The sequence below is a fragment of the Clostridiales bacterium genome, assembly GCA_014799665.1.
Classification (GTDB): domain Bacteria; phylum Bacillota; class Clostridia; order Christensenellales; family Pumilibacteraceae; genus Anaerocaecibacter.
Window position 1 is genome coordinate 115,343 of record JAAVHP010000007.1, and the last position, 115,343, is coordinate 230,685.

At 49.4% G+C, this 115,343-nt stretch carries 86 protein-coding genes and 7 tRNA genes (1 of these 93 cut by a window edge); 90 read left to right on the plus strand and 3 right to left on the minus strand.

Annotation, left to right across the window (positions count from 1 at the left end; genetic code table 11):
* Positions 1-199 precede the first annotated feature (199 nt).
* The 24 genes from HDT28_03215 to HDT28_03330 all read left to right on the plus strand — a co-directional run bounded on the left by HDT28_03215 (position 200) and on the right by HDT28_03330 (position 37,531).
* Positions 200-1,192, plus strand: a complete 993-nt coding sequence (locus HDT28_03215) for a deoxyguanosinetriphosphate triphosphohydrolase (GenBank protein MBD5131592.1) — start codon at positions 200-202, stop codon at positions 1,190-1,192.
* Positions 1,193-1,221: 29 nt separating this feature from the next.
* Positions 1,222-2,973: a DNA primase gene (locus HDT28_03220; protein ID MBD5131593.1), complete on the plus strand. Its 1,752-nt coding sequence runs from the start codon at positions 1,222-1,224 to the stop codon at positions 2,971-2,973.
* Between the two features lie 198 nt (positions 2,974-3,171).
* Complete coding sequence (gene rpoD / locus HDT28_03225; protein MBD5131594.1) at positions 3,172-4,305, plus strand: RNA polymerase sigma factor RpoD; 1,134 nt, start codon at positions 3,172-3,174, stop codon at positions 4,303-4,305.
* Between the two features lie 10 nt (positions 4,306-4,315).
* Positions 4,316-4,942 carry an SAM-dependent methyltransferase gene (locus HDT28_03230; protein ID MBD5131595.1) on the plus strand — a complete coding sequence of 209 codons (627 nt, stop codon included), beginning with the start codon at positions 4,316-4,318 and terminating at the stop codon, positions 4,940-4,942.
* A 26-nt stretch (positions 4,943-4,968) separates the two neighbouring features.
* On the plus strand, positions 4,969-5,700 hold the full coding sequence (locus HDT28_03235; protein ID MBD5131596.1) for a hypothetical protein: 732 nt from the start codon (positions 4,969-4,971) through the stop codon (positions 5,698-5,700).
* 7 nt (positions 5,701-5,707) lie between these two features.
* A complete protein-coding gene (locus tag HDT28_03240) occupies positions 5,708-6,595 on the plus strand; it encodes a UTP--glucose-1-phosphate uridylyltransferase (GenBank protein ID MBD5131597.1) in 888 nt (295 codons plus the stop codon).
* Positions 6,585-7,205: a hypothetical protein gene (locus HDT28_03245; protein ID MBD5131598.1), complete on the plus strand. Its 621-nt coding sequence runs from the start codon at positions 6,585-6,587 to the stop codon at positions 7,203-7,205. The genes HDT28_03240 and HDT28_03245 overlap by 11 nt, the downstream gene beginning before the upstream one ends.
* An 81-nt stretch (positions 7,206-7,286) precedes the next feature.
* Positions 7,287-7,370: transfer RNA gene (locus HDT28_03250), tRNA-Leu, on the plus strand.
* A gap of 260 nt (positions 7,371-7,630) precedes the next feature.
* Positions 7,631-7,954, plus strand: a complete 324-nt coding sequence (locus HDT28_03255) for a hypothetical protein (protein ID MBD5131599.1) — start codon at positions 7,631-7,633, stop codon at positions 7,952-7,954.
* Positions 7,955-8,269: 315 nt separating this feature from the next.
* Positions 8,270-9,508: a hypothetical protein gene (locus tag HDT28_03260; GenBank protein ID MBD5131600.1), complete on the plus strand. Its 1,239-nt coding sequence runs from the start codon at positions 8,270-8,272 to the stop codon at positions 9,506-9,508.
* Between the two features lie 212 nt (positions 9,509-9,720).
* A complete protein-coding gene (locus HDT28_03265) occupies positions 9,721-10,995 on the plus strand; it encodes a serine dehydratase subunit alpha family protein (GenBank protein ID MBD5131601.1) in 1,275 nt (424 codons plus the stop codon).
* Positions 10,996-11,039: 44 nt separating this feature from the next.
* The gene (locus HDT28_03270; protein ID MBD5131602.1) at positions 11,040-11,813 is read left to right on the plus strand and encodes a hypothetical protein; all 774 of its coding nucleotides are present in this window, start codon (positions 11,040-11,042) and stop codon (positions 11,811-11,813) included.
* Between the two features lie 250 nt (positions 11,814-12,063).
* Positions 12,064-16,446, plus strand: a complete 4,383-nt coding sequence (locus HDT28_03275; protein ID MBD5131603.1) for a hypothetical protein — start codon at positions 12,064-12,066, stop codon at positions 16,444-16,446.
* 189 nt (positions 16,447-16,635) lie between these two features.
* Entirely contained in the window at positions 16,636-23,913 is a 7,278-nt protein-coding gene (locus HDT28_03280; GenBank protein MBD5131604.1) for a leucine-rich repeat protein, read from the plus strand.
* 2 nt (positions 23,914-23,915) lie between these two features.
* A complete protein-coding gene (locus HDT28_03285; protein MBD5131605.1) occupies positions 23,916-25,445 on the plus strand; it encodes a leucine-rich repeat protein in 1,530 nt (509 codons plus the stop codon).
* Positions 25,438-26,898: a hypothetical protein gene (locus HDT28_03290; protein ID MBD5131606.1), complete on the plus strand. Its 1,461-nt coding sequence runs from the start codon at positions 25,438-25,440 to the stop codon at positions 26,896-26,898. The genes HDT28_03285 and HDT28_03290 overlap by 8 nt, the downstream gene beginning before the upstream one ends.
* 33 nt (positions 26,899-26,931) lie before the next feature.
* Positions 26,932-29,508, plus strand: coding sequence for a hypothetical protein (locus HDT28_03295; GenBank protein MBD5131607.1), 2,577 nt, complete (start codon positions 26,932-26,934; stop codon positions 29,506-29,508).
* 21 nt (positions 29,509-29,529) lie between these two features.
* Entirely contained in the window at positions 29,530-30,528 is a 999-nt protein-coding gene (locus tag HDT28_03300; GenBank protein MBD5131608.1) for an ABC transporter permease, read from the plus strand.
* Between the two features lie 42 nt (positions 30,529-30,570).
* On the plus strand, positions 30,571-31,803 hold the full coding sequence (locus tag HDT28_03305; protein MBD5131609.1) for an ABC transporter permease: 1,233 nt from the start codon (positions 30,571-30,573) through the stop codon (positions 31,801-31,803).
* Between the two features lie 9 nt (positions 31,804-31,812).
* Complete coding sequence (locus HDT28_03310; protein ID MBD5131610.1) at positions 31,813-33,546, plus strand: ABC transporter ATP-binding protein; 1,734 nt, start codon at positions 31,813-31,815, stop codon at positions 33,544-33,546.
* A gap of 11 nt (positions 33,547-33,557) precedes the next feature.
* On the plus strand, positions 33,558-34,808 hold the full coding sequence (locus tag HDT28_03315) for an ATP-binding cassette domain-containing protein (GenBank protein ID MBD5131611.1): 1,251 nt from the start codon (positions 33,558-33,560) through the stop codon (positions 34,806-34,808).
* A 10-nt stretch (positions 34,809-34,818) separates the two neighbouring features.
* Positions 34,819-35,079, plus strand: a complete 261-nt coding sequence (locus HDT28_03320; protein ID MBD5131612.1) for a hypothetical protein — start codon at positions 34,819-34,821, stop codon at positions 35,077-35,079.
* Positions 35,080-35,334: 255 nt separating this feature from the next.
* Positions 35,335-36,399, plus strand: a complete 1,065-nt coding sequence (locus tag HDT28_03325) for an alpha/beta hydrolase (protein ID MBD5131613.1) — start codon at positions 35,335-35,337, stop codon at positions 36,397-36,399.
* Between the two features lie 286 nt (positions 36,400-36,685).
* Complete coding sequence (locus tag HDT28_03330) at positions 36,686-37,531, plus strand: Mrp/NBP35 family ATP-binding protein (GenBank protein MBD5131614.1); 846 nt, start codon at positions 36,686-36,688, stop codon at positions 37,529-37,531.
* Here HDT28_03330 and HDT28_03335 read toward each other — a convergent pair.
* Positions 37,528-38,046, minus strand: coding sequence for a DNA-deoxyinosine glycosylase (locus HDT28_03335; protein MBD5131615.1), 519 nt, complete (start codon positions 38,044-38,046; stop codon positions 37,528-37,530). The genes HDT28_03330 and HDT28_03335 overlap by 4 nt on opposite strands.
* A gap of 51 nt (positions 38,047-38,097) precedes the next feature.
* On the opposite strand from HDT28_03335, the gene HDT28_03340 reads away from it, so the two are divergent.
* The 12 genes from HDT28_03340 (at position 38,098) to HDT28_03395 (ending at position 47,503) form a co-directional block, all read left to right on the plus strand.
* Positions 38,098-38,715, plus strand: a complete 618-nt coding sequence (locus HDT28_03340; protein ID MBD5131616.1) for a sugar O-acetyltransferase — start codon at positions 38,098-38,100, stop codon at positions 38,713-38,715.
* A gap of 38 nt (positions 38,716-38,753) precedes the next feature.
* Entirely contained in the window at positions 38,754-39,905 is a 1,152-nt protein-coding gene (locus HDT28_03345; protein ID MBD5131617.1) for an FprA family A-type flavoprotein, read from the plus strand.
* Between the two features lie 128 nt (positions 39,906-40,033).
* Positions 40,034-40,109 (plus strand) — tRNA-Lys (locus tag HDT28_03350).
* Between the two features lie 258 nt (positions 40,110-40,367).
* A tRNA-Ile gene (locus HDT28_03355) sits at positions 40,368-40,444 on the plus strand.
* A gap of 6 nt (positions 40,445-40,450) precedes the next feature.
* Positions 40,451-40,527 (plus strand) — tRNA-Asp (locus HDT28_03360).
* Positions 40,528-40,534: 7 nt separating this feature from the next.
* Positions 40,535-40,610: transfer RNA gene (locus HDT28_03365), tRNA-Phe, on the plus strand.
* 16 nt (positions 40,611-40,626) lie between these two features.
* A tRNA-Thr gene (locus HDT28_03370) sits at positions 40,627-40,702 on the plus strand.
* A 226-nt stretch (positions 40,703-40,928) separates the two neighbouring features.
* Positions 40,929-41,531: a hypothetical protein gene (locus HDT28_03375; GenBank protein ID MBD5131618.1), complete on the plus strand. Its 603-nt coding sequence runs from the start codon at positions 40,929-40,931 to the stop codon at positions 41,529-41,531.
* Between the two features lie 41 nt (positions 41,532-41,572).
* The gene (locus tag HDT28_03380) at positions 41,573-42,388 is read left to right on the plus strand and encodes a formate/nitrite transporter family protein (GenBank protein ID MBD5131619.1); all 816 of its coding nucleotides are present in this window, start codon (positions 41,573-41,575) and stop codon (positions 42,386-42,388) included.
* 8 nt (positions 42,389-42,396) lie between these two features.
* Positions 42,397-43,242, plus strand: coding sequence for a DegV family protein (locus tag HDT28_03385; GenBank protein ID MBD5131620.1), 846 nt, complete (start codon positions 42,397-42,399; stop codon positions 43,240-43,242).
* Positions 43,243-43,257: 15 nt separating this feature from the next.
* Entirely contained in the window at positions 43,258-44,271 is a 1,014-nt protein-coding gene (locus HDT28_03390) for a hypothetical protein (protein MBD5131621.1), read from the plus strand.
* A 253-nt stretch (positions 44,272-44,524) separates the two neighbouring features.
* Positions 44,525-47,503, plus strand: coding sequence for a leucine-rich repeat protein (locus HDT28_03395; GenBank protein ID MBD5131622.1), 2,979 nt, complete (start codon positions 44,525-44,527; stop codon positions 47,501-47,503).
* Between the two features lie 85 nt (positions 47,504-47,588).
* Here the strand turns inward: HDT28_03395 and HDT28_03400 are convergent.
* Positions 47,589-47,663, minus strand: a tRNA-Gly gene (locus HDT28_03400).
* 164 nt (positions 47,664-47,827) lie between these two features.
* On the opposite strand from HDT28_03400, the gene rpmF reads away from it, so the two are divergent.
* From rpmF to ftsY, 8 genes are all read left to right on the plus strand, one after another.
* Positions 47,828-48,016, plus strand: coding sequence for a 50S ribosomal protein L32 (rpmF, locus tag HDT28_03405; protein ID MBD5131623.1), 189 nt, complete (start codon positions 47,828-47,830; stop codon positions 48,014-48,016).
* A gap of 195 nt (positions 48,017-48,211) precedes the next feature.
* A complete protein-coding gene (plsX, locus tag HDT28_03410) occupies positions 48,212-49,234 on the plus strand; it encodes a phosphate acyltransferase PlsX (GenBank protein MBD5131624.1) in 1,023 nt (340 codons plus the stop codon).
* Position 49,235: 1 nt separating this feature from the next.
* Positions 49,236-49,886, plus strand: a complete 651-nt coding sequence (locus HDT28_03415; protein ID MBD5131625.1) for a hypothetical protein — start codon at positions 49,236-49,238, stop codon at positions 49,884-49,886.
* A gap of 98 nt (positions 49,887-49,984) precedes the next feature.
* The gene (locus HDT28_03420) at positions 49,985-50,209 is read left to right on the plus strand and encodes a hypothetical protein (GenBank protein ID MBD5131626.1); all 225 of its coding nucleotides are present in this window, start codon (positions 49,985-49,987) and stop codon (positions 50,207-50,209) included.
* Positions 50,210-50,371: 162 nt separating this feature from the next.
* A complete protein-coding gene (locus tag HDT28_03425; GenBank protein MBD5131627.1) occupies positions 50,372-63,220 on the plus strand; it encodes a hypothetical protein in 12,849 nt (4,282 codons plus the stop codon).
* A gap of 1 nt (position 63,221) precedes the next feature.
* Positions 63,222-64,811 carry a hypothetical protein gene (locus HDT28_03430; protein MBD5131628.1) on the plus strand — a complete coding sequence of 530 codons (1,590 nt, stop codon included), beginning with the start codon at positions 63,222-63,224 and terminating at the stop codon, positions 64,809-64,811.
* A gap of 218 nt (positions 64,812-65,029) precedes the next feature.
* Positions 65,030-68,623, plus strand: coding sequence for a chromosome segregation protein SMC (smc, locus tag HDT28_03435; GenBank protein ID MBD5131629.1), 3,594 nt, complete (start codon positions 65,030-65,032; stop codon positions 68,621-68,623).
* 24 nt (positions 68,624-68,647) lie between these two features.
* Positions 68,648-69,553, plus strand: a complete 906-nt coding sequence (gene ftsY / locus HDT28_03440; protein MBD5131630.1) for a signal recognition particle-docking protein FtsY — start codon at positions 68,648-68,650, stop codon at positions 69,551-69,553.
* 139 nt (positions 69,554-69,692) lie between these two features.
* On the opposite strand, the gene HDT28_03445 is transcribed toward ftsY, so the two are convergent.
* Positions 69,693-69,896 (minus strand): helix-turn-helix transcriptional regulator, encoded by a 204-nt coding sequence (locus tag HDT28_03445; GenBank protein ID MBD5131631.1) that lies wholly within the window; start codon positions 69,894-69,896, stop codon positions 69,693-69,695.
* A gap of 187 nt (positions 69,897-70,083) precedes the next feature.
* On the opposite strand from HDT28_03445, the gene HDT28_03450 reads away from it, so the two are divergent.
* The 46 genes from HDT28_03450 to HDT28_03675 form a co-directional block, all read left to right on the plus strand.
* Positions 70,084-70,611 (plus strand): hypothetical protein, encoded by a 528-nt coding sequence (locus HDT28_03450; GenBank protein MBD5131632.1) that lies wholly within the window; start codon positions 70,084-70,086, stop codon positions 70,609-70,611.
* 121 nt (positions 70,612-70,732) lie between these two features.
* Positions 70,733-71,062: a DNA-binding protein gene (locus HDT28_03455; protein MBD5131633.1), complete on the plus strand. Its 330-nt coding sequence runs from the start codon at positions 70,733-70,735 to the stop codon at positions 71,060-71,062.
* Positions 71,062-72,405, plus strand: a complete 1,344-nt coding sequence (gene ffh / locus HDT28_03460; protein ID MBD5131634.1) for a signal recognition particle protein — start codon at positions 71,062-71,064, stop codon at positions 72,403-72,405. The genes HDT28_03455 and ffh overlap by 1 nt, the downstream gene beginning before the upstream one ends.
* A gap of 30 nt (positions 72,406-72,435) precedes the next feature.
* Positions 72,436-72,729 (plus strand): 30S ribosomal protein S16, encoded by a 294-nt coding sequence (gene rpsP, locus HDT28_03465; GenBank protein ID MBD5131635.1) that lies wholly within the window; start codon positions 72,436-72,438, stop codon positions 72,727-72,729.
* 5 nt (positions 72,730-72,734) lie between these two features.
* Positions 72,735-72,956 carry a KH domain-containing protein gene (locus HDT28_03470; GenBank protein MBD5131636.1) on the plus strand — a complete coding sequence of 74 codons (222 nt, stop codon included), beginning with the start codon at positions 72,735-72,737 and terminating at the stop codon, positions 72,954-72,956.
* The gene (gene rimM, locus HDT28_03475) at positions 72,953-73,468 is read left to right on the plus strand and encodes a 16S rRNA processing protein RimM (GenBank protein MBD5131637.1); all 516 of its coding nucleotides are present in this window, start codon (positions 72,953-72,955) and stop codon (positions 73,466-73,468) included. The genes HDT28_03470 and rimM overlap by 4 nt, the downstream gene beginning before the upstream one ends.
* Positions 73,458-74,156: a tRNA (guanosine(37)-N1)-methyltransferase TrmD gene (trmD, locus tag HDT28_03480; GenBank protein ID MBD5131638.1), complete on the plus strand. Its 699-nt coding sequence runs from the start codon at positions 73,458-73,460 to the stop codon at positions 74,154-74,156. Before rimM ends, trmD begins: the two co-directional genes overlap by 11 nt.
* Positions 74,146-74,979, plus strand: a complete 834-nt coding sequence (ylqF, locus tag HDT28_03485) for a ribosome biogenesis GTPase YlqF (protein MBD5131639.1) — start codon at positions 74,146-74,148, stop codon at positions 74,977-74,979. Before trmD ends, ylqF begins: the two co-directional genes overlap by 11 nt.
* Positions 74,972-75,607, plus strand: a complete 636-nt coding sequence (locus HDT28_03490) for a ribonuclease HII (protein MBD5131640.1) — start codon at positions 74,972-74,974, stop codon at positions 75,605-75,607. The genes ylqF and HDT28_03490 overlap by 8 nt, the downstream gene beginning before the upstream one ends.
* Positions 75,608-75,620: 13 nt before the next feature.
* Positions 75,621-76,004, plus strand: coding sequence for a YraN family protein (locus HDT28_03495; protein MBD5131641.1), 384 nt, complete (start codon positions 75,621-75,623; stop codon positions 76,002-76,004).
* Positions 76,005-76,085: 81 nt separating this feature from the next.
* Entirely contained in the window at positions 76,086-76,751 is a 666-nt protein-coding gene (locus tag HDT28_03500; protein MBD5131642.1) for a F0F1 ATP synthase subunit A, read from the plus strand.
* 70 nt (positions 76,752-76,821) lie between these two features.
* The gene (atpE, locus tag HDT28_03505; protein MBD5131643.1) at positions 76,822-77,031 is read left to right on the plus strand and encodes an ATP synthase F0 subunit C; all 210 of its coding nucleotides are present in this window, start codon (positions 76,822-76,824) and stop codon (positions 77,029-77,031) included.
* A gap of 14 nt (positions 77,032-77,045) precedes the next feature.
* Positions 77,046-77,564 carry an ATP synthase F0 subunit B gene (locus tag HDT28_03510; GenBank protein MBD5131644.1) on the plus strand — a complete coding sequence of 173 codons (519 nt, stop codon included), beginning with the start codon at positions 77,046-77,048 and terminating at the stop codon, positions 77,562-77,564.
* Positions 77,564-79,369, plus strand: a complete 1,806-nt coding sequence (locus tag HDT28_03515; GenBank protein ID MBD5131645.1) for a F0F1 ATP synthase subunit alpha — start codon at positions 77,564-77,566, stop codon at positions 79,367-79,369. The genes HDT28_03510 and HDT28_03515 overlap by 1 nt, the downstream gene beginning before the upstream one ends.
* Positions 79,366-80,199 (plus strand): ATP synthase F1 subunit gamma, encoded by an 834-nt coding sequence (gene atpG, locus HDT28_03520; GenBank protein ID MBD5131646.1) that lies wholly within the window; start codon positions 79,366-79,368, stop codon positions 80,197-80,199. Before HDT28_03515 ends, atpG begins: the two co-directional genes overlap by 4 nt.
* The gene (gene atpD, locus HDT28_03525; GenBank protein MBD5131647.1) at positions 80,196-81,626 is read left to right on the plus strand and encodes a F0F1 ATP synthase subunit beta; all 1,431 of its coding nucleotides are present in this window, start codon (positions 80,196-80,198) and stop codon (positions 81,624-81,626) included. The genes atpG and atpD overlap by 4 nt, the downstream gene beginning before the upstream one ends.
* Positions 81,623-81,994, plus strand: coding sequence for a F0F1 ATP synthase subunit epsilon (locus HDT28_03530; GenBank protein MBD5131648.1), 372 nt, complete (start codon positions 81,623-81,625; stop codon positions 81,992-81,994). The genes atpD and HDT28_03530 overlap by 4 nt, the downstream gene beginning before the upstream one ends.
* A 53-nt stretch (positions 81,995-82,047) precedes the next feature.
* Entirely contained in the window at positions 82,048-83,043 is a 996-nt protein-coding gene (gene alr, locus HDT28_03535) for an alanine racemase (GenBank protein MBD5131649.1), read from the plus strand.
* A complete protein-coding gene (locus HDT28_03540) occupies positions 83,015-83,575 on the plus strand; it encodes a 5-formyltetrahydrofolate cyclo-ligase (GenBank protein ID MBD5131650.1) in 561 nt (186 codons plus the stop codon). Before alr ends, HDT28_03540 begins: the two co-directional genes overlap by 29 nt.
* 1 nt (position 83,576) lies before the next feature.
* A complete protein-coding gene (gene rsmD, locus HDT28_03545; GenBank protein ID MBD5131651.1) occupies positions 83,577-84,137 on the plus strand; it encodes a 16S rRNA (guanine(966)-N(2))-methyltransferase RsmD in 561 nt (186 codons plus the stop codon).
* The gene (gene coaD / locus HDT28_03550) at positions 84,109-84,591 is read left to right on the plus strand and encodes a pantetheine-phosphate adenylyltransferase (protein MBD5131652.1); all 483 of its coding nucleotides are present in this window, start codon (positions 84,109-84,111) and stop codon (positions 84,589-84,591) included. Before rsmD ends, coaD begins: the two co-directional genes overlap by 29 nt.
* Positions 84,588-85,049, plus strand: a complete 462-nt coding sequence (locus HDT28_03555; protein ID MBD5131653.1) for a hypothetical protein — start codon at positions 84,588-84,590, stop codon at positions 85,047-85,049. Before coaD ends, HDT28_03555 begins: the two co-directional genes overlap by 4 nt.
* Before the next feature lie 273 nt (positions 85,050-85,322).
* Positions 85,323-85,700, plus strand: a complete 378-nt coding sequence (locus tag HDT28_03560) for a hypothetical protein (protein MBD5131654.1) — start codon at positions 85,323-85,325, stop codon at positions 85,698-85,700.
* A gap of 27 nt (positions 85,701-85,727) precedes the next feature.
* On the plus strand, positions 85,728-88,007 hold the full coding sequence (locus HDT28_03565) for a UvrD-helicase domain-containing protein (GenBank protein ID MBD5131655.1): 2,280 nt from the start codon (positions 85,728-85,730) through the stop codon (positions 88,005-88,007).
* Positions 88,008-88,011: 4 nt separating this feature from the next.
* Positions 88,012-89,949: an NAD-dependent DNA ligase LigA gene (ligA, locus tag HDT28_03570; protein MBD5131656.1), complete on the plus strand. Its 1,938-nt coding sequence runs from the start codon at positions 88,012-88,014 to the stop codon at positions 89,947-89,949.
* A 49-nt stretch (positions 89,950-89,998) separates the two neighbouring features.
* On the plus strand, positions 89,999-90,874 hold the full coding sequence (locus tag HDT28_03575; protein ID MBD5131657.1) for a YicC family protein: 876 nt from the start codon (positions 89,999-90,001) through the stop codon (positions 90,872-90,874).
* Positions 90,874-91,482: a guanylate kinase gene (gmk, locus tag HDT28_03580; GenBank protein MBD5131658.1), complete on the plus strand. Its 609-nt coding sequence runs from the start codon at positions 90,874-90,876 to the stop codon at positions 91,480-91,482. The genes HDT28_03575 and gmk overlap by 1 nt, the downstream gene beginning before the upstream one ends.
* Before the next feature lie 40 nt (positions 91,483-91,522).
* Positions 91,523-91,720, plus strand: coding sequence for a DNA-directed RNA polymerase subunit omega (gene rpoZ, locus HDT28_03585; GenBank protein ID MBD5131659.1), 198 nt, complete (start codon positions 91,523-91,525; stop codon positions 91,718-91,720).
* A gap of 4 nt (positions 91,721-91,724) precedes the next feature.
* On the plus strand, positions 91,725-92,909 hold the full coding sequence (gene coaBC / locus HDT28_03590) for a bifunctional phosphopantothenoylcysteine decarboxylase/phosphopantothenate--cysteine ligase CoaBC (GenBank protein ID MBD5131660.1): 1,185 nt from the start codon (positions 91,725-91,727) through the stop codon (positions 92,907-92,909).
* Positions 92,906-95,104: a primosomal protein N' gene (priA, locus tag HDT28_03595; GenBank protein ID MBD5131661.1), complete on the plus strand. Its 2,199-nt coding sequence runs from the start codon at positions 92,906-92,908 to the stop codon at positions 95,102-95,104. The genes coaBC and priA overlap by 4 nt, the downstream gene beginning before the upstream one ends.
* A gap of 13 nt (positions 95,105-95,117) precedes the next feature.
* A complete protein-coding gene (gene def / locus HDT28_03600) occupies positions 95,118-95,564 on the plus strand; it encodes a peptide deformylase (protein ID MBD5131662.1) in 447 nt (148 codons plus the stop codon).
* A 2-nt stretch (positions 95,565-95,566) separates the two neighbouring features.
* Positions 95,567-96,490, plus strand: a complete 924-nt coding sequence (locus HDT28_03605) for a methionyl-tRNA formyltransferase (GenBank protein ID MBD5131663.1) — start codon at positions 95,567-95,569, stop codon at positions 96,488-96,490.
* Positions 96,471-97,733, plus strand: coding sequence for a hypothetical protein (locus tag HDT28_03610; GenBank protein ID MBD5131664.1), 1,263 nt, complete (start codon positions 96,471-96,473; stop codon positions 97,731-97,733). The genes HDT28_03605 and HDT28_03610 overlap by 20 nt, the downstream gene beginning before the upstream one ends.
* On the plus strand, positions 97,733-98,776 hold the full coding sequence (gene rlmN / locus HDT28_03615) for a 23S rRNA (adenine(2503)-C(2))-methyltransferase RlmN (protein MBD5131665.1): 1,044 nt from the start codon (positions 97,733-97,735) through the stop codon (positions 98,774-98,776). The genes HDT28_03610 and rlmN overlap by 1 nt, the downstream gene beginning before the upstream one ends.
* Before the next feature lie 146 nt (positions 98,777-98,922).
* Entirely contained in the window at positions 98,923-99,264 is a 342-nt protein-coding gene (gene rplS / locus HDT28_03620; protein ID MBD5131666.1) for a 50S ribosomal protein L19, read from the plus strand.
* A gap of 98 nt (positions 99,265-99,362) precedes the next feature.
* Positions 99,363-102,980: a hypothetical protein gene (locus tag HDT28_03625; protein MBD5131667.1), complete on the plus strand. Its 3,618-nt coding sequence runs from the start codon at positions 99,363-99,365 to the stop codon at positions 102,978-102,980.
* Positions 102,981-103,137: 157 nt separating this feature from the next.
* Positions 103,138-104,442: a replication-associated recombination protein A gene (locus tag HDT28_03630; protein ID MBD5131668.1), complete on the plus strand. Its 1,305-nt coding sequence runs from the start codon at positions 103,138-103,140 to the stop codon at positions 104,440-104,442.
* Positions 104,443-104,485: 43 nt separating this feature from the next.
* A complete protein-coding gene (locus HDT28_03635; GenBank protein MBD5131669.1) occupies positions 104,486-105,214 on the plus strand; it encodes an ABC transporter ATP-binding protein in 729 nt (242 codons plus the stop codon).
* A complete protein-coding gene (locus tag HDT28_03640) occupies positions 105,207-106,868 on the plus strand; it encodes a hypothetical protein (GenBank protein ID MBD5131670.1) in 1,662 nt (553 codons plus the stop codon). Before HDT28_03635 ends, HDT28_03640 begins: the two co-directional genes overlap by 8 nt.
* A 16-nt stretch (positions 106,869-106,884) precedes the next feature.
* Positions 106,885-109,563, plus strand: a complete 2,679-nt coding sequence (locus HDT28_03645) for a calcium-translocating P-type ATPase, PMCA-type (protein ID MBD5131671.1) — start codon at positions 106,885-106,887, stop codon at positions 109,561-109,563.
* 91 nt (positions 109,564-109,654) lie between these two features.
* A complete protein-coding gene (locus HDT28_03650; protein ID MBD5131672.1) occupies positions 109,655-110,140 on the plus strand; it encodes a cytidine deaminase in 486 nt (161 codons plus the stop codon).
* 35 nt (positions 110,141-110,175) lie between these two features.
* Positions 110,176-110,688, plus strand: a complete 513-nt coding sequence (locus HDT28_03655; protein MBD5131673.1) for a zinc ribbon domain-containing protein — start codon at positions 110,176-110,178, stop codon at positions 110,686-110,688.
* Positions 110,689-110,886: 198 nt separating this feature from the next.
* Positions 110,887-111,357: a CtsR family transcriptional regulator gene (locus HDT28_03660; protein ID MBD5131674.1), complete on the plus strand. Its 471-nt coding sequence runs from the start codon at positions 110,887-110,889 to the stop codon at positions 111,355-111,357.
* 56 nt (positions 111,358-111,413) lie between these two features.
* Entirely contained in the window at positions 111,414-111,926 is a 513-nt protein-coding gene (locus HDT28_03665; protein MBD5131675.1) for a hypothetical protein, read from the plus strand.
* Positions 111,927-111,944: 18 nt separating this feature from the next.
* Entirely contained in the window at positions 111,945-112,952 is a 1,008-nt protein-coding gene (locus tag HDT28_03670) for a protein arginine kinase (protein MBD5131676.1), read from the plus strand.
* An 18-nt stretch (positions 112,953-112,970) separates the two neighbouring features.
* Positions 112,971-115,343 carry the 5' portion of an ATP-dependent Clp protease ATP-binding subunit gene (locus HDT28_03675; GenBank protein ID MBD5131677.1) on the plus strand. The gene runs 123 nt beyond the window's last position, so the window shows 2,373 of its 2,496 coding nt (coding positions 1-2,373); it begins with the start codon at positions 112,971-112,973; its stop codon lies beyond the right edge, outside the window.

Here is a 115,343-nt window from a genome sequence, read left to right on the forward strand (position 1 = left end):
TCTATATAAGAAGTATAGAAAATATATAAAAGAAGAAGCGTCAAACAAAATTTAATAAAATTTTTAAAAAAGGGTTGACAATCGAGTTAAAGCATGATATGATATGCAAGTCGTTTTATATACTTTAAGCGACAATGTTTTGCTTGCTTGAAATTTTTGATCGACAAAAAAGAAACTGTACGGGAGGTGGCGTTCATCTATGGACTATAAGGCGATAACTTACGAGCTTCAAGAAAAGTATTTGTCACCGTACGCGTGCAAGGACAGCGACAGTAAGGGGAGGCTTAAACCGCTCGAACCCTGTCCCATGCGCACCGAGTTTCAGCGCGACCGCGACCGCATAATTCACAGCAAGGCGTTCCGTCGGCTCAAACACAAAACGCAGGTATTCCTTTCGCCCGAGGGCGATCATTACAGAACGCGGCTCACGCATACGCTCGAAGTCAGCCAGATAGCGCGAACGATTTCCAGGTGTCTGCGGCTCAACGAGGATCTTACCGAGGCGATCGCGCTCGGTCACGACCTTGGGCACACGCCGTACGGGCACGCGGGCGAGCGCGCGCTAAATAAGTTTACGCACTTCACGCACAACGAGCAGTCGCTTAGAATGGTGGACGTTATCGAGTACGACGGACAGGGCATGAACCTTACGTTCGAGGTGCGCGACGGAATACTTCATCACACGTCGAGCGGCACGCCTGCAACTCTCGAAGGCAAGGTTGTGGCGTTCGCCGACCGCATTGCATACATAAACCACGATATAGACGACGCGATCCGCGGTGGGGTGATCAAGGCGACGGACATTCCCAAACGGTTCACAGACGTGTTCGGCGACACGCATAGTAAGCGCATTTCGTCCATGATAACCGATATAATTACCGAGAGTTATGGCAAAAATACGGTTGCGCAAACTCCCGAGTTTGCTTCAGCAATGAACGAGCTGAGAACGTATATGTTCCAAAACGTTTACACTTCGCCGCTCGCCAAGTCGGAAGAGAAGAAAGCCATAAAAATGATAGAGTATTTGTACTTGTATTTCTGTGCGCACGAGAGCGAGCTGCCCGAACAGTTCAGGTACGAAACGGAGCCCGTCGAGCGCCGCGTATGCGACTACATTTCCACAATGTCCGACCACTACGCCGTGCGCCTTTTCGAGGGCTTGACCGTGCCGCAGAGTTGGTCCAAGCTGTAAAGATTAGCCAAAGTCAAACGAGGAGTTGCATGGATAGAGAGTTTTCCGATTTCATCGGTAAGGTGCTCGACAAGACCGACATAATTTCGCTTATATCGCGTTACGTTCACGTCGATCGCAAGGGCAATACTTACTGGGCGTGCTGTCCGTTTCATCACGAAACGCAGCCGTCGTTCTCGATATCGCCGGACAAGCAGTTCTTTCACTGCTTCGGCTGCAAAGAGAGCGGCAACGCCATCTCCTTCGTTATGAAGATGGAGAACATCGAGTTTATCGACGCGCTCAAAATGCTTGCCGAGCAGGCGGGGCTGGAAATGCCCAAGCCCAAGGCGGGAACAAACTTTCAGCGCGTCGACAAAAAACACCGCGAAACTCTGTACAATCTCATGCGCGACGCGGCGCGGCACTACCACGACAACCTCAATAATCTGCGCGCCAAGGTCTTTAATGACTATCTAAACGACAGACAAATAACGCCCGCTATGATAACGCGGTTCGGGCTCGGCGCGAGCCTCGACTTTAACGAAATGCTCGACTATCTCTTGTCAAAGGGTTATACCTACGAGCAGATCCACGCGGCGGGCATTGCCGAGGACAAGGACGGCAGACATTACGACGTTTTCGGTAAGAGGTTGATCTACCCGATAATCGACAACATGAACAACGTTGTGGCGTTCGGCGGGCGCACGCTCGAAAAGGACGCGCAGTTCGCCAAGTACCGTAACAGCACCCAGACCGAGATCTTCGATAAGTCAAAGGTTATTTACGGTATCAACCTACTCAAAAAGCGCAAGCAAAAAGCCCCGATAGACTACGTAGTAATGGTCGAGGGGTACATGGACGTAATAGCCTTGCACAAGGCGGGGTTCGATACGGCGGTCGCGTCCATGGGCACTGCGCTCACCACCAAACAGGCAAGACAGCTCAAACTGTACAGCGACCTGGTTTATATCAGCTACGACGGCGATACCGCAGGGCAGAAAGCAACCATGCGCGGATTGGATATCCTGCGCGAAACGGGTATCACGGTCAAGGTCGTGCGTTTACCGGACGGACTCGATCCCGACGACGTCATCAAGCGCGAGGGCGCGCAAGGCTATCAAAAGCTTCTTGATGAAGCCGTGCCGCTCACCGCGTACAAGATAGACGTTCTCAAAAACAAGTTCGATATTACCGATCCCGATAAGCGCGCGCAGTTCGCGATAGAAAGCACTAAGGTCGTAACGGCGCTTGATAACCCCGTTGAGCAAGAACAGTATTTCGAATATATCGCCAAACTGACCGGATTTTCGGTAACCGCTCTTATGCGACAGGCGAATTTCGAAAAGACCGTTAAGGCTCAAACGCAAACGGCGCCGCCACCGCCCGACGAGCCGAACGCCGCGCCCGTCAAGTACGACGAAGCGGTCAAGTTCTACCTCGCGAGCCTCATTCGCGGCGACTACAAGCCGAACGGCTACAACGTGTCGAGCGTAATGCCGGACGAGCTGTCGCGACGGTTGTACGACTGGTGTATGCGCCACCCCGAACGCACTCCGAATGAGCTGTTCGACGAGTTCGGCAGCGACGGCGCAGTCGGGGAGCTGTACGAATACAAGGGTTTGCCGGGCGACGGCGAAAGCAAGTTTATCGACGTGGAGCGCGAGCTGTACAGGCGAGTACTGGACCGCGAGATAGACAGGCTCAACGAAATGCTTAAAACGGGCGACAAGGGAGTTATCATTCCGCAGATCGGAAAACTGTCCGCCGAACGCAGTAAGCTAAACAAATACCGCAGTTAAGGAGATCACATGAGAGATAAGAACAAAGGATCAAAGACCGTTCAGGAAGTAACGACGCCCGTAACCGCCGCGTCGTACGCACCGTCCGCGGAGATCACCGCCGCGCTCGACGGAATTTTCAAGTCCGCCAAGGACGGCGCAGTCGAGTACGACGCTATCGTGGAAAAGCTTACCGAGCTTCGCGCGGGCGCGGACGATATGGATTACGCGCTTCAATTTTTCGAGGAGAAAAACGTAACCATACTCAAAGACGGCAAGCGTGCGCCCATACTTACTTCCAAAATGAACAACGCGCTGACAAAGCTTATTTCGATCGGCAAGACGCGCGGGTTCGTATCCAACGTAGAGATAGGCGAGCGGCTCACTATCGAATGCGGCGCTGACGCGCAGCAGCTCGAAGAAGCTATGCGCATTATCCGCGACAGCGATATCGAGATCACGGACGGTCAGGTCAAAACGACCGAGCTCAAAAATATCGAGAGCCTTATCGGCGGCGAAGTCGGTACGGACGATCCCGTAAAGGTCTTTCTTAAAGATATAGGTAAAATTCCGCTGCTCAACGCAGACGAGGAAACCGAGCTTGCCAAGCGTATGTCCGACGGCGACGAGGACGCCAAAAAACGGCTCACCGAAGCCAACCTCAGGCTCGTCGTTGCCATAGCCAAGCGTTACGTGGGGCGCGGCATGCAGCTTCTCGACCTTATTCAAGAGGGCAACCTCGGTCTTATGAAAGCGGTCGAAAAGTTCGATTATACCAAAGGATTCAGGTTCTCGACGTACGCCACGTGGTGGATACGTCAGGCGATCACTCGTGCGATAGCCGATCAAGCGCGCACCATCCGTATCCCCGTGCACATGGTGGAAACGATCAACAAGCTTGCGCGCACCAACCGCATACTCGTGCAAAAGCTCGGGCGCGACCCCACTCCGGAGGAGCTTGCCGAGGAAATGGATCTGCCCGTCGAGCGCGTTATGGAAATTCAGCGTATCAGTCAGGACCCCGTTTCGCTCGAAATGCCCGTCGGCGAGGAAGAAGACAGCCATCTTGGCGACTTCTTGGAGGACGAAAAGTCCAAAGCACCGCAGGACTTTGCGGAAGCGGGAATGCTGCGCGAGCAGCTCGCCGCGGTGCTTAACACGCTTACGCCGCGCGAGGAAATGGTCATCCGTTTAAGGTACGGGCTCGACGACGCGCATCCGCGCACGCTCGAAGACGTAGGTAAGGAGTTCGGCGTTACCCGCGAGCGTATCCGTCAGATCGAAGCGAAAGCGCTCAGAAAGCTTCGTCACCCCAACCGGTCGAAGCGGCTCAAAGAGTTTACCGATAGGTAATCGCATACCGATGAACGGTCGGCTCGACGAGATAAAAAAGCAAATACTGCCCGCCGCCGTGATTGCCGACGTAGGCTGCGACCACGCGCTTATTGCCAAATACTGCGCGGACAATGGACTTGCGCAAACGGTTATCGCTTCGGATATAAGCGACGCGTGCTTAAACAAGGCGCGGGCATTGCTTGCTGATACAGAGAACGTTAGATTCGTTTGCTGCGACGGAATTAAATACGATTGCGACGAGGCGGTCATCGCAGGCATGGGCGGACTGCTCATATCAAAAATTTTGACCGCAGCGTCTGCGCTTCCGTCAACGGTCGTCACTTGCCCGCATCGCGACGCGGACTGCGTTCGAAAAACGCTCACGTCACTCGGTTACGGCATTGACTGCGACGAGGACGTAGAGGACAACGGCAAGTTTTATTCGGTCATTCGCGGTCGGCTCGATAAAACGCTCGGTGTGCGCGAGCTCGACGAACTTCAAACACTATTCGGCGTAAACGTATCGCGCCGCAACGAAATCACTGTAAAACGCCTTAAAAAATTATATAAAACTTATGCGGTAGCGCCCGATAGGAACGCCGAAAGGCTGAGTAAAATCGTCGCCGCACTATCGCTTCAAGGCGAACAAATATAACTTCGGCTACATATAAGGAGAGTGTCATGGACGAACAGGTCAAGCAAAAGCTTCAAAAACTACTCGAATACCAAAAGAAAGATATCGAACTGCGCAAGCTCAATGATCAGCTTGGCAAGGACGAGTCGCGCATTGTCATGAACAGAAGCAGGCGCGCTTTCAACGATGCGAAACAGACTATTGATGACTGCGAAGCGCAGGCGGGAACTATTCTCGACAGCTACGCCGATCTTCAATCTTACATTGACGAAACCGAGAAGCTGTTCAACGAGCTCGGCAGTATGGACGAGGTCAGCGACGAGGAGCTCGAAGCGCGCATAAGAAAGCTTGACAGCCTCAGGCAAAAGTTTGCTTCCGCCGAGAAGAAGCTTCACGATACCGAGGAAAAGTCCAAGGCGGTTTGCAACAAGCGTGCCGACGCGCTCAAAACAGGCAAGGCGGCTCAGCAAAAGTTCGCCGAAGCCAAAGAGAAATACAATAAGCTTTTAGGTTCTAAGGCAGATCTTATCTCGTCGCTTCAAGCGAGCCTCGACGCTATTAAAAAGGAGCTCGATCCCAAGCTTTTCGCAGAGTATGAAAAACTTGTTGCGGACAATAAGTTTCCGCCTGTCGTGCCTGCCGCCGGGGACGAGAAAAAGAATGCGTTTAACTGCGGCGGCTGCGGACTCGGACTTCCGCAATCGGGTAACGCGACGATAGCGAATCAGGGCTGGTGCAGGTGCGATAACTGTCACCGTATAATTGTCAACTTTAAGTAATAACATAATAAAAAAATCGGAGAGAATAACCGTGAAAACGATACACAAGGCTATAATCCCGTGCGGTGGGCTCGGCACTAGATTTTTGCCGGCAACAAAGGCTATACCCAAGGAAATTTTGCCCATAATCGATACGCCCGTGCTGTCGTATATCGTAGACGAGCTGGCAAGCAGCGGTATAGACCAAATTCTTATAATTTTAGGTCCCGGCAAGGAAGCTATCAAGCAATATTTTACGGACAACGCACGGCTCGAAAAAGCGCTTAAAAACAAGCCCGAGCTGTTCGAAACCATAAGGCATATTGGCAAGCGCGCCGAAATACGGTTCGGCTTGCAAAAAGAACCGCGCGGAAGCGGCGACGCCGTTATGTGCGCGCGGGAGTTCACTGGGAACGATCCGTTCGTTATGAGTAACGGCGACGATTTGATCGTTGCCGAAACGCCCGTAGCCAAACAGCTTGTCGACGCGTATTCTTCCGTCCCGGCTGCTATCGTCGGAGTGCAAAAGGTGCTCGAAAGCGAAACTTATAAGTACGGAATTATGCGCCCCACTCATATTGAGGATAAGGCGATATGGTGTGACGGCTTAGTCGAAAAACCCAAGAGCAATCCTCCGTCTTTGTATGCCGCATTCGGCAGGTACGTACTCACGCCCGAAATATACGAACGTATTGAGCAGGTGAAAGAGGTCAACGGCGAAATCGGCTTGACCGACGCGCTTTGTGAGATGATGAAAGACCATAAGGCTTACGCCTACGACTTTGCGGGGCGGCGGTACGACATGGGCGACAAGTTCGGCGCGCTGACAGCAACCGTAGACTTTGCGATGTCACGCCCTGATATGAAAGATAAGTTTACCGCGTATTTGAGGTCGGTTCTCGAAAATGACTATTAACGCGCTTTGCACGGCGAATGCTTTAACTGCAAAAAAATACTGTGATAAAGTTTTTACCACCGAGGTAATAAATAAAGACGGGTTTGTCGTTCTTAACCAAGATTTTGCGACGGATAGTATAATCGGCGATATTTATCTTAACGATATGCTCGACGAGGAGCTGTTTGTTCTTGCTTGCGATAGGATAATGACCGCGAATTGCAAAGCGGTGGTGCGCGCGTCTTTCGATCTTGATGAAGCGGGAAAAATCGAAGCAAAGTATAAGCTTTCGCCGATAATGCTTTTGCATAAAATGGGAGTGCTCGGCAATTGCACGATTGTTGGCGGCGTGTGTTTGGACAACGACGATCTTGACCTTATGGCGCAGGAGAGCGTCCCGCTTATTTTATTGCCGACGACTGACGCCGGCTACGGTCACGGATTTGCGCCGGTGACGGCGGCGGTGCGGCGCGGTATACGTGTTGGCGTCGGAACTTTCGACGGAAAGTACAATAAAGCGCACAGTATCGACTACGAGCTGGAATTTTTGCGCCTTACAGCGAATGCTGAGATGAGCTGGGAAAACGTGCTGTCTGATGAAACGCTCAAAAGAATAGCGGCGTTTGAATAAATAATTTTTTATAATATATAATAAAAACCGCGTGTAATGAGTTGACAAACAAATAAAAATAAAGTATAATAACACTCGAATGCGGTCGTGGCGGAATTGGCAGACGCGCAAGACTAAGGATCTTGTGGTAACTCCGTGCAGGTTCAAGTCCTGTCGACCGCACCAATAGCAAAAAAGTCGTAATTTGTCGAAAGACAAATACGACTTTTTTGCTATTTATAGCTTAAAACCTAAAAATATAGTAGAATAAACATATAAATTGGGTTAGCTAGACTGATTAATTATAGTCTTAATGATAAACATAAAAATAATAATGTATTAGTGTAAGTAAAAAATAATTTAAATATAAAAATATGCAACTTATATGATATGCTTTCTTTTTGTTGGCAAATATGCTATAATCATTATGAAGAGGTATTATTATTATGGATTTAGAGATTTATGATGATGCAGTCGCCGAATATTTAGACAACATAGAACGGACAGTACAAGAATTACAAGTAGAGTCTTCTATATGTGATGAAACATTCGAATACACGCTTGAAAATGCAAGAAAAAGCATTCAAAAATATTTAGAAACGAATAGACCTTATGCTCAACTTTTAATGGATTTAAAACATTTGGAATATAAAGATAAATCAACTTATTCGTTAACGGAAATAGCTAAAAAGAAGGACGAATCTAATTCGAGTTATATTATACAATCTTGGTTAAGTAATGTAAATACATTAGAATTGCTTTGTTTGTAGGAGAATGAACATAATCCTATTTTTAATCTTGAAGATGCTAAAAAGTTAATCGATAAGACGAAAGAGCCTTCGTTTACGCTGACTGCTAAAATATGGATTGCAAATACGAATGCCAAAGGATTGATGTCTAAGCAAGGTAGGTGGATGGACTTTCGCCCATCATGAAATAGCGATAGATTTTATAACTTGGTTATCTCCCGAAAAGAGGTATGAGTTATCTAAAATGATTATTGCAAAAGCATTATAAAAACAATTTACAATTAATTTATTATCAATTTTACTATAATGAGGCTACTTATGAGTTATGATGTTGTTATGTTGGCAAACAATGAAATTTCCACTTTTGCTACTGCAGATGAAAATGAGTTTATAATGTTAAAAAAAGCTGCTGAGCTAATAGGTTTGGAATACCCTGAACATGCATTGCTTGAAGTTTGGAATTCTAGTATCCATAACTTGAGAAGAAGGATAGAAGCTTTTAGTATAGATATATTTTTATCTTCTATTTCATCTTTGTCAGGTAGAAAAACATATAAAAAAGATGGAGATTCACTTTCCGAACGATGGGCGGGAATAGATGATGAGGTGTTAATCAATGGTGCAGTACAAGCTGGGGTGCTAAACAAAAAAGCAGGTAAGGCTCTAGAAATGATTAATTGGATGAGGAACCATGCTTCTCCCGCACACGATAGTGATGAGTGTGTTACTAAAGAGGATGTTTTTGGGTTGGTTGCAATTTTAAAGGTCAATTTGTTCGACTGTCAATTGCCGGATCCTGCGCACTCGCCAGTAACACTAATTGAGCCTATTAAACTAAATTCGTTAACAGCTGACCAAATTGAATTATTTAAAGAGCAAATTAATGCTTTTTCTAATAAAGATATTAGAACTATATTTGGATACGCGGTTGATGTAATATGTTCAGGGAAAAATCCTGAATATTCTAATGTATTGGAATTGTTTCAAACAATATGGGATAAAGCTACTGACGAACAAAAAAGTGATATGGGTATGAAAATTTATAAATTCAATTTTGATCCATCACTTGATAAGAGTTTAGATAGTGGAGCTTCAGAACGTTTATATGATATATTATTAAAGGTCCAAGGAATAAAGTTTATTCCAGAAATAACTAGAGCTGCTATATTTCGAAAATTGGCAAAAAATTTGGCTCGCGCAAAAGATACGGCATATGGATGGGCATTAGAAAATTCTGCTAGTTTAGGGCTAAAGCAGGTAGGAATAGGAGTGCCTAGTAGTGCTTTTACTGAGGTATATCAAGAAATATTATGTGTTTGGTGCGGTAATTATTGGGGAAGGTCTGAGGCTTATTCTATTTTGAATGAATTTATCTTTTCTGTTTCAGCTAAGCAAAAAGTGAGTATTGCTAAATTATTTATGAATAATGAAAGGGTACGAAGTGAACTACATCAAGTCAAGCCCAATTATTATGCTTTATCTTTGCTTAGTGATATAAAGAAAGATCTTACTAATGAAAGCCAAAAATCCGAAATAGATGTTATTATGGATAATATTCGTAGAATGGCGCAATAGGTTTGGTTTAACCCCATAAATTGTCGTGGCCAATTTATTTTTTATATCATCCTTTTCGGGTATTAAACACAAAAAATCGATACGATTTACTCGTATCGATTTTTATTTTGATTTAAAACGTATTAGTTAAAAGCACCGGTATATCAATGCTTTTGTCGTGTCGGATTTTGTTTATACTTGACAAAATGCGTTTTTTGGTTTATTCTTATCGTATGGATAAAACCTTATACAAAAGCTATTTAGCTATACTTAAAGAAGAACTTTTGCCGGCTATGGGTTGTACTGAGCCTATTTCGGTGGCGTATGCCGCCGCGCTTGCGCGCAAGACGTTGGGCGCCGTTCCCGAAAGAGTGGAAATCAGCGTAAGCGGAAATATACTTAAAAACGTTAAAAGCGTAATTGTTCCCAACACAGGCGGGCTTAAAGGAATAGCCGCGGCTGCCGCGGCAGGGATTATTGCCGGTAAAGCCGATAAAAAGCTGCAAGCGCTCGAAGGCATTACTAAATCCGAGCAGGCGGAGATTTCGGAATATCTAAACAGCTGTGAGTTCAAAGTAAATCATTCGCAGTCCGGCTGTGTTTTCGATATAGGCGTGACCGTTTTTTCGGGCAAAGATAATGCGTTCGTGCGGATAGAAGGGTATCATACCAACGTAGTGGAAATAGAAAAGAACGGCGAAAAGCAGGAATGCATCAGAGAAGAATACGTAGCCGATGATCTTACGGACAGAACGGTTCTTAACGTTAAAGATATTATCGAGTTTGCCGATACGGTCGATATTAAAGATGTCGAACAGCTTGTTACGCGCCAAATAGATTATAATTCCGCGATCGCGAACGAGGGCTTGACCAACGATTACGGCGCGAGGATAGGCAAAATCTTGCTTTCCGCGTTCGGCGACGGCGTTAATATCCGTGCCAAAGCGACTGCGGCGGCGGGTTCGGACGCGCGCATGAACGGTTGCTCATTACCGGTAGTAATAGTTTCGGGTAGCGGTAATCAGGGTATGACAGCTTCGCTTCCCGTCGTAGTTTATGCAAATCACCTCGGCGTTTCACGCGAAAAGCTTTTGCGCGCCGTCACACTGTCCGATCTTGTTACGATACATCTAAAAACGGGCATAGGCAGGCTTTCCGCATATTGCGGTGCGGTCAGCGCGGGCGCAGGTGCGGGCGCGGGGATAAGTTATCTTTTCGGCGGCGGATACGAAGATATATCCAAAACGATAACCAATGCGCTTGCGATAACATCGGGGCTTATTTGCGACGGCGCAAAGTCGAGTTGTGCGGCAAAGATCGCTTCCGCCGTCGATGCGGGACTGACGGGCATGGAAATGACGAGAAAAGGCTGCTGCTTCCGTGGTGGTGACGGCATTCTCGAAAGTGGCGTCGAGAGCACGATCGATAACGTAGGCGATCTCGCGCGCGTCGGCATGAAGGAAACGGACGAAGAAATAATCAGACTCATGATAAAAAATTTGGATTGATTGTTTATCGTCGGTCGATTTTTGTCGGGCAAGGAGAGTGCACGGTGCAAACCAAATATCCCATACTACTCGTTCACGGAATAGTCTTAAAGGAAAATAAAATTTTCAGGGCGTTCGGTAAAATCGGTAAAAATCTTAAAGCGCAGGGATATTGCGTTCATATCGGCAAGCATGACGGGTTCGGCACGATAGAAAACAACGCCGCGCAGCTCAAGGCGCAAATATTGGAAATCTTAGAGAAAGAGAACGCCGAAAAGATCAATCTTATAGCGCATTCAAAGGGCGGGCTCGATTGTAAATATTTAATAAAAGAATTGCAAATGGAAGATAATGTGGCTTCGCTTACCACCTTATGTACGCCGCATAAAGGCTCTCCGATTGCAACCAAAATCATGAAGCTTCCCAAGTTCATTTTGAAGTTTGTAGCGTTTTGGGTTAATTTTTGGTATCGTATTTTCGGCGACAAGCATCCCGACGCTTATACTGTTTGCGATCAATTGCGTCAGCGAGAGGATATAGATACTTCGTCGTTTTCTGACAAGGTTTACTGTCAGAGCTTTTCCACGACTATGAAGAAAGCTAAAGACGATTTCGTCATGGGCATTCCGCTCATGTTTTCGGGATATTTCGAAAAGAGCGAGAGCGACGGGCTCGTTCCCGTGTATTCCACGGTTTTCGAAAACTACCGCGGCAATTGTACGTCCGACTCTGTATCGCACAGTCAAATCGTGGATTTCTTCGTTCCCAAGAAAAAGAAAGAGCTGATATACTCGTTCTATTACGATATATGTAAAGAGCTTGCCGACATGGGTTTTTAGTCGGTTTAACAGTTTAATAAGATACAATATATAGCGTAACTCCGTATTTAAGGCAACAATAGGTAAAAATCTTTGGAAAAAATGGCTGTAAAAAGATATATATGTTTGACAATTACAGTATAAAGGGGTATACTATAAGAGAGTATCGGTTTTGGTAAAAAGACAAGGGAGTCTCCAAGGCCGATATCGTCATATAAAAAATTCGTCTTTTCAACTAAGTTGGACGTCGAACAACCCAAAAGAGGTAAGCATGAAAAAGTTTAGAAAACTCTTATACGTAATCGCGTTTGCGATCGCAGTTATGGCGGTGGCGTTTACCGTTGTCGCCTGCGACGGCGGCGAAAGTGACGCCAAGTATACGATTACGTTTATGAACGGATCGTCTACATACAGCACTGCGGAGTATTCCGAGGGCGACGAAGTTTCTTTGCCCGAGGACCCGTCGAGAGAAGGCTATGTATTCGACGGTTGGAGCGTGACAGAAAAGGGTCAGGTGGTTTCTGTCGTTTCGACCATGCCCGCGAACAACTTGGTTTATTATGCGCAGTACAGCAGGTGTTACACGCTTACCCTTAACGCGGGTCAGTACGGCACGCTTGCGGAAGATAAAACCGAGCTCACCGTCACGGCGGGTGCAAACCTTTATTCGCTCGTAGCGGACATAGAGCCCACCCCGAGCAGTGGACTTGAATTCGCCGCGTGGTTCTATGGTAACAACGCACTTAGAAAAGGTTTGTCGTACACTATGCCTACCAACGATCTTACTATTAACGCTAAGTATTACGTAGGCTATACTGTAAACACGTATAGGCAAAAGGGTCTTAATAGCACCGAGTACGAGTTAAAGAAGGAAGAATTGAAGGGCTACGTAGGCGAGGCGATCGGCTCGATTCCCACGATCGACGGTTATCGCTACAAAGACGACAAAGCGGGCAGCAGCGATACGACAAAAGCTCTCTCCGCAGTAGCGTCGGAAAACGTATTCAATCTTTACTACGATCTCGATGAATATTCGGTTAAATTCTACGCCAACCTTCCGTCCGACGTAACGGTAGACGGCGAAATGGCAACGGAATTCCATGCGCACGGAATAGAGTATCCTGTTCCCGAGTGCGAGTTCAGCGCCGACGGTTACCGCTTCCAGGGCTGGGCGACTTCCGCAACTGGCGCTGTCGTTTACCGTCCTGTAAAAGGAAATAAGTTCGCGATAACAAAGGTTACTTCGCTCTATGCTGTATGGGTGGAAGCCCTTACCGACGCAAGCGGCGAGAGCCGCGACCGTATATATATAATGAAGGACGAGGACGAAAAGGACGTTGCGTACCTCGAACGCTACTCGCTCCAAAACGATATTAAGGGTGCGTACGACGTAGCCAGCGGCGTATTCACGTTCGCTAACGATACGACGACAGTTCTTCGCGGTATCGCTTCGATTAGCTCCGGAAAATATTCCTATATAGATAAAACCGCTTCGGTCTATAAGCTTATGGATTCGAACGGACAAACTTCGAATAGCGTTACGTTGGAAATAAAGGCGGATGGCAAGAGTGCGGTATATACCAAGAACGGCAATACTTACAGCGGTTCGTTCGAGTACGTTGAGGGCGAGAACTCGCTTAAATTCACTTCCGAACAAGAGAGCTTCTTCTTCCGTATTAACAGCGCGTCCGGCGCATATCAAAACCCCGGCCAAGCGATTTTCGAGATCCGCGGCAAGGAATACGGCGAATGGCAAAACCTTCTTCAAACCGGTTACGTGGACGGCTCGTATACGCTGTTCCTTGACGGCTACGGAGAAGCGGCCATGTACGTGTACGGCTTTAACGACTCCATGAACGGCTATGCCACCACAGGCTTTTCCGCATACTACAACTTCACGGCTAACAGCAACGAGATCGATCTGTATGTATTCAGCTCGCGTAACAATACCGTTCGTCACGAGCTGTGCTCGCTCAGAGAGGGCGATTATACCACCGAGCCCGACACGGACGGCAATACGGAAACTTATAAGCGCGTTTATATAGAAAGCTTCGGTCAAACGATTTACGCTAAGCCTGCCGAAAACGGCAGCGTTGATACCGACGGCGATAAAATAGTGCTTGAAAATTACAGCGTCGACGAAAACAGCGCTAAGTATTATCAGAACGGAAAGATAGTTCTTTCGGGAACGTACGTTTACGACCGCTATTCTGGCATACTTACCATCACGCCTAAGACGGGCGACTCCAAGCAGTTCGAAATCGACGCCGAAGGCGAGTACACCGTATTCGAACCGCTCGAACCAATTTGCGGTCAGTATTATATTCTCGGTTTGGAAAATACGTTCGGCCCGCGCGGATTTTACCGTTTCCGTATAGATAATAACGGAAAAGCGTCGTTCGTATTCTTATTGCCTATTTATACCGATACCTTCTACGGTCAAGTCGGTTTGGAATATTACGAGCAGTTCTCGGGCGACTATAAATTGGTCACTCCTGCGGGAGAAGACGCCGACGGCAACGTAACTCCCGCCGAGTATGTTTTCACGGCAGACGAGAGCTACGAGAACAATAACGCGTGGTATAACGTTTACTTAAGCTACTATTATATGTTTAACCGCCAAGCGGCGCTTGACATAACCAACTTCGTAAACTTCAAGTTCATATTTGTCGAGGACGAAGAATTAGATTTAACTTATATCGGCGTTACCGACATAGGCGACAATCAATCTGGAATCAGAATTTCCTATACCGACGACTTAGGTAATGAAAATATTTATGAGCTTGACGGATACAGCTACGTTTACAAAGTGACCAATGACGTACTGTCCGAGGAAAAGGAAGAAACCGTAAGATATATTTACGATAATAGCGTTGGCGTTAACCGTATTTCGCTCTACGTTAATTATAGATTGTCTACCCAAAAGGTTATAACGTATATCAACGCCAACGGCGACGGAAAAACTTATGAGCGGTATTCCGCGGAATATTATTCCGGAAACGCCGATACCACGCTTAAAATCATTATATTCGATAACAACGTGGCTATGCTCTGCATTCTCTATTCCAACACCTTCCACGTAGTATCGATCGGTTCGGTAACTTGGGACGGAGAAACCAAGGGCACGTATAACGAACAAGTCGGTACGTACAGCAGCGTTTCGTTTATCGGACTTGCCAAAGAGTATCATGTCTTCGACTTCTATCTCAGAGCGGTAGGCGACGGAACGTGCTTCTTTATCAGCGAAGCTAGCGAAACAATTACTGCTGCCGACGGAGTGAGCACGCTTGTTATAAACGAAGCGGATAACGTTGCAACTTATACTTTGAAAGTCGGTGATAAGACCACTAAGTACGAAGGTAACTGCACGATTCGCGGCGACATAGTTAAGATCACTTATGCCAACGAGGACGACGCGGGTACCAAAACGCTTAAAATCACCGGCTCAGGCAACTCCAAATCGTTCAAAGAAGTAACCGACATTGCCGGTTATTGGATGGATAATGCCGACGGAAAGAGCTATCTGTATATTTCCGGCGAAACCGCAGGCGAGGACGCTTATTCCGCGGAATACTATGCGTATGACGATGACACCAATAATTGGACGTCGACTGTCGGTACCGTTCAGGCAACCGAAACAGAGGATGAAAAACCGCTTAAAGGTTACGAATTTACTTCGGCAAACGTTTCGTTCATATTCAATGTTGGTAAGAGCTCATCTACGAATATGCCGATATTCGGCAGGTATATAGGATCTGTCGTCGGTCGATACGTTTATATGCGTACTCCGTCGGGTAGCTTCACTGCGATAGGTACGCTTACGGGTGGCGGCTATTCAAATTATACATTTACTTACAGAGCGACGAGCACTTCCAATAACACCGTGACGGGCGATTACGTCGAAGGTGACGCAGAGAAAGGAACGTACTTCTTCGTTGATAATTCTTCTTCCGGAACGTATTTCTATTTTGTTGAGGAAGACGTAACGTACGTTGACGAAGACGGCGAGACCAAAACTCAAACGGTGTTGTTCCTGCGCGACGGAATGTTTACCGATCCCAATTACGGCGTATTCGAACTGCACTTGGGAAGTGAAACGAAAGTAACACTCAGTTATTCCGAGGGCGATGAAAAGCAGGTTACCGTCGAAAAGATCGTTATGTCGGGTACTTATAAAGCCACCTTGCATTATGACGATAACGGAACAAAAGGAACCGTCGAGGGTAATTACATTGCATATACTTCCGGGTTATACCTGTTCTATGGAATTGACGATAACGACGGCGAGGTCGGGTTCTGGTTCAAGATATACACCACGGGTGACGACAAAGGCACACTCTGTGTCCGTATCATGGACAACGAAAAGATCAACGCGTACGTAGGCGCAGATAATTCGGTCGTATACTTCGACGGCTACGAAACGGCGCTATATATCGACTCCTACGGCAGAGTTTTCTACGCTAACTTCAAAACCGTCGGTACCGTAGACGGAAAAGAGGTTATCGCGGTAACTTATACCGATAGATCGATTTATACTCCTAATCCCGGCAATAACGGCGGATCTTTCGGAGGCAAAACGATACACGTAAAAATCGATCCCGAAACACATACGTTTATCGCCGTTGATTGGTCGAATAATGACGGACAAGAGTAAATTAAAAGTTTTGCCATATTAAAGGTGAATAAACTTGACAACTTATCGGTAAAATTGTTAAAATAAATAGAATATAACAAAATTTTGCCGATCGGCTTTTCGTAACGGAACTAACCGTACGATTTTCAAGAGGATATATAAATGACACGAGTTGCTCGAAAAACACTTGCAAAAAATATAATCCTATGCGTGTTGATAGCGTTGTTGATAGCGGTATTGGCTTTACAGTTCGTATCCGCGCCCGTGAGCATTTCGCCCAATAAAAACAGCGTCAACGCGGATAGTATGAACGGCGTTTCCGTTTCATACACGCCTGCCGATAACGGAAAGGGCAGCGATTACACGCGCTCAGAAACGGTGATTGAGGAAAGCTCGTCGCTGTATGCAACTCCCGCGCCCAACGACGAGATTACGGTTATAGTTTCCGTCGACGGCACGCCTATGATGGATTTTGCCGCGGCTAACGGCGTCAGCGTTGCGCAGGCGCTCAAAACTTCGGGTGGCAAGGCAAATTTTGAAAATCTTTCGCGCATTCGTAAGCAAGCATATAACAGTATATCCAAGTACGTAACTGAATACCGTTACGAGTATTCTACAGTATTGAACGCGTTCTCTGCGACAATACGTTATGCCGACCTCAAAAAAATCGAGAGCGGATTGTACGTTAATAACGTAATTATATCCAATACCTACGCTGCACCCGAGGCGGTCACCGAGAACTACGTAGAAGTTTACGAAACCGGTATTTTTGACTCGTCCGACGTAGGCTATGACGGAACAGGTACCGTAGTTGCCGTTCTTGATACCGGCACCGATATCACACACGAAGTTTTCGACATGGAGCTTGATCCCGCTACGATCGCCATAACCAAAGACGACGTGGCCGCTGTTGCCACGAGCCTTACCGCGACCTCTTTATCCAAGGATGCGGGCGAGGATATAAGCGAAGACGATCTTTACGTAAAAACAAAGCTTCCGTATGTTTACGACTATGCGGACAGCGATACAAACGTTTACCCCAAGGAATCGCACGGTACGCACGTTGCCGGTGTTATTGCGGGTAAATCGAACACTATTACGGGCGTTGCGCCGAAAGCGCAAATCGCCACTTTTAAGGTTTTTTCCGACTATGTGAGCGGTGCAAAAACCGAATGGATACTTGCCGGTCTTAATGACGCGGTAACGCTCGGCGTCGACGCTATCAATATGTCGCTCGGCACTTCTTGCGGTTTCTCGCGCGAGGTGGATGAGTTGGAGATCAACGCCGTTTACGATAAGATAAACGAAGCGGGTATTTGCTTGGTGGTTGCTGCGAGCAACGACGCGTCAAGCGCCAGTGGTAGTACGTGGGGTAATACCAACCTTGCGAGCAACCCCGATTCGGGTACCGTCGGGTCGCCGGGTTCGTACGATGCTTCGCTTTCCGTTGCTTCGGTCAGCGGCGTAAAAACCAAATACTTCACTGTCGACGGTAAAGAGATTTACTTTGCAGAATCGCGCCTTGTAGGTAAAACCGATTCCAACGATTTCGTAGGCGGACTTCTCGGCGATAAGAGTGAGGGCGAATTCGATTATGTGGTTATCCCCGGCGTCGGTCTAGACGTTAACTATACCGGTCTCGACGTTAACGGCAAGGTCGTGTTTATCAAACGCGGTAACACCAACTTCGAGGAAAAGGTACGCGTTGCACACGAGCACGGCGCGATAGCTGCTGTGGTTTATAATAACGTTTCCGGTACTATAAGCATGTCGGTAGGTACCAAAGAAGTAATGCCGAGCTGCTTTATTACCATGGATATGGCGAAGGATATAGTGGACGCCGGATCCGGCACGATCAGGCTTTCTACCGAATATCTCGCGGGTCCGTTCATGTCCGACTTTTCGAGTTGGGGCTGTTTGCCTAATCTTACGCTTGCGCCCGACATTACTGCGCACGGCGGCGAGATTTATTCGTCCGTAGCCGGAACTAATCAATATGACAAAATGAGCGGTACGTCCATGGCTACGCCCAACCTTGCGGGTGCGCTGATTTTGGTGCGCCAAGCCGTTAAGGAAAGCGGGCGCTATGTTTCGACCGATGCCGACTATACTAAGAACGTTCGCGACGAGTCGTACAGCCGTATGATGAGCGCCGCTACCATTGTTCGCAACGAGGAGGGTAATCCTTACTCGCCGAGAAAGCAAGGCTCGGGTCTTGCCGATATTAAAAACTCAATTAATACCAGGGCGTATCTCACTGTCGACGGCTCCAACAAGCCCAAGCTTTCGCTCGGCGACGATCCAAATCGCACGGGCGAGTATACGCTCAACTTTAATATCGTTAATACTTCGGGTAGCGCCGTAAGCTACAATATCGAGCCTATCGTCATGACTGAAAGTATGTCGAGCGACGACCGCACTGTTGCCGAAAAGGCATATATGTTCAACGATACGACAAGTACGTACGCTATCAAAGCCACCAAGGGTAAAGCTACCATTAACGGCAACTCGATAGCGGTTAGCGGCTATGGTGAAGCGGCGATAACCGTCACGATCAAACTCAGCGACGCGGATAAACAATATCTTAACAATACCTTTATCAACGGTATGTTCGTAGAGGGCTTTGTTCAGCTCGTAACGGGCACGCTTGACGGCATTTCGCTCAGCATTCCGTTTATGGCTTTCTACGGTAATTGGGCGGATGCTCCCATGCTTGACGTTAGCGCGTATCAGGTAGGCGAGTCTGCGGTGGACGATTCGGTCCTTGCCGAGGATAAACTTGTCGCAGATGTTTACGGCACGCTTCCGTACTCGGGCTTCTATTCGGCTTCGTCCTCGTCCGAGGAAAAGATCGGATATTGGGGTATGGGCAACTTCGCTTATATCCCCGCAGCGGGCTACGAGGCTCCGCCTGCGCAGGAAAAGTATGCGGCTGTCACGACCAACCCCGACGGAGATTTCTTGTTCTACATGGTAAGCGCGGGACTTCTCCGCGGCGCAAAACGCGTTGATATGGAAATTCGTAACAGCGCAACAGGCGAGCTGTTGTGGACCGGCGTTGATTACAACGCGCGTAAGAGCCACGGCTCCGGCGGACAGCAAACTGGCGGTGCGGTAATGGTTGAGCTCAATATAACCAAGCTCGATTTGCCCAATAACTCCAAGTACACGTTCACAATGTATACCTATCTCGATTGGCAGGACGAAAACGGCGAATACACCAACGGCAACCGTAACAAGTTCTCGTTCGAGTTCACCGTAGATAACGAGCGTCCCGAGCTGACCGACGTTGCCGTACGCAAAACGGGCAATCCCGGTTCCGAGCGTTATTTGCTTGAACTCACTATGTACGACAACCATTATATTCAAGGTTTCTCTATTTCTACGTATGCGGGCTCGCACGAAAACGAAACCTACGGCTACACCGAATACGACGATATGATTAACCTCGCAGGCGGTGTAATTCCCGTAGCGTCCGAATATAATCGCGACAGTACGTTTACGCTTGACGTTACCTCGTATTGGAGCGTAATACAAGCTAACGAGGGTAAGCTGTATTTGTCCATATTCGACTACGCTAAAAACGAGCAGTCGTACGATCTTGTCGTGCTCGATAAATATATCAAGGACGACGTTCGTATCGAGAAAACCCGTACGGCAAGCGATAGCTATTCGATTCTTCCTCACGCTCAAATAGATTTGGGTGAATATATCATCGAGCGTTCCAATACCAACAGCTCGGCTACTACCGACGATGAAAAGGTTTTCGTTGAGGGCTATTGGCACGAGGACCTTGTTTGGAAAAGCAGCGACAGCACGGTTGCCTACGTCGACGAAAAGACGGGCGTTGTTACCGGCTTAAAAGAGGGTAAGGCAACAATAACCGTCAGCAGCCCTATGGGTAAATACGATGACGGTAAACTCGTCTACGGTGGCGAGAAAGATATCGATTATTTTTTGTCTTTCGAAATAACGGTCGCAGGTACGCCGCTCGACAGCATTTCGCCTTATCAAGTGGAAATGTCGGCAACAGGTATCGCGCTTGAACGCGGAGAATCGAAAGTAATTTATGCGACGGTTAAGCCCGCCGAATTATTGGAAAAACAACCTGTTCTCGAATGGATGTCCACGAGTTCGAGCGTGTCTGTCGTTCCGTCGGCTGATGGGTATTCGGCTACGGTCACCGCGCTTAACAGCGGTAGCGCAACCGTTCGCGCCACGGTAAAAGGCACGAACGTTGCGGGCTACACAAGCGTTCGCGTACTCCAAGAATACACCATGTACGAGAACATCTATTTGCGCTCGTACACAGGTCGCGGCGGCGATTATACCAATGAGGACGGCGAGGTAGAACACAACGTAGTCGATATTCCCGAAGACCAGGGCGTTGTTTACATTTATCCCCGTGCGTTCATGCGCAACGAATATATCAAAAAGGTAATTATTCCGGAGGGCGTGACCACGATTATGGAACTCGCGTTCTATAATTGCGAAAGCCTCGAAGAAATCGTGCTTCCGTCGTCGCTTGAAACTATTGAACAACTTGCATTCGCCGATTGTAATAATCTTAAAAAGATCACAGGACTCGGCAACGTAAAATCGATAGGTGACAGTGCGTTCTGGGGTGCGGCGGTTACTGAAATTGATTTGTCCAGTTGTACGTATGTAGATAACTATGCGTTTGCTTTCTGTCAATCGCTCGAAAGCGTCGACCTCAGTCGCGTAGGTATTGTCGGCGGTGGTGCGTTCTCATACTGCACTTCGCTCAAATCGCTCGTTATTCCCGCACACACCTCTATGGCGTACGATACGACGTATCTTGAAACTGATAGGGTTTTAAGCCGTCGTAATCAGGGCGGTGCGTTTGCTTACTGCACGGAGCTCGAATCTGTAGAGATTTATGCGGATAGCGTGGGTAAGAGTGCGTTCTATGCTTGCGAAAAACTAAGGAGCGTAACCTTCTATAACGATGTTAACGTAATAGGCGAGCAAGCGTTTAAGCGTTGCGTGGCGCTTACTAATATCAATTTCAGCGGATCTGTATATCGTTTCGATGACGAAGCATTTGCCGAATGTTCGTCGCTCACTTCGTTTACACTTCCCGACGGGCTCACTGTTATGGGCAGCTACGTATTCAGCGGAGACAGCTTCACGACCATGACGATATCGTCGGGCGCGAACCTTACCAATATCCAAGCGGGTACGTTCAACGGCTTAACTCGTTACGTTGAGCCTAACCAGGCTCAAGTTGTTACGAATAACCCTGTAAGGATTTCGAGATTTGATGTAGAAAACGGCAATAAATATCTTTCGTCCGACAATAACGGTATTCTTTATGACCGTGCCGGCAAAAAGATAATTGCTTTCCCGTCGTATGCGGTGCTCTTGCGTCATGAGTTGATTATTAACGAAAACGTTACGACTATAGGCGCGGGCGCGTTCTCTAATTCTTATGATATTACGACTATCGATCTTAGTAACGTAGAATATATCGAAGAAGGCGCTTTCGAGAATTCGAGCATAACGACTATTTCCGGCGCCGATAACGTCAAGTATATCGGAGAACGCGCTTTCAAGGGCTCCAAGATAACCTCGCTTCCTATAAGCGCGGAAAATACGACCTATATCGGCGACTATGCGTTTGCGGACGTGTTCGGCGACGTAACTGGCACTCTTGAATTCACGGCTCCCAAAAATCTCGAATATCTTGGTTCTTACGCGTTCGATAACAGCAAGTTTACTTCGGTATCGTTTAAGGACAGCTCGATCAAATCGGTAGGTAACTACGCGTTCAATAACTCGGCGCGTCTTAATAAGATCGAGTTGGGCTCGCTCGAAAGCGTAAGCCGCGGAATGTTCAATAACTGCTCGATGCTTAAAACGGTCGATTTCGGTAAAGTAAAGGAAATCGGCGCGGAAGCGTTCAAGGGTTGTTCTAAACTCGAATCTATCGAATTGCCCGAAAAGCTTACTGAAATCGCGGACGGAACGTTCGAAAATTCGGGCTTAACAACGATAGAGCTTCCCGATAGCTTAACCGTGATCGGCGCTAACGCCTTCGCGGGCAGTGCTCTCGGCACGATCAATCTTTCTAACGTAACCGAAATCGGCAATGCGGCGTTCAAGTCGACTAAGCTCGTGTCGGTCAATGCCTATAAAGTAAAGACTGTCGGTAATAATGCATTCGAAAACTGCACAGACCTTGTTTCGGTCAATATGCCTGTTCTCAGAAGCTTGGGCGACAGCGCGTTCGAAAGCTGCGCTGTTCTCGACACCGTAACTCTCCCCGAGATCAGAACGGTAGGAAAGCGTGCGTTCGCTAAGTGCGTCGCGCTTGAAGGCATAACGCTCAATACCGCCGAAACGCTAGGCGATCAGGCATTTGCCGAAGCCTCGGCATTAAAGACCGTTTCGATAAACGGCGTTAAGAATATCGGTTACGAGATCTTGCGCGGTACTGTCGTAGAAACGGTATCGCTCCCCGAAACGCTTAATAAAGTTACCGAAGGCGCGTTCAACGGCGCGGATAACATCACGGCTATAACCGTGGATGATGCAAACAAATCGTTTCTCGACGATAACGGAGTGCTGTATATCAAGAACGACAGCAACTTCTATACGCTCGTTGCGTATCCCGCCGGAAAAACGGCTACCGAGTATTCGGTCCTCGACAGGACGATCAAGCTTGGCGCGTACTCGTTCGGCGGTAACAAGTCGATACGTAAGCTCACGCTTCCTGTATATCTCGAAGTGATCGGTGTATCGGCAATGAAGGGTATGGATAGCCTTACCGAGATAACGATTTACGCGGTCGAAGCGCCCACGCTCGAAAGCAAGGCTGTTATTACCTATAAGGAAGACAGCGTCGAGATGGAGAGCGGCTACCGCGAGGTTGCTGATGAAAACGGCTACGTCAATACGTACGAGAACTTCAACTTCGAGTTCGGCAGCGACGCGGAAGAAGATCGCGATCTCCGCATAATCGTTCCCGCAAACGCTTCGGGCTACGACAACAAGATTTGGAAAGCGTACGTAGGCAAGTATATAACTTCTTCCAAGCTTATCCATGCTTCGAGCGGTACGCTTGACTATATCGAGCGTATAGTAAATCTTCCCGACGCACCCACAGCTGACGATGCCGAGGAAGTAGCGGCGCTCCTTCGTATTTACAATATGCTCGATCAAACGCAAATGCAGTTTGTAACGGGTAACTACAATTACACGGAAGGCGATAACAGCATAGACAAAGCCTACTATTTGGCATTGTTCGGGTCTAACGGCAATCCTACTAACTTCTACTCGATTCTTCAAGCCAAGGCGGCTAATGCGACCTCTGCTACGCTCAATAACTCTGATATTTTCGGCGCCGAGGTCAATGCGGCAAGCACGTCGATAAACGGCAAGCTATTTGCGGTTATCGTGCTCGCTGTCGTAGCGATTGCCGCGGTCATCGTATCCCTTGTTCAAATCAAAAGGAGGGACCGCTAATCATGAAAAAACAGCTTAGAATCTGTATGACCTGCCTTGCGGCTTCCACTCTCGCTCTCTCGCTTGCAACGGGTATCGTGCTCGGCGTAGGCGGCACGGGCGGAACAAAATACACCGTTACGTTCGATACGCGCGGCGGCACGGAGATTGCGTCGTACTCGCTTAAAGAGGGCGGCAAGATTACTCGTCCGTCCGTCATTCCAACCAAGGAAATGTTCACGTTCGGCGATTGGTACACCGATACCTCGTACAAGACCAAGTTCGAGTTCGGCACGGAGATGCCCGCTTACGATATAACCATTTACGCCGGATGGATCGGCGAAGGCAGTATCAAGCTCGAATACAACGCCAACGGCGGCGCGTTCGACGACGGCACTGTCAAAAAGTCCGAGTCCGCTTCGACGGGCGTTGCGCTCACGGCGATAGAGGATCAACCCGCGTTAGAGGGCTACCTGTTCGACGGTTGGTATACCGAACCCGAATGCACTAACAAATTCGGCTTCGGCGCAAGCACGGATGACGTAACTTTATACGCAGGCTGGGCGCACGATCCCCACTATGCTTACGTAACGTATTACGGCAACGGCGAGCTTATCACAGAAACGCCTATAAAGAAAGGCACGGCGCATAACGTACCCAACTTGTTCGACAACACTATCGAAATTTCGGGTTGGTGCACCGACGAAACGCTCAAAACCGAGTATACGTTCGGCGGTAGCATTTCGAACGATATCTCGCTGTACACTACCTATTACTCGAAAGGTTTGGTTATCAACGGCAATACCGTCAATAAGTACAACGGCAACGGCACTAAGGTAATCGTCCCGAGCGTTTACAACGGCGTTGAGGTTTCGGTTATCGGCAAAAATGCGTTCTATAAGACGAGCGAGCTCAACCACATAACCGAGATAGTTCTTCCCGATACCATAGCCGAGATCCAAGCCGGCGCGTTCTACGATTGCAGATACCTCGTATCGATCAATCTCAACGATAAAATCACGGCTATTCCTGAAAATGCGTTCTGGAACAACGAACGGCTTAAATCGGTAGGCGATATATCAAAGCTTACAAGCATAGGAAACGCAGCGTTCCTCGGCTGTAAGGCGCTCAGTTCGATCGAGCTACCCGATACGCTCGTCACGGTCGGCGAGTATGCGTTCACAAACTGCTCCATGCTCAGCGAGATCGTTCTTCCTTCGCGAGTGAACAAGATCGGTGCTTACACGTTCAGCGGCTGCTCGGCGCTTACGGAGATCGATATCAGATCGGCTGCGCTTAACAGCATAGGCTATCATGCGTTTGAGAAGTGCTATTACTTAAAGAGCATTATCATTCGCAGTAGCGATTGCCCCGACTTCCTCGACGAAAACGGCGTGCAGAGCGACAGGGAAGAAAGCCCGTTCGTAGATTGCACGGAAGCTAAGATTTACGTTCCCGCGGGCGCGACGGGTAGATACGAGAGTAAATATTCTACCCTCGACGACGGCTGGTTTATAGAGAAGCTTGAAGTGATAGGAGCGGACGATGAATAAACAAACGCTGAAAATTCGTAAAAAGTTGCTATTGCCCATAGCTTTGGCTGCAACGACCGCACTGGGGTTGGGTATGCTTGTTGCTTGCGGCGACGAAGGGTACTCTGAGGATGACGTCCATAATATGGGCTTTATCCATGCGATCGATTATTACTTCGACGGCGGCATTGTAAACGAAAAGGATAACGCACGCGTTCGCGTAAGCGACGGCAGCTACGTTCCCGAGCCCGGTAAAGCGGGATCGAATATCGATTTACCCGTTAAAAACGGCTACTCGCTCCGCGATTTCTGTTACGCCAAGACGAACGCCGACGGCGAGCTCGAACTTAAAGACGGCAAGCCGATAGCTGACGAAACCAGGGTCTTTGATTTCAGCACCTACAAGGCGGACGGCGACGTATCGATCGTGGCGCGTTGGTGGGATAATTACAGCGTAGTATTGCATTATGGAGAAGGGTACACCGAACAAAAGATCGGTCGAATTCCCCGTACCCCCGACGGTAGTCCTACGAATATTTCTTCGACGTTCTTTAACGTTTCGGACTATACTTTCCTCGACTACTTCTACGATGAAGCGGAGAGCGAAAAAGCCGTCGTCAGCGGCGTATTTACCGCCGAACAGTTTGTGGACAGCGACACTTTGGAAATTTACGGCAAATCGCTCAACGGCAGTTATGAGCTTATAGACGAGGCAAGCGATTTTTCTAATTTCTATATGTCGGCTACTACCAACCTGTATTTCCTCGACAGCGTCGACATGACTGACTACTATACGGAAGATGATAAATTCGAATTCCCGTCCAACTACTCGGGTAAGATCATAGGAAACGGCTATACGATTACAGGCTTGCAAGCGGACTTTACGCCTGCGGGTATGGGTGATACCGACTTCGGTTTGTTCAAATCGATAAGCGATGGCGCCGAAATAACAGATATCACGTTCAAGGACGTAAAGATCAACCTCAATCTCACCAATTCGCGTATAGCGGAATATAATATCGGTCTTTTTGCAGGGCGTATCCGTTCGGGCGCGAAGATCGAAAAGGTACAGATTTCAGGCTCAATCGAGTACGAGGTAGTTGTCGGCTACGACATAGCCGAAAAGGTCAATTTCGGCGGTATAATAGGCGAGCTGGCAAGCGACGTAGAACCCGACGTAAAGCTTATTCCCGATGCCGAGTTCACCGTAACAAGCTCTGAGATGGTCTACACGGCAAGCAAAGACTATGCGGTATATGCCAAGGTCACGCAGACTGCGAGCGGTAAATCGATTAAAAGCGTATATGGCCTAGCTTCGGTGGGCGAAGGCAACGCGCTTTCCGGGTTACGGTTGAGCGAGGAAGTTGTTAAGAACGAGAACGGCTCTTACACGTTAAAAACCTCGACCGATACTTATACGGTAACCGTAACGGTTAGCGGCGACGATTTGTCGGCAACGGTAGTAAAAGCATAACCAAATAAATAACCCTTTAAATGGAGGTCCGTAATGATAAAAAAATCTCTTAAAAGTATTGCAAAGGTATTGTGCGCTACGATAGGCGTTTGCGCCGCCGTTGCGCCGCTTACCGCGTGTAACAAAGGCGATAAGCCGCTTGTTTTGGCAACGGACATACTTGACGGCGTTTTCAACCCGTTTTTCTACACCTCGGGTTCCGACGGCGACGTCGTAGGTCAAACCCAAATCGGTATGCTTTCGAGCGATAAAACAGGTAAGCTTGTTGCCGGCTGGGATGAGCCCAGCGTTTCGCTTGCTTTCGGTTATAAGACCACGGGAACGCAGCCTAACGGCAACGATTACAGCAATTATTATACCGATTACTACTTTGCCATAAAGGACAATATCAAGTTCAGCGACGGCACGCTTCTTACCAAGGACGACGTATTGTTCAATATGTATATGTATCTCGATCCCGCTTACACCGGTTCGAGCACTATGTACTCGGTTAAGATCCAGGGCTTACAAGCGTACAGAACGCAGAACCCGAACGCGACATCGTCGTCTTCGTCAAACGATAGCTACTACAATTCGGAAGCTACCGCGCGTATCAACATGATAAGAGATTGGGCGGATACGACTTTATTCCCAGATAATACTTGGAATGACTTAGCTAATTTCGAGTACTATGACGACGTGGAAACGATAGAGAGCGATATCGAGCAGGTCCATTCTTTATTCAGAGAGGAGCTCAATTCCGATTATAACAACGCTATATCGTTGGACGTTAAAAAGGAATACGAGAAGTACAAGGGCAAGGATGGCGAATTGCTTATAACGGAAGGCTGGGAAGCGTTCTTGTATATGTACGGCATTATCTCGCTTAACGCGCATCGCGACGCCGCGGGTAATATCGACTATTACGAGAGGGATAACAGCTATACCGGCGACACCACGCAGGAGGCGCTTGTTAATTACGTTTTCGCTGCCAACCTCGGCGATTTGGATACGGTTAAGAAAGCTACTTCGGCAAGCAGCATTAAAACGTACAAGAATAACCTTGTAAACGTTATCACTTATTACGGCACTGCAAACAACTTCTTCTCTTACGTAAAAGCTTCGGTCATCAGCCATGAATTCCAGGGCAATATGAAGGTATTTAACGTCGACGGTATCAACGTTAAAAAGATGTCCGAAATTCCCAACGAGAACGCCACGGAAATAATACAGCTTAAAGACGAAAACGGCAACGCCAAGGAATACGACGTTCTTACCATAAGGATAGACGGCGTAGACCCCAAGGCTGTTCAAAACTTCGGCTTCTCGGTCGCTCCCGGTCACTATTATGCCGGCGCCGAGAACTGGAATAAACGTAATACCGATATAGATGCTGCAAAAGCAAGCGGTAAGGAATCGGATTTGTTCTTCGGCGTGCCTTTTGCCGATCCCACGTTCATGCGCACGGTAAAGGAAAATCACGTACCGCTCGGCGCGGGTGCGTACAAGGCTTCTACCGATTCGTTCGACACCGATCCTAAGACCGACACCGATTTTTATCACGATAACAACGTCTATTTTGCAGCCAACGAGTATTTCTTGCTCGGCGAACCCAAAATCAAAAAGCTTACTTATAAGGTCGTTTCCAGCAGCACGCTTTACGACGCGGTAAACAAAGGCGAAGTTCACTATGCTACGCCCTCTATCGACGCCGATAAGATCAACGCTCTTGCCGCGAACAAAAACCTTCATTATGCCGAGTCGCGTAACCTCGGTTACGGTTACGTCGGTATAAGCGCGCTTTATATTCCCGATATATATATTCGTCGCGCGATCATGACGACCTTTAACGCTCAGGACTGCATCGACTACTACGGCGGCGGCACTAACGCCGAAATCATAAGGCGCCCGATGTCCAAGACTTTGGAATACTATCCCACCGAAGCAGAGGACTATTATCCGTTCGATCCCGATGGTAATGCCGCTAAGGAATGGCTTAAAAAAGCCGGAACAAAGCTGAAAGGCGACAAACTTTACACGGCCGACGACAAGCCGCTTAAATACACTTTCACGATCGCGGGCGATACGGACGACCATCCTGCGGCAGCCATGCTTAACCGCTCGGCGGCTATCCTCAATAAGATCGGTATGGAAATAACCGTTACTCACGACTCTAACGCATTGATCAAGCTTGCCGGCGGTCAGCTTACCGTTTGGGCGGCAGCGTGGAGCTCCTCGTCCGATCCCGATATGTATCAGGTTTATCACAAGGATTCGAACGCTACGAGTACGCTCGCTTGGGGCTATCGCTACCTTACCAGCGCGGAGTGCATTTCCAACGATACGAAATATCCCAAAGCCGATAGGCAAAGCGATATTCTCAATAACTTATCCACGCTTATCGAAGAAGGTCGTGAATATACCGAGTTTGATGACCGCAAAATAAAATACGATCAAGCTCTCGATACGCTTATGTCCCTTGCGGTCGAGTTTCCGACCTATCAGAGAAAGGTTTACTACGTTTGGGGCGCGGACCTCTTTGATGAGAGCACCATGTATACTTCGTCGGACGACGTAACCCCGTATCAGTCTCCGCTTAACCGCATTTGGTTGTTGGAATTCAAAGGCTAATAAAAAACAGGCGAGAAGTAAATGGTTAAATACATTATCAAACGAGTATTATACTCAATACTGATACTGTTCTTCGTATCGCTTATACTTTACCTGTTGATGCGCTGCTTGCCCATCGACTACGTAGAGCGCCATTTCTTGGCGAATGCGATGCAGGGAACGGCGTCATTGGAAGAAATGGAACGCATAAAAGAGTTATACGGCTTAGCCGATAGCTCTTTTGTGGGCATCCTAAAAGGGTACTGGGGTTGGCTTTCTGCGGCGTTTAAAGGCGATTTGGGCACTTCGTTCAAGTACAACCAGCCCGTTGCGAAAGTTATTGCCGATCATATGTGGATATCGTTCTCGGTCGCTTTGATCGCGTACATATTCCAATTCGTGATAGCGATACCGCTCGGCATAAAGGCGGCGACTCGCCAGTACGGCGTTGTCGACTATACCACGTCGGTATTCTCGATGATCGGTATTTCGTTGCCCAGTTTCTTCCTTGCAATATTGCTCATCCGTATATTTTCGGTGCAGTTCGGCTGGTTCCCGACGTCCGGTCTTTACGACTCTACGGTAGACTGGACGGGCAACGGATTCGGCAAGCTGATAAACGAGCTTTGGCACATGATACTGCCTATGATAGCCATTATTATCGGCTCTATCGGCGGTCTTATGCGCCACACGCGTACCAACACGCTCGAAGTGCTTAACCAGGACTATATCCGCACTGCGCGCGCCAAGGGCTTGTCTGAGCACAAGGTCGTGTATAAGCACGTTTTCCGTAACACCATGGTTCCTATTGTTACCATGACGGCGGGCATTATTCCCAGCCTTTTCGGCGGTATGATGATACTCGAACAGGTCTTCTCGCTCGACGGTATAGGTCAGATCGCTTATAACGCACTCAGAGAGGGCGATATACCTTTCGTTATGGGCTACAATATGTTTATTGCCATACTTACGGTAATAGGCACACTCCTTTCGGATATTACCTATATGTTGGTCGATCCGAGAATTAAGATTTCCAAGTAGGCGGGCGATATTATGGCAAAAAACGAAAAGAATAAAGCTAATATGCCCGAAACCGAGGCGGTCAAGCCCACGGTTCCCGAGTTGGAGGTAGATAACAACGCCGAAATCGAGATCGATAACGGCGTGGCAAATGCCGTGCTCGAAGATCAAACCAATGCCGTTGCGGCAGGTGTTGCGCTCGACGCAGGTCTTGTTTCCGAGGACGCTATCGACGATCGTGCCGCCGAGGTAAAGGACGAAAAAGAAGAAGCTCTTGCCGACCGCGTACGTATCGTGTCGCCGTTTAAGCTCGTAATAAAACGGTTCTTCCGCTCGCGGCTTTCGGTCGTTGGTCTTACCATGTTCTTGGCGGTGCTCGTTTTCTCTTTCATCGGTCCGTTGTTCGTGCCGTGGGGACAGAGCGAAATCGACTACTCGCCGGCAGAGCGTATATATTACAGCAATATTTCGCATACGGCAATCGGACCCGACGGCGAAGAATATACCTATTACAGAATTTCGGTCAATCAGCCCGGAATTAACAAGCACGCTCACGCATGGACGTACGGAGAAACCAACGACGGCGAACGCGCATTGCACGTTTTAGGCACCGATAACGACGGCTACGATATACTCGCTCGGCTCATGTACGGCGGGCGAATGTCGCTCATGCTGAGCTTCCTGGTAGTTTTGATATACACCGTTTTGGGTATAATACTCGGCGGTCTGGCAGGTTACTTCGGCGGCTGGGTGGATATGATCATCATGCGTGTGGTCGATATCCTCAACTGTATTCCGTCGCTGCCCATCTTGCTCATAGTCGGCGCTATATTCGACGGTACGGGCTGGAACTTGGAGTACCGAATATATATCATGCTAGGCGCATTGACCTTGCTCAGCTGGCCGGGTACTGCGCGGCTCGTTCGCGGTCAAATACTATTCTTGCGCGAGCAGGAATACATGGTCGCCGCCGACGCGCTCGGCTTTGGAGTAGGGCGTAAGATATTCAAGCACCTTGTTCCCAACGTAATGCCGCAGTTGATCGTTTCCATGACGCTCGGCTTGGGCGGTACGATACTTACGGAAGCGTCATTAAGCTTCTTAGGGCTCGGCGTTCCGTCCACTCTCGCATCGCTCGGTCAAATGGTCAGTCTTGCCACGAACAATCCCACGATCATGCAATTCTATATTGCGGACTGGTTGCCCGCGGGCTTGATCATCATAATTGCCGTCGTTGCGTTTAACTTTATCGGCGACGGCTTGCGTGACGCGCTCGATCCCAAGATGAAGAGATAGGAGGGCGATATGGCGGATAATAAAGAAAAAAAATCGGTTATAGTTAAAGTCAAAGATTGGTACCGTCACGTTACCCACAAGGACGATCCTCATTATATTTCGGGCAAGGAAGCGCGTAAAATCTCCAACGAGAACCGCAAAACCACCCGTATGTACGAAAAGAGGAAGCTTCGCAAGGTAGAGGAAAGCGAGTACGTTACGCAGATGCGCGACCCCTCGAACATTCTCGAAGTAGACGGGCTTAAAACCTATTTCTTTACCGACGCAGGCGTATCCAAAGCGGTCGACGGCGTTTCTTTCGATATTCCCAAAAGCTCGGTCGTCGGCATAGTCGGCGAGAGCGGCTGCGGAAAATCGGTCACTTCGCTGTCGGTCATGCAGCTCGTCCAAGCCCCGCAGGGTCAAATCGTGGACGGCGCGATAAGATTCAATACGCAGGACTACAAGCGCGACGAAAACGGCAAACCGATTCCCGTTTGGGAATACGAGGAAAAAGACGGCGAGCGCGTTATCAAGACCGAGCCTGCGCTCGATAAAAAGGGTAATCCCGTTCTCGACAAGGACGGCAACCCCGTAATGAAGAATGTTCAGGCGAAGGACGGCAACGGCTTCCCCGCATTCGAGCTCGAAGACAAAGTTTTCGATATTACCAAGATGCCCACCAACTCGATGCGGCGCATCCGCGGTAAAGAGATCGCCATGATCTTCCAAGAGCCTATGACGAGCCTTAACCCGCTCTTTACCATAGGCAACCAGCTCGACGAGGTCGTTCTTCTTCACACGCCCGGCGCGGATAAGGTGCTTGCAAAAAATCGCACGCTCGAAATGCTCGGGCTCGTCGGCATCGCTATGCCCGAAATCGTTTACAAGAGCTATCCGCACGAGCTTTCGGGCGGTATGCGTCAGCGCGTCATGATAGCCATGGCGCTTGCTTGCAACCCCAAGCTTATCGTCGCCGACGAGCCGACTACGGCGCTCGACGTTACGATACAGGCACAGGTTCTCGACCTTCTCAAAGATATCAAGACCAAGATTAACGGCTCGATCATGCTTATCACGCACGACCTTGGCGTTATCGCGGGCATGGCGGACTACGTCGTCGTCATGTACGCGGGCAGGGTCATAGAAAAAGGCACGGTCGAGGAAATTTTCGACACACCTTTGCACCCGTACACGATAGGCTTGCAAAAGAGTAAACCCGTTATCAATAAGGACGTAGATTGGCTGTACAGCATAAAGGGTCAGGTTCCCAACCCGATCAATATGCCGACATATTGCTATTTCAAGGACAGGTGCGAGGACTGCAAGGAATGCTGCAACGGCGAATATCCTGCGCTCGTTCAGGTCACGCCCACGCACAGCGTAGCTTGCTACTGCGCGCAAGAAAAGCTTGACGCAATCAACGCCAAGCGCGCCGCCGAGGAGCAAGCCGCAAAGGAAGCGGAAGCGTTGGCGGCAAAAGCCGATCTCGACCCGCCCGTCGAGGAAGCGGCTACTGCCGACGAACCTAAGAAAAAGACGGCGAAAAAGTCTACTGCCAAAAAGACTACGGCGAAGAAGTCGACAACGACCAAAAAGCCCGCCGCTAAGTCTGCGACCGAAAAAAAGACTACGACTAAATCGACGTCGGCTAAGACCGCAACGACAAAGACAACGGCAGCAAAGAAGTCTACGAGCTCAGCAAAAGCCGCGCCCAAGTCGACTGCGGCAAAACCGCGTACAAAGAAAGAGGAGAATAAATAATGGACGAAACGATGCAAGACCAAGAGAATACCGTTGTTACGTCCGATGAGAATTCCTCGGCGAACGGTTCGCAGTTCATTTTAGAAGTCAAAAATCTAAAAAAATACTTTGTTGCCAAAAAGGAATGGAAGATACTTAAAACGCCCGTCGAAACGAAAGACGAGAGCTTAGTAACTATCCCTTCCGCCGAGCAAACGGAAACGGCGGAGAACGGCGAACAAACCGAAACGATCGATAATGCGGAAGTGCCCGCACAAACGGACGAGCTTAAAGCCGAAGCCGAAGTAACGCCCGAGGACGGCGAAAACGAGAAGAAAACAGCCGAGCAAAAGCCTAAGTATAAGTATAAGCTTGCGCGGCAAATCACCTACGTTAAAGCGGTCAACGGCGTCAGCTTTACCATGTATCCCGGCGAAACGCTCGGCATAGTCGGCGAAAGTGGTTGCGGCAAGAGCACGATGGGCAGAAGCATTCTGCGCTTGCACGACATTACGGACGGTCAGGTATTCTTTGACGGTACGGATATAACCAAGCTCAAACCGAACGAAATGCGCAAGTTCCGTACCAAAATGCAAATAATATTCCAGGACCCGTACAGCAGTTTGCCGCCGCGCAGTCCCGTAGGCGACATTATAGGCGAAGCCGTTAAGGTCCATAAAATCGTGCCCAAGAACGAACAGCGCGATTACGTTATCGAGATCATGCGCAAGTGCGGTTTGCAGGATTTCTATTTCGACCGCTACCCGCACGAGTTCTCTGGCGGTCAGCGTCAGCGTATATGCATTGCTCGCGCGCTCGCGGTTAAGCCCAAATTCGTCGTTTGCGACGAGCCCGTATCGGCGCTCGACGTTTCGATCCAAGCTCAGGTCATCAACCTCTTGAAAGAGCTTCAACGCGATATGAACCTTACATATTTGTTCATCTCGCACGATTTGAGCGTAGTTCAGCACATTTCGGACAGGGTGGGCGTTATGTACCTCGGCAATTTCGTCGAGCTCGGTAACGAGAAGGAAATCTTCAATAACCCCATGCATCCGTACACGCACGCATTGCTTTCCGCCGTGCCCGTTCCCGATCCGCACTACAAGGGAAACCGCATAATACTCAGCGGCGACATTCCCAGCCCCGCGCATCCGCCCGAAGGCTGCAAGTTCCACACGCGTTGCTCGCGCTGTATGGAGGTTTGCAAGCACGTAGAGCCTAAGTTCAAGGACTACGGCAACGGACATTTCTGTGCGTGTCATTTATATCCGCAGGATTAATTTTTAATTCATGTCAAAAAAGAAGAAAAAATACGATGACGACGACGGCAGAACAGTCGCCGATATGAACGTCGAAGGCTTGCCTTGGTATAGCCCCAATCGGGATAGAAAGGTGAGCGACGAGGATAAACCGACCCGCAAGGAAACTTGGGCGATGATACGCGCTTGGTTCGCCGCATACGCGCCGCGCATACTTGCCGTGCTTATCGGTTTCGGCTTGACGGTTGGACTCATCGTATGCTGGCTTAACGGCTGGTTCATTAACAAATAAGTTTGAAACGCACTTCGAAAGTTGATAATAGCTTTCGGGGTGCGTTTTTATATGCGATTAAGTTTTAAGGTTCCTTACTTTCTTATTCTAAAAGAAATGTTTGGAAATTATTACTGCCCATTAAAAACGTAAAAGTTTCTTGGTTACTTCTTTTCAAAGAAGTAACTTTTCTTGCATACTTCTTTCCAAAAAGAAGTATGGGCTTGACATTTCATTGGTTGTGTTGTAAAATGTTCGTAAAAGGAAGTAAAAAGCATGGGCAAGAACAAAAAACGCTCAAAACAAGCCGATATTCTCGAAGAACCGATACGTGCCGAAACAAATAAGCTTATCGATCAGATAAATAACGACAAAGAGCTAAACGGTTGGCAAAAACATAGACGCCGTCGTGCGGTCAAGAAAACGAAAGCGTTATTCCGCGCTATCGATATTCTTTTCAGTATGCCGCAAAATTCCTGCCCGTACGTAAAAAAATCCAACGAAGATAAAATTGAGTGTCAAGCTGATATAGTGTACGACGGCGGTGAAAGCGATATTTGCACGTTCGATATGTATAGAATACCGACGAACGAGCCTCAGCCTGCCGTTATAATTATTCACGGCGGTGGATTCACGGCGGGCGATAAGAAGTACCGCAAGGGCAGGGCTAAGTTCCTCGCGCTCAATGGTTTTACCGTGTTTTGCATAAATTACGGGCTTGCGCCCGACTTTACTTTTCCGTCGCCCATACTCCATATTGTCGACGCCGCAAATTATATCCACGCTCACGCCGAGAAATTCAATATCGACGCAAGCCGCATTATTCTGGACGGCGACAGCGCGGGCGCATACTATGCGGCATTGGTTGCATCGCTCAATAATAACGAAAAGCTCAAAACTCGCATATCGCGTTCGCTCGACTTTAAAGCGTTCGGTGTATTGCTCAACTGCGGCATTTACGATATGGCAACCGTGCGAAAGGTGCGCGACCCGCTAGATATTGCGGACGGCGTTATTTTGAGCCTTACCGGTGCTAAGATTGATGAGTTCAACGACTACGAATACTCGGACTGTTGTATGCCGATCGATTTTGTAAACAGCGATTTTCCGCCCACGTTCTTGATCTATTCCTCCGCCGATATATTTTGCCGCGGTCAGGGCGACGTTCTTAAAGAAAAACTCGATAGCTGCGGCGTGTACTACGAGTATTACAACGCACGGCATATCACTTCCAACCATTGTTTCTCGCTCACGTGGAGTGGTGAGGACGCCGTCGCCGCAAACGAGTTGATGCTGTCTTTTGCAAAACGCCTTGCCGGCGATAAAATCAAGTTTAAGTAAAAATAAAAGCTATTTTTAAAGCTAAACCCAACATAAGGTTTCTTACTTTCTTATTTAAAAAGAACCGTTAGGTATTTTTATTGTGCATAAAATAACATAAAAGTTTCTTGGTTACTTCTTTTCAAAGAAGTGACTTTCTTGCCTACTTCTTTCCAAAAAGAAGTAGGTTTTAGTTGCTTTTGGTACGGTTTAATGATAGAATAGGTATAACCGCGAAAGAGGTCGGCGAAAATTCAAAATATGCCGACGATCATACTAATTCGGTTATTATACGGTAGGTGAATATATGAGTAATTGCAGTCACGATTGTTCGAGCTGTTCGCAAAGCTGCGGCGACAGAAAAGACGACGCGCCTAAGTTCGACAAGCCGCACGAGCTGTCGCGCATCAAGCGCGTAATAGCCGTAGTGAGCGGCAAGGGTGGCGTGGGTAAATCGTCCGTCACTTCGCTTTTGGCGGCGACCATGAACAAAAAAGGCTATAAATGCGCCATTCTCGACGCAGATATAACAGGCGCGTCCATTCCCAAAATGTTCGGCGTCAGCGGCGAGCTTGCAGGCGATCAGAACGGCATTTATCCCGCCGAAACGTCTAAGGGTATACGCATTATATCGTCAAACCTTTTGCTGGAAAACGAAACCGATCCCATCGTTTGGCGCGGACCCGTTATCGCAGGCATGGTCAAGCAGTTCTGGACGGACGTTATTTGGGGTGACGTAGACTATATGTTTATTGACTGCCCGCCTGGAACAGGCGACGTGCCTCTTACCGTTTTTCAGTCGATCAAAGTTGACGGCATTGTGATAGTCACAACGCCGCAGGAGCTTGTGTCCATGATAGTCGAAAAGGCTGTCAACATGGCAAACCTTATGAAGATACCTGTACTCGGTATCGTCGAGAACATGAGCTACGTGCTGTGCCCGCACTGCAACGACAAGATAACACTTTTCGGCGACGGCGAAGCTACGGCGCGCGTCGCGCAAAAATTTGGTCTGCCGTTATTGGCGCAGATCCCGTACGATAAAAATCTCGTCCAAGCCGCCGACAGCGGCAAGCTCGACGAAACGACTGTCGATTACGCGAACGCCGCCGTCGATATCTTGGAAAGCGGCTTGCCCGTAAGTAAGCATTAGTCTTGCGGGATATTAGCAAGAACGGAGTACTTCGAGATAAGCGCGTCGAGCGAAGTCGCGCAGTTCAGCGGACTTGTGGACGGCAGCGCTTGCGCGTTTCGAACGATCGAATTATCGACTGTTTTTGCGTATTTTTTGAGCAGCTTAAACGCCGCGCCGCCCGTCGTGTAAATTCGTTTAATAGACGGATAACAGGCGAGTAAGTCCACTATATCGTTAAATTCCACGTTTGTTATCGTGCTGTCCGCCGCGCCGATAATATCGCAGCTGTAAATCACGTCCCAAAGCGCAATGCCGTGATCGAGCGCAAGTTTGGACCTTTCGGCTGTATCGGTTGAATAGTTTTCGTTAAACACAGCGGCAAGCACACGCCAAAACCTGTTTTGCGGATGCGCGTAGTAGAACGAAGCTTCTACCGATTTGGGCGAGAGCATAGAGCCGAGTACGAGCGTATGGCAATGTTCGTCGATAAGCGGCGGAACTGAGTCGTGGGTTGCGTGTCTTGCGTTTTGCATAGCTATATTATACACGGCTTTTTACGGAAAGTAAACAAGGAACATACATTTATGAACGAAAAAGAAAAAATGCTAGCGGGCAAAATATATGACCCTAGCGATCCTCAGCTGTTACCGCTTAGGCAGAAAGCGCATATTTTATGCAAGCGCTATAACGATACCGTAGAGACGCAGGAGAGCGAGCGCAAGGCGATACTCGACGAGCTTTTGCCCAATCGCGGCGACGGCGCGTACCTTCAAGGGCCGATATTTTTCGATTACGGTGTTTTCACATCGGTCGGCAAAAACTTTTACGCAAACTTTAATTTCACAGTGCTCGACGTATGTCCCGTCACGATCGGCGACAATGTTTTTATCGGCCCCAACGTGTCCATACTTTCGCCCAAGCATCCGCTCTGTTACGAGGACAGAAACCCCTACGTCAACGCACGCGGCGTGGTTACCGATAAGGAATACGGCGCGCCCATTACGATCGGTGATAACTGCTGGATAGCGGGTAACGTAACTATCCTCGCGGGCGCTAAAATAGGCGAGGGCTGCGTTATCGGCGCGGGCTCGGTGGTAACGGGCGAGATTCCGCCTAACAGCTTGGCTTACGGCAACCCTTGCCGTGTCGCGCGCAAAATAAGCGAGACCGATCGGCTTGAAAATAAGAAAGAGCTTTTCTAAGCTTTGTATAGAAATTAATAATAACATTTTCCGGAGGAATTATGTCTAACATTACAAAAAGCATTAAGTACGTCGGCGTCAACGATAAGACGATCGACCTGTTCGAGGGGCAGTACGTTGTGCCGAACGGCATTTCTTACAATTCGTACGTACTCATCGACGATAAGATCGCCGTATTCGATACGGTCGATAAGCGCAAGACCGACGAATGGCTTGCCAATCTCGAAGTAACGCTCGGCGGGCGCAACCCCGACTATCTCATTATTTCGCACATGGAACCCGACCACTCGTCGAGTATCCGCTCGTTCCTGAGTAAGTACCCTAAGACGGTAGCAGTCGGGAACGAAAAGACCTTCGGCATAGCCGAGCGGTTTTTCGGCAAGCTGATAGAGAATAAGCACGTAGTCAAGGAAGGCGACGAGCTCTCGCTCGGCAAGCACGTTTTGAAATTCGTTTTCGCGCCCATGGTGCATTGGCCCGAGGTAATGTTCACGTACGAAAAGACGGAGAAGGTTTTGTTCTCTGCGGACGCGTTCGGCAAGTTCGGCGCACTCGATGCGGACGAGGACTGGGCGTGCGAGGCGAGAAGATACTACTTTAACATAGTCGGCAAGTACGGAACGACAGTTCAAGCCGTGCTTAAAAAAGCCGCCGCGCTTGATATTTCGATCATCTGCCCGTTGCACGGTCCCGTGCTCACCGAAAACCTCGGTTACTATATCGATAAATACAATACTTGGAGCACGTACACTCCCGAGGATAAGGGCGTAACGATAGCGTACGCGTCGATATACGGCAATACTGCCGCCGCAGCGCAAAAGCTCGCCGAGCTTCTCACGGCAAAGGGCGTAAAAGCGTCGGTTTTCGATCTTGCGCGTTGCGATATGGCGGAAGCGGTCGAGGACGCATTCCGTTACGACAGGCTCGTCACAGCCGGTATAACGTATGACGGCGCGATCATGCCCGTAATGGAAACGTTCATCAATAAGCTTAAAGCAAAGAACTACCAAAACCGCAAGATCGCGTTTATCGAGAACGGCAGCTGGGCACCCGCCGCAGCTAAGACCATGCGCACTATGTTCGAGGCTATGAAAAACATTTCGTTTGCCGAAACCGTAGTTACCGTCAAGTCCGCGCTGGAAAGCGAAGCCGAAAAGCAGCTCGAAGCGCTTGCCACCGAGCTTGCATAATTAATTATCGTAATAAATTAACGCACCCGTAAAAACGGGTGCGTTTTGATTTGAAAATTATTTTTTCTCAATCCCCGAAAAATCCTTGACATATCTTAAAGTATGTGTTAATATATCTATGCTCTTATGCATCCTTAGCTCAGTTGGTAGAGCAACTGACTCTTAATCAGTGGGTCCGGAGTTCGAGTCTCCGAGGGTGTACCAAAACAAATAATCCTGCTACAATAGTAGCAGGGTTATTTGTTTTGTACATTTGCGTAGTGAAATGTCACCCGCGAGTTCCGCGGGCAATCTCCGAGGGCGGGTTATTACTCCGCATAGAGGGGGACATTTTTAGTGGTACACCTCGAACAATAATAAGCAGTAATAAAATTTTTTGAAAATCATTGCAAAAACGGCGTTATTTTTGTTGACAAAATTTTCTGTTTATAGTATATTATTAAAGCTAAGCACATGGGTTATGGACCTTTAGCTCAGTTGGTTAGAGCAACCGGCTCATAACCGGTTTGTCCGGGGTTCAAGTCCCTGAAGGTCCACCAATTTGTGGCCCGGTAGTACAGTTGGTTAGTACGCCAGCCTGTCACGCTGGAGGTCGAGGGTTCAAGCCCCTTCCGGGTCGCCAAACTTTTGCCTCGGTAGCTCAGTCGGTAGAGCAAGGGACTGAAAATCCCTGTGTCGGTGGTTCGATTCCGCCCCGAGGCACCACAATCTATTTGACTGCGCCGAAGTAGCTCAATCGGTAGAGCAACTGACTTGTAATCAGTAGGTTGCGGGTTCAAGTCCCATCTTCGGCTCCAAAGCCCCCTTTTTAGGGGGCTTTTGTCGGTAAAAGGGACTTGAACCCGCAGGGCACGAGCGTTAATAAAATATGCCTGTGGCATATTTTTAGCGAGGGCGCGAGCAGCTGCGCTGCGAAGCGGGCGAATTGCGAAGCAATGCGCGCCAGTCCCATCTTCGGCTCCAAGCCCCCTTTTTAGGGGGCTTTTGTCGGTAAAAATTTATTTGAGTACAGGAGAATGGTTTATGAACAAAGATCTCGGCAGTCTTAAAATATATTTACTCGACAGAGATATAGAAATGTGCTCGGCATGGCGCAAGCATTTTTTCGGCATTAAAAACGTAGAAGTAGTGTGCATGGACTTTTTGGCGTTCATGAAAACGTACAAGGTCGATTGCGTGGTTTCGCCGGCGAACGGTTATGCGCTTATGGACGGGGGATACGATCAAGCGATATCTGATTATTTCGGCTGGGATCTCCAAGCCCTCGTTCAGAAATATTTAATCGAAAACCTCTACGGCGAGCAGCCCGTCGGGTCGAGCATTATACTCGATACCAATATCGAAGGCATCAAGCTCATTCACACGCCGACTATGCGCTATCCCGAAAAGATACTCGATCCCGCAGTGATCTATCACTGTATGCGCACCTGTCTTATTACGGCCTTGCAGAACGGCGTAAACACGATGGTCGTTCCCGCGTTCGGCGCGGCGACGGGCGAGGTCGACCTCGAAACTGTGTCCGATATGATGTGGTGGGCGTATGAGCAGATAGGCAATCCGCCGCAAAAGCTCGATTGGGAATACGCGCGCACTAATAGATTTTGGGTCAAGAAAAACCGCGGGTAATTCGATTGACAATTTACGACGAAAATATGTATAATTAGAGTATGAATACTCCTAAACAAATCGCCGAGAACTATAACGGCATAGCGCAAACGAAAACTACGCTGAATTGGTATAAGCTACTCATACTCGGCGTGCTCGCGGGCGCGTTTATCGCATTGGGCGGTGTGGTCGCAACGATTGCGGGCAGCGGGTTCGAGGGTGTGCAGGCGAACTTGATCAAGGGCGCGGTTTTTCCGCTCGGGCTTATGCTCGTAGTAATCTGCGGCGCAGAGCTGTTTACAGGCAATTGCTTACTTGTCGCTCCGCTCATGAGCAAGAAAATTAAGCCGCTCGGTATGCTCAAAAACTGGGGTTTGGCGTACGTCGGTAACTTTATCGGCGCGGTGCTTATCGCTGTTCTTGTAGTATACGGGCACGTTTACAGCGAGCCTGCCGCAACGGCAAGCGTTATAACCGCCGCCGCCAAGTGCAACGCCAACTTCGGCTATGCGCTGTTAAAAGGCATTCTTTGCAACATACTCGTATGCCTTGCCGTATGGGCGGCTATGGCGAGCAAGAGCGCGGGCGGCAAGATCATAGCTTTATATCTCCCCATATTCGCGTTTGTTGCTTGCGGCTTCGAGCACAGCATAGCTAATATGTTTTACATAACTTCGGGGCTTATGGCTTCCGCCGAGTACGGTATAGCCGCGGCGGGGCTTAGCTTCGGCAACGGATTGGTTTTCAGCTTACTCGCTTCTACACTGGGTAATATAATCGGCGGCGCGCTTATCGCGGTCGCGTATTGGGCGGTATACTTCCGTCCCGAAAAGGTCAAGGTCGAAGAAACCGACCCCGACCCCGAACAAAAAAATTAGGTGAATCAATGATAAAGATTTTGGTTGACAGCGCGTCGGATATAGACGCGCGCGACGCGGCGGCTCTCGGCATAGATTTTATACCTATGTTTATTCGTTTCGGCGACACCGAGTACGCCGACGGCGTGAACCTTTCCCATGAGGAGTTTTTCGAAAAGCTTATCGAAAGCGACGAAATGCCGCAAACGAGCCAAATAAACGAATACCGCTTCGAAGAAAAATTCGCCGAGCTTACAGCGGACGGAAGCGACGTGATCGCTATTACACTGTCGTCCAAGTTGTCCGGCACGTATAATAACGCCTGCGCCGCGGCGAGTAAGTTTAACGGCAAGGTGCGAGTTGTAGACAGCCTTAACGCGAGCGCGGGCGAGCGTATGCTGTTCGAGTACGCTCTAAGGCTTATCAAGGACGGCGAAACGAACGTGAATAAGCTTGCGGATATTCTCGACGAGAAAAAGCATAAGATCTGCTTTCTCGCACTTTTGGGTACGCTCGAATACCTTAAAAAGGGTGGGCGCATATCCGCCGCAGTCGCATTCGCGGGCGAAGTGTTCTCGATAAAGCCCGTTATATCGATCACTGACGGCGAGGTAAAGCTCGTCGGTAAAGCAATGGGCTCCAAGCGCGGAAGCAATCTTTTGACCCAGTTTATCGATAAATACGGCGTCGACTTCGATATGCCGTACGTGCTTGTATATTCGGGTACGGACGTTGCGCTATTGGATAAGTACGTAAACGACAGCGCGCATTTGTGGAAGGATAAAACAGATAAGCTCCATAAGTACATGATAGGCAGTACTATCGGCACCCACGTAGGACCGAACGCGATCGGCGTTGCGTTCTTTGCTAAATAATCGCGTTGAGAAATAATGAATAAAGCCGAAAAGAAATTTCATAACAAAATAGTAAAATTATTGCCGTCGAAAGATTTGCAGGCGGCTGTTGCCGAACAAGATTTCGAGTTCGGGTATTTGGATTTGCTCAGGTTTATCGAGGACTATGCGTCAACGTTCGATAAAAAAATCGAGCTGTTCGGTGAAGCGGCGGAAGTGTTTGCTGATAAACAGGAAGCAAAACACGCGCTTACGCTGATAGAACATAATAAAAATATTTACGCGGAGTTCATGGTCCCGAGCGCCGACGCGGTGTACGAAGTCGATATTAAATGCGATCCGTGGGATAAAGAGGACACTTTTATCGCCAAGACATTTGACGATTGCTTGACGATAATCAAGGCGTTTATAAAGCATTATGCGGACGTAGGGGCACACGATCACGAGCTTTCCCGATATATAATTACGAAAAAGACGGCGATCCCGCCGAGTAAACCGAGCGATATAGGCAAGAAGATAGGCTATCTCGGTCAATGCATTTTGGGTAAGGGCTTAAAGGTAAAGTCCGTCGATATTTCGAGCGTTGATTACTGCGAATATGCTTGCAAGAAAAAAGTCTGCTTCGGTTGCAAGCGTCCGTGTATATGTATGTACAGTCCCGAATATCCTAAGTTTATCGAAAAATACGATTTGGTCGCTTGGCATACGGGCGATTATAGTTTGATTGACGAAAATAAATGGAACAGCCCAGATGGGTATTCGGACTTGGCGTACGGCGTATATGCGCTCGATATGGACGAGTGCAACGAAGATAGCTACGTGGTAATGCTCGATAACAAATACGTCCGCGAACGTAAGGCGGGTGAGGGCGATCCCGAAAACGGCTATCCCGTTTATTACGCGCACGAGCACCCTTCGCTTGCAAAAGTTTTCAAGCCCAAGCTTGACGATATACCGCAAAATGTAAAGGACGATTACCTTTATCTCGTCGGTGCTCTCAAAGAAATAGATTTGAAAATCACCATGTCTAAAATAACGGATGAAGATTAGAAATCAAAAAAGAACGCCGTTAATGTGTATTTAATAGGGAAACAGCAAGGATTATCAAGTCCTTGCTGTTTATATTTAGTAAATAATCACCGTATTTCAAAACTCTTTTTGCGAGATTTTTTATTTGCGGTCGGGTAAATTTTTGCGAAATCGGTTCAATTTTTTGTGTGCAAATGGGTATCACCCTTGACAGGAGTATTCATTTTTGATATGATAAGGTTAAGCTACCTACTTCCATTTAAGGAGAGGAATGATGAAAAAAACTAAAAAGATTGCATTCAGATTGATTTTGGTGTTTGTTTGTATGATTACGGCATGCTTGACTGCTTGCGCTTCGGGCAACCATACGGACGATTCAAACGGCACGGAAAGCGCATATAAGATTTGGCTGGATAACGGACATACAGGCAGTGAGGCGGAGTTTCTTGCATGGCTTTCCGACGACGGCGTCAGCGGCGGTATTACGATTGGGTCCGTCGAAATCAACGAGGATGGCGAATTCGTCGTGAAAGATTCAAATGGAAATGTTCTCTTCAAAAAGAGTATGCCGTTATGCGAGCATACCTATTCCGGAGTTGAAACCGGATTAGAAGCGACCTGCACTTCTGCGGGGTATCGTTGGAAGGAATGTACCAAGTGTGGCGACAAGGAATACGAAATTTTATCCGCAACGGAGCACGAATGGGACAAAGGCACGGTTATAACCCGAGCCGACTGCGTGCATGACGGATTTGCGTATTATACTTGCACCAAGTGCGGCGCAACGCAAATGTACACGGACGATGCGACGGGCGAACATCGCTTTGAAAATGGCGTTTGCATCGGTTGCAAAATCACATATGCGAAGATGCTCGACAAAACTTACAATAATAATTACGGATACGAGTATTTCACTTCTCTGGAAAAGGGCGCAGGGTTGTGTGGATTGTACGATGAAATCGATAAACAGGTAATGCGTTTCCATAGCGAAACTACGGCAAACGCAGAACTCTCGGACGAGGATTACTTGCTACCCGCAATTAATTATGCGTCGTATGGTTTGACGGTGGAAGAAGCCGTCTCCGTGTGGAAGACATATCTCGACGATAAGCCGCTGTATTACTGGCTCTCCAAATCGCTCACGATTCTCGACAAATCAATCGCGCTGAACGTGGAGACGGACTACGCCGTCGGTTCGGTGCGCACCGCCTACAACGACGCGCTGTACGAAATTATCGGGGAATATCTCACGATTGCGGAGGAGGAGAGCGCCTATACCGTCGCGCTTGCCTATCACGATGCGATCATCGGCAAAATCGATTATGCTTACCGGGAAGACGGAATACAACCCGAAGATGCGGCTTGGGCACACAGTATTGCGGGTGTGTTCGAGGAACGCGGCGCAGTGTGCGAAGGCTATGCGCGCGCCTTCCAGCTTCTCTTAAACGCACGGGGCATTCAAAATGTTTTCGTCACGGGCGAGAGTCGTAAGGAGAAACACGCTTGGAATTTGGTGAAGCTCGACGACGGCGAGTGGTATTGGTACGATTTAACGTGGGACGATACGCCGGACGTTTACTGGGGAACCTCCCATACTTATTGCTGTGCGCCGGACGGGGATTTTTTGAAAACGCACACCGTCGGCAGTTCGGCGGATTGGGGCGTTTCCTTTCTCTACGATTTGCCCGCGCGGGCTGCGGCGGAGTACGATGGCGACGAGATTCTGTATTACGACGGGTTTACTCTTGATGGTACAGACTATGTGGTCGTAGGGTACGATACAGTCAACCTTTCCCGCATTACGACGGGCGGCAAGTACAGTATTCCCGAAACGGTAGCCTACGGCGGGCGGGAGTTCACCGTCGTCAGTCTCATTAACTTCGAGAATGGCGAACCGAGCATCCAGAGTGTGCTCTCGCCTGATATTAAATTCGTCTCCGTGTTCGTTCCAAAGACTGTGGTTTATATCAACGAAAATGCGTTGAACGGGTCGGGGAAATGCGATCTCGAAGCAATTTTCGTCGACGAGAAAAACCCGCGCTTCTGTTCGCAAGACGGCGTGCTGTTTTCAACGGATTTGTACACCCTCATTACTTATCCTTCGGGAAGAGCGGGAACGGAGTATTCCATTCCGGATGAAACGGTCTATCTCGCAAAAAATGCATTCGAAAATTCGCGTTGGTCGATCGATCTTCAAACGCTACGCCTTGGTAAAAACTTGCGCAACGTAGGGGTTACCAACTTTGGGGACGGCTATCCATATCCGGATAAGACGCATAGGGCGTACAATTTTATTATCGGTGAGTGGAACTATATTCTTCGCATGATGTCCGGAACACCGAAAATTATTGTCGGCGAGAACCCATATTTTAAGGTTGATGGAGGTTTGCTTTTAAACAGCGGGGAGACTGTGGTCTTTGCGGCGTTCTTCGATATTGAGAAAGCGGAAATCCCCGAAACGGTGACGGAAATTCATCCCGATGCATTCTATGGCTGTAAATTGCTGAAAAGCATAAAAATTCCTTCGGGCGTTACATACCTGTCGTCGATATTCGGCGATTGCGAAAATCTTGAAGAAGTGATTCTTCCCGAAGGCTTGCGGAAGATCGACGGGTTTATGTTCTGGGGCTGTAAGTCGTTGAAGACGCTTGTCATTCCGGAAACTGTAACCGAGATTGGAGGAAGGACTTTCTACGGTTGCAGTTCGCTTGAAAGCATCACGATTCCGAAGAACGTGACGAGTATCGGAGATGGAGTATTCGAGAACTGCTCCTCCCTTAAAGAGATTATTATTGCCGAAGGTAATACGACGTTTGTTATGAAGGGACGCTGTCTTGTCAACGTGGAAACCAAAACGCTCGTGCAGGCGTTCAACGACAGTGTGATCCCCGACGACGGAAGTGTCGAAGTGATCGGGCAATATGCGTTCCACGGATGTGACAAAATTACGGAAATCGTCATTCCCGAAGGCGTTGTATCTATCAAAGCGTACACTTTCTCGGATTGCAAAGCGCTCGAAACGCTCGTTCTTCCCGTAAGCCTTGCGCAAATCGGGAAAAGTATTTTCATCACCGTGACCCAAGCACAAATTTTTTACTGCGGCACGCGTTCACAGTGGGAAGAAATCGAGAAAGAGGGAACGAGTAACGAACAGCCGGATAGTCGTAATACCGTTTATTTCTATTCGGAGACGCGACCGACCGCACAGGGCAATTTCTGGCACTATGTAAACGGTACGCCCACCAAGTGGTAATTTAGTGCAAAGGTGATTGCACTTCGTTCCACTTTCGCGGTTTGCTTCGCAAACAAAAAAGAACGCAGTTTAGCGTTCTTTTAGTTGGAGCGGAAGACGAGATTCGAACCCGCGACCCTCACCTTGGCAAGGTGATGCTCTACCCCTGAGCCACTTCCGCATAGTTTATTAGGTTTTGCTCACAACCGAGCATAGTAAATATATCACTTATTTTATATAATGTCAAGCATTTTTCATTAAAAAATTTGGAATTGACTTAAAAATGTTTGACATTATTTTTTCTTTGCTGTATAATCGTTACTGTAAACATAAGGAGGTAATATCATGGCTGTACCTAAACATAAAACGTCCAAGCAGCGCACGCATTCGCGCGGCTCGCAGTGGAAGTTGTCGGCACCCACGCTGGTTGAGTGCAAGAATTGCCATCAGCTTGTTCAGCTTCACCGCGTATGTCCCAGCTGCGGTAGCTACGACAACGAAATCAAAATCGAAAAAAATCAAGGTAACGACTAATAAAATCTACCCCGCAATAGGTAATATTACGGGGTAAATTTTTTATATTTGAAATCGTATGCATTGCGGGATACGGGCTACGTTTGGTTCGGCGGCTCGGTCATGTAGGTGGGTCTACACTCCCGTCGCCGCCTCGCCAACTGTTGCCCGTCTGCCACACGCCTACGATTTCAAAAAGTAGGAGATTTATTCTTTATGAAAATAATTGTTGATATAGGCGCGTGCGATCATCCCGCCAAAATGGTGAACGGTGCGGTAGACGCGGCTAACGAATACAAGAACTACACGATAGTGGTCGTCGGCGACGAGGAGTTCATTAAGTCTAGCATTAGCGGCGAAAAGCCGTCCAACCTGCTCATAGAACACGCGCCCGACGTTATCGAGAACAACGACACTCCGACCAAGGCTATACGCCAAAAGCCCAATTCGTCGCTCGTTCGCGCTATCGATATTCTTAACAACGATCCCGAGTCCGTCGGACTTGTCAGCGGCGGCAGTACGGGCGCGGTCCTTACGGGCGCGACACTGCTCGTCGGGCGTATCAAGGGCGTGCACAGACCCGTTCTCGCTTCGCTTATTCCGTCGTCGATCGACGGCAAGCTCGTTTGCGTTGCCGACTGCGGCGCGAACGTGGACAGCAAGCCCGAGTTTTTATTGCAGTTTGCCAAGATGGCGGATATTTACGTGCGCGCGCTGTTCGGTACGGAAAAGCCGGTCGTAGGCTTATTATCGGTCGGCACCGAGGATCACAAGGGCGACGAGCGCAGCAAGGCGACGCACGCGCTTCTTAAAGAAACGGATCTCAATTTCGTGGGGAACATGGAAGCCCGCGACGCGCTTACCGGCAACTACGACGTTATCGTCACTGACGGGTTTGCGGGTAACGTGCTTATCAAGTCTATCGAGGGTACGGCGAAAATGGTTATGAGCGAGCTCAAAAAAGCCATGTATTCGTCGGTCAAGAGCAAGATCGGCGCGCTTCTTCTCAAAAAATCGTTGTATGCAATGAAAGACAAAATGAACTACCACGCATACGGCGGCGCGGCGTTTCTTGGCGTGAAAAAGCCCGTTATCAAAACGCACGGTTCGTCCAACGAGGTATCGACCAAGGCTTCTATACGCAACATAATAAGGATGCACGAGCATCATATCATAGACGACATTACGGCGGGGGTTGCCGCGGAACAAGCCCAGCAAACCGGCGGCGAACAGCAATAACGTGGATAACAATACTATTCAAGCAATACAAGCACGCATCGGCTATCAATTCAAAAACGTAAAGCTTCTCGAAGCGGCGTTTACGCATTCGTCATACGTGAACGAGCACGACGCCGTCGGCAACGAGCGTATAGAGTTTTTGGGCGATTGCGTGCTTAATTTTTTGGTTGGCGAGCGACTGTTCAAGGACGATCCGACCGCGCAGGAAGGCACGCTTACCAAACGTCGCGCAGAGCTCGTTTCGCGTGTGCCGCTTGCGCGCATAGTGGACAGGCTGGGTGTGATCGAATATTTGCAGGTGGGTGCGGGCGTCGATAAGAACGCATTTTTGGTAAAGGCTCGCTCCGATCTGTTTGAAGCGTTGATCGGCGCGGTGTATCTCGACGGCGGCACGAATGGACTTGACGAGTGCAGAAAACTCTTAGACGCCGTTTACTTTCCGTTTGTCGAGCCCGAACACGACTATAAAAGCGAGTTGCAGGCGATAGCGAATAGGCTTGGCTGTAAGGTCGAATATAAAGAGCTTCCCGCAGGCGAAAGCGCGCACGCCGAGGTCAGTGTGGGTGATCGCGCGTTTATCGGCAGCGGGCATAACAATAAGGAAGCGAAGGCGGACGCCGCGCGCGTTGCCGTTATTGCGCTTAAAGGTTAGGGCAACGGTTTTGCTTTTATAAAGACGAGTACTTTGTCGAAAATGCTTGACAAAACGTTCGACTATGCCATAAAATATCGGTATACAAGGAGTTTGAAATGTCCAGAAAAAGCGATCTGAAAAAACAAATTGCCGAGAGCGAGGCGGAAATCGAGGAGCTTGAAAAAAAGCGCATGCGTTCGCAGTCTGCGATCATGGAGAGTTTTCTCAATAAGACCGAGCCGAACGAGCGCGACGCGGAATATTTCCGTATTTATACGCAGCTTATCGAGGTCGAAAGAAATAATCTGCGTATGCTTAACGACGAATTAAACAAGCTGTAATTTTTTTTAGTTTTTTATTAATTTATTGTACTTGGCATTTTAAAATATTTGACAAAAAAATACCTATCGAATATAATATTCTTGTGGGGGATTATTTGTGATTTATCATAAATAATCTTTTTTGTATGTAATTTTTTCATTGCGGTGCGTGGAGATACGTATATGAATACCAAGAAAATCTCGGTTCGTTTTAAATCTTTTGCGGAGATAGGCGCGATTTTGGCGGCGTTGTTCGTTTTGGCGGGCGTTTGTTTTTGGCATGCCGAACGTGCTCGCGCCGATTCCAATCCTTCGTATACGAGTATACGCGTAACCGTTGTTTCGGGCGCGAGCTTTACGACCGATCTCACGGCACAGCAGCTTAACAGCGATACATATTTTACGGTAGAAGGCACAACGGACGGCTCGACCTACGAATCCGTCGATCGTTCGCTTTTGTCAGTCGCTATTGACGGCGGACATCTTGTTCCCAATCAGGGCAATAACGTAACGTTCACATATACTCCTACGGGCGTAAGCGCCACCGCAAGCGTCGACGGTTCGGCCATAACCAAGGTCGCTATTAATTCGGCGACCGTTGCAGTCAATTCTTCGTACACGCTCTATGACGGAAGATATTGGCGCACGCCCGAAAACTATGCGGCATTCGTCAAGGGCATGACCGTCGCGGAACTAATGAACGGGCTTGTTGTAGAAGTTACTTATCCAAACTCTACATATACGCTCGTATTGAGTTCTACGGGCAACGGCAATACATTTATCGCCGAGACGGGCGAGAGCGTGACTGTCACCGCAGGCGGTATCGGCGGAGATTCGACCACCGTGTCGGTCGATATTACCGATGTAACCGGCGCGACGACGACCGCTACGCTCGCGGATACTATTCATTTCGAAGAGAAAAAGACGGTTGGACTCGTCGTAAAGAATTTAGACGAGTATTTATCGTACTTCGACGAGTTCACTTCCTCGACCGTAATTTATGAGACCGATATCGAGGGTGCGGTGTTCCCCGTAAGCAACGACGGGCATGAGGGCGGTTATTTGTCGTCCGGAGAGTTCAGCATAGATGGAAACCTTGCGCCTAACGGAGAACAAATTTTGGCGGGCTTCGACGCGCTCGCTAAAGGTGAGGAATACTATTACACCGCGACGATTTACGTGGTGCTTTATTCAGACAGCTCGGTGCGCGCGAAAATCGAAATCGAAAATGTTAAATTCGAAGAGCCCGCAATCGGTAGTATCGGCGGATCGTTTGCGCGGCAAACGGCTTTCGGTGAGTTCGATTATTCGGGACTGACTATTGCGTTCAATTACAGCACCGGCGATACGGCTTCTATTCCGCTCGACAGCATTTCGGATTTGTGTTCGGTCACGTATTACGGCACGGACGGAAATGTGATAGACCATTTGTCGGTCAAAGTCAATAAGATTTCGCTGACCGTTCAAATCGGCGGAGATTCGCGCAAAAAAGAGCAAAATAACCTAATTAGGAATGGTAGAAATACGCTTATTTCGGCGACCGACGTCAATCTTCCCGCATTTGACAGGTCGATTTTGGTATTCGATCCTAACGGAACGTATCGTTCTATCGAGTTTGTTGACGATACGGTAAAGGACGGAGCGACTGTAACCGTCGCGCGCAAATCGGAAGGTGGCGTAACTACGGAAATTGCGGGCGCGTACGAAAAAGCCAACGATAGGATAAAATTCCCGCTAAGCGGCGAATATACCGTTACGGTCAAATTGGAAACCAACGGCGATTATCAGTGGGTGTCCGACCCGTTGCGTACGGATAACTACACGCTTGTCTATACCGTTCAAGTCAATAAGGCGACCGTAAGTCTTTCGCTTACTTATGCGAGCGGTGCGGATAGAGTATACGGCACGACAATAGAACCGACGCATACAGTTACTGCGGTCAATACGGGTACGAGCGCAAGCGTCGACGTGTTCGATACAGTGCAAAGCGGCGACAACGCGCAAAACCCTGTCTATAAGTTCTATTATTACGAAACTACGAGCTCGGCGGATAATGCTCAGGCTACACCCTTCCGCGATGTGGACAGCTATTACGTTTTTGTAAAGACGGAGGCGACCGAATATTACAACGCCGCGCAGTCCGCGCCCGTGCTCTATAATATAACAAAAAAGACGATATCGACTGCCAGTCTCGGTTCTCCGCATTTCGATAAGGACGTGACCTACAATGCGGCGAGCTTCATCAATGCGAGCGAGTTTGTTTCCGCTTACGGCGACAGTGCGGCGACCGTGCTCAAAACGCCCGTTATTAAATCCGTGACGGGTATCGACGCGGGCGTTCCCGCCGCCGAAAAGAATACGCTATTCCACGCCGGTACGTACACGGTCGAAATAGAAATAGACTCGGCGCACTTCAAAAATTATGAGTGGCAGGGCACTGCGGGCGCCAAAAAGGAAGTCACGTTCGTCATTCAAAAGCGCGCCGTAAGTATAGGCGTTTCGACGGCGACAAATTTGGTTTACGGAAGTTCGACCAACGATCCTGCGCTGGTTTCGACGGTGAGTCCCGCGGGCTACGTTGATTTCGGCACGGCGTACTATTATTCGAATTACAGCGGAAGCGGCGTGCCGACGAGCGGACTTCTTAGCGGCCCCGATTTTACTACGCTCGACGCAGGCAAATATGCCGTATATTTTAAAGACTACGCCGCTAACAATACCAATAAGGTTTATGCGAGCGATATAACGATAAGCGGAAACGCATATTCGGCGTTCGATATCGCGCGAAAAAAGATAACCAAAATAGGCTTCGGCGGCGATCAAACCTTTACTTATAACGGCTCCGCGCATAAATTCACGCTGGCCGATTGGAATGCGGCATATGCGGCTATTCTCGACGTGATGGTGATCGGCAAGCTCGTAGACGGTACGACTGCGGTAGGTTGTTCGTTCGATTACGCGACGGGAGAGGTTTCTGTTCGAGATGCGGGCACTTACACAGTAACCGTTGCGTTTAAGTCGTCGATCGATAATCACGAATGGGACGGCGCAGCTTCGGGACAGGAGCGCGCAAGTCTCGACTCGGCCGCCGACGGCAAGGTTTACGAGGTGCAACAAGCGGTCGTAACGATCGATTTCAATATCCCTACGGGCGGCTATCCGTTCGACGAGACAAAGGGGCAAGCGCCTGCTCCTACGGTTAGCGTGAGCGAGAGCGGCGTTACACTGACAGTCACTGTGGAATACTTCGCGGACGCGAGCCAAACGGCAATCGACGCGAGCAAAATCAAGGACGGCAAGCCGTTTGCCGCGGGTACGTATTACGTATTTGTAAAAGACCTCGCGTGCGTCGCCAACGCGGACGGCGCAGGTTACTCGCTTGCAGTAAACTACAGGCTGCCGGGCAGTGTAAGCGCTCAGTTTACAATACTTTCCGCCGCGCTTAAAGAGCTTAAATTCGATAACGGTACGCTTGCGCACAGCGTCGAGTATGCGGGCAGGGCGTTCGCTTTTAGCGAGTTTATTGCGAATTGGCTCGCCGTCGACGGGCAAAACGTCGATCAGCTCGACGTGACCGTAGCTTCGGTGAATAACGGAAGCGTCATGCGCAACGTCGATACGTATACTATTTCCGTAAAGCCTGCAACCAACTATAAATGGGAGGTCGGCGCGGAAGACGCTATCGTAACTCTCACGCTTACCGTTACCAAAGCGGATATCGGTATATCGTGGGATTCGGCGTATGACTTAACTTATACCGGCGCTAAAAAGACCGTTTCGCCGACAATTGTCGTCAAGTCGGGTTCGGGCGATACCGTTTCGGCTACAATAAAATATAAGTCGAGAAGCACGAGCGACGCCGTACCTACGGGCGGCGACGTCGATCCTATAAATGCGGGCAGATATTATGCTTACGTAGCGGTGCTTACGGGCGAAGCCGTCCCCAATTATAATATCCCGACGAGCGGATATTATAAAGATTTCGTCATTAAGAAAGCTGTTATCGGCACGATTTCCGTAGGTAACGTGTCCGTCGCAAGTCCTACGTACGGCGACGGTGGAAAGGTTACGTTTACCTCGTCGACTGTGGGCTGGGCGAATCTCGTCACGGCGGACGTGTCGCGTGCTCTCGACAGCGCGTGGCTGAACGGCGCGACGCCTACGGTGCAAAATAACGTTTCCGGCTATTCGAACGGCGTATTTGCGTACGGCGACGCAGGCATATATTCGATAGTGTTCACAGTCGCCGACAGCGCGAATTATTGCTTAGCCGCGACAGAACAGCGGGAGTTTGAAAAAACGGGCAGTTATACGTTGTCAATAAACGGCTTTGTCACCGTCGCGCGCAAAGAGCTGATCGCGCCCGCGCTCGGCAATCAACGCGCTATGCAGTATAACGGCGTTACCGCGTTTGCTTTCGATCTCACTGCGTATGGCGTATCAGTGAACGTACTCTACGGCAAGGGTAACGATCCGTATAGCGATGAGTCGGCTACCGTTTCGCACGGTACAGGCACAGTCGATCTTTCGCAACGCGGAAAGTATTTCGTTTCTTTCGCAATCGGCTCTAATCCGTACAATTACGTATGGAAGATTAATAGCTCCGATAACTACGGCAGCGGCTATGTGGACGGGCTTGGAAAGATCGTGTACGACGGGGAAAAGTCGGTAGTTTACTTGCACTATGCCATTATAAATCGGAGTCTCGATATTACGTTTGCTATAAATGCGGCGGGTGGGTATACCTTCGGCGATAACGGCGTTGGCGGCTCTGCCGAGCTTGATAACGTGATAGTTATGTCGGGCAGTAATATTTCCATTATCGATACCGAAAAGGAAAAGACGGGATTTAAGATAGTATACACCTTCTATAAGTTGGGCACGGCCTCTACTTCGTCGAGCGTCGGCACGGTCACGAGAACGTGGGACGGCTCGCAGTGGGCGTACGTGTCAAGCGGTGAGCTTGTCAATAACCTTGTGTGGGCTCAGGACAATTATACTGTGTCCGTCGAGCTGATATTCGGTAAATCTGACGGGGCCGCGGACGCCGATTATCAGGACCTCGGCTTTAAAGACCTTGCATTCACGGTCAAGCCGTTGGAGCTTCAAGTAACGTGGTCGGTAGCGGACGGCGACAGTGCCGTTACGGGCAGTGGCACTGAGTTTTCTTCCGTTTACGACGGTAATGCGCATACGCTCGTAGCGACGGTAGCTAATATGCCTAAGAAGTCCGATAGCGACAATACGACAGTCGGCGTTACCGTCGGGAATAGGGCGGCGGAGCAGATAAAGAACGCTAAGACTTATACAATAGAAGTAAAGAGCATAACGGACAACGACGACGGCAATTTCGTCATCCCTTCGGGCGGGCTTATCGCTACGCTTACCATATCGCCGCGCGCGGTGAAGATAAGCGGTGTGGCGGTGACAGCTCACGTTTACGGTGAAGAAATACTCGCCGAAGAAAGGGCTTGGGTATACACCGACGGCGACGATACGCCCGATACGGCGAAGTTCGTAAACGGCGACGAAAGCAAGATAACAGTTACGGTTAACGCAGATAAATCTTCTGCCGTGGGCGGCATGTATTCGGTCACTCCGAGCATAACGGACGGCAACTACACCGTTACAGTCACGCCTGCAAGCTTTACGGTAGTAGCGCGCAAGATAACCGTCACTCTAAATTCGACGGGAAAGAGCGTATACGGCGAGGTCGTCAATCTTTACAACGGTACGTATTCGGTTGAGCTTACGAGCGGACAGACAGGCGACGCGATAGTCAACGGAGACGCCGTGACTGAGGTTTTTGCGCTCGGGCTTGACGGCGTATCCGACCTGACTGACGTTACGCTTGCGGCTGGCGCTTACGATCTTACCGTATCCGCGTTCGGAAATAAAACGGGTAATTACGAAATTACGTTCGTCATTAACAATGCTACATACGAGATAGAAAAGGCGTATATTACGAGCCCTGTCGTGAACGTTTACGGCGGCATTGCGGGTGCGGAATATGATGCGAATGCTCATGCAGTGCTTATTGCGTCGAGTACGGCGGTCGTCGTTAACGGCACGACAGAAAACCCGCTAGAATGGTATATCGACATTGGTGACGGTAACGGATTTGTAAAATACGCCGCAGGTACGCACACCGTAAAGAACGCTGGTACGTACGACTTTAAATTCAAGATAACGGCGAAAAACCACTACGACCTTATTATCGGCGGTGAAACACCCACCGTGTATCAGGTTGTCGTGAACAAGGCGAAGCTCAACGTATCCGTCAATATAGCGATCACTTACAGCGAGCAAAATCCTGTGGGTAAGGATTACCGCATGACGCTCGCAGACTTGACGGCGGGAGACGGTATGTATACCGTGAGCGGCTTTAAGACGGGTGACAGTGTAAGCAACCTTTCGGGACTTGCGCTCGTTGCGGGACAAAAGCTGTATACGATTGCTGGCTACACTTCGTCGAGCGACGCGACCGAGGACGGATATCTTATCGAGTTCAACGAGGGCGCGGTAACTTCGGATAATTATTCGTTCATTAATGTCGACGGCAAGCTTACGGTAAAGCCGTTCGAATTTAACGTGGTGATTTCCGACAAATCGTCAGAGTACTATAAGGACGGCGATTATCACGCTGCTACGGCGATAGTTTCCGTTGTGTCAAAATCTTTGTACGACGGTGCTACGCTTTCCGTGCCGAACGGAGTCGATCTCGACGCGCTGTATACTTTAAGCTGTGAGGTCGTAAGCGACGGTGGCAAGGTGACGAAGCCCGTTAAAGACGGGGGCTATGCGATTACCGGCGCGCTCGAAGCCGTATATGCGACTAACTATAAGGCGAATTTCACCGACGGTGTTTACACTGTCACGCCCGCGGCATTCGCGTCGGTCACGGCGAACGGCTATAACGCGCAATACGATGAGACGATGCATGCGCTCGCTACCGTTAATGCGATCACAGTAGACGGCAGTTCGGCTACGTACGAGTATTATGTTTCGGCGGTCGTGCTCGGAGACGATGAGCTTAAAGAAGTATCCTTGTGGACGGTCGACGCTCCCAAGTCGATAGACGTATGGGCGAAAAAGTACGTTTATATTCGTATCAGCGAGGAAAATCACGCTACCGAGTACAGGGAAGTTGAGTCAGAGATAACAAAGGCTACGGCAAACAACCTTACAGTTAACTTTGCGTTCGATAACGGCTCGGTCAAAACGAATAGAGACGAAGTAACTACGGACGCGTGGACTTACGGCAAGTTCGACGGCAACACAGCTTCCGCATACTATAATCCCAATGGCTATGATCATACAAACGGACAGAGCGTAATTGAACCGTCTGCGGCGTTTAACCGTATTGAAATCGGCGATACGGCGTCTGAGCAGTATTTGACCGTTGCGGTGTTTAACGGATCGAGCAAGCTCGACGAAGTAACGCTTTCTTCGGGTAATACCGTCGGCGCGCTTATTAAGAGTCTGTTCGATTTGGGAGTGTTCGGCGCGGGCGATTATACCGTTACAGTACATATGGACGGCACAAATAATTATCCGGCGATCGATCAAACCTATTATTTTCGAGTAGGCAAAAAGGTGCTTACGATTACCGGCAACCACATAAACGTTGTTTACGGCGAGGACATAGCGGCGAGTGTGTATACCGATTCGGCTAAGGTGAGTCTTAATTATTCGGTCGGAGGCTACGTTGTAAACGGCGCGACAGCAGATACGTGGAGCAGCGCTGTAGTCGGTGGAACTTTGCCCGTGTTTATCACGACTTACGTTAAAGGCTACGAGAACGGCTCGGTTGGTTTGTATGATATAACGGCGAACAACACGAGCAGTATTTCTTCGAATAACTACGATCTTACATTTGTAAAGGGTGTGCTTTCAGTTACAGAACGTACCGTTACTATCAAGATCGACGATAAGGAAAACAGCTACAACCTGCGCGACGACGATCCGAGCGAACCTAAAAAGCTTTCGTTTACGGTGGTTGCCGTTAACGGCTCGTACTCGTTCTACGACGATAAGGACGAAGTAGTTAAGCTTAAAACGGACGCTCTTACCAATTCCAACGCGTCTATAAAGACTAATAACGTTCGCGTTGATGGCAACGGCAATGTAATACCTTATCCTATATATGCAACGTTCGGCACGTACGGCGAGGGCGGAACGAGCTTTGGCAATAACTATATAATAAAGTTCAGCGGCTGTTCGTACGACGCCGCTAAATACGGTGCTATCTCGGACGAAAACGCGATAACCCAAAATGGGGTAAACATAGCGGGCTCGTTTACCATAACTCCCGCTAAGCTGTCGATGAGCGTTACTTCTCCCGACTTTACGTATAACGGCGTAGCTAAGACCTGGCAAATCAGCGCGGTGGGAGACTCAAACGTTTCGTTCAATATAGTGTACAAAAACACTGACGAAGATCGCGTGCTCGCGGGCGCGCCGATAGACGTAGGCAACTACTCGATAACGTATTCGTCGAGCGATCCCAACTACACCGCAGGCGGCGAAATCACGCAGCCGTTCTCCGTCACTAAGGGCACGCTGACTATAACGGTAAGCAATGCCAGCGTTCAGTACGGCACGGAGCTGTTCGGCGACGGGCGCAAGATAGTAGAGAACGGCGAGACTTTGTTCGACGGCGTTACGGCGAGCTATGAATTCAGCGCGGACGGCGAGTTCACTACGGGCGACGACATCGCGCAAAAAATAATCGCGCGCGAAACCGATAAGGGTGCGCTCGACCTCACTAAGCTGTATTTTAAGTACGGCAATTACACCGTTCATTCCGCACCGTCCGAAAACGGCTATAAAATGTCGGTCAACTTCGACGGAACGGATAAGATCCCGTCGGCAAACTACAATATTGTTATGTCGGTAGATACTTCCAAAAACAACCTTACCGTAGTAAAACGTAACGTGACCGTCACAGTTCATGGCTATAATTTCGACGGCTCGTCGACTACGTACGAGGGCGCCAAGGGCGAGTATACAGGTCAGGATCACACTTTCGCGATCAACGCCAAGCTTGCGGACAGCGCGGTGTTTAACGGATATTTCTCCGCGCCGAACGGTTGGGCGGGGCAGTCGGGCGATGCTCTTAAATTACTCAATCTTACGCTCGAACTCGAAAATGCCGTAAATAACGAGTATGACGTCGGCTATTACGCTATGTCTGCTAAGTATTCAAACGTAAACTATAACGTTACGTTCAAATACAACGATGACGGCAACGGCGCATATTATCGTATAACGCAAAAGAAGCTTACAGTGTATGCGCAGGGCTTGCAGGACGGCGTTTACCGCAATCAGTTCGCATTTACGTACGGAAATACGGAAAACTTCATTATAGCGTTTACGGGCTTCGTCGCCGATGAAAATTTCGACTCGCTGTGCCACGGCGGCAAGGCGGGCGGCGATTATAAGTTCGATACCGATTACGTAGCGTGGGTAAGCGGAGTGGGTACGGACGCTTATTACGTACTTGTTTCGGGCACGACGGATGGCGACAGCGGCATAGCGCTGTGGTTCAAAAACTACGCTATCGAATATGCGTCGGTTAATTTCTCGGTAGTGCCGCGCGTTATCACCGCGTCGACGACTGACCGCGTATACACTGAGGATATCGTCGGCGGTGTTGTCGATTACCACGGCGGCTCGTACGGCGCAACGTTAAAAGCGATAATATCGTTCGGCAATATTCCCGCAGACAAGATTTCGACTTATGCTCCCGTATATACCGACGTATATAGCGGCGCGGGAACTACGCCCAATAAAGCGGGTAAGTATACCGTAAGCGTAACGCTTGCCGCTAACGGCAACTATAAGTTCGCGGACGGCTATACTTGGACTTACGGCGACTATAATATCACCAAAAAGTCTATAAGCGTGCTTTGGAACAGGTCGACCATAAACTTAGACGACGGCGAGACCGAGCGCACTATAACGGGCTATATCGCCGACATTATGGAGTTCGGCAATCGCGGCTTTACGCTTACCGCAAATGGACTGACAGAATCCGTCCCTACAAGCAAGTATACCGTAAGCAACAGCGGGCTCGTGCTTACCGTTACCGATAACGGTACCTATTCGGCGCATATCGCGCTCAATGCTGCGGCTAGCGCCAACTACTACCTGTCCAATACAAATACCGACGACGGTACGGTAATTCTCAACCTTATAGCAACAACCGATTACGTTAATCTCCAAGTTTCGATTATCGGCTGGGTGTACGGCAGCGCGGAAAACGATCCGCACGCTACGGTTGACGGCGAAGAAAAACAGGGTATAACGTTCTATTTCGCTACTTCGAGTATGGACTATGCGAGCCTTGACGGTAAGTTCAAGGACGGCAGCTTCGATAACGACGATTGGCTTATAGAGCTCGGGCTTGTCGGCGGGTTTGTTTCGCGTAACAATTGGCGCGCAAACGCGGGCACGCACGTCGTTTACGGCGAGTATGCGGCGACAGGTCAGCGCGCGTACTTCGTGTTCGAGATAGAACAGAAGGAAGTTACCGCGCCCGTCGTAACTTCGGACTCGACCAACGATACGTACACAGGCGGACAGCTCGTGCTCGAAGTCAAGCTCGACCGCGACGAAATATTCGTTACTGCCGACGGTTTGACTATACAGAACACGACGGACGGCATTTCGCTGTATGCGCTCGATGCCAAAACGTATGAGGTGGTATTTACTCTCGCGTCAAACAATTATAAGTGGAGTGCCGAATCGGGTGCGGTCGACGGCAAGGTCATCAAGCAATGGATCGTCGGTAAGGCGGACGGCGAGATAACCGATCTTTCCGTAAGCGATATAACGTATGGCGAAAGCGTTGCGCCTACGGCTTCGGCTAAGTTCGGTGCAAGCATCAGCTTTGTGTACAAGGCAAAAACCGCGGACGAGGTGAACAATAACGCTGCTTTGCCTGCCAGCGATACAGGCTGGTCGAGCGCCGCTACAACTTATAAAGAGTTTGGATATTGGGTAAAAGCAATATCGTCTGGCACGAATAACTATTCCTCGGCAAGCGCTTATGCGTCGTTCTTTATTGCCAAAAAGGAAGTGCGCGTTACGGCGTACGGCGGCTTTATTTACGGTGCGACCTTCTCGGCAACAGGCAATTATAACGGCTATGAGTTTAATGCGGCGGACTTCGTGCTCGGCAACGGCGCGTCGCGCATTAACGTGGACGGCTCGGCTATACGTTACGAGCTGGTCGACGCGCCGAGCAAGCTTCCTTACGGCACGTACGGCATAACGCTCAAAGCGGACGCAGACGGCTACGTTATCGGTATGACAGCCGAAAACTACGTGGTTAAAGCCGTTGTCGGCGAGTTCAGCGTTTCCAAGCGCCCGATCGCCGTTACGGTGGGCAATGCGAGTTCGTACTACTCGCTCACTCCTAATCTGTCGAACGTTAGCCTTACCGCCGATGCGCTCGCTTTTGACGACACCGTAGCAATGCTCGGTATATCTCTTTCGACTACGGCTAACTCCAATAGCGCCGTCGGCACGTATCTCATTAATATCGATAGCTACAACGCGGACAACTACGAAATATCGTTCACGCCCGGACTTCTCAGCGTGCAGGCGCTGCCTATATTCGTAAGCGTAACGCAGGGCGGCGGAGAATACGGCGGCACGATCACGGAGCCTAAGCTCGGTGCGCCGAGCTCGACCGTATCGGGCGTGGATATGCAACGCGTCTTTAACGAGCTTACTCTTACGTTCCGCTACGTCGGCACTTCCAACAGCGGAGTTTCGTGGGACAGCGAGGAAATGCCTACGCTCGCAGGCAACTACACGGCGCGCATAACCGGCGTCGGCAGTAATTTCCGCCTTGCAAACGAGCAGTCCGCGGTCGATTTCGTCATCGAGAAGAAGCTTATTTCGCAAAGTCTTATCACCGTACGCGACGCGGTATATGACGGCGCGAATCACACTCCTGTAATAATCGACGATACCTACGGCGACGAATACTATTACGTAGGCAGCGGAATTTATATCAATGCCGGCACGCATCAGGTAATTCTTACGCTCACAGACGAGTATAACACTACTTGGGATGGTATCAGCGTTAGCTCGTGCACCGTTCCGTTCGTTGTCACGAAAGCAAATAACGAGCTTATAACTGGCATACTCATGAACAATTGGACGTTCGGCGATTCGTCGTCCGTCCCTCAGGCGACAACATTGTACGGAGCGGAAACACAGTATATTTGGCGTTATTACGACGAGGCGGGCAAGCAGCTTAACGGCGTACCGTCGAATGCGGGGCGCTATTACGTGTCGCTGTACGTTCCCGAGGGCGATAACTATAACGCGCTCGCCGAAACGCGCCAAACGTTCACCATACTTAAACGCGTGCTTGACGCGCCGAAGCTCACTCTTTCGAGCGATGGCGAGAACAAGAACGATATATATACGGGCGGCGAACTCTATTCGGCGGTTGTCGGGTTTAATAATGTGCTTATGAGCATGAGCTATGCGGGAAGCTCTATTATAAGCGGTGATAGCATTACGCTCATTGCGGTCAATGCGGGCACGTATACGGTAATTTTCGGGCTTGCCGACAGCAATAACTACGCATGGGAAAATGTCGATGCCGATAGCGTCGAACTCGAATGGACGGTTGCGCGTAAGCGCATAGCTAAGCCGACAGCAGATGGGAATACGTTTATTGTCAGCGGCAAGCCTATCGAATATATCCCGAACGGTTTTGACGAAAACACAATGATCGTCAGCGGCAACGTTTACGGCTATGGCGGCGAGTTTACGGCTACGGTATCGCTTACCGATCCCGATAACTACGAGTGGGAGGACGGCACGCAGGACGATATCGAGCTTGGTTGGAAGATAGTCGGCGCGCACGTTGTGTTCAATACCGTAGTGGGCGTTCTCGGCGGCGCGGCGGCAGTGGCGGCAGGTTTCGCGGTTGCTCAGGTTATTATCCGCAAACGCAAAAAGCGGCTCGTCGAGCAGGCTATGAATGCTATGGACGCGGGGGTGTAAGATGAACGGTATGATCTTTTTCGCCGCAGGCATATTTTCATCGGCACAGATCGCGACGATAGTCGTTATATCGGTTGTGCTCGCGCTTCTCATTGCGCTGAATATCGTAGTATGGTACTTGTTCCGCAAGCGCTACGTGCGCAGGCTTTGCTCCAAGCGGTTAGAGGATAAGCGCGACGAGCTCAACAAACGGCTCGACGCGCTTAAAGCCGGTACGCTAGAAATATCTTCTACAAAAACTCCCGCTGCGGCGATCGAAGCGGAGGGGGACGAGGAAGACGATACCGAAGCGCAGACCGACGAGGACGAGGCGGACGACAACAGCGACGCCGATAACGATACCGAAACGGACTCTGCCGATCGAACCGATCTATCGAGCAGGGAGATTTTGACCGTCGCGTCGCTCAAAGACGAGGCGAGGGAAAAACTCGGGTTTGCGGGCAGTGAGTATTACAGAAAACGCTATTATGTGCGCTATTCGTACAGCTTCGAGGGCAAGCTGCGCACTGCGGACGACGAAGTCAAAAAACGCTATAAAGAGTTTATGGACGATATCGGGCTGTATAACGGCGTAAAGGTAGCCACAAGCTTCAAGCAACAGCGCATTTATAAGGGGCGCAAAACGCTCGCTATCGTTTTGTTCAGAGGGAACACGCTGTGCGTTGCGTTCGCGCTCGATCCCGCCGAATATGCCGATACAAAGTATCGCGGAATAGACAAGTCCGATAAAAAGCGGTTTGAGAAAACGCCCATGCTGTTTAAGCTGACTTCGGCTAGACGGCTCGAATACGCCAAGTATCTGGTCGTTCAGCTTGCCGATCGTTTTACGCTGCTTTTAAATATCAAACCTACGCGCGTCGAGTACGACCTCAAAGAATTAAAGCGCGACGATTTGTATTTAAAAGATATGTTGCGTATAGCGATACTCGGCGAAGCTCCCGACGCGGACGACGAAGAACTCGATTCGCTGCGCAGAGCGGCGCTCGAAGAAGCTGCGGCAACGAACGTCGATAGCGTAGACGACGAAGACGATCGCGACGATGAAGAATTCGATCCCGACGATGAGAGCGACGACGAAATGAACGTTACGGTCGGCGGCGAGAGCGCGCCGTCGGGCGAAACGCAGGTGCGGTTTAACAGAAGCTTTACGGCTAGGCTTATTCTTGCGGACGAGGAAGTAAAGGTTAGGTATTCCGATCTTAAAAACGAGCTTCTTTCGTATAAGGGGATGCGCAGCCGTATCAGCTGGAAAAAGGAAGCGTTTCGTATCGGCAGAAAAGGGGTCGCGGTGTTTGCGGTTCGCGGCAAATCGTTGTATATGTATCTCAATGCCGAGCCTAAGAATTTCGACGGCACTAAGTATAGGGTCGAGGACTTCTCGCAAAAAAGCCCGAAAACCAAAACTCGGTTGCTGTACCGTATAACAAGCGACCGCAGAGCCAAGTACGCTAAGGATATAATCGCGCAGGTCATGGCTGATTATAAAGTTCAAAAGATTGACAGACAGCCTATGAACTATATAATGCCTACGCAAACCATGGAAACGCTTGTCGATAGCGGACTTGTGCGCGTTTCCAAGGTTACGATATAGGGCGGTATATATAACGATACGAAGCTAATTGGGCGTAACGAACTATTTATCGCCTAAGTAAACACACAACACTAAAAGTTTTCTTGCCTACTTCTTTTTCCAAAAGAAGTAGGTTATATAAATTTCGTCCCGTTTCGTCTTAAATCGATTGATTTTTTATTGTGTATATAGTATAATGTACGTAATACCATTATACACGGTAGTGCGGGTACATAACGTTGAAGTTCAAAAAACTGACCCTAATAGGGTTCAAATCCTTTGCGAACAAGCTCGAAGTCAAGTTCGGCGAAGGCATAACCGCGATCGTCGGTCCTAACGGTTGCGGCAAGAGTAACGTCGCGGACGCTGTGCGCTGGGTGCTTGGTGAGCAGTCGGCTAAGCTTTTGCGTGGCTCGAATATGCAGGACGTTATCTTTAACGGTACCGCCAAGCGCAAGGCTTTGTCGTATGCCGAGGTTTCGCTCACGTTCGACAACCATAACCGCTCGCTTTTCCCGTCGTACGACTACGAGGAAGTAGTCATTTCGCGTAAGCTGTTCCGCTCGGGCGAGAGCGAGTATTACCGCAACGGCAGTCTTTGCAGGCTCCGCGACATTTCGGAAATGCTGCGCGACGCAGGCTTCTCGGTCGAGGGCTATACCATAATCGGTCAGGGCAGGGTCATGGAGATAATCAACTCCAAGCCCGAGGACCGTCGCGCTATCTTCGAGGAAGCGGCGGGCATAACTAAGTACAAATACAAAAAGACCGAAGCCGAGCGCAAGAACGCGCGCACGCGCGACAACCTCGTTCGGCTAAACGATATTCTGAGTAACGATACCGAACGGCTCGCGCCGCTTGCGCGCCAAGCCGAAAAAACTCGTACCTACCGCGAGCTTAAAGAAAAGCTCAAACAGCACGAGATCAACCTGTATATGCACAGGTACGAAACGGCTTCCGAGACCAAGGACAAGCTCAGCGAGGTAATAGCCGGCATAGACGGCGAGATCGCCAAAAAGCAAGCCGAGTACGCGCAGGCGTCGAGCGACTATAACAGCGCAATGGCGGAGCTTCAAGCGATAGACGGCAACCTCGAAAAATACCGCGAGGAGCTTTTGGAGCTTTCCGTCGACAAAGAGAAGATCTCGGGCGAGATTCAGCTGTTAAAACAACAGCTCGAAAGCTATAACAATCAAAATCTCTCGTTGATGTCGACCAACTCGAACCTTAACGAGAATTACGCGAATATAACGGCAACTACCACCCAAAAGCAGGACGAGCTCAAACGCAAGACCGACGAGCTCGAACTTATTCTCCAAGAATACGACCGTATCAACGAGGAATACGCCGTTCTTGCCGACAAGGTAACCGCCGAGGAAGCCAAGATAAACGCCGCGCGCAAGGCGCTTCTCGACGCAATGGAACGCCGCGCCGCAGTCAACCGCAGTGTGGGCGAGCTTACCGCCGAACGCGCGGCGCTTGCCGAGCAGCTCGAAGAATTCGCTGCGCGCATAGATAATCTTACCGAGCGCATAAAGTTTGGCACGGACAGCTACAACGCTAAATCAGCCGAGCTTGACGGGCTTCAAAAGGAATGCGCCGAGCTTACTTCGCAAAAGGACGAAGCCGCCGCGCGCAATACGGCGTGCGCCGAGCGCATTAAAGTGCTTACGCCCGAACTGAGCCAGCAGAAGCAGGACTATTCGGCGCTCGTTTCGCGTAAAAAAGTGCTCGAAGATGTTCAAAAGGACGCGTACACGCACACCGTGCGCAAGCTTCTCGACGACGCCAAAACCAATCCGCGCATAGAAAAGGCGATTGTGGGCGTTGTCGGTCAAGTCATAACCGTAAAGGACGGGTTCGAGGCGGCTGTCGATATGGCGCTAGGCTCTGCCGTCAATAATATCGTGACCAAGAACGAGGATGACGCCAAGCTTCTCGTCGAGCATCTTAAAGCGAACAAGTACGGGCGCGCCACGTTCCTACCCATAACTAGCTTTAAGCCGCGCGCTATCGACGGTGCGCTCATGCCGCTTCTTAACCGCGCTGGGTGCTACGGCGTTGCGACCAATGCCGTGACGTATGACGAAGTGTTCGATCCCGTTATGCGCGGACTTCTCGGCGGCACCGTTATTGTCGATAACATGGATACTGCGGTCGAGCTTGCGCGCGACAGCAAGTACGGCTTCCGCATAGTCACGCTCGACGGCGATATCGTCACTACGCAGGGCGCGATCACGGGCGGTAGTAAAAAGTCCGACGTTACCAACGTTTTCTCGTACGAGCGCAATATTAAGGATATTACGGCGCAGATCGACGCGCTCAAAACCAAGATAGAAACAGACCAAGCCGAGCGCGACGCACTCGTTAAAGATAACGAAACGCTCACCAGGCGCGTGAGAGAGCTGTTAGAGGATATCCACGAGTACGAGCTCGCTATAACAGCCAAGACCGCCGAGCTGTCCGCGCTCGAAAACCAGCTTAACTCGCTCAAAGAGAGCAAGGCGGAGGACGAAGCGGCGCTCGCGCAAGCGAAGGAGCGGCTCGATAATATCGTCGCCGATCTCGACGCTGTGGAAAAGAAGCAGGACGATATTTCGGCTAACGCCAATACCGAGGAAAACGACGCCAAGACCCGCGCGTTCGAGGAACTGCGTATTAAGCGCGACGAACTGCGTAACGCGGTCATGGATAAGAATATTAGAAAAGTCGCGCTTACAAAGGACGTGGAAGCGCTAAAAGTCGACGTTTCGCGGCTTAAATCAGAAGCTGTTGCGATCGCTAAGCGCGTAGAGGATAATAATTTTATCATACTCGGCAACAACCGCAAAATGCAGGAACTTGACGACAAGATCAAGCACCTCGCCGAGAGCACTACGGACGGCAACGCTAAGCGGCGCGAGGAGATCCAAGCCAAGCTCGACGGTCTGTCGCAGTATAAAGCCGATCTCAACTTTAAGACGGTGGAAAGCGACAAGGCGCGGCTTGCGTGCAACGACGAGATTTCGCGGCTCACCGAGGGCAAGCACGAGCAGGAGATATTGCTCACGCAGGTGGACGTGAACATGAGCAATCTTCAAGAAAGCGTTTACACCGAGTACGGCATGGTATACGAAGATTGCTTGCCGTTCAAGGAAGAAAACTACGACGCCGAGAGCGGCGAGATCGAAATAGCCAAGATCAGGCGCAGAATACAAAACCTCGGCTCAATCAACGAGAACGCTATCGAGGAAGCGCAGGAGTTGTCGCAAAAGGTGGGCGCAATGTCCGTTCAGCGCGACGACATGATGAAAAGCCTCGCCGACGAGGAACGCATCATAAAAGAAATGTCCAACAATATGCTGCGCGACTTTAACGAGTGCTTCGAGAAAATTCGCGCTAACTTCCGCGAGCTGTTCTCTGAGCTGTTCAACGGCGGCACCGCCGACCTCGAACTTACCGAGAACGAGGATCCGCTTCTTCGCGGTGTGGAAATTAAAGCGCAGCCGCCGAGCAAGGTTTTACAATCGATAACGCTTTTGTCGGGCGGCGAAAAAACGCTCACGGCGATTGCGATACTGCTCGCTATCATGAAGCTTCGCCCCATGCCGTTCTGCTTGCTCGACGAGATAGAGGCAGCGCTCGACGACGCCAACGTAGGCAGGGTTGCGGCGGCGCTCAAAAAGTTTTCGAGCGATACCCAGCTTATTGCCATCACGCACAGAAAGCCGACTATGGAACAAGCCGACTGTCTGTACGGTGTTACTATGGAAGAAAAGGGCGTTTCGTCTATCGTTTCGGTACGGCTCGCCGACGCTATCAAGAACGCCGAAACCGTACCCGCCGAGGGCTAAACCGTTTAGATAAAGGTACTACCTATGGGATTTTTTTCTAAGATAAAAGAAGGGCTTAAACGCACTAAGGAAGCTATTGCGTACAAGCTCAATAAGCTTTTTACGGGCGGCGTGCTTACCGACGAGTTCTACGACGAGCTCGAAGACACGCTTATTACGTCCGATATCGGCGCGGAAACGACCGATACGATAATGGAAAGGTTAAAGGACGAGATCGACGCCAAGCACGTGCGCGATACGGCGACGGTGCGCGATATTTTAAAGAATATCCTCGTCGAGCTGCTCGAAGAAAACGAAAAGCCCGACTACGAGTATCCGCTCGTTATCATGCTTTCTGGCGTGAACGGCGTGGGTAAGACCACGGCTATCGGCAAGCTCGCCAAAAAGTTCAAATCGCAGGGCAAGTCGGTCACGATTGCCGCCGCAGATACATTCCGCGCCGCTGCCGCCGACCAGCTCTCCGTATGGGCGGACCGTGCGGGCGTGCGTATTATCAAGCATTCGGAAGGCGCAGACCCCGCCGCCGTCGTTTACGACGCTGCGCAGAGCGTTAAGAGCAAGAACGGCGACGTACTGCTTATAGATACCGCAGGGCGGCTTCATAACAAAAAGAACCTCATGGAGGAGCTGAAAAAGATTTCACGCGTTGTCGGTAGGGAATTGCCCGACGCGACCGTGCTTAATTATATCGTGCTCGACGCTACCACGGGACAGAACGCTATTTCTCAGGTCGATATTTTCAACGAGGCTATCGATATTGACGGTATTATTCTTACTAAGCTTGACGGCACGGCTAAGGGCGGCGTGGTGCTTGCCATAGCGGGCGAACTCGGCGTGCCCGTCGTGTACGTAGGCGTGGGCGAGGGTATCGACGATCTCGAGGACTTCGACGCCGAGGATTTCGTCAGCGGTATAATGGGCGACGAATAAGTAAGTTATTTTCCCTTCTTTCTTGTGAACAAGAAAGAAGCAAAGAAAACTTTAAGTTTAAAACAGTACGGTGTAAAAACCGTACTTTTTTGCATTAAAAAACCGATCGAGTAGATTAAAACTGTTCGGTCGGTGGTTTTTATTCGTCTTTAAGTCCAAGTAAATAATCAGCCGAACATCCAAAAAACTCCGCAAGATTACGTATATATGTTGCCTTTGGCTCGTTTACCTCTTGTTCCCAAAAAATGATTGCGCGTTTGTCGACTCCCACAGCGTCGGCAAGTTTTTTTTGGCTGATATTGCGCTCAGTTCTCATTTCTTTTATTCTTTGCCCGATAATCATATTAATATTATATGAGAAAACTCACTAAAACACATAAAAAGTGAAGAAATCTCATCAAAACGCTTGACATATGAAGAAAACTCACCTATACTATATTTAGATCGACAATATTTAACAATTGTCGACATAATTCTACGTCGATAATGCGGTCCGTATTAAATATAACGGCGTTGGATAAGGTGGTATTGTGGCGTTGCATAGAATAGAGTCTGTAAATATCAGGGGTGTGTTTGGGGACAAGTGGTTATTAAGGTTGCAGAAGAAAGCGTTTGGTTGGGTGTATTACGGTACGGAAACGGAAGATAACCCATATATTGATGCAAATAGTAGTGGAAAGGTTGAATTAAAGCACAAATACGTAGATTGGTTAGAGTTTCGCAGAAAAAGCCCGTTTACAGGTAATTTTTTATTTAAGCTTACCGAAGTGCTTTGCAATATTATATCGTTTTTCAGAAGACTTTTTTGCTCGTTTATAATACCGGCAATAGTCATTTGTCTTATTCTTGCCGCTGTCTTGGAAATGGATCAATTGTACAACGTTGCTACATATGTGGCAATAGCGTACTTCGGCGGTTTGTTTGCGCCGACTTTGATATTATCACTGCTTGGAGTATTATGGAGAAAGGTATTCAAAATCGATAAGCGTCTTAAAGCTTCGTTGCTTGCCGACGGATACTCCGACGATCTGACGGATTGCACAATGAAAGGGGAATAAAAAATCTTTGACTGTTTTTTTGCAGTCAGAGATTTTTTTTGTTAAAACAGTTGCAAAAATAAAATCTTTGTGCTATACTAACGGTGTAAAGTAAATTTATTTTACACCGTTATTTGTTTCTATGGCTAAGGACTTGGAAATAAGTAGGCTGTGCGACGCTTACGGCGCGCTACTGACCGACAATATGCTGCGCACGGTACGCGAGTATTACGATTACGATTTGTCGCTTGCCGAGATAGGCGAGGAATGCGGCGTTACGCGGCAGGCAGTGTTGAGTAGATTACAGCAAGCCGAAAAAAAGCTTCGCGAATACGAGCAAGCTATCGGTATAGTGCAAAAGACGGATAAGGTTATTTCCAGATTGCAGACCGTAGCGGACGGTATTCCCGACGGACAAGCAAAGACGGCGCTCGATAGCGTAATTACAGACTTAAAGGAGTGGCGGTACTGATGGGTTTATTTTCATCGCTTGCCGAAAAGCTCGGCAACGTATTTTCAAAGATTACCGCTCGCGGCAAGCTGACCGAGGGTGATATCAAGCAGGCAATGCGCGAGATTCGTATTGCGTTGCTCGAAGCCGACGTCAACTATGCCGTAGTTAAAGATTTCGTTTCTCGCGTGTCCGAAAAGGCTGTCGGCGAGCAGGTGTTAAAATCGCTCACGCCCGGACAGCAGGTCGTTAAAATAGTCAACGACGAGCTTATCGAGCTTATGGGTTCTACCAATTCCAAGCTCGAAGTTGCGCCCAAGCCGCCCACCGTAATTATGATGTGCGGACTTCAAGGCGCGGGCAAAACCACGTTCTGTGGCAAGCTCGGCACGTATCTTCAAAAGCAGGGCAAAAAGCCCATGTTCGCGGCGTGCGACGTGTACCGTCCCGCGGCTATCAATCAGCTTCAAGTAGTAGGTAAAAAAGTCAACGTCCCGGTGTTTGAGCAAGGCACGGGCAATCCCGTAAAGATCGCGGCAAACGCCGTGGAGCAGGCGATAAAGCTCGGTTACGATACCGTAATTATCGATACGGCGGGTCGGCTTCATATCAACGAACAGCTCATGAACGAGCTTAAAGATATCAAGGCTAAGACCAACCCGACCGAAATTTTGCTCACGGTCGACGCAATGACAGGTCAGGACGCCGTAAACGTTGCCAAGACCTTTAACGAAGAACTCGATATTACGGGCGTAATTCTTACAAAGCTCGACGGCGATACTCGCGGCGGTGCGGCGCTGTCTATTCGTTCGGTAACGGGCAAGCCGATCAAGTTCTGCGGCACGGGCGAAAAGCCGACCGACATCGAGCCGTTCTATCCCGACCGTATGGCGTCGCGTATACTTGGCATGGGCGACGTGCTCACGCTTATCGAAAAGGCGCAAGAGGCCGTTACCGAGGAAGAGCTCAAAAAGATGGAAAAGCGTATGCGCGAGAACAAGTTTACGCTCGAAGACTTCCTCACGCAGTTCAAGTCGCTTGCCAAGATGGGCGATATAAACGAAGTAGTCGCAATGATCCCCGGCATGAACAAAGCCAACGTCGATTCCAAGCAGATAGACGAGCGCATTAACAAGTATAAATCGATCATCCTCTCCATGACGCCGTACGAGCGCACCCATCCCGAAGTTATCAAGTCGTCGCGGCGTAAACGCATTGCCGCGGGCAGCGGAACGAGCGTTCAGGAAGTAAACGCGCTTCTTAAACAGTACGACCAAACCAAAGAGATGATGAAGATGGCGAGCTCGGGCAAGATGCCGCAAATGCAACAAAAAATAATTCGTCAGAAAAGGCGTTTTAGATAACAATAAAAACCTATTTTAAGGAGAAAACATATCATGGTTAAAATCAGACTTACACGCTTGGGCGATCACAAATCCCCCTTCTACCGTATAATCGTTGCCGACGCGCGTTCGCCGCGTGACGGCAGGTTTATCGAAGTGCTCGGCACGTACGATCCGCACCTCGAAGACGGGCTTAAAGTCGACGTAGAAAAGTCCAAGCAGTGGATCAAGAACGGCGCTCAGCCTACCGATACCGTTCGCGCATTGCTCGTTAAGGCGGGCGCGCTCGAAAAGGGCAAGTCTACCCAGAAAACCAAGGTAGAGAAGAAGAAAAAGGCTGAATAATTAACATGACCGAATTAGTAAAATACATCGTTACTGCGCTTGTTGACGATAAGGAGCAGGTATCGGTTACCGAGGACGGCGACGTGGTCGTAGTCAAGGTAGCAAAGGACGATATCGGCAAGATTATCGGCAAGCAGGGCAGGATAATCAAATCAATCCGCTCGGTTGTTAAAGCCGCGTCGGGTAAGCTCGGCAAGAACTATTCTGTCGAGATCGACGAAGATTGATTACCGTAGGACAAATAAGTAAACCGCAAGGCGTGCGCGGCGAGGTTAAGGTCAGAGCAATGACCGACGACCCGTCGCGCTTTAGCGTGCTTAAAAGCGTGTTCGTCGGCAATACGCCCATGCGTATCCAATCGGTGCGCGTTTCCGGCGCGGACGTGTTTATAAAGCTTGTCGGCGTGGATGATCGTAACGCTGCCGAGAAGCTTCGCGGCGAGTTCGTTAAAATCGAGCGCGCGGTTGCCGTTCCGCTCGATGACGGCGAGTTCTTTATTGCCGATCTACTGAGTGCGAAGCTCGTCGCGGTAAAGGGCGAGCAAAAAACGCTTATCGGTGTAGTTAAAAATATTCAGTCGTTCGGTGCGGCGGACGTGTTCACGGTAGCGCTCGAAAACGGCGGCGAAATGACTTTTGCGTTCGTAAAAGCGCTTAACGCGGCGTTTAACGAGCAAACGCATGAACTCGAAGTTGATGGCGACAGGCTGAGCGAAGTGGCGGTGTACGATGAGGATTAGAGTGCTTACGCTTTTTCCCGATATGTTCGCTTGCCTTAACGACAGCATAATGGGTCGGGCTATAAAGAAGGGTATTATCGATTTTAAAGCCGTGGATATTCGAGCCTATTCCGCCGAGAAGCACGGCAAGTGCGACGACACGCCGTACGGCGGCGGTGCGGGCATGGTAATGACTCCGCAGCCTATTTACGACTGCATTCAAGCGGTCGACCCCGATCACGAGTATTTGCGAATCTATATGTCACCCAAAGGTCAAACGCTCAGCGATAAGGTCAGCCGCGAGCTTGCGACGCATAACGATTTGCTTTTGCTGTGCGGTCATTACGAGGGGATCGATCAGCGTATAATCGATCTTTGTATCGACCGCGAGATCTCGATCGGCGATTACGTGTTGTCGGGAGGCGAGCTTGCGGCGATGGTCGTTATAGACAGCGCGATGCGGTTTGTGGACGGCGTGCTGGGAAGTAGCGAGTCGTATGCCGACGAGAGCTTTTCGGACGGTATGCTCGAATATCCGCACTACACGCGCCCGCTCGAGTTCATGGGGCTTAAAGTTCCCGAAGTTTTGCTTAATGGCAACCATAAGGAAATAGCTAAGTTTCGCAAGGTCGAAAGCGAAAAGATTACGGCGGCGCGCAGACCCGATCTTTTGAAAAGATCTGGCGAGGGGGTGAACGGTGGAAATTAACTGGTTTCCCGGGCACATGGCTAAATCAACGCGCGAGATCGAGGCGAGTCTATCCGCCGCCGATTGCGCGGTGTACGTGCTCGACAGCCGCGCGGTTCGGTCGTGCTTTAACCCTAATTTCGATAAGATGATAACCGTACCCATTGTCTACTTATTAAATAAGACGGACACCGTCGAACAGTCGGTCGTTGACGAGTGGGTAAGCAAGCTGGAAGGTAACGGCAATATCGCATTGCCGATAGAAGGCACGAGCAGCACTTGCCGAAAAAAAGTGCTGTTCGCCATAAAAAAAGCGTGCGTAAAAACTCTCGAACGCCAGCGTTCGCGCGGGCTTAACGAGCACGTTCGCGCCGTGGTTCTCGGCGTGCCCAATACAGGCAAGTCGACCGTAATAAACAGTCTGTGCGGCAAGGCGCGGCTCGTGACGGGCAATCGCGCGGGCGTTACGCGTACGGCGCAGTGGACGCGTGTTGATAATTCGCTTGATATTCTCGATACGCCGGGTACTTTGTATCCTAAGATCACCGATAGGCGCGTGGGCGAAAACCTTGCTATCATAGGAAGCATTAAGGACGAAGTTCTAGACCCGACAGAGCTTGCGATTGCGCTTATTTCGCGGCTGAACGCGATCGATGAGAGTATTTTGAGCAAGCGTTACGGCTCTGTCGTGGAAGCGGACGGCGGGCTCGAAACGGTAGCGAAAGCGCGCGGGTTCAAGGCGCGCGGCGGTGAGTTCGACGTAGACCGCGCGGCAGTCGCGCTTTTGGACGACTACCGAAAAGGCAGGCTCGGGAAAATAGCGTTGGAGCGGGCTAATGACTGAAAAAAAGATAAGGCTTACGCCGCTCGAAAAAGTATCGCGGCTTATAGAGTTCGATAAAGCGTTCGGTGCGTTAAGGCTCGCGGGCGTGGACGAGGCGGGGCGCGGTCCGCTTGCGGGACCTGTGTCCGTTTGCGCGTGCGTCATGCCGCTCGATACGCCCATTCTCGGCATTGACGACAGTAAAAGGCTAAGCGAGAAGAAACGCGAAGAACTGTTCGAAAAAATCACGGCGGTTGCCGATTACTGCGTAGTGCTTATCGATAGACAGACTATCGACGAGATCAATATCCTCGAAGCTACAAAGCTCGGCATGAAGCGCGCTATCGAGGGACTGAAAACACCGCCCGATCTTGCGCTTATCGACGCGGTAAAAAACCTCGATATTGCGGTCAAGTACGAGCCTATCGTTAAGGCGGACGCCAAGAGCTATTCCGTTGCCGCCGCTTCGATCATTGCCAAGGTAACGCGTGATAGGCTTATGCGCGAGCTCGATATTAAATATCCGCAGTACGGCTTTTCTAGCAATAAAGGGTACGGCACGGCGGAGCACATAGCGGCGTTAAAAAATACGGGCGCGTGCCCCGAGCACCGCTTGACTTTTATTAAAAATTTCGTAAACGTAGGTTAAACGACGATTAATAATGTTCGGCAGACAGCGTAAAAAACGAATAAACGCGCGAGGGAAGGCGGGCGAGGACCTCGCCGTCAAGTATCTCGAAACGCACGGATACAGGGTGCTCGACCGCAATTACACCACCGATATAGGCGAGGTGGATATTTTCATTACCGACGAGCATACGTTAATTGCCGTCGAGGTCAAGTCGCGGCTGTCGCTCGAATACGGCACTCCTGCCGAAGCGGTAGGGCACGAAAAGGTCAAAAAGATTTCGCAGGTCACTTCGCAGTACGTTAAGCAGTTTCGATTATTCGGCGTGCCTATCCGCTACGACATAGTGGAAGTGTATCTTAACGATAAAACGGTCAATCACATTGTAAACGCCTTCGATAGTTATTTGAATTATTAATAATCGAGTAAAACTTGGATAAGGTAGCTGTTTATTACAAAACAGTTGCTTTTTTTATGCTACGGTGATATAATAAAATTGATGGAATTCGAACTTCCCGCCATTGCGCCGCGCGTAGTAGCTACCGTAGGCGACTTCAATATAACCGAAACAATGCTGTCGACCTGCATTGTAACGGTCGCGCTGATCGTCTTTGCGGCAGTCGTGCGTATATTCTTTATTCCGCGCTGGAATAAGGATTTTAAGCATATTTCGGCGTTTAGAATGTTCTTTGAATGGGTAGTTGGAATTTTCGACGGCAACGCCGAAGAAATGACCGAGAAATATTCGTACCCCGTGGGTTCGCTTTATTTCGGCTGTTCGGCGTTTATCATGTTTGGAATACTGATAGAGCTTTTGGGTTTGCGGTCGCCGATGTCGGATCTTAACTGTAATCTCGTACTCGGTCTTATCACGTTCTTTACGGTATTGATATTCGGGTTTATCAAAAACAAGAGCAGGCGACTGTTGCATTACGCCGCGGTTATTCCGTTGATCACCGATTGTATCGTTCCGTTTTCAATGGCGTTAAGGTTATTCGGCAGTGTGTATTCGGGATATTTGATTATGGATCTCGTGTATCAAACGGCGCTCAGAAATATTCTGCCCGTTATTCTCGAACCGGTATTTACGCTGTTCCATGCTTTAATTCAGTCATTTATATTCATGTTCCTGTCAATGAATTTCGTAAACGAAGCTATCGAATAGCTGGGAGGTAATTATGCAATCTTTTATCACAACGATCTTGCCCGTATTAACGTTTTTGGGCGCAGAGGGCATGACGGCGCTTGCCGCAGGCTTGGCGTCTATCGCGTGCGTAGGCGCGGCTATCGGCATGGGTATTTCCACCTGGAAAGCCGTGGAGAGCATGGCGCGCCAGCCCGAGGCGGCTAAGCAGATCCGTTCGTCGCTCATAATCGGTCTTGCGTTCTGCGAAACTACGGCGTTATACGGTTTGCTTATTGCTATCATGCTGATAGTTATGTAATCGGTTTATCAGTTATGACGACTTTTTTAAGCGCTAATCTTCTCGAAGTATTCGGGCTCGACTGGAAGTCGATGCTCTTTTACCTCGTCAACTTTATTTTGTTGATAGGGGCGTTAGTCGGATTGGTATATATTCCCGTCAGGAAAATGCTCAGGGCAAAGCGAAAAAGCCTTGACGACGTTTATCAAGAGAACGAAAAGCTGAAAGCCGAGACCGAATCGGTCAAAGCCGAGTACGAAAAGATCACCGCCGACGCAAAGGCGGAGAGCGCCAGGGCAGCTGCCGAGGTCGCGCTTGCCGCGCAGGAAAAGGCGGACGCCATTATCGACGAGGCACAACAAAAGGCTAACGCTATCGTAGACGGCGCAAAGAAGGAAGCGGCTATGCAGTCGGCGCAATTAAAGGGCGAGTACCGTGAGAGCGTGAATACTCTTGCAGTTCAGGTCGCGGAAAAGCTTTTGGAGCGCGAGATAACCGAGAAGGACAACGCCGATCTTATCGAGCAGGTTTTGTCTGATTGGGAGGATAACTGATGGCTCGCGTTATTGAGGTAACCTCGGCTGTCGAGCTTAACCCTTCGCAAATCAAAAAGATAGAAAAGGTTTTTTCGGCTAAGCACAAGCCCGAAAAGGTCGAGTTTGTCTATAAAATAGACAGGGATATTTTGGGCGGTTTGCTCGTCGTAGACGGCGAAGACTATTATGACGGCACTATGCGCTCGCAGCTCGGCACTCTTAACTCGCAGCTTCACGCAGAGGAAGCCGCAGCGCCCCCTAAGCGCAGGCGAGGACAAAAGCGCGCCGACGATGAGGACGTCGCGTCCGATATAATCAAGTCGACCGATAAGCTTTTAGCGCGCACGGTCGGCGATTTCAAAAAAACGTTTGACGTTCGTCCCGCAGGCAGTATCGAGTTTTGCGGCGACGGCGTTATCATGTGCAGCGGGCTTGCTTCCGCCGAGTACGGCGAAATGCTCGAAGTCGAGAACGGCGTTCAGGCTATCGTTTTGAGCCTTACGGACGGCAACGTGGGCGCGATCGTGCTCGACGACGAGGACAAGGTAAGCGCGCGTATGCTCGTAAAGTCTACGGGCATGATAGTTTCGGTGCCTGTCGGCGAGCAATTGCTCGGGCGCGTAGTTAATCCGCTCGGCAAACCGATCGACGGTGCGGGCGATATTACGACCGAAAAGTTTCGTCCCATAGAAAGTCCCGCGCCGGCTATCAAGGATCGCGACAAGGTGAATACGCCTATGCAAACGGGCATACTCGCGATTGATTCCATGATACCGATAGGCAAGGGTCAGCGCGAGCTCATTATAGGCGATAGGCAAACGGGTAAAACCTCGATCGCTGTCGATACCATTCTTAACCAAAAAGGCAAGAACGTAATTTGCGTTTACGTTGCTATCGGGCAAAAATCGTCTACCGTGTCGAGCATAGTAAACACGCTCAACGAACACGGCGCAATGGACTATACCGTTATCGTCAGCGCGACTGCACGCGACAGCCCGCCGTTACAGTATATTGCGCCGTACGCAGGTTGCGCCATTGCGGAAGAATTTATGTATGCGGGGCGCGACGTTCTTATCGTTTACGACGATCTGTCCAAGCACGCAGTGGCGTACCGCGCCATGAGCCTGCTTCTTAAACGCCCGCCGGGACGGGAAGCTTACCCCGGGGATATTTTCTATCTGCATTCGCGGTTGTTGGAGCGCGCGGCTAAGCTTAGCGGCGAGCTCGGCGGGGGATCGATCACGGCGCTCCCCATAGTCGAAACGCAGGCGGGCGACATATCGGCGTATATCCCTACAAATATCATATCCATAACCGACGGTCAAATTTACCTTGAAAGCGATCTCTTTAACGCGGACGTCCGTCCTGCCATAAACGTAGGACTTTCGGTGTCGCGCGTGGGCGGCAGTGCGCAGACCAAGGCTATGCGAAAGGTGTCGGGAAAATTAAGGCTCGATCTTTCGCAATACCGCGAGCTCGCTGTGTTTGCGCGGTTCGGCGCGGACCTCGACCAATCGACTACGGCAATGCTCGAACAGGGCAAGCGCACGACCGAGATAATCAAGCAAGACGTACATTCTCCCATGAGCGTGGAGAATCAAATCGTGCTTCTCTATGTGACTACCAAAGAATTGTTAAACGATATACCCGTAAACCGCATAGGCGAGTTTAAGGATCGGTTTGTAAAGTTCTTTGAAATGAACTATTTCGAGATAGTAAAAGAGCTTCAAGCGGGTAAAGAGCTTTCCATGGATATGTGTATAGCGATCGAGGACGCCGTTCGCGAGTTTGAACTGTTCTTTTTGAGCGACGGAGAGAAATGAGCAATCTTTCTGAGATAAAACGAAAAATAGCGTCCGTCAAGCAAACCAAAAAGATAACAGGCGCAATGCAAACGGTTTCGGTATCCAAGCTTCATAAGGCGACCGAGCTGTACGCAAACGCCCAAGCCTATTTCGCCGAATTGGACGAAGTAATGTCTATGCTTATCGGCAGCCCTGCGGCAAGGAGTTTGAGCGTAAAACCGAACGGGAATAAGCTCGTTATAGTGATCACGTCGGACCGCGGACTGTGCGGAAGCTTCGACGACGATATACTCAAATTTGCCGACAGCGTTATTTCTAGCGACGATATAGTAATGCCTGTCGGTTCATTCGGCGACGAGCATTACAGGTCTCGACCCAATACCGATCTAAGCTTTATACATTCTTATTCGGCGTCGTACGGCGTGGCGCGGAAGATGGCAAGCAATATACTCGAAAGATACGGCAATGATATTAACTCGGTCAGTATCGTATTCGCAAAATCTGTATCGGGCGCGCAACAGCCGATCGAGCTCGATATCTTGCCGTTAGAGAGCACATCGCGTGAAGATGTGGAAGTAGATTGTTTCGAGCCGTCGGTCGATGCTGTATTTCAAACGCTTTTACCGTTGTACGTTGCGGGGAAGATATATGACGCGCTATGCGAAATGAATATCGCCGAGCACAGCGCGCGGCAGTCGGCTATGTCTACCGCGACCGACAGTGCGGATAAGGTAATATCTGCGTTATCGTTGGAGTACAACCAGGCGCGGCAATCGGCTATAACCGAGCAAATAGTCGAGATCATAGGCGCGACTTCTGCGCTCGGCAAACAAGGAAACGGTCAATGAGAAAAGACTACAATATGGGAATAGTATCCGTCGTTCTCGGTCCCGTCGTGGACGTTAAGTTCAACGTGAAGCTCCCTAAAATCTATGAAAAAATCGTCGTAGACACACACGACATGATAGCGTCGAGCTCGGTCAATACATCCGCCGCCGACGGGTTTATCGTGCTCGAAGTTATGAGCCATATCCCGCCGTCCACGGCTCGGTGTATCGCGCTCGAACCGACAGAGGGTATCGCTCGCGGCATGAAGGCGTATGGGACGGGGCATCCTATTTCGGTGCCCGTCGGCACGAGCGTTTTGGGTCGCGTTATGAACGTTCTCGGCGACCCGATCGACGGCAAGGGCGAGATCAAGTCAGAGACGCACCGCTCCATTCACAGAAAAGCCCCCGAGTTTTACGAACAGAAATCGGGCGCACAGGTCATAGAAACGGGTATTAAGGTAATAGATCTTATCGCGCCGTACCAGCGCGGCGGCAAAATCGGTTTGTTCGGCGGTGCGGGCGTAGGAAAGACCGTGCTCATTATGGAGCTTATCCACAACGTTGCGACCAAGCACGGCGGATATTCGATTTTTACGGGCGTGGGCGAACGCAGCCGCGAGGGTTACGAAATGATTTGCGACATGACCGAGAGCGGAGTTCTCGATAAAACGGCGCTTGTTTTCGGGCAAATGAACGAGCCGCCCGGCTCGCGTATGCGCACCGCCATGACGGGGCTCGCCGTCGCCGAGTATTTCCGCGACGAAATGAATAAAGACGTTCTTTTGTTTATAGATAACATTTACCGCTACATTCAGGCGGGATCCGAGGTGTCCGCGCTGCTCGGCAGGCTTCCGTCGGCGGTTGGCTATCAGCCGACGCTCGCAACCGAGCTGGGCGCGCTCGAAGAACGTATCGCAACGACCAAGAACGGCTCTATTACTTCCATTCAGGCGGTGTACGTGCCCGCTGACGATTTGACCGATCCCGCGCCCGCCGCTATATTTACGCATTTGGATGCGACGACGGTGCTCAGCCGCAAGATAGTCGAGCAGGGCATTTATCCCGCGGTCGATCCTTTGCAGTCTACGAGCCGTATGCTCGAAAAAACGATCGTCGGCGCTAAGCATTACGACGTGGCGCGCGGCGTGCAGGCGACCTTGCAGCGCTACGAGGATTTGAGCGATATTATTTCCATACTCGGCATGGACGAGCTGAGCGAGGAGGATAAGGCAATCGTATATCGTGCGCGCAAGCTTCAACGCTTTTTCTCGCAGCCGTTGTTCGTCGCAAAGAATTATACGGGAATGGACGGACGGTTCGTGCCGCTCAAAACTACGCTCGAATGTTTCGACGCGATACTCAAAGGCGAAGCTGATAAATATCCCGAGTCGGCGTTCTATATGGTCGGCGATCTCGACGAAGTAAAGGAAAAGGCTAACGATTGAGCACGTTCGATCTTAAAATCGTCACGCCAAAAAGTGACTTTTATAACGGCGAGATAGAATATTTATCGTTCAATACCACAGACGGGAGCGTCGGCTTTATGCGCGGCGCGCTGCCGCGAATTACCGTCGTTAAAGAGGGTAAGCTCGTTATCAAGTCCCAAACCGTCAACGAAACATTTTATTGCGGCGACGGCATTGTCCGCGTTAAAAACGACGGCATAACGGTTATCGTTTCGTACTGCTCGAAGGACGGACCAATGGTTTTGAACGATGACGAGGCTTTTGGAAACGGCAAGAAAGGTTTTAGCGAAAAGGACTATAAATATCTTAAAGCCAGACTGGTTTCTACGATCAGAGATATTAAATAAAAAGACGGGCGGGAGTGACGAATACCGTTTGAACCGCATACATAAATTATGTTATGCAAACGGTAGTCAGCTTGTCGCGTATGCGGCATAATATCAGGAAGTTTCGCGCCGCGACCCGCAACGCGTTTTGCGCGGTCGTTAAGGCGGACGCGTACGGTCACGGCGTGGCGGTGTGCAAGTATATAGAGCCGCTCGTCGATTGTTTTATGGTCGCTACGGCGGACGAAGCGGTTACGCTTTTGGCGCTTACCGATAAGCCCGTATTGGTGCTCGGCGGCGATATTGCGCCGTTTACGCGCGTTTACGAGCCGCAAATCGTGCCTACGGTGTGCGACGTGCAGCAGCTCACCGCTATTCTCGGCGCGGGATACAAGCGTTTTTCGGTCGCGATCAACACGGGCATGAACAGGCTCGGCGCCGACGAATACAGGCTAAACGAAATAGTCGCGGAGTGCAAAAGCCGTGATATTATGCCGTGGTCGGTATACTCGCACTTGTACGGCGGCATATCGTCCGCGACCTTGCAAGCGTCGGAATTCGAGCGGCTCACCGTCGAGCCGATTCTGAGAAAAAATCGGCATTTGTATTCGTCGTGTGCGCTAGATCTACCGGGATTCGATATGTTCGATATGACGCGCGGCGGGATAGCCATGTACGGCTACGGCAAGGGCATGGAACAGGTAATGAAGGTTCGCGCCAAGATTGTGAGCGTTTCGCGCGTGAGTAAAGGCGAGCACGTTGGGTACGGTGATTACGTTCTAGACCGCGACACTACGGTCGCGACCGTCAGGTGCGGATATGCCGACGGGCTTAGGCGGTGCGATAAGCAGTTATACTTAAAGGTGCGCGGCATTAAGTGTCCGGTTATCGGTCAGCCGTGCATGGATCTGACTATGATAGACGTAACGAATACGCTTTGCCGCGTGGGCGAGTATGCCTACCTTATAGCCGATAAGGACGATGCGGAGTATCTTGCCAAGTGTTACGGAACGATAGTTTATGAGGTGTTGACGGGCTTTAATGGACGGAACGAAAGATTTTACATATAGCGATAAAGCGGCGGTGCGAAGCGAGCTTCTTCGTATCCGCGCCGAAATAACGGACAAGCTTTTAAAGTCGACAGAGATCGCACGGCGGGCATTGACGCTTGTGCGCGGAAACGTTATGACCTATATTTCCATCGACTCTGAGGTCGATACCGTCTACCTCAACGACGAGCTGTTAAAGCGAGGCGATATTGTTTTATTTGCGCCGTATACAGTGAATGGAAAAATTCTGCCGCGGCGCGTAAAAAGGTTTGATAAACCCGATAAGTACGGAAATATGCCGAGCGACTGTTATTTTGCTTCGTGTAAAATTAAGGGTATTTTTCTCGATTATTGTATAACTCCGCTCGTCGGTTTTAACGACGGCGGCTACCGCATAGGATACGGTAAGGGGTGCTACGACAAATTCTTTTGCGATTTTTCGGCACGGAAGGTCGGTTTGGCGTTCGAGAGCCAGCACGCAAATTTTTCAGAGCAGGCGCACGATATACCCCTCGATTGTTGCGTTACCGAACAAAAGGTGATATACTTTTAGTATGCGTGTAATTGCCGGACTGTACAAAGGAACTAAGCTTATATCGCCGCGCGGCGAAGTGCGACCTACGACCGACTTGGTTAAAGGCAGTCTTTTTTCCGTGCTTCAAGCAAAGGGTATTCTTAAAGAGGGCGTTAGGTGCTTGGACGTGTTTTGCGGCAGCGGCTCGCTCGGTATAGAAGCACTGTCGCGCGGAGCGAAGGATTGCGTATTTGTCGATATGAATACCGATAACGCAGCTGCTAATCTGGACAAGCTTCGGCTCAAAATGCGGCTCGTTCGCGGCGATTTTCGCAAAAGTTTGAGATTGCTCAAAAACGAGCGATTCGATATAGTGTTTTGCGATCCGCCGTATAAGAGCGGGTTCGGCGAGCAAGCGCTAAAGCTTCTTGTTAAGTACGGAATGCTCGGCGAAAACGGCGTTGCGGTTATCGAACGTGCGATCGAAAATAGCTTGCTTAAAGTCGATAAAACGTGTATAATAGACAGTAGGTCGTTCGGCGCTTCGGCGTTCGACATTGTGCGAGGTGATAATGAAGGCGATATTTGCGGGAGCGTTTGATCCGTTTACGCTCGGGCATTTGGACGTTGCGGCACGTGCGGCGAAAGCGTTTGACGAAGTGGTGATCGCTGTTGCAAACGTTACGGACAAGGTCACGGCGGATATCGACAAGCGCGTAGCGATAGCTAAATTATCGGTGAGCGCGTTGGATAACGTTATCGTTATGCCGTTCGACGGGCTGCTTACCGATTTCGCTAAAACGCAGGGTAAGAGCGTGATAGTTCGCGGCATACGCAACTCGGTAGATTTCGAGTACGAGAGCGACCATTCGCGCGTATACGACTTGCTCGGCGGCGTTGATACGGTTTGTTTTATAACCAAACCCGAATACAAGCATATATCGTCCTCGGTAGTTCGCGAGATGGTAGGGCTTGATTGTGATATAAACGGGTACGTATCGACCAAAGCAGTTAAATTGATCAAATCGACGTATTCGATAAAGGAGACTTTATGAAAGAACAGGTAGACGCACTCGAAATTTTGGCTCAGCTCCGTGACGAGCTCGATAACGGTCACGGTTTTTTCTCCAAAAAGCCGGACGTCGATTTATGCTTGGACCTTTGCGACAAACTGTCTAAGGCGTTGCCCGCTTCGCTCGACGAAGCCGATTACGTTAAGCAAAAGCGTAAAGAGATCTTATCCAACGCCGACGTGGTGGCAAAGAATACAATTCGCGCAGCCGAGGAAAAGGCGAATACGCTCGTGTCCGAAACGGAGATCGTCAAGAACGCGCAGATAGCTTCCAAGCAGATCATAGAAAACGCGTACGCACAATGCGACAATCTTATTCTTCGCACTAAGGCGCACCTCGATAATCTCTTTAAGGAGACGGAAAACTTCCTTTGCTCGACGCTCGCCGTCGTTCGCACCAACCGCGAGGAACTGCGCTCGGCGCTCGACGGCAAAAAATAATTTCGATTACTTATGATTGAGAGGATAAAACCGATAATATCGGTTGAATAATCGTAGATAAAATAAGCGATTAGGTCAATCTATTACCGATTTGTGTTTGAGTTTTGCCGAGATCAAGTGGCTATTGTGCGCTGTTGCGGAGAGAGTTTGATAAATATTCATCTATCGTTTTGCGTAAACGGACGAGTTTGGTCTTAATAGGTCGAATTTAGGCGCATTCATGCCAACGCTTTATTGATATGGTATACTGAACTGGTAACGGAGGTATACGCTATGGCACGTAAAGCGGGAGAACTTAAAAAACGTTGTTGGTTGGCTAAGCAAAGGCTTAAAATGGGGTATTGGGAAGCAGTAAAAAGCGATCGGTTACAGCAAAGCGACGTCGCCGCGACAAAGGCTGTGTACGCCGAGGATCGCGCGAGATACGCGCCTAACGATACGCGTCTGTCAGTTCTCGACGAAAAAATGTACCGCAAGGTGTGCGACATTTTAGACAGCGACGAGGTCGCGACCAACCCTATAGGTCAGCTTATCGACCGCGAAGTGTACGAAGGACTCGATGCCGGAGGTAAACAGCGGTATATATTGGAGCTGTCCGAAAAATTCCGCGAACTGAAAGCGCGGTATTATAACGAACATACGGGCGCGTAAACTTTCTGCCCGCGCATAAGAGGAAATATGTATAATCTCGACGAACTAAACGAAATACAAAAGATGGCGGTACTCGATACCAACGGCGCAGTGCTCGTTACCGCCGGCGCAGGCAGCGGCAAAACGCGAATGCTTACGCACAGGATAGCGCACCTTATTCAAGATCTTCACGTGCCGTCGTATAACGTTCTCGCCATTACCTTTACCAACAAAGCTGCTAATGAAATGCGTACGCGGTTGGAGGGTATGCTCGGCAACGTAGACGGCGTTTGGATATTTACTTTCCATGCCGCGTGCGTACGTATTCTTCGTAGGTTTATCGATTGGATTGGATTTTCTAAGGACTTTACCATTTACGGCGAGACCGAAACAAAAGCGGTTATCAAGCGTATTTGCAAGGATAAAGAGCTTAACGAGGAAATGGTTAAACGTGTGGCGGCGGAAATATCCAATGCCAAAAACAAGGGTTTGTCGCCCGACGAATATTGCGGAGTCTACAAGTATAAGCAAGACGCAGAGGATATAGCCGACGTTTATTCGCTCTATCAAAAAGAACTGAAACGCAACAACGCGCTCGATTACGATGATTTGCTTAACTATACGCTGCACTTGCTAAAAACGTGCGAGGAAGCGCGCAGCTTTTATCAGGAAAAATTCAAGTATATACATATCGACGAGTTCCAAGATACAAATATAGTTCAGTACGAAATCGCAAAGATTTTGGCGGGTAAGCATGGCAATATTTTTGCGGTGGGCGACGAAGATCAGTGTATTTACACTTGGCGCGGCGCGTCCATATCAAACATATTCGATTTTCAAAAAGATTTCAGCTGCAAGGTTTATAAGCTCGAACAGAATTATCGTTCGACCGCTAACATTCTTAAAATCGCAAACCGCATTATTAAATGCAATACGCAGCGACTTGATAAAAAACTTTATACCGAGCGCGGCGACGGAGAAAAGGTCGTTTGCTTCGGTGCGGCGACCGACGGATTCGAAGCCGACTACGTTGTGCGCACCATATACGAGCTTATTCACGAGGGAGAGTATAATTACCGTGACTGCGCCGTGCTGTTCAGGCTAAATGCTTTGACGCGACAATTCGAAGAACGGTTCTTGCAGTACGGAATATCGCATAAGGTGTACGGCGGGTTTAAGTTCTATGACCGAAAAGAGGTTAAAGATGTTTTGGCGTATGCGCGGCTATCGGTCAATACTTACGACGACGAAGCGGTTTTTCGCGTGATCAATTTCCCGCGTCGCGGCATCGGCGAAGCTTCTATCGAGAAGATACGCGAGTACGCGGCGCAAACTAATCAGAGCGCGTTTAGTGTTATAACCCATGCGGAAATCGCGCCTTTTCAGTCCGCGCTTAAATCCAAGCTAATAGAGTTCGGTTGCGTTCTCGAAAGACTTCACGTCGAGGCGGCGGGTGAGGTTACCGCTTTCTTCAAATACCTCATTTTCGACGTACTTAATGCCGACGATTTGTTTTCGGAAAACGATGAGGACAGAGCGCGACTCGAAAATATATACGAGCTTATTAACTCGGTGCGTGAGTTTGTAAAAAGCAATCCCAATTCTACGGTGTCTGATTATCTTCAAACAGTATCGTTGTACAGCGATACCGACGAAATGAACGATGACAACTGCGTAACGCTTGCAACCGTTCACAGCGCAAAGGGCTTGGAATTTCCGGTCGTATTCGTCGTAGGCTTAGAGGACGGCATATTCCCGTCGCTTCGCGTTAACGCCGACGTTTCCGACCATATGGAAGAGGAGCGACGGCTCATGTACGTAGCGGTTACTCGCGCCAAGCGCAGGCTGTTTTTGACGTATTCCAAATCGCGTTTTCTGTACGGCGAAACGCGATACTCTATACCGTCGCGCTTTCTTACCGAGTGCGGACTTGTCGAGCGGCAGGCGGACAGCCGCGACATTTACACTTCCAGCCCGTCGTATCGCGGCGTCGGCGAGTTTGCGCGCGCTTCGGCGACTACTCAATACCGAAGCGCGCCGTCGTACGGCAGCGGGTCCGCGCCAAAGCAGGAGTTTACGGGCGAAAAGTTCAGCGGTTCGTATAAGAGCGATTTCGGCAAAACGCTGGGTGCAAAAAAAGAAGAACACGCCGTTGTTGCCGATGACTACAAGGTCGGCGCTACCGTCATGCACAAGCGATTGGGCAAGGGCAAGATAATAGGCGTCGAGAATATGGGCAATAATATTTACGCGAAAATTGATTTCGAGCGCGGCGGAGTTATGCAGCTTGCCGTAGGGTTTGCGCCGCTGACCGTCATAAAGGAATAATAACATGGATGTCAATGTCGAAATGAAAGAGCTTGTCGACAAGCTCAACGATCTTGCTTACAGATACTATGTCTTGGACGAGCCGATCGTGTCAGATAAGGAATACGACGCGCTTTACGATAGGCTTGTTACGCTCGAAACGCTTACAGGCACAGTACTCGATAATTCTCCGTCGCGGCGCGTAGGTGGCGAACCGCTTAAAGAATTTTTGCCGCATACGCATATACGGCGGCTGTACAGCTTGGATAAATGCAACAGTTTCGACGCGTTGCGCGCATGGTTCGAAAAGCTGAAAAACGCGCTCGGGTTTGCGCCCCAATGCACGCTCGAATACAAGCTCGACGGGCTTACCATTTGTCTGACCTATAAGGACGGTATGCTCGTAACGGCTTCTACGCGCGGCAACGGCGAAACGGGTGAGAACGTCACCGAGCAAATAAAAACGGTAAAGTCCGTTCCGCTGTCTATTCCGTATAAAGGCACGGTCGAGGTTCAGGGCGAAGGCATAATGCGTATTAGCGCGCTGAATAAGTACAACGCAACCGCCGCCGTACCGCTCAAAAATCCGCGTAATGCGGTTGCGGGCGCGATACGCAATCTCGACGTAAAGGAAACGGCAAAGCGCAATCTCGACGTTATTTTTTATAATCTGAACTACATGGACGGCGACAAAACGATGTCGCAAACCGAACAGCTCGATTTTATCAAGCAAAACAGATTTAAGACCGAAATGTGCTTTACGTCCGACGATATAGAGCAGATCATCGACAAGATAAAATCGGTGGATAGAAGCAAGCTCGATTTTGCGATCGACGGCATGGTAATCAAGGTCGACGATGCGGAAGTGCGCCGTAAACTCGGTTATACCGATAAATTCCCCAGGTGGGCGATCGCGTACAAGTTCGAAGCCGAGGAAACTACTACCGTACTTGACGATATAGTATGGCAGGTGGGGCGAACTGGTAAACTTACTCCGCTTGCATTGTTGGAGCCTGTCGAGCTGTGTGGCGCAACTGTCAAGCGAGCAACGCTTAATAACTACGGCGATATTTTGCGTAAGAACGTGACGATAGGTTCGCGTGTATTCATTCGCCGCAGTAATGACGTTATTCCCGAAATTCTCGGCGTGGCGCAGGAAAGCGAAAAAGCCAAGCAAATCGAAAAGCCTACGAAATGTCCGTGCTGCGGGAGCGAGCTTGTCGAGGAGGGGGCAAACCTTTTTTGTGAAAACTTTTACGGCTGTCGTGCCCAGGTCGTTGCGCGTGTAGAACATTTCTGCACCAAGGAATGTATGGATATTGACGGCGTAAGTATTAAGACTGCCGAACAGCTCTACGACAAGCTTAACGTTCGGTCCGCCGCCGAGCTTTACGAGCTTACTGCAGATATGCTTTCTCAAATCGACGGATTTAAGGACAAGAAGATCAATAATTTTTTATCCGCCGTGCAAAAATCGAAAAACGTCGACCTGCCGCACTTTATCAACGCGCTGTGTATAGATAACGTCGGGCGAGTGACGGCGCGAGATCTTGCGTCTCACTTCGGTTCTATCGACGCGCTTATGCAAGCGAGCGAGGAAGAACTTACAGCTATCCCCGATATAGGCGGTATCGTGGCGCAGTCGATCGTCGAGTATTTCGCACGCCACGCCGACGTAGTCGCTAAGTATAAATCGCTTGGAATCGATCCCGTATATAAAAAACAGTCGGGCGGGAAATTCGACGGCGTTAAGTTCGTGCTTACCGGCTCGCTGACCGAGTTTACGCGCGACGAGGCGCGCACGCTTATAGAGAGCAACGGCGGTATCGTTCAGTCGAGCGTGTCTAGGCTTACCGATATAGTAATTGCGGGCGAGAGCGCGGGTAGTAAGCTTCAAAAAGCACAATCGCTCGGTAAAAAAATTATCGACGAAACCGAGTTTAAAAATATGCTAAACAGTTGAAATATGTCTTAGAGTATGATATAATGTATAAGTTAAATTAGAGGTGCGTATGAAAAGCATGACAGGCTACGGCAAGGGTGTCGCTTCGAGCGGCAAACGCACCGTGACCGTAGAAATCAAATCGGTAAACAATAGATTTGCGGAAGTCAATTGCAAGCTTCCCAAATCTTTAATGTATATCGACGACGTCATTCAAAAAACGATCAAAGGTTTTGCGTCGCGCGGTAGCTTTGATGTGTATTTTTCATATGAGAACCTTTCGAACAGCGCAAAAAAGGTTACGGTAGACAATGCTCTTGCCGCAGAGTACGTTGCGGCGGCAAAAGCGCTTCGCGCAGAGTTTAGGTTGGAGGACGACTACAACGTTACTGCGCTTCTGCGTACGCCGGACGTTGTATCTGTAACAGTTCCCGAGGACGACCGCGAGCTTGTAGTTGATCTTACCAAACAGGCGACGACCGAGGCGCTCGGTAAGCTCGATGAAATGCGAAAGATCGAGGGCGCGGGCATTCTTAAAGATTTGCTTTCGCTTATAAAAAATCTTCAAAAATATCTCAATAAAGCAATCGAGCGCGCGCCGCTCGTTGTTACCGATTATAAAAAGAATTTGATTTCGCGCGTTAAGGAGCTTTTGGACGGCTACGAAATAGACGAAAGCAAGCTTCTCAACGAGGTAGCGTTCTTTGCCGATAAAGCGGATATAAACGAAGAAATCTCGCGTCTATCATCGCATATAGAACAGTTCAAGGCTATTTGTGCCGAGAACGCACCGCAGGGCAGGCGGCTTGACTTCCTATCGCAAGAGATGGTGCGTGAGGTCAATACAATGGGCAGTAAGTCGAACGATATTACGCTCACCGGCTACGTAGTAGCAATGAAGAACGAAGTCGAAAAAATCAAAGAACAAATAAGGAACGTAGAATAATGGATAAAGGTATTTTGGTCGTCATTTCGGGTCCGTCGGGTGCGGGCAAAGGCTCGATCTATCAACAGGTTATCGAACGCACGGGTATGAAACGTTCGGTGTCGGTCACTACGCGCGCGCCGCGTCCCGGCGAGGTTGAGGGCGTAAACTATTTCTTCCGCACCGAAGAAGAATATCAGCACATGATAGCCGCGGGCGAGTTTTTGGAAACTGCCGCTGTGTATAATAACTACTACGGCACGCCCAAGGCGCCTGTTTTCGAAAACTTGAACAACGGTTACGATGTTTTGTTCGAGGTGGATGTTCACGGTGCAAAATCGATCAAAAAGAAATATCCCGAAGCAATCGCGATATTCGTCATGACGCCCGATTTCGAAACACTCGAAGCGCGGCTCAGAGGTCGCGGAACGGAGACCGAGGACAGTCTTAAGACTCGGCTCGGCGCAGCTAAGCGCGAGCTCGCCCAATACGATCTGTTCGATTACATAGTGTTCAACGATAACTTGGACCAAGCAATTGCGGACGTTTTGGATATCATTAACGCCGAAAAGAGCAAGGTCAAGAACAACACTACTGCGATAAAAAAACTGCTTGACAGTCGCAAATAAATTCTTTTGTTAATTAATCTTTCAAAGAGGTAAAAAATATATGTTAGTAGATCCGCCTATCGATAAGCTTGTAGAAACAGTCGGTAACAAGTATGCACTTGTAGGGCTTTTGAGCAAGCGTGCACGCACGCTCATGGACAAGCGTCACGACTATCTCGAACAAGAGGGCATTAACCCCGTATCGCTCGCTGCTGCCGAAGTAGTAAGCGGCAAGGTCGAGGGCGTAGAAGAAGGCTAAGCCGTTGAGCGCACTATCGGGCAAAACGATATTAGTGGGTGTGAGCGGCGGTATCGCCGCGTATAAAACGTGCAGCTTGGTGTCACGGCTTGTTAAGAGCGGCACGGTCGTTCACGTAATGATGACCAAAAACGCTACCGAGTTCGTAACGCCTATCACGTTCGAAAGTCTTTCTCACAACCGCGTTGTAGTCGATACGTTCGACCGAAATTTCAGTTGGGAGGTCGAGCACGTTTCGCTTGCTAAAAAGGCGGACGCCGTTATCATCGCTCCCGCTACGGCTAACGTTATTGCCAAGCTTGCTTGCGGCATTGCCGACGACTTTTTGACTACGACCGTTCTTGCTTGCAAACAGCCGATAATAATAGCGCCCGCCATGAATACGGCAATGCTCGAAAACGTTGCTACCGTATCTAATATCGATACGCTCGCGTCTCGCGGGTATAAGATCGTTTACGGCGAAAGCGGTAATCTTGCTTGCGGCGACGTAGGCAGGGGCAGAATGGCTGAGCCCGAAGTTCTTTTCGATAATATCGAAAAGCTTTTTATTAAAAAGCAAGATTTGATCGGAAAAACGGTGCTCGTTACTGCGGGTGCGACCCGCGTCGATATCGATCCCGTTCGGTTCATATCCAACCGCAGCAGCGGCAAAATGGGTTTTTGTATAGCGCAAGCGGCGTATGAGCGCGGCGCGAAGATTGTGTTTATAAAAGGCTTTACCGATAAGTTCGATATTCCGAGCGCGTGGACTGTAGAGAGCGTTCAGACCACGGCGCAAATGCTCGATTGCGTTAAAAAGCATTACAAAAAAGCAGATATATCGGTAATGGCGGCAGCGCCCTGCGATTACGAGATTACGGCTCAGCCGCAAAAGATAAAAGATAAAACGCTCTCGCTGTCGCTTACTAAATCGCCCGATATTGCGGCATGGGTAGGCGAGCATAAAGGTGGGAGTAAACTCGTTATTTTCGCCGCCGAAACGAACGACTGCGAAAGTAACGCCAAACAAAAGATCAATGCCAAGAAAGCGGATATGGTAGTTTTAAACGACGTAACCAGGTCTGGCGCGGGCTTTGACGTAGACACGAATATAGTAACTCTTATTACGAATGATGATAGTGTTGCGCTTCCGCTTATGAAAAAACGCGAAGTAGCCGACGCATTGCTCGATAAAATAATCGCGCTATGATAGCAAAAGTCATCGTCGATATATCGGCAAGCGACGTCGATCGCGTGTTCGACTATATAGCGATTGACGGCGTGGAGCGCGGATCGCGTGTGAGCGTGCCTTTCGGTCGGCAAAACACCGAGGGGTACGTTATTGATTTGAGCGAAACGACCGACGTTCCGCCCGATAAGCTAAAAAGCATAACTTCGCTACTAGACGACCGACCGATAGTGTCCGAAGAATTTTTGAAGCTGTGCGACTATATGACGAGTCGCTTCCATTTAAGGAAGATAGACGTTTTCAGATTGTTCTTGCCGGCAAAGATGCGCGGCGGGCGAATAAAGGCGCTCGAAAAAACGATAGTATACGTAAACCCCGATTACCGCGAAGTCGATCCCGCGTTGTTCATAAAGAAGTCTGCACACTCGCAAATGGAAGTATACGAGTGCTTGCTCGATAACGACAGCGCCGATCTAACCTATTTAAACGCTAACTTTTCGGCGGCAGCGATACGTAATCTTATTGCGCACGGGGTATTCCTTACTCGGCGCGAAAACGTGCTGCGCACGCCCTATAAAAATATCGTTCAAAAAGACAGCGCGGTCGTTTTGACTGACGAACAGCAGAATGCCGCAAGTTCGATCATGTCGAGCGATAAGCCCACGCTGTTGTTCGGCGTTACGGGCAGCGGCAAGACCGAAGTGTACCTTAACTGTATACAAAAAACTCTCGAAGCGGGCAAGACTGCTATCATGCTCGTTCCCGAAATATCGCTCACGCCTCAGGTAATGCGCATTTTTCGTTCGCGGTTCGGTGACGACGTCGCGCTTCTCCATTCGGGGCTCAGCGACGGCGAACGCTTCGACGAATGGCGCAGGCTATTGACGGGCGGCGCGCGAGTGGCGGTAGGCGCGAGGTCGGCTATATTCGCGCCGTTGACCGACGTTGGGCTGATAGTCATAGATGAGGAGCACGACACCTCATACGTGTCCGAAAGCAATCCGCGCTACATAACCCGAGAGATAGCTTTTTATAGAGCACGGTACAACGGTGCGAAGGTGGTTATGGGTTCGGCAACGCCGTCCGTCGAAAGCTATTATTATGCCGAGCAGGGCAAATACAATCTCGTGCGCTTGCCGCACCGCGTGAATAAGCGCGAAATGCCTAAGATACAGATCGTCAATATGTGCAACGAGGTCATGTACGGCAATTCGGGTATGTTTTCCGCGACGCTTGTCAATGCGCTCGACGAATGCCTTAAAGCGGGCAATCAGGCTATTCTGTTCCTTAACCGCCGTGGATACAGCTCGTACGTTATGTGCAAAAAGTGCGGATACGTGGCTAAGTGCGAGGACTGCGATGTGTCGCTCGTTTACCACAAGGACGAGAACGTTCTCAAATGTCACTACTGTCAGCGCAGATATTCCATGCTCGATCTTTGTCCCAACTGTAAAAGCCCGCATATCAAGCAAGGCTTTTTGGGTACGGAGCGCGTAGTCGAGCAAATCAATAAAATGTTCCCGTCGGCGCGCATCATACGCATGGACAACGACACCACGCGAACGAAAGACGCCCACCTTAATCTTTTGAGCGACTTTGCAAGCGGTAACGCCGATATTCTCGTCGGCACGCAAATGGTTGCGAAAGGTCACGACTTTGCCAACGTTACGCTGGTTGGTATTATCGACGCGGACATGAGTTTACATTTTTCGGACTTCCGCGCAGTGGAGCGCACGTTCCAGCTTATTACGCAGGTCGCGGGGCGCGCGGGGCGCGAGAAGAAAGCGGGCAGCGTTATACTTCAAACGTATACGCCAAACCACTACGTTTATAAATACGCTTGCGCGTACGATTACGAAGGCTTTTACGGTAAAGAGATTAATCTGTTGCAAACCACCGGCTTCCCGCCATTCACCGATATAATTCGAATACTCGTTTCGTGCGAGGACGAGCAAACGGCGCTCGACGCGACCAAGCTCGCAATCGATGGCGTAAGGGAAGTGGTGGGAAAAAAACCGCAGTCGTTCGTTTATCTCAACGCAATGCGCGCACCGAAAAAGCGTATTCAAACCAAATACAGAATGCAGGTGCTTATGCGAATCAAGCCGAACGAGGATGAGCTGCGCGCGCAGGTCTATGCCGTCGCCGACGAGGTATTAAAAGCTTATCCAAAGGTATCGTGCTTTACCGAAATCAACCCCAATGATTTAAGTTAGAGGAGTTCACATCATGGCAAGACGAAAAATTGTTCAGGTCGGCAACGACACGTTAAGACAGGTCAGCAAACCTGTTACCGAGTTTGACGACAAGCTGTCAGAGCTCATAGACGATATGATAGATACGCTTATCTACGCCGACGGCGCAGGGCTTGCCGCGCCGCAGGTCGGTATATTAAAGCGTATTTTCGTCGCGACCTTCGACGGCGGCAAAACCATAATAGAAGCGGTCAATCCCGTTATAGTCAAGGCTAAGGGCAAGCGCGTCGCGCCCGAGGGCTGCTTGTCCATTCCCGATATCCGCGAAAAGGTGGAACGCCCGCGGCACGTGGTCGTTCACGCGTTCGACCGTCACGGCAACCCCATCGAGCTTAAAGGTGACAATTTCGACGCGTCATGCTTTTGTCACGAGATAGACCACCTCGACGGCATACTTTTCACCGATAAATCGTTCAAATAAAAATGAAAGTATTATTCCTTGGTACGCCCGAGTTCGCTGTAAAAAGCCTCGACGCGTTAATGAAATCGAACCATACCGTTGTGGGCGTAGTCACTCAGCCCGACAGAGCGGTCAAGCACGGCAAGACCGAGCCGTGCGCGGTAAAAAAAGCTGCGGAGAGCTACGGCTTACCCGTTATTCAGCCGATAAAGATCCGCAACGACGTGGATAGCTTAAAGGCGTTCGGCGCCGATATAGCCGTTACGGCTGCGTACGGTCAAATCTTGACCGCCGCAGTTCTCGACGCTTTCCCGTGCGGCGTAATAAACGTTCACGGCTCTTTGCTCCCCAAATACCGCGGCGCGTCGCCCATACAGTCCGCGATCGCCGACGGTGAAAAGCAAACGGGAGTTACCATAATGCGTACCGAGCTCGGTATCGATACCGGCGATATGCTTTTAAGCCGTGCAATAGAAATCGGCGATAACGAAACGGCGGGCGAGCTTACCGAGCGCCTTGCCGTGCTCGGCGGCGAATTGCTCGTGGAAGCGCTGGATAACTACGATAATATCACGCCCGTTAAGCAGGATAATGAGAAAGCAACGCACTGCAAAATGATAACGAAAGCCGAGCAGTATATAGATTTCGACTGCGACGCGCGCACTGTTGTAAACCGCATTCGCTCGTTATCGCCAGTGCCTTGCGCAAAAACTGTGATAGAGGGCGAGACCTATAAAATATATAAGGCAATCGTCTGTGGCGAGCCGTGCGCCGAGAAAGCGGGTACGATAACGTGCTCAACCGATAAGCTCGTTATCGCTTGCGGAAGCGGCGCTATCGAGGTGCAAACGATACAAGCGCCAAGCAAGCGCGCACTCGAAATAAAAGAGTTTTTGCGCGGAAGAAAGTTTAACGTCGGGGTGGTGTGTGCAAAGCCGCAATTATAATAAAACCGACCGTGCCGCGACTGCCGCGGCGACTATGGTCGATATAGCGTTATATAACGCGCTCCGCGCGGTGTTCATAGACGAAGCGTTTTGCGCGCAGGCGCTTACAAAGGCGTTAAAAGGGCTTACGAATTTGCGCCAGCACCCGTTCGTCACGAGCGCGTTTTACGGCGTGCTCGATAACAACGTTCGGCTCGAAAAGATCATTAAGTCGCTGTGCGACCGTGCGCCCGATAAAAACACATCTGTCGTATTGAAGATAGGAATGTTCTACTGCAACTACGCCGATATGCCAAGCTACGCCGCCGTAAATAGGTCGGTCGAGCTTGCAAAAAAGGTGGGAGCGTTTAGTGGCTTCGTCAATGCCGTGCTCAAAAAATCGATAGGCTTCGAGCCGAAATTCGACAGCGCACTCGAAAAGTTTTCATACGATTGCAATACGCCCGAATGGCTGTGCAAACAGCTTATTTCGGACTACGGCGAGGATAGGGCAAAGAGCATACTAACGGCTAAGCTTCCGCTTAAAACGCATATACGCCCTGTTAAAGGCAAGATCACAAAAGAGCAGTTCATGAGTGCGGCAAAGGGCGGCGAGTTCACCGATTATGGTTGCTATGTGGATAGGAATATGCTCGACCGTTTCGACAGCGCGACCGTCGTCGTGCAGTCGGTTTCGTCCATTCGTGCGGTAAACGCGTATACTGCGAATTTAAGTGGCGGCAGGGCGATCGATCTTTGCGCCGCTCCGGGCGGCAAATCGGTGTATTTGAGCGAGCTCGGCGATTATAAAATAACCGCCTGCGATATTTACCCGCACAAGCTCGATCTTATGCGCGGCTATGCAAAAAAGCACGGCGCGAAAATTGAGGTTGCGTTAAACGACGCGACAAAGCGCAACGATAAGTTTGTTGACGTGTTCGATCTGGTTATTGCGGACTGTCCGTGCAGCGGTACGGGTACGCTTAACACCAAGCCCGATATTTTGATCAAACGCAAGCCGAGCGATATAGCCGAGCTTACTAAGCTTCAATTCGATATTTTGAACGTAGCGGCGGAATATTGCAAGATCGGCGGTGTTCTGTGCTATTCGACTTGCTCCATACTTAACAGCGAGAACGAACAAACCGTACAAAAGTTTTTGAGCGCACACGATAATTATACTTTGCTCGATACTACAAAGCTTTTGCCAGATACCGATAAATGCGACGGGTTCTTTATAGCGCGGTTAAAACGGGAAAAATAATGAAAAAGCTTCTTGCCGATCTTAATCTCGACGAGCTGACCGAGCTTATGGCTTCGTTCGGTCAACCGAAATACCGCGCCAAGCAAATCATGGCGCATATCGTCGCGTACGACAGCTTCGATGAGTATACGGATATTCCCAAGGCGCTTAGAGCCTCTCTTGCGGAAGAATATGCCGACCGCGTTCTTACCGAGAATACGCGCGTGACCTCGTCGGACGGCGCGATCCGTTATTTGTTTTCGACTATGGACGGCGACTTGATCGAGTCTGTGTTTTTGCCGCACGGCTACGGTAACAGCGTTTGCGTGTCTTGCCAGGTCGGGTGCGGCATGGGTTGCGTGTTTTGCGCTTCGGGTTTGTACGGGCTTAAACGCAATCTTTCGGCGGGTGAGATTTTATCGCAGGTGCTGTATATTGCACGCGATAAAAAGGACGCGGGCGGAGTGAATAAGATCGTAATGATGGGAAGCGGCGAACCGCTAGCAAATTACGATAACACGCTAAAATTTTTAAAGCTTGTAAATGCGCCGGCAGGTATCAATATAGGTATGCGGTCTATATCGGTTTCGACCTGCGGACTGCCGAGCGGAATAATGCGACTTGCTGAGGACGGGCTTACGCCTACGCTGTCGCTTTCGCTCCATGCAGCCACCGACGTTAAACGCAAAACGATCATGAAAGTCGCCGAGCATTATTCGGTCGCCGAACTTGTTTCTTCGCTAAAAACGTATTTCGATAAAACGGGCCGGCGAGTGATAATCGAGTATATCTTGATAGGCGGATTCAACGACACGGACGGCGATATCGCGGCATTAAAGAGCTTGCTGAAAGGTCTTTGCTGTCATATCAATCTTATACCGCTCAACCCCACCGATCACTGCGATTTTAAGCCGCCCTCGAAAAAACAAGCCTACGCTTTTTGCGATAAGCTTAACGGGGCAGGGCTGTCGGCTTCCGTTCGTCGGTCTATGGGCTCGGACGTTGCGGGCGCGTGCGGTCAGCTTAAAAACCGAACGGTGGAGCAAAAGCGTAGAAAATCTTGACTTTTTTTGATAAAAAGTTGTCTAAAACATATTAAATTCACTTGCCTAATCCGTTTTGTTATGATATAATTTATAAGAAATATGTATGTCACTTCGCAATTGCGGTTTTTTGCGGTGCGGAGTTTTTTAACGACATTGGAGGTATCATGAGCAATATCATTGCCGAAATCGAAAAAGAGTATATGAAACCCGACGTTCCTAAATTCGAAGTGGGTGATACCGTTCGCGTATCGGTTAAGGTCAAGGAAGGTAACCGCGAGCGTATTCAGGCTTTCGAGGGTATCGTTATCGCCAAAAAGAACGGTTCGGTTCGCGAATCGTTTACCGTACGCCGCGTTTCGTTCGGCGTAGGCATCGAGCGTACGTTCCCCCTTCATTCGCCGCGCGTAGCGTCGATCGACGTTATCAAGCACGGTAAGGTTCGTCGCGCCAAGCTTTACTACTTGCGTAACCTTTCGGGCAAAGCCGCTAAGATCAAAGAGAAATAAATCTCTGTTTAAACAGCAAACTCAAATCGACGGTTCGCCGTCGTTTTTTTTGTGCCGAAAATTCGAACGGCATTCAGTAAATTATATATTTTTAATATGTGGCAATAATCGTATGCGTGGAAGTGTTTTTAATTGTTCTAGCTATATTTTCCGCCGTGCTATTGGTATTCCGTTATGCAGTAACGCCCAAAAAGCCCAAGCTCGGCGCGGGCGAACGGCTCGGTTCTGGCGCGCTCGATATGCGCATACAATTGCTTGCCAAACGTTGTAAAACGACCGTAAACGGTTTCGGTGTATCGGCGCAAGCGCTTAAAATAAAAAAGCTTTTTAACAGAATACAAAAAAGGATAGAGCGTGGCGATACTTTATACGGCTACGAGTACGAGCTGATAAATTCGCGCGAGCTTATTTTGCGTGCCGAGCGGCTCGCCAAGTCCGCCGTTAGGCTAAGCTATACTTGGGGGCACGTCGATGGCTATCCGCGGTTGTATTTGCTTTGTCACGAAATCGTTACGGGAACGCAAGGCGACGTAACCGCAGAAACGCTTGATAACGCTTTGTCGACTTGTGAAAAAGCCGCGCCGCTGTCGAACGCCGAAAAACAAAGTTATACGGACGTTATTCGGTTTTGCCTTTGCATGATGCTGTATTACATCGTGTCGCGTATTCATAAGCCGTGCGACGTTTATTCGAACGGGCTCGCCGACGGCAGTGCGGGCAAGGTCGATCTAGATAGGATAACAGATATTTTCTACGTTTGCGGTGTTATCGACGGCACAGAAACAGATACCGAAACGTTGAATAACTTGCTTGAAATAAACGGCGTCGATCGCGAAAGGGCGAAAGCCGTTCGTGCCGAAAAACTTGCACGCGTTTATGCTCAAACGAAAAGCATAATATCTTCGCTTAACGTGCTCGAAAAATATAAAGTAGTCGTTCCCGAAACGGTGCAACGTGCAAAGCTGAGTAATTGGGCAATACGTGTTTGCAATATCGCGCCGCTAATCGGTATTGTAGTTATCGGTGTGCTTACTTGTGTATTTATTAAATATAATTATGCGGCTGTGTTCGCCGTGTTATCTATTCTTATTTACGCGGGATTCAGACTTCCCGTACTTATTTACGCGCCGACGACGTACGACTTTAAGCTTGATTTTTTTAAAAAGCTTGTGCGGCGTAATAAAAAAGAGTTGATCGTTCACGAACGCGTTCCTGCGGAGATCGCATATTTTGGCGGCGAGCCTGAGTTGATCGAACATGAAATGAGCGGTAAAGGCGTTAAGGTGAATGTCGATAACCGCGGATGCGTAACCGTACGGAAAAAGGGCGCGGGCGAGCTTGCATTCGATGTAGAGCTTTTTTTATCGGGCGAATGCGGAACGTTAAGCTTATGTCAGGCGGACGGCATACTGCAAAAGCATAAGAGTGTGTATTCTGTATGCGACAGCGAAAAGCAAATGACAGTAGGCGTCGTTGCTTCGCCGAACGCTTCGTGCTGTTTATTCGATATTACCGTCATAAACCGTACCGCAGAGCCGCGTGCGTTCATGCTTGCCGCCGCCTGTACGCCCAAAGACAGAGTGGATAATATCGGTGAAGCTATATCGTTAAATCACGCCGTAGCATTCTGCTGTGAAAGCGGCGTTTCCGCGCTTTCGTTCGATACCGACGGCGAGTACGGTTGCGATTTAATAGGCGCAAAGTGTAACGGAGTATATAATAATTTCGGGGGTGCGCTCGTCGGTATGACGGGGGAGCGCGCCGTGAGTATAGGCGGGTTTTCCAAAATAGTACTAAAGCTTGTAGTCGTATTCGGTAACAGCTTGCGCGAGGCGGAGCGAATAGCCGAATATTCGCTTGCAGGCGGGTATGCGCGTTACGCCGCCGATTGCGCAAGCGAGCTTGCCGATTTTGGAAATGATGTTTTGCCACAAACCACGCTCGACCGATTTGTTCGTTCGAGCGGCGCGGATATTGCGCCGTGCGCACCGCCGCGCATATTCGAGCCGAACGCTCGGTTGAGCGTTGGCAACGGATTGTTTCTCGAAGACGGATCATATAGCCAAGCGGCAAACCGATTCGAGCCTGCGCCGATTTTTAACAATATTATTTGCGGTAAAAACTCGTTTATCGAGTGCAGTACAAACGGCATATCGAGTCTTAGTTTTTCGGCGTTTGGCGGTACAGGACGAGGAGCGATCGACCGTCCGCTGGCATTTGCCGTTATCGGTGAAAACGGCGTGCTGTGGTCGCCGACCAATATGCCGCTCGGCAGAGGAGAACTGCGCGCGATCCACTACGTAGGCGGAACAAGATATGAATGCGCGTTTAACGGCTGTGTATGCGCGATGAATTGTTTTACTCTGCACGATAAAAGCGCCGCGGTGTTCGAGCTTAAAATAAACAACCGCGAGGAGTTTTCGCGCTATTTCGATATAATGTTCTCGGTGGACGGAATGATCGGCGAGAATGTGTTTATAAGCTCATCGGAGGATATTGTCGATAGCTGTAAATTTAAGGAAGGTTATTTCGTTTACGGAAATATCGATCGTGTAAACGGTTTTAGGTCGGGCGGTAGCACGGCTATGCCGACGGTATCTGTAAGCAAAACCGTGCCGCCGTGCACCGAGCGATCGATTTTATTCGTCGTTACGGACGGGGGGAATCAAATCGATGATATCGAAAACGTCGTACACAAGGAAAAAGCTTGGCTTAATAAATTCGCTAAAATCAAGCTGCATTGCAGCGATCCCGCGCTCGAATATTTATTTGGCTGGTCGCTGTATAAGGCGTATTCGGCGCTATTTACTCAAAATGATATATTAATAAAAAATACCGCAATTATATTGAGCGCACTTAAATACTTTGACACCAAGTTAGTGCGGCGCATGCTAATCGATACTTTATCCCGTCAATCGCGTAGCGGACGGTTTGAATTCGATACGCGGGAAAGTATTTTTATTTTCGGCGCGGTGTTTGATTATTGCGAGTTTACAAAAGATAAATCGTTGCTGAGCGAGCCCGTTAGCTATGCGCCGAGTGAGTTCGGCGGTATGACCGTCACGGAGTGTGAAAGCGTTATCAGTCATTTTCTTCGCGCGGTATTCGCATACTTAGACGTAATATGCGCCGAGCCGCATGGGGTCAATACCGCAATATGTGTTTGCCGTGATTACGTTTTTCTTAACCTGCTGCACAAAAGTATAGATTACTGTAAAGCGGACGAAAAAAGGATGGAGCTTATCAAGGCTTTGAGCATTGTTGCTTCGCGTTATTCGAATAGCGTGCATCGATTAAAATCGCATAAATTCCTCGATAACGAAAGCTTTTACGACGGTTTGGTTTGCGCTCGTGCGCTCTATCTTACGGGCGAATACGAAAAGGCTTATTCCGTTCTAAAACGGTGTAATATTATTACTTATGCGCCGATTACAGAACCTCGCGGCGAGGAGTACGCGCTATATTATATTACGGTTGCGGAAATGCTGCTCGGTATTAGCGTAAAGGGTAAGCGCATTAAGCTTAACCCCGGACTTGCCGCTTCTTCGCCGCGGTTTAAAATCGATCTATCGTTCGGGCGGACCGTTCAAGTCGATATTGATAACGGAAATTCAAGTGGCGAGTGGAAGCTACGCATAGGTGATATAAGCTATTCGGTAAACACCGTAGACCTGGATAATCCGCTTAGCCGTCACGTGCTTTTATTCAGAGAGTAAGATTAGAATTTAATTATAATCGCATTAAAAGTATTGTGCAACTTTTGTAATTGTGATATAATGAACGAAATCACAAATTCGAAAAGAACTATACGTATCGACATGATGCAAAGAAATCGAAAAATCAATCTGTGATTGTGCTATACTTGTAAGCGAAATGGATCTATTCGATTTGACAAACAATACCGAAAAATCGGCGCCGCTCGCCGAGCGTATGCGCCCGCAGTCCTTGGATAAGTTCATAGGACAAAAGCATTTATTGCACAGCGGGTCACTTTTATTGCGCGCAATTCAGGTGGACAAGCTGGGTAGCTGTATATTCTTCGGTCCGCCGGGAACGGGGAAAACGACTCTCGCCGGCATTATCGCTAACTCGACAAAGAGCGAGTTTGTAAAGCTCAACGCCGTTTCGTCGGGCGTTTCCGACGCAAAAAAAGTTATCGAGGACGCTACAGAGCGGCTCAGAATGTACGGCAAGCGCACGTTCTTGCTCCTCGACGAGTGCCATAGATGGAACAAGGCGCAGTCCGACTGCGTGCTTTCGGCTATCGAAACGGGCAGCATAATTTTTATCGGCTCGACTACCGAAAACCCGTTTATTTCCATGACGCGCGCTATCGTGTCGCGGTGCAGGGTGTTCGAGCTGAAATCGCTCACCGATGACGAGATCGTGGACGGACTGAAGCGCGCCGCCGTCGATCCCAAGGGCTTGGGCGAATACAAGCTGGAAATCAAGGACGAAGCGTATCGGCATATCGCTTGGTCGAGCAATGGCGATCTTCGCAACGCATATAACGCGCTCGAACTTGCCGTGCTAACGACTCCGCCGTCAGATAACGGCGTTATCGTGATCGACGAGCAGGTCGCGCAGCAATCGACGCAGCACAGACTTCTGTCGATTGATGACAGTATGTATTACGATATGCTTTCGGCGTTTTGTAAGTCGCTCCGCGGCTGCGATCCCGACGCGGCGCTTTACTGGGCGTTTCGATTAATAGAAGCGGGTTGCGATCCGTTGTTGCTTTTCAGGCGTATGCTGGCGCACGCGAGCGAGGACGTGGGTATGGCGGACACCTCGGCGCTTATAACCGTTACCTCGGCGCTTACAGCATACGAGCATATAGGCGTTCCCGAAGGGTATTTGTCGTTGGCACACGCAATAATTAAGGTCACTACCGCACCGAAGTCCAATTCGGTGTACCTTGCGAAAGCGGCGGCGCAACGCGCCGTTAAATCTCATGCCGACGACGTTGTGCCCGATTATTTGCGCGACAGAACGTACAAAACGCCCAACGACAGCGGCGCGGCGTATATCTATCCGCACGACAGTCCCGAGTATATAACTCAGCAGTATTTGCCTAAATCGCTTCAAGGCGAAGTTTTTTATAAGCCGCAGGACAACCCCAACGAGCGCAAAATAGAAGCGTTCTTGGACGCGTTACGAAAAAACAGAAAACAGTAGTATTGTTTTTGTAGAGTTAAATAAAAGATATAGGCAGGGAATTATGTTAGAAATTGATCACGTATCTATGGCGTATGCCAGCGGCAAGATAAAAGCCGTGGACGATTTGTCGTTTTCGCTTAAAGAAGGCGAGATCTTCGGCTTTCTTGGTGCGAACGGTGCGGGCAAGACCACTACCATAAAAATGGCGACGGGAATACTTCCCGTTAAGTCGGGAAGCATATCGATTTGCGGTCACGATATAACGAAAGACCCGATTGAAGCAAAACGGAATTTCGGGTTTGTTCCCGATAGTCCTATTATTTTCGATAGGTATACGGGGCGTGAATATATCGACTTTTTGGGTGATATTTACCGCGTAGACAAAGCCGAGCGCGAGCGTATTACGCGCGATCTTCTTAAACGGTTTTCGCTTGAAGACGCGTTCGATAAACGAATAAGCGGCTACTCGCACGGCATGAAGCAAAAGATCGCGATTATCGGCGCGCTTATACACAGCCCCGCGTTGTGGATACTCGACGAGCCCATGATGGGGCTCGATCCACCCAGTGCATTTGCACTCAAAGAGCTTATGAAAGAGCATAAGGCGCAGGGTAAAACGGTTTTCTTTTCGACGCACGTTCTCGACGTTGCCGAAAAGATTTGCGACCGTGTTGCAATTATAAACCACGGTAAGCTCGTTTTGTGCGGAGATATGGAGGAAATAAAGCGGGCTAAGGGCGACGAAAGCCTTGAAGAAATATTCATGTCGGTGGCGGGTAGCGATGAGTAATTACTTGACCGTTTTAAAAGCGTTGTTTAAAAATAAGCTACGCTTCGAATTGAGCGCCAAAAAGCGAAGCAAGATAATGCTTTTTGCGGCGCTCGGATTCGCGTACTTGCTTATAATGTTCTCGCTTATATCCGTCATTGTAGCGCTTGGGGACTTGCTTACGATTTCGATATATTCTATGGCGTGTTATTTCTTTTTGCTGATAACGGGTGCGCTTATCGTACTTATTTTCGGTATTATAAATCTTGTAAACACGTTGTATTTATCAAAAGATACCGATTTTTATTCCATGCTTCCAATCAAATCGTCGACGGTGTTTGCCGCTAAGTTGTCGTTCGTTTATATTTCTGAAGCGGCTATAATCGTGGCAATACTGTTGCCGCTGTTTATTGCTTTCGGTATCGTCGTTCATGCCTGGGCGGCGTTCTATATAATTACAATACTTACGCTTTTGATAGTGCCCGCGCTTCCGCTGGTGCTTGCGGCGATATTCGCCGTGCCCGTAATGTATATTGCGTCGCATCTTAAAAACCGTAGCTTAGTGACGCTTATATTTTATATCGTGCTTTTCGGCGGAGGTATGGCAGTATATATTTACTTCATGTTTGCATCTTCGAACATGGGCGAGGACGAGGTCATAACCGAGGAAACGCTTAACGCAATGGTCAACGCGATACAAGCGGTGCTGTATATTCTGTATCCGTACACCGCGCTCTCCATGGCGGCGTTCGGCATTCGGTCATACGGGCTTAACGTGGCAGGCTCGATCGCTGTAAATTTACTTATCTTTATAGGCTGCTCTGCTGCGCTTATCGGCATACTCATGCTGCTTGGAAAGTTCATGTACTCGCGGTCCGCTAAGGCAAACAATCAAACGAACGATAAAGCAAAAAAGGGCGAGTTCAAACAGGGAAGTGGAATCCGCTCGCTCATAAAGCGCGAATATATTTCGTCAATGCGTACGACTCAGGTCGCGTTTCAGTGTTATGCCGTGTTCCTGCTTCCTATTATTTTTGCGATAATGTTCGGATTATCATTCGGCAATCTCGCCAATTCGATGAGTGAAGAAGGTATTGCGTTGGATAGTCGTTTCTCATCTCTTTTAACTTTTGCGACTTTTCTTGCAATGCTTATATGTATAAATAACGCCGCGGCAACGTCCTATTCGCGGGAGGGTACTGCTCTCGCTTCGCTTAAAATTCTGCCCGTAAACGCAAAGACCGTGCTTAACGCCAAGGTTTTGGCATGGACGTTTATTGCCGTGCCCGTTACGGTGATCGGCGTTATTATAATAAACGCATTCAATTTCAGAGTAGATTATTTCTTACTGTCATTATTCTCGTTCGTTCCGCTTAGCGTTGCGTTCATGGTGTTCGGTGCTCTGTGGGATCTTTCCGCGCCCAAGCTTAAATGGACGGACCCACGACAGGCGGTCAAACAGAATTTGCACGTTCTGATCGGTCAGGTGTTTGGAATGATAAGCGGACTGGTTTTGATTGTGTTGTTTATCGTCCTTTTGAACTTTGATTTAAGTTTCGACATTTTATCCGCAGTATGCTGGGCGTATATTTACGCGGTATTGATTATTTTCGTCGTTATCGACATATTATTATATAGAAAAGCCGAGGAATATTACCGAAGAATAGAAATTTAGTTGTAGAGGTGGTTTTTTGGACTACTTTAATAAATCGGCAAATGAAGTATTAGCCGAGCTGAAAACTTCCGCGCAGGGACTGACTGACGGCGAAGCGGCTATGCGGCTTATTTCGAGCGGAGAGAACAAGCTCGCGGAACCCAAGAAAGAGAGCGTAGTTAAAAAGTTCTTTAAGCAGTTTACCGACGTAATGGTTATCGTACTCATAGCGGCGGCGATAGTGTCCGCCGTTATCGGCGTTGTCGAAAAACAGTACGAGGACTTTATAGACGTAGGTATTATACTGTTTATCGTTATTCTTAACGCCGTAATCGGTACAGTTCAGGAATGTAAAGCCGAAAAGGCGATGGCGTCGCTCAAAAGCATGACGGCGCCCTATTGCAAGGTGCGACGCGGCGGCGAGGTGAAAAAGGTAGCGACCTCGGCGCTCGTAAAAGGCGATATAGTTATACTCGAAGCGGGCGATATTGTTCCTGCCGATCTTCGGCTTATTTCGTGCGCTTCGTTAAAAGCCGAAACCTCGGCATTGACGGGGGAAAGCGTTGCAGAGGATAAATTTACTCGCGCAATAGACGGCGAGGTTCCGCTCGGCGAGCGGGATAATATGCTGTTCGCTTCGAGTACCGTGACATACGGGCGCGGCGAGGGCGTTGTTACGGCGACCGGTATGAACGCCGAAATCGGTAAGATAGCGACCATGCTCGACAGCGGCGAAAAAACAGTTACGCCGCTTCAAAAAAAGCTTAACGCAGTAGGAAAGTTCATTTCCATTGCGGTACTCGCTATCGCGGCTGCGGTGTTCGTAATGGGCATACTTTGCGCGGCGGGTACGGGGTCCGTCACCGTAGACAGCGTTATCGATTCGTTTATGACGGCTGTCGCGCTCGCCGTTGCGGCAATCCCCGAAAGTCTTACTGCGGTTATTACCATTATTCTTGCGCTCGGCGTTCAGCGGCTTTCCAAAAAGAACGCCATAATAAAAAAGCTTCCCGCCGTGGAAACGCTCGGCAGTACCAACGTTATCTGTTCGGATAAGACGGGCACGCTCACCATCAATAAAATGACGGTGACGGATATTTATGCGTGCGGCTCGTTCTCGCCGAAGAAAGGCGAAGCGGTTGAGCGGCTATACAAGTGTATGTGCCTTTGCAACGACACTACCGTGAGGTTGGAACGCGGAAACCCGCTCACTATGGGCGACCCGACCGAAACCGCGCTCGTGGATTACGCACATAAAAACGGCGTCGAAAAACTCGATCTCGATAAGGATTGTCCGCGCGTCGACGAGATACCGTTCGACTCCGATCGCAAGCTCATGACTACCGTTAATCGCGAAAAAGGCGGCGATACCGTTTATACAAAAGGCGCGCCAGACGAGCTCATCAAACGTTGTGCGTTTATATTCGACGGTAGTTCCGTGCGTCCTATAACTCCCAAGGATAAGGCGGACATTATGTCTGCGAACAAGCAAATGGCGGATAGGGCGTTGCGCGTTTTGGCGTACGCGTATAAGCCGAAGAATGGAGCGACGGCGGGCGATTACGAGAGCGAGCTTATATTTGTCGGGCTTTCGGGCATGATCGATCCGCCGCGCGAGGAAGTAAAGGACGCCGTAAGACTATGTAAAAGCGCGGGTATAGAAGTCGTTATGATAACGGGCGACAACCCCAATACGGCGTTTGCAATTGCTTCGGCGCTCGGTATTGCGAGCGATACGCGCCAAACGATAACGGGCGCGGAAATTCAGAAACTGACCGACGAGCAGCTTATCGGTAAGGTCAAAAAGCTGCGCGTGTACGCACGTGTTTCGCCCGAGCATAAGGTCAGAATAGTCAAGGCGTGGCAGGCCAACGGCATGATAGTCGCAATGACGGGCGACGGAGTGAACGACGCGCCGAGTATTAAGTCCGCCGATATAGGCGTAGGCATGGGCATTACGGGCACGGAAGTAACCAAGGACGCCGCCGATATGGTGCTCAGTGACGATAATTTCGCGACGATCGTCACCGCCGTTAAGGAAGGTCGAACGATCTTCGGTAATATGCAAAAGACCATTCAATATCTTTTGGCTGCGAACCTGTCCGAGGTGCTGTCGTTATTTTTCGCGACGATAATCTTTGCGTTCTATAAACAGCCGTACGTTTTTTTACTGCCTATACAGCTATTATGGGTAAACCTCGTGACGGACAGCTTGCCCGCGCTTGCGCTCGGCATGGAACCGCCCGAAAGCGACGTAATGGCGTACCCGCCGCGCCCCGCGAGCGATAGCTTGTTCTCGGGCAAGGTGGGAGTAAATATAATCTATCAGGGCATATTCCAAACGATAATCGTGCTCGGTGTGTTCCTTGGCTGTACCTTCACGGGCTGGGGACACGAGGTCGGCACGACTATGGCGTTCCTTTCGCTGTGCCTGACCCAGCTTTTCCACAGCTTCAACGCCAAGAGCATTACGGGCAGTATCTTCAATAAGAACTTCTTTAAGAACAAGCTTATGTTCTTATCTTTCTTAGTCGGCGCGGCGCTCACCGTCGGGCTTGCGTTGCTGCCCGCTACGCACAAGATATTCGCGTTACAGTGGCTTAACGGTATGCAGTGGCTTACGGTCATACTTTGCTCGGCGGCGATCATTCCCGCGGTCGAAATCGTCAAGCTGTTTATGCGTATATTCGACAGAAAAAAGTTATCCGCAAAGTAAAAGAAAAATTCAAAAATATATTGCAATGCGTTTAGATATGTGGTATACTTTGTATTGTTAAATTCAAACGGAAAACAGAGGAAACGTATCAATGGATAAGTGGGACGCGCGCTTTATGGAAATAGCGCATACGGTTGCGACTTGGTCGAGCTGCTATCAGGAAAACCGCCAGGTCGGCGCTGTTATCGCTAAGAATAAGCGCATAATGACGACAGGCTACAACGGCGCAAGCTCTGGCGTAAAGAGTTGTAAAGAAAAGGGTGTTTGCTTGCGCAGGGAGCTTAATATTCCGTCGGGCACGCGCCACGAGGTGTGCTACGCAACGCACGCAGAACAAAACGCTATTATTCAAGCGGCGAGAATGGGAATTTGCATAGACGGCGCGACCTTGTACTGCACGCATCAGCCGTGCTCTATCTGCACTAAAATGATCATCAATAGCGGAATAACCCGAGTGGTGTACGAGGACGGTTATCCCGACGAGTTCTCGCTCGAACTTTTTGCGGAAGCGGGAGTTGCGATAGAGAAATTCGATAAGAACGGCGCACCCGATACCGTTACCAAATCGGGCAAATAATCAGGTAAAAACATAGGAATATGGAGGAAAATAAAATGGCTAATTGTAAGCATTGCAGTCAGGAAGTACCGTCTTACGCTAAATTCTGCCCTAAGTGCGGCATGGCGGATCCCGTCGATAATCCCACTACGCTGCCCGAAAACCCGCCTGCAGCAGCGCACGCCCCCGCGCCCGCGCCGAAAGCGGAGAAAAAGCCGCTTGACTTCGGCTGGTTTAACAAAAGCTTCATGGTTTTGTTTGTAATATTCGGCGCTTGTGCTTTTACTTTTATGCAACTTTGCGGTGTTTACACACCGTTAGTATCGTTTGGCTTTGGAATAACGCTCGGAGTGTTCGCATTGCTTTTCGCCTTAGCGTTCCTTGCCTGGGGTATCATCAGATTTATGTTATCGTTAGGCGAGAGCATAGAGCAAAGGAAGCTGACTCGTACGCGTGATATTATTTGCTTGGCAATTTCCATAATAGGATTTTTGTTCGTGCTTTTAATGTGCATAGCAATATTTATCTTGGGCGACGGAATGAACGATTTAGCCGGAATGCTCGGTTGATTAAAAATATAGGTTAGTATAAATTTTATAAATCGTGGATGAAATACTCCGCGATTTTTTATTTAAAAAATTTCTTAAAAATAATTAAAAGTGCTTGACAAGAGAATAATAAGGTTATATAATTCATTATAGAGTTTGACTATCTTTGACTTTTGACTTTTAGGTCAAAGCAGTCTAACAATTGTAAGGAGGTGCGGCGTGACGCTGAGCGATATAATAGAGCGGTTTTTGCTGGAAACGTTGGGCGACGAGTTGTCGGTCAATTTTAACCGTAACGAGCTTGCGACATATTTTTCGGTCGCGCCCAGCCAAATAAACTACGTGCTTGCCACGCGGTTCACGCCAGAGCGCGGGTACATTACCGAGAGCAAGCGCGGAGGCGGGGGGTCGATCACGCTCATTCGAATTAACGAGAGTGCGGACGACACGCTTATGCGGTATATCGATCAAACGCTTTCAGAGGGCATAGACTACGTTAGAGCGTGTCAGATATTGGATAGGCTGACTGCCGACGGCGTGTTCACTACAACGGAAGCTACTTTGATCAAGGCGGCAATTACCGACAAAGCGCTTTTGGCGCCTACCGTTACCAAAAACAAGCTGCGCGGATCTATTCTGAAAAACGTTTTGCTTGAAACGCTGAAAATGCACGACGATGACGGGCAATAATAATTGACGTAGCTTATCAGCAGTGACCAACCGATCAATGATTATAAGAGGTTATTATGAAATGTACTAAATGCGGGCTTAGAGAAGCCACAACGGACGTTTACGTTCGGCACAACGATAACGTTGAAAAAATGTGTTTATGCAGCGAGTGCGCCAAGAGCTATACTCCCAATATGGGGTTTGATAATTTCGACATGCTCAGTAAGCTTATTAACGGATCGCCGATGGGGCTTTTGTCTAATCTTAACGGGTTATTCCAAGCGCCGAAAACCCGCGCGCTCATTTGCCCCAATTGCAAAACTACGAGCGAGGATTTTATCAAGACGGGGTTTGTCGGTTGCCCGCACTGCTACGATGTGTTCGAGCCGATCATAACCCAGTCGGTCAAACGTTTACAGCAGGCGGATAGGCACGTAGGTAAAGTACCGCAGGGCGAAATCGACACGGCGACCGAGGAAGCGAGATTAAAGTCCGAGCTTCAAGCGGCGATTGACAGCGGCGATTACGCCAAAATCGGCGAGCTGGGCGAAAGGCTCAAAACGCTTGTCGGCAACAAGCGCGGCAATTGATTTTGCGGGGTGAAATAAATGAACAGTTTAAATTCGACTATTATTTCCACAAGACTGCGGCTTGCCCGCAACATAGACGGGCTGCCTTTCCCGCACAAGATAGCGAAAGAGCCGGCAAAGCAAATCGTAACTACGGTCGAGCAAGCGTTATCCGGTTACGATAAATTCACGCGCTACGATATAAGCAATATTTCAGAAACGGAAGGCACGAAATTACAGGAAAAGCATTTGATAAGCCCCGATCTTCTCGAAGACTGTCCGTACGGTGCGGCGCTTGTGAGCGCGGACGAGAACATTTCGGTTATGGTCAACGAGGAAGATCATATCCGCGAGCAGGTCATTCTTTCGGGGCTTGCGCTCGATCAGGCGTACGACCGCGTGAACAGATTGGACGACGTTCTCGGCAAGAGTATCAAGTTTGCATTCGATAATCGGTTCGGGTATCTTACTTCCTGTGCGACAAACCTCGGCACAGGTATGCGCGCGTCCGTCATGATGTTTTTGCCCGCGCTTACAATAGAGAATATGATCGACGCTTGCATAAACGAAGTCGCGCGCATCAACATGACTGTGCGCGGCGTGTACGGCGAGGGCAGTAAAGCCGACGGGTATCTTTATCAGGTGAGCAACCAGCGCACGCTCGGGCTCAAAGAGAGTGATATAATAGAAGCAGTCAAGGGTGCTATCAATCATATTGTAGACGCGGAGCTGCGTGCCCGTCAGCTATTAAAGCGCGATGAAACGTTATTAAAGGACAAAATCTACCGCGCTTGGGGCATCGCGACCAACGCCTACAAGCTCGCTACTTCGGAAGCAATGCAATATTTGGCGCTAATTAGGCTCGGCGCATATTACGGGTATATCGATATTTCCGACGAGAGTAGCTTTCAAAATCTCATTTCGGCGGTACAGCCCGCGAGTATGCAAATATTGAGCGGCGACAGTATGAACGTAGAAGAACGCGATACTTTACGCGCTAAGTATCTTTTGTCGGCGCTTAATAATCTTTGCAAACGCAAACAGTAATAAGGGAGGGTTTTAATTATGTATTCAATGGACGATAACGCGCAAAAAGCGTACGAAATAGCAAGGCAAACAGCTAAATACTATTCAAACGAAGTTACGGGTACGGAGCATTTACTTTACGGCATTCTCAAAGTAGATTGTTGCGCTTCTAAGATTTTTTCGGCGAACAAGCTTTCGCCCGACGGCATGATCGCGTTGTTCCGCGAAGAAGCGGAAACAAACAACACAGTGTCGACTGATCCCGTGGATTCGCCGCGTATCAAAGAAACGATACCGTTTGCGGCGTACAACTATGCAACGCAGTTCGGCGCACCGCTCATTACACCCGATTCTTTAATGCTTGCGATACTCGAAGATCGAAACTGCGTGGCGGTTGATGCGCTGCTCCATATTTTCAACGTAGATACCGCGCTTTTCCGTCGGTCGATCATATCGCTCATTCAGCGCGATATGCAAAAGCAATCGTCTTTTGGCGAAAACCCGTTCACTATGTTCGGCGCAATGTTCGGCGCGCCGCAGTCGTTCGACTACGAACGCCCCGCAGACGGTTCGGGCGTAAAAGGTCCGTCTAACAGGCTGCCGCAGCAGCTTGCCGATCTCGGCGTGGACGTTACGCAAAAGGCACGCGAGAACAAGCTCGATCCCGTTATCGGCAGGGAGAGCGAAGTCGAGCGGCTTATCGAAATTCTTTGCCGCAAGACCAAGAACAATCCGGTGCTTATCGGCGAACCGGGCGTAGGTAAGAGTGCGATAATCGACGGGCTTGCCCGAGCGATCGTCGACGGCAAGGTGCCGCGCCAGCTTCAAAACAATATCATATTCTCACTCAATATCGGCTCGCTAATGGCGGGCACAAAATACCGTGGTCAGCTCGAAGAAAAGCTCAAATCGGCTATCGATATTATAATCAACAGCGGCAATATAATTGTGTTTATCGACGAGCTTCATACGCTCATGCAGGCGGGCTCTAAGGAAGGCGAGGTTACGCCGTCTGATATTTTAAAGCCCTATCTTGCGCGTGGCGAGCTGCAAACGATAGGCGCGACGACTACCGAAGAATACCGCAAGTATATAGAAAAAGATAAGGCTATGGAGCGTCGTTTCCAGCCGATAACTGTCGAGCCGCCCACCGTAGATCAGACGATAGAAATTCTTAAAGGCTTACGCACCAACTACGAGAACTTCCATAAGGTAAAGTTATCAGACGAGGCGATCATTGCCGCCGCTAAGCTTTCGGATAAGTATATTTCGGACAGGTTTTTACCCGATAAGGCAATCGACCTGATCGACGAGGCGATGAGCTGCGCTAAGGTCAGTATTTCGGGCGAGCCCGAGGATATTAAGGATTTGACCGAAAAGCTTGTCGAAACTTCGAGAAAAATGAACGAGAGCGCGGCGCGTAAAGACTTTGCGCAAGCCGAGGAATACAAAAAGCAGTGTGAGGAGCTCGATAAAAAGATCAAGTCGCGCACTCTACAAAACGCCGCGGCGCAAGAGAAGTGCACGCTTACCATTAACGCCGAAAATATAGCCGACGTGGTGTCGCGCTGGACGAAAATACCTGTGAACAAGCTTACGGCAACCGAAAGCGAGCGGCTTAAAAACCTCGAAGAAATCTTGCATAAGCGCGTTATCGGTCAGCATAACGCCGTAGAAGCTGTATCAAAAGCGATACGCCGCGCTCGCGCAGGGCTTAAAAGCGACGGCCGGCCTATCGGCTCGTTTATATTCCTCGGTCCTACGGGCGTAGGCAAAACCGAGCTTACCAAGGCGCTAGCCGAAGCTATGTTCGATAACGAGAACGCTACGATCCGCCTTGATATGAGCGAGTTTATGGAGTCGCATTCGGTGTCTAAGCTTATCGGCGCGCCTCCCGGATACGTTGGGTTCGATGACGGCGGGCAGTTGACCGAAAAGGTGCGGCGCCATCCGTATTCGGTGGTTTTGTTCGACGAGATAGAAAAAGCGCATCCCGACGTGTTCAATATTCTGTTGCAGCTATTGGACGACGGTCGGCTTACCGACGCGCAGGGGCGCACGGTTTCGTTTAAGAACACGATAATAATAATGACGAGTAACGCAGGCGCGACCGACGCCGTGACCAAGCGCGAGATCGGCTTTAACGCTGTAGGCAAAAAGGATGCCGACGTTCAAAACGATGCGTATATGAAAGCATTGAGAGCTACATTCCGTCCCGAGTTCCTTAACCGCATAGACGTGATTTGCGTATTTGATAAGCTGTCCAAGGAGGACGTTACCAAAATTGCGGCGATCATGCTCAATAAGGTGGAAGACTCGCTTAAAGACAGGAACATTTCGCTCACTATTTCGCAAGCTGCGCTCGAATGGATCATCGACAAGGGCTACGACGCCGAATACGGCGCAAGACCG

Excerpts from the sequence above, each read along its gene's own strand:
- HDT28_03395 (MBD5131622.1), top strand. The coding sequence starts at position 44,525 with ATGAAAAAAACTAAAAAGATTGCATTCAGATTGATTTTGGTGTTTGTT.
- HDT28_03510 (MBD5131644.1), top strand. The coding sequence starts at position 77,046 with ATGACGACTTTTTTAAGCGCTAATCTTCTCGAAGTATTCGGGCTCGAC.
- HDT28_03560 (MBD5131654.1), top strand. The coding sequence starts at position 85,323 with ATGGCACGTAAAGCGGGAGAACTTAAAAAACGTTGTTGGTTGGCTAAG.
- HDT28_03575 (MBD5131657.1), top strand. The coding sequence starts at position 89,999 with ATGAAAAGCATGACAGGCTACGGCAAGGGTGTCGCTTCGAGCGGCAAA.
- HDT28_03430 (MBD5131628.1), top strand. The coding sequence starts at position 63,222 with ATGAACGGTATGATCTTTTTCGCCGCAGGCATATTTTCATCGGCACAG.
- HDT28_03340 (MBD5131616.1), top strand. The coding sequence starts at position 38,098 with ATGAACGAAAAAGAAAAAATGCTAGCGGGCAAAATATATGACCCTAGC.
- HDT28_03320 (MBD5131612.1), top strand. The coding sequence starts at position 34,819 with ATGTCAAAAAAGAAGAAAAAATACGATGACGACGACGGCAGAACAGTC.
- HDT28_03565 (MBD5131655.1), top strand. The coding sequence starts at position 85,728 with ATGTATAATCTCGACGAACTAAACGAAATACAAAAGATGGCGGTACTC.
- atpE (MBD5131643.1), top strand. The coding sequence starts at position 76,822 with ATGACGGCGCTTGCCGCAGGCTTGGCGTCTATCGCGTGCGTAGGCGCG.
- HDT28_03215 (MBD5131592.1), top strand. The coding sequence starts at position 200 with ATGGACTATAAGGCGATAACTTACGAGCTTCAAGAAAAGTATTTGTCA.
- ligA (MBD5131656.1), top strand. The coding sequence starts at position 88,012 with ATGGATGTCAATGTCGAAATGAAAGAGCTTGTCGACAAGCTCAACGAT.
- HDT28_03655 (MBD5131673.1), top strand. The coding sequence starts at position 110,176 with ATGGCTAATTGTAAGCATTGCAGTCAGGAAGTACCGTCTTACGCTAAA.
- atpD (MBD5131647.1), top strand. The coding sequence starts at position 80,196 with ATGAGAAAAGACTACAATATGGGAATAGTATCCGTCGTTCTCGGTCCC.
- HDT28_03285 (MBD5131605.1), top strand. The coding sequence starts at position 23,916 with ATGAAAAAACAGCTTAGAATCTGTATGACCTGCCTTGCGGCTTCCACT.
- HDT28_03605 (MBD5131663.1), top strand. The coding sequence starts at position 95,567 with ATGAAAGTATTATTCCTTGGTACGCCCGAGTTCGCTGTAAAAAGCCTC.
- HDT28_03315 (MBD5131611.1), top strand. The coding sequence starts at position 33,558 with ATGCAAGACCAAGAGAATACCGTTGTTACGTCCGATGAGAATTCCTCG.
- HDT28_03290 (MBD5131606.1), top strand. The coding sequence starts at position 25,438 with ATGAATAAACAAACGCTGAAAATTCGTAAAAAGTTGCTATTGCCCATA.
- HDT28_03260 (MBD5131600.1), top strand. The coding sequence starts at position 8,270 with ATGTTGGCAAACAATGAAATTTCCACTTTTGCTACTGCAGATGAAAAT.
- HDT28_03335 (MBD5131615.1), bottom strand. The coding sequence starts at position 38,046 with ATGCAAAACGCAAGACACGCAACCCACGACTCAGTTCCGCCGCTTATC.
- rlmN (MBD5131665.1), top strand. The coding sequence starts at position 97,733 with ATGAAAAAGCTTCTTGCCGATCTTAATCTCGACGAGCTGACCGAGCTT.
- HDT28_03300 (MBD5131608.1), top strand. The coding sequence starts at position 29,530 with ATGGTTAAATACATTATCAAACGAGTATTATACTCAATACTGATACTG.
- HDT28_03555 (MBD5131653.1), top strand. The coding sequence starts at position 84,588 with ATGAAAGAACAGGTAGACGCACTCGAAATTTTGGCTCAGCTCCGTGAC.
- HDT28_03670 (MBD5131676.1), top strand. The coding sequence starts at position 111,945 with ATGAACAGTTTAAATTCGACTATTATTTCCACAAGACTGCGGCTTGCC.
- HDT28_03380 (MBD5131619.1), top strand. The coding sequence starts at position 41,573 with ATGAATACTCCTAAACAAATCGCCGAGAACTATAACGGCATAGCGCAA.
- HDT28_03630 (MBD5131668.1), top strand. The coding sequence starts at position 103,138 with ATGGATCTATTCGATTTGACAAACAATACCGAAAAATCGGCGCCGCTC.
- HDT28_03230 (MBD5131595.1), top strand. The coding sequence starts at position 4,316 with ATGAACGGTCGGCTCGACGAGATAAAAAAGCAAATACTGCCCGCCGCC.
- HDT28_03640 (MBD5131670.1), top strand. The coding sequence starts at position 105,207 with ATGAGTAATTACTTGACCGTTTTAAAAGCGTTGTTTAAAAATAAGCTA.
- ffh (MBD5131634.1), top strand. The coding sequence starts at position 71,062 with ATGGGTTTATTTTCATCGCTTGCCGAAAAGCTCGGCAACGTATTTTCA.
- HDT28_03245 (MBD5131598.1), top strand. The coding sequence starts at position 6,585 with ATGACTATTAACGCGCTTTGCACGGCGAATGCTTTAACTGCAAAAAAA.
- HDT28_03255 (MBD5131599.1), top strand. The coding sequence starts at position 7,631 with ATGGATTTAGAGATTTATGATGATGCAGTCGCCGAATATTTAGACAAC.
- priA (MBD5131661.1), top strand. The coding sequence starts at position 92,906 with ATGATAGCAAAAGTCATCGTCGATATATCGGCAAGCGACGTCGATCGC.
- rpoZ (MBD5131659.1), top strand. The coding sequence starts at position 91,523 with ATGTTAGTAGATCCGCCTATCGATAAGCTTGTAGAAACAGTCGGTAAC.
- plsX (MBD5131624.1), top strand. The coding sequence starts at position 48,212 with ATGAAAATAATTGTTGATATAGGCGCGTGCGATCATCCCGCCAAAATG.
- HDT28_03275 (MBD5131603.1), top strand. The coding sequence starts at position 12,064 with ATGAAAAAGTTTAGAAAACTCTTATACGTAATCGCGTTTGCGATCGCA.
- HDT28_03310 (MBD5131610.1), top strand. The coding sequence starts at position 31,813 with ATGGCGGATAATAAAGAAAAAAAATCGGTTATAGTTAAAGTCAAAGAT.
- HDT28_03665 (MBD5131675.1), top strand. The coding sequence starts at position 111,414 with ATGAAATGTACTAAATGCGGGCTTAGAGAAGCCACAACGGACGTTTAC.
- HDT28_03375 (MBD5131618.1), top strand. The coding sequence starts at position 40,929 with ATGAACAAAGATCTCGGCAGTCTTAAAATATATTTACTCGACAGAGAT.
- HDT28_03490 (MBD5131640.1), top strand. The coding sequence starts at position 74,972 with ATGACTGAAAAAAAGATAAGGCTTACGCCGCTCGAAAAAGTATCGCGG.
- HDT28_03515 (MBD5131645.1), top strand. The coding sequence starts at position 77,564 with ATGGCTCGCGTTATTGAGGTAACCTCGGCTGTCGAGCTTAACCCTTCG.
- HDT28_03220 (MBD5131593.1), top strand. The coding sequence starts at position 1,222 with ATGGATAGAGAGTTTTCCGATTTCATCGGTAAGGTGCTCGACAAGACC.
- rpoD (MBD5131594.1), top strand. The coding sequence starts at position 3,172 with ATGGATTACGCGCTTCAATTTTTCGAGGAGAAAAACGTAACCATACTC.
- HDT28_03635 (MBD5131669.1), top strand. The coding sequence starts at position 104,486 with ATGTTAGAAATTGATCACGTATCTATGGCGTATGCCAGCGGCAAGATA.
- HDT28_03500 (MBD5131642.1), top strand. The coding sequence starts at position 76,086 with ATGGAATTCGAACTTCCCGCCATTGCGCCGCGCGTAGTAGCTACCGTA.
- HDT28_03390 (MBD5131621.1), top strand. The coding sequence starts at position 43,258 with ATGAATAAAGCCGAAAAGAAATTTCATAACAAAATAGTAAAATTATTG.
- HDT28_03305 (MBD5131609.1), top strand. The coding sequence starts at position 30,571 with ATGCCCGAAACCGAGGCGGTCAAGCCCACGGTTCCCGAGTTGGAGGTA.
- HDT28_03445 (MBD5131631.1), bottom strand. The coding sequence starts at position 69,896 with ATGATTATCGGGCAAAGAATAAAAGAAATGAGAACTGAGCGCAATATC.
- HDT28_03265 (MBD5131601.1), top strand. The coding sequence starts at position 9,721 with ATGGATAAAACCTTATACAAAAGCTATTTAGCTATACTTAAAGAAGAA.
- HDT28_03420 (MBD5131626.1), top strand. The coding sequence starts at position 49,985 with ATGTCCAGAAAAAGCGATCTGAAAAAACAAATTGCCGAGAGCGAGGCG.
- rsmD (MBD5131651.1), top strand. The coding sequence starts at position 83,577 with ATGCGTGTAATTGCCGGACTGTACAAAGGAACTAAGCTTATATCGCCG.
- rpmF (MBD5131623.1), top strand. The coding sequence starts at position 47,828 with ATGGCTGTACCTAAACATAAAACGTCCAAGCAGCGCACGCATTCGCGC.
- gmk (MBD5131658.1), top strand. The coding sequence starts at position 90,874 with ATGGATAAAGGTATTTTGGTCGTCATTTCGGGTCCGTCGGGTGCGGGC.
- HDT28_03325 (MBD5131613.1), top strand. The coding sequence starts at position 35,335 with ATGGGCAAGAACAAAAAACGCTCAAAACAAGCCGATATTCTCGAAGAA.
- HDT28_03650 (MBD5131672.1), top strand. The coding sequence starts at position 109,655 with ATGGATAAGTGGGACGCGCGCTTTATGGAAATAGCGCATACGGTTGCG.
- HDT28_03330 (MBD5131614.1), top strand. The coding sequence starts at position 36,686 with ATGAGTAATTGCAGTCACGATTGTTCGAGCTGTTCGCAAAGCTGCGGC.
- HDT28_03235 (MBD5131596.1), top strand. The coding sequence starts at position 4,969 with ATGGACGAACAGGTCAAGCAAAAGCTTCAAAAACTACTCGAATACCAA.
- HDT28_03455 (MBD5131633.1), top strand. The coding sequence starts at position 70,733 with ATGGCTAAGGACTTGGAAATAAGTAGGCTGTGCGACGCTTACGGCGCG.
- HDT28_03385 (MBD5131620.1), top strand. The coding sequence starts at position 42,397 with ATGATAAAGATTTTGGTTGACAGCGCGTCGGATATAGACGCGCGCGAC.
- rplS (MBD5131666.1), top strand. The coding sequence starts at position 98,923 with ATGAGCAATATCATTGCCGAAATCGAAAAAGAGTATATGAAACCCGAC.
- coaD (MBD5131652.1), top strand. The coding sequence starts at position 84,109 with ATGAAGGCGATATTTGCGGGAGCGTTTGATCCGTTTACGCTCGGGCAT.
- atpG (MBD5131646.1), top strand. The coding sequence starts at position 79,366 with ATGAGCAATCTTTCTGAGATAAAACGAAAAATAGCGTCCGTCAAGCAA.
- trmD (MBD5131638.1), top strand. The coding sequence starts at position 73,458 with ATGAGGATTAGAGTGCTTACGCTTTTTCCCGATATGTTCGCTTGCCTT.
- HDT28_03295 (MBD5131607.1), top strand. The coding sequence starts at position 26,932 with ATGATAAAAAAATCTCTTAAAAGTATTGCAAAGGTATTGTGCGCTACG.
- HDT28_03495 (MBD5131641.1), top strand. The coding sequence starts at position 75,621 with ATGTTCGGCAGACAGCGTAAAAAACGAATAAACGCGCGAGGGAAGGCG.
- HDT28_03540 (MBD5131650.1), top strand. The coding sequence starts at position 83,015 with ATGGACGGAACGAAAGATTTTACATATAGCGATAAAGCGGCGGTGCGA.
- HDT28_03470 (MBD5131636.1), top strand. The coding sequence starts at position 72,735 with ATGACCGAATTAGTAAAATACATCGTTACTGCGCTTGTTGACGATAAG.
- HDT28_03425 (MBD5131627.1), top strand. The coding sequence starts at position 50,372 with ATGAATACCAAGAAAATCTCGGTTCGTTTTAAATCTTTTGCGGAGATA.
- ftsY (MBD5131630.1), top strand. The coding sequence starts at position 68,648 with ATGGGATTTTTTTCTAAGATAAAAGAAGGGCTTAAACGCACTAAGGAA.
- def (MBD5131662.1), top strand. The coding sequence starts at position 95,118 with ATGGCAAGACGAAAAATTGTTCAGGTCGGCAACGACACGTTAAGACAG.
- alr (MBD5131649.1), top strand. The coding sequence starts at position 82,048 with ATGCAAACGGTAGTCAGCTTGTCGCGTATGCGGCATAATATCAGGAAG.